Origin of the sequence: Bacillus spongiae, from assembly GCF_037120725.1 — a bacterium.
GTDB classification, from domain to species: Bacteria; Bacillota; Bacilli; order Bacillales; family Bacillaceae_K; genus Bacillus_CI; species Bacillus_CI spongiae.
Genome location: NZ_JBBAXC010000012.1, coordinates 1 through 115343, shown reverse-complemented (window position 1 = coordinate 115343; position 115343 = coordinate 1). Strand labels below are relative to the sequence as shown.

Below are 115343 nucleotides of genomic sequence, written 5' to 3'. Positions count from 1 at the left end.
CAAAGATAAACCAAAGCACGAAGGGGAATTTGTTAAAATCTTAGGGCTTGAGAATAGCCAGCGTAAGTATTATTGGATGAATAAAAAGTATCTGAATGCTCCAAGTAGTTTTGAAGGGTATAAAGTGATTATACCCCAAGCTAATGGAAATGGAACATTCGGTGAAGTGATAAGTTCGCCATTAATTTTAGAACCAAATGTTGGTGCTACAGAAACATTTCTTTCAATTGGTGGATTTTCAACTAAATACGAAGCAGAGTCAGTTTTAAAATATATAAAAAGTAAATTTGCAAGAGCGATGTTAGGTGTTTTAAAAATAACTCAAGCTAATACTCGAGATAAATGGTCGAAAGTACCTCTCCAAGATTTTACTGAAAGGTCAGATATTGAATGGTTAAAATCAATTTCTGAAATTGATAACCAGCTATATAAAAAGTATAATTTGAGCCAGAGTGAAATTCAGTTCATTGAAGATAAAGTGAAACCTATGGAGTAAAAGTAAGTAGAGCATCGATTTATATTTACAACTAACATCATTATTAATAATTTTTCATCTGTTTTATCCAAGTGTATATTCGCAAAACATTGATAAAAATGGTTTTCAATGGATTTAATATACTTGAAATGGATAAGTATATTTATCAAAACGCTAAGACTGTACACTTTTATAATGACAGTCTTGGCGTTTTCTATTGGAAAGATGACTTATAATGAGTTGTAAGAACCATAAAGATAATGAAGGGATTAATTTCAGGAGTTTATTTACAAATAATTAGTAATAATTGTTGGTGATTCTTTTGCTATTCCTATGGAAGTGAAAAGACGGTGAAGAATTTGGTGAACCATCAAAAACTGTATTACCGTCAGAATTATGGAAGATAATGTACAGCCGTTATGATGTTAAATATAGAGTACATTGGAGGAATATAATATGAAAACAAAATTAACAGCCCAAGAGACACCTTTACATAAAGTGTTTTCTGATGATTTTTTGTTCACTGTACCATCTGTTCAACGTCCTTATTCATGGACAACAGATGAGGCTGGGGAACTCCTGGACGATATTTTAGAATTTATTAATCACTATGGTATTAAAGAAAATAATGTCAGCAATGTTGACGAACCTTATTTTTTGGGAAGTATTGTTTTAGTAAAAAAAGACGGCCCAAAATCTGAGGTATTAGATGGCCAGCAGCGATTGACTACACTTACTATTTTATTTTCTGTACTACGCGATATTCTAAGCGATGATTACGCAGATGATATTGGACAAATGGTGGTACAGAAGGGTAGTAAGATATTAGGTACAAAGGATACATATCGACTACATTTACGTAAAAGAGATGATGAGTTCCTAAAAAAGTACATACAAGAAAAAGGAATGACACACAAGGTAGCAAAAGACACTCCTTTCAAGACGGACAGCCAAAAAGCTATTCGAGATAATGCAATGTATTTTATGGAACGCTTAAATGAGTTAGATGAAGACACAATAAAAACACTTCCATTAGTATTAGCAACTTTATGTTTTATTGTTGTAGTTTCTACCCCCAATTTTGATTCGGCTTTTCGCATATTTACTGTTTTAAATGACAGAGGGTTGGATTTACTTCCAAGTGATATTTTTAAAGCACGCGTAATTGGAGCAATCCCTGATGATGAACAGGATTCCTATACAAATAAGTGGGAAGATGTTGAAGTCTCATTGGGACGCGATAGATTCAATAAGTTGTTTGATCATATAAGGATGATAATCCAAAAAAGAAAAGGAAGTGCAAATTATAAAGATGAATACGAGGATATCTTCTCTAAAGTAACTGGAAAAGACTTCATTGATGATATATTAATTCCGTATAGTGAAATTTATCTAAAACTCGTTAATTATCGATCTTTTTACAGTCATCAGCCTAAGATAATAAAAGTATTAAGCTTGCTTAATCGGATTGATAACAATGACTGGATTCCTGTGTCAATGTATTATATTCAAGAATACAACGAAAAACTGGAAGAGTTTTTAAGTTTACTAGAACAGTTTGCGGGTATCAGCATGGTGCTGCGGAAAAACTTCAATTGGCGAATGTCCAAGTACTCACAGATACTAAGGCAAATGGAAAAAGGAGTCGATGTGTTTTCTGAAGAATCTTTATTAAAGGTATCAGATGATGACAAAAGGGCTGTTTTGGAAAAATTAAATGGCGATGTGTATACAGAGTTAAAAGATACTGTAAGGAGATACGTACTGCTACGCCTAGATTCATTACTAACAAACGGACAACCTTTCTATGATCATTCCGTTATTACTGTTGAGCACGTCCTTCCACAAACACCTAAAGAGGGTAGTGATTGGTTGGTGAATTTCTCTGATCCATCTGAGTATGTGCATAAACTGGGTAATTTAGTTCTATTAACTCGATCAAAAAATTCTCAAGCTCGAAACTATGATTTTAATAAAAAGAAAGCATCATATTTCCAACCCAAGAATGGAGTTACGACTTTTGCGTTAACTACTCAAGTAGTTCAAGAAAATGAATGGACGCCTGAGGTTCTCGAAGCAAGACAAAAGAAATTGATTAACTTATTGCGGCAAGCATGGGATCTTTATGTAACAAATAACAGTAGTACACCTAACAATGAGGATAAGAACAATAACTCAAATGAAAGTCATTTATATAAAAAGTACTTTATAAATGCGGTTAGAGGAGCAAATGCAATTGGTACCCCTGTATCTAGTGGTTTCAAGGTATTAAAGGAATCATTATTTGCTGATTCGGTTAGTGATTCTTATCAACAAGGATTTCTAGATTTAAGGAAACACTTAATTGATAAAGGTTTATTAGTAACTAAAGACGATGGCGTATTATATCTTGTGAAAGATTATACTTTTACTAGTGCATCAACTGCGGCAGCTTTAGTTTTGGGGCGAAGTGCTAATGGATTAACGGAATGGAAGACAGCAAGTGGTGAGCTGTTAAGGGATAGTGAGCAGTATGGATAATTTAAAACTTGGCATACTTTAAATATCTATAAGACCAAAAGAAGAACAATGGAGATGAATGTTAATGAATCTTTTTGAAAATGAAGATATTAAAATATTTCAAGAATTTACTGATGAGAGTAAAGAAATAGACCATGATAAGATTAATGAGAAATATCAAAAAGGAGAGGTTCGGATAGTAACAGAACAAGGTCGGTTTCAACTCACAACAGTACCATCGATAGTTGAAAGTGAAGATTACATTTTAGATCCTGAATTTCAAAGACGCCATAGGTGGAGTATTGAGAAGAAGTCTAGGTTAATAGAATCATTTATTATGAATGTACCTATCCCACCAATATTCTTATATGAGATAGATTACTCTGTATACGAAGTTATGGATGGCTTACAAAGATTGACGGCTTTGTATGAGTTTTATAGCAACGGGTTTGCATTAGAAGGGTTAGAAGAGTGGCCAGAATTGAATGGTTTGACATATTTGGAATTGCCTTCACAAGTTAGAAGAGGGATTGATCGTAGGTATTTGTCCTCAATGATATTATTAAAAGAAACAGCACGATCCGAAAAAGAAGAGCAAAGACTAAAGCAACTTGTTTTTGAACGCATAAATAGTGGTGGTGAGCGTTTGGAAGATCAAGAGAAAAGAAATGCCCTGTACAATGGGCCTTTAAATAGACTTTGTGCTGAATTATCTAGAAATGAATACTTCTGTTGGATGTGGGGAATTCCTCAAAGAACTAATGAAGAATTAAAGGGGGTGCTATCTAAAGAACTTACTGAAAACCCTCTTTATAGAAAGATGCAAGATGTAGAATTAGTTTTAAGGTTTTTTGCATTTAGACATATTGCTCAATGGGAAATAGTATCTCTAACGCGTTTTTTAGATTTATTTTTGCAAAAAGGGAATTTATTACCTAATGATGTACTTAAACAATATGAGCAATTGTTTAATGATACATCTAAGTTAGTATATGAACTATTTCAAGAGGATGCTTTTTGCCTCTATCGAAAAAGAAATAATAAGTGGATTATGTACAATAGGCCAACAAAAGTAGTCTACGATCCGATAATGTATGTTTTGAGTAGTTATATTGATAATAAGGATCAGTTAATTAAACAACGGGATAAAATAAAAGAAGATATTTTAGAGTTTTACCAAGAAAATTACGAAACATTTGGTGGAAGAAATACTGGAAAAAATGACGTGCTAACCAGGATACAGTTACTAGATGACTTTTTTGGTAAATATTTAGGGTAAGGTAAGAATAATGATATTAAAATACTCATTAATCGAATTAAATAAAGGCTTGGAAAAGATAATGGTTTATATAGAGGGTATGAAAAATCATAGGGAGTTATTATTGGACATCAGAGAACATAAAAAAGCTTCAGGCATAATTAACGATCCCTTAATAATTAAGACTCAAGAAATACTGATTTCACACCTTCAACCTGATAATAAAATATTCGAATACTCAAGTGTAATAATAAATTTGTATGGTCTATTAGAAAACTATATTGAAAACCTTATTAAGGAGTACCTTGATTACTTATCAGGATGTATTCCCAAGTACAATAACTTACCAGATGCTATAAAAAATAATCATTATGAGTTGTCAGCTGGCTTAATAAATAATTTATCGTTACCAAAATATAAAGATAAAATAACTAAAGAAATAATTATAAATAATTTATATAGTTGTGGGAATTGCAAAGGACTAAAAGAATATAAGATTAATAATGATGCTTTTACTCAGCATACATACAATTTTAAGGAGCAGTCAATCAACGAGTTCTTCAAAAGCGTGGGTTTGGCTAATATTACCTCTTTAATGAAAGGTAATATAGTTTTTAGAGAATATTTAGAATCAGAAGGTATAGAAATAGAAAATGCCTTCCATATATTAAATGATTTAGCAGAAAGGCGAAATAGAATCTCGCATGGTTCTGAAGAGAATGACATTTTAGATTTAGATGAATTATACAGGTATGCAAACTACATCAAGGAGTTTACGAACTCATTAAATACTGTATTAATTGAACAAGCTTTGCCTTTTATTATACGAAATGGGGACAATATTGTTAAGATTGGTAATCCAATTGCTAGAATAACAGATAAGATAATAGGTATAAATATAGATAATGTTAAATTGTCTCAAGGTGATACTATCTTATTTGAAAAACCTGAAGGGAAATTTGGATTTGGCGTTGTTCAATCTTTACAAATTAACAATGAAGAATATGAGGAAGTTGAACCGAATGGTGAAGAATTTCAGGTAGGGGTATGTTTTGATTCTAAGGTAAAAGATACATATACACTATATTCTTTTATTTAATACATACAAAATTTAAATCAATTCTTAAGGGTAGCAGTTAAATCGGATTGCTACCCTTTTCAAGCTTTTCAGCGTTTATCTTTCAAATAAACAATTCGCCAAGCTATTCTTCTAATAATTTGTTTTTTATTTCTAAATAATGTACAGGGTGTAATTCATGATACTTGTATATAGAAGCAATGATTACTTGGTTATCAGAGAATTCCGCCATTATTATATTCATAGTCTCACTGATATTTTCCTGATCTACTTCACGACCACTAGGTGAATCAAGAACTATTGGTAATTTAACACCTAAAATTTTTTGAATCTCTAAAATATACGCCATTTTAAATGAAAAAACTATCTTATGTAATACTGCCCCACTTAATGATTTTAAATCCGATGTAAATATGTAGTCTGTATTAGGGTTTATAACATCGTTAACCCCTAGCTTTTGAGCAAATCTCGTTATTGATTTATGTAAGTTATCAACAATAGTATTATTAACTGTAGTCTTATCAAGAATTGCTTTTTTTAATCTTTTATTATCGTTACTTAATTGGTTTATTATTTTCCTTATTTGATCAGGATTGATTTTTATATGAGCTATTTGGCGATCGAATTTCTCAATTTCAGACTGAACATCTATAAGATTATAGGAGTCTGTAAGTCTCTGTTTTAGCTTAGATAACTCTGTATTTACAGTAGCAAGTCTTATTTTAATCATGTTATAACGTGTATCAATATATCTTTGATTGTCATCAATATGCACAATCGTATTTCTATTAACTGGAATCGTTTTCCCTGTATCTTCGTCCTTCACCATCAGTTTCATCTTTTCGATAAAGTTAGTAAACTGTGTATTTTCTCTTTTAATTTCTTCAATAGATTTTAACTTAGCTTCCAATTCATTTTTATCAAAAGTAAGTAATTGAATTTGATTCTCTAACTCAGATGTATAGTTAGGAAAATCAATATTATTGGCAGATTCCGCAAGGTGTTCTTTATAATCAATGATACTTTGTAGTTGTTGATACTTCTTTAATTCCAATTTTACGGCTTTTTGTTTTTCACGTAACTCTGTTACATCCCTATTTGATAACCCTTGTACTAGTTCTTCGATATTAAAATGAATACCTCCTATTACAGTCCCCCTATTTAATAAAGTCCAACCCTTGTCTTGATCCATATAAATTGCACCTAGGATGTTTTTTAGGATTGCTTCGTTTGTTGTATTCCAAAGGAAACTATGTAATTGTACTTCTTCATTTGGTAATAAAAATGAATAACTGTCTTTGTTATTAATACTTAATGTAATAAAATTATTTAACCTACGTGTCTCCATATTTTCATTTTCGGTATCAAAATTACATATTACAGTACAATTATGAAATTTAATCTTTTTAGTACCAGGTATGTTGTAACCGAGAGCATAAAACAAAAACCTTAATAAAGTAGACTTTCCTACACTATTTTTCTTACTGAATATCAAGTTAAAATTTGAATTGAAATTAAATCTTTTAGTAATTCCTTCATATTCTATGATTAAGTAATTAATCTTCATAATCCAGCCGCCTCTTTTACACTATTTATTGTAAAGCGATTTTTTAAGATTTTAATAATTACTAACTTAGCTACGCCTTCTTTTATTTCTGGTTCAACTAATTCATTAATAATAATAGAATCATAGAATTTCCATTTTAATTCGACAAATTCTTCAAAGGCTTGTTTTCCTTTTAATTTCCGATTTGCATTTCGAAAGTCATTAAAATCATTAATAACTTTTGTAACAAATTCAAATTGCTCAGTTTTTTTGTCTATAAATGTAGAGTACTTTCTATTAATTTCATCAATTTCACCTAAGTCATAGTCATCGAAGAAATCATTATAATATGAATTAGAAGAATCTAAGACTACTATGGGCCATACCAATTCTTCTTTCTTCAACTCTACATGTCTAGTTGCGGCATTTTGAAAGAATATACTTTGCCAATAATTCATAACATCTTGAGCTACTCCGTCTGGTGCGCTTATTTTGGCAGTAACTAAGAATTTCTTTACAGCTTCAAATATTATTCTATATCTTGTCTCATCATCTTGACCAAAAAAAGGGAACACACTAATTTCAAGTTTGTTATAGTCTAAATTGGATATGTTTAATTGGTAATTTTCAACTACACTCTTAATATAGTGATCTATGATTGTCCTTGCTTGATCGTTCAGTTCAGTATAAGAATATATTGTAAAATACTGTCCCCAATAGTAATTTAGATCATTATTTTTTAATGGGTTCATTATATTTGAGATATAAATTATTTTTTCGTAATCACTCTGATTAATAGCATTTATTAGAGTTTTAAGAGCATCTCTTAACTTTGTTAATGTATTTGTACTTGGAGTTGGGTCTTCTTGTGATTTTGCTTGAGCAAAAATCCTCTTGTTATCCTTTAGATATAGCTCAATATCATCAATATTGCCTTCAACTTTTAAGGAATCTAAATTTTTTATATTTTTCAGAGCTAATAAAATAGCTGCATTGCTTTGGAAGTCCCAACCAAATGCGGATGATGTAGCATTGGTATTTATAACTGAAGTAGAATCTGTTGAATTTACCATTTTTAATCACCTAACTATAGTTAATCAGTGCAAAATATATCAAAACAAAGCATTAGTAAAACTTTCTTACTATTATAGAGATGTTGAGAGTGTAAAATATTTTGTGTAAATGAATAAATAGAAAAAGGAAGCCCTTTTCTTGTAGAATTAATTCACCACAACTAACCCAAAGAAAAGAGGTCTTCGGTCTTCCTATGGATCATTTTACTACAGATATCATGCAAGCTCTAGCTAAAAAACAAGATATTACTGAGGTCTTTCGCATGCATTTAGAAAAAGCTGTTAATAAACTGCTGGAAACAGAATTAACTTCTTTTCTAGATTACGAGAAATATGACCGTATTGGTTTTAACTCAGGAAACTCTAGAAACGGCTCATATAGCCGGAAAATTAGTACAGAGTATGGGGACCTCAAGGTGACCATTCCTCGTGATCGTAATGGTGAATTCAAACAACAAACGGTTTCCCCTTATAAACGTTCAAATGACACGCTAGAATCCTTTGTGATTCACCTGTTTCAAAAAGGTATAACGATGTCTGAAATTGCTGATTTAATAGAGAAAATGTATGGACATCACTACTCTCCTCAAACGGTTTCCAACATGACGAAAACCGTGAGTGAACAGGTAGAAGCTTTTCAATCCCGTTCTCTTTCTTCACGTTATGTTTGTGTCTATTTAGACGCCACTTTTATAGCCGTTAAGAGAAAGACTGTTTCAAAAGAGGCTGTCTATATTGCCGTTGGCATCCGAGAGGATGGATCCAAAGAAGTTTTAGCTTATACACTCGCTCCTACGGAGTCTGCTTTTATCTGGAAGGAGCTTTTAGTAGATTTAAAAGAACGTGGTGTTGAAGAAGTACTTCTGTTTATTTCAGATGGATTAAAAGGCATTACCGATAGTATTCACTCCATTTTTCCACATTCGCACTACCAGTCTTGTTGTGTACATATTTCAAGAAATATCGCCCACAAAGTACGCGTATCAGATCGTGCTGAAATATTTGAAGACTTTAAAGCTGTTGATCGAGCAGAAAACTTAGAAACGGCCAAAAAAGCCCTTGAAGATTTTATTGATAAGTGGAAACTCACTTATCCTAAAGTAACAAAATCCTTACAAGGTAATCCTTATATCTTTACATTTTACAACTTCCCTAATTCTATATGGAGAAGCATTTACTCGACCAATTTAATAGAGTCCTTCAACAAGCAAATTAAGAAATACAGTAAGCGTAAAGAACAATTTCCAAACGAAGAATCAATCGATCGTTTCTTAGTATCACAATTCGAAAGTTACAATCAACGTTTCGCCACTAGATGTCATTTAGGCTTTGATAAAGCTCGAGCAGAGCTAGCAGCTATGTTTAAAGAATAAAAATGAGGCTTCTATAAGAAAAGGAAATAGTTATTTACACAAAATTATTGACGCTCCCCAACGCTAATTATTAACTGAAGAGACATATTATTATGTGAATATATACATAATTTTACTTTTCTAGTAAACTTACAAATAAGAATACTTAATATTCTCTTAGTGATAAGGAGTTATGAAATGTCATTTGATACTATTGAAGAATTAATGAGCAAAGCCCAAAAAGCAGAAGGGAGAACTTTCGGAGAAATAGATAATACAGGTAGAATAAAAAATCTACGGTCAAAAGGAACCCTCGGAAACATTATAGAGGAGAGTTTTTTTGGTTACGAGGTCAATTCAGTTTCCAAACCAGACTTTGAAAATTTAGGTGTAGAACTGAAAGTAACTCCCTTTAAAAAAAATAAAAACGGTACATATTCCGCAAAAGAACGTTTAGTTCTGAATATTATTGATTATATGGAAGAATATAAATTAACCTTTGAAACTTCATCCTTTTTGAAAAAATCCATAAAAATGTTAATTATGTTATATCAATATGAGCATGATCTAGCCATAAATGACTTTCGTATAATCAAAACATTTTTGAATGAATTCTCAGAAGAAGACCTAGCAGTAATGCGTAGAGACTGGGAAACTATCGTGACAAAAATTAAAAATGGTGAGGCTCATCTGATTTCAGAAGCAGATACGATGTACCTTTCGGCATGTACTAAGGGAGCAAGTAAAAAAAGCGTCAGACAACAGCCTTTTTCAGATAATATGGCAAAACAACGTGCTTTTTCCCTGAAAGCATCCTACATGACAGGATTGATACGAAAACATCTTACACCTGAACACATAGAGGCTTTTTCAAAGCCAGGAGAATTAAACGATAAGACTCTTGATGAAATTTTAGACGAGAGATTCAAACCATATTACGAAAAAAGAGTAGATGAACTTTGTAATGAAGTTGCTATTAAACATAACCCTAGAAACAAATCCATGATTCCACACCTAATGGCAAAATTACTAGGTGTAAATAAAAATGATATTAATCAAATTGAAGAATTCTCTAAGGCGAATATTAAATTTAAAACCGTTTGTCTCGAACCCGATGGAAAAATTCGTGAGCATATGTCTTTTACACATTTAGACTTTAACACTTTATTAAAAGAAGATTGGGAAGAAAGCGATTTATTTAATATTTTCTCTGAACAAAAATACCTCTTTTTAGTATTTAGATTCACTGAAAAGTATAAAAAAGGTTTAAAGCGCATTCCTTATTTCGAAGGAATTAAGCTTTGGAATATGCCACAAAACAACATTGAAGGAGAATTATATGATTTATGGATTGAAACACGCAAAATCGTAAAAGAAGGAGTTAAGTTAGATCCTAAGAAAAATAAGGTCAATAATAATCTCCCTGGATCGAAATTTAATAACATTTGTCATGTGAGGTCGAAAGCAAGAAACGGAAAGGATAAAGTAATACTGCCTGATGGTCAATCAATTACAAAGCAATGCTACTGGTTGGATAGAGATTATGTACAGAAAATCATAAGCAATAAAGAATAAAATGCATTAAATAAAATATTCTTCCATGCTACTTAAGGAAGGTAACCATGTATTCAGAGGATAAGCATCCGCGATTTCAGCATAATATATTTGATTCCCCAATTATTATGGAGGCGTAGTTAATGGATTTTAATAATTGGTAAGCCCAAACATAAGATTAAATGATAATACTAAGCAAAAAATTAATAGAATTTATATTTCTTTTATTTATGAAAGACTACTTAAAATTAATGAACTCTCCTAAATCCACCTTAGGAGAGTTCATTGCTTATTTTGTATCTGTTTCAAATACCAAATCAAGTTCCACTTGATTTCCATCTATGTTTTCCTTCTCGATTTCCGATATCCGTTTTCCCATACGTTCTATTAAACCGACAACCAATGCATTCCCCATACAGAAGTACCTCATCCGATCGGTCATGCCTTCTGTCCAATTTTCCGGAAATCCGTTTAAAAGTTCACACTCTACTGGTGTAAGGATACGCAATTTTTTGGATTGAGGATCTTCTACTACATGTGAACTTCTATTGATAGTTCCTTCGCTCGTCAACATCGTTCTCCCAGGCTTATTTAATGGTTCAGGAAAAGACATACCTCCTTCAGAGAAGACATATTGATGACCGGTTGCCGAGGTTCTCTCTATCTTCTTAGGCCCTTTCAAGTAGGTAAACTTTTCAATAGCAGCTTCTGACAAATAATATTTGTCATCTACATCTGACTGAAGAATATCACCTAAAGTTTTTGGCGCTTCCTCTTCTGGAATTACTGCTTCCGTATAAACCAAATCATCTCTCATAATGCCAGCATTATAATAATTCATCGAAAATTCATCCGATATTTCTACTATGTCCTTCTTCATAATGAAAGATTGAGGTTTTTTCTTTGTAGAAATTCCTTCTTGCACCGGGAATGCCTTCGCAAAGAAGCCTTCTTCATGAATCATCTGGCTTTCATTGAAATGTCTTCTATTGAAGACATAAGGGGTTTCATTTTTAGTCGCAAATATAAACACCCTTCTTCTTCTCTGAGCTTGTCCATATTCAGCGGCATTGATGACTCTCCACTCCACTGAATAGCCTAAGTCTCTCAGGCTGGCCAACATAATAGAAAAGTCCCTTCCCCTTTGTTTGGAAGGGGACTTCAATAACCGGTCAACATTTTCAAGTAAGACATACTTTGGATTCGTTTCTTTCATCAACCGAATGATTTCCCAAAAAAGAACACCTTTCTTCCCTTGTATCCCTTTTTCTCCATTTAAACTTCTTGCAACAGAATAATCCTGGCAAGGAAATCCACCAACAATCATATCAATAGATTGATTTTGGAAAATCTGTGTATTTACAGAGCTGATATCTTCATTCGAATGTATCCCTTTACCCTCAAAATGACGGGCATAACAGTTGAATGCATGCTGAGCTTTCTGTGAAGGCTCCCATTGATTTCCCCATACCACATCGAAACCACCTGAAGCTTCTAAGCCAATCCGGAATCCACCTACCCCCGCAAACAATTCAATTACATTAATCATGACCGAACATCCTTTCGGTTTTTTGCTTAGCTATATTATATTAAAACTTGTTCAAAAGATCAACTATTTTGATAGTAAATATTAAAATTATTTTTTGGGCTATCTTAATGTTTATAAAAATATATTATAACAGAAAAAAGGTAGGTCTTTATATAGGTATATTTGGAAAGGAAATACTTATAAAATTGCGGAATTGTTTTAAATAATAAAGTAAATAATATTGTTCTTCAAAACTCTTTCCTCTCATGGAAGTCAGAATTAAAGGAGAACTTTGGAGATAAGAAGGAGCTTTGTGTTTTAGGTATTCATGCTGAAGAGGCTACCGAAGTACAGTTACGTCTAAACGGAATTAATAAAACTTAACCCTCATTAATTATGAGCCACTCGGAAAATATGAATCTATATTGTTTTTTTCGATTTCATCATAAAATATTGTGATTTATAGAAAAGAAAGTACTTATGAATTCCTTAAAACAATGTTAGCATCCAACAGAACAGTAGGAGAATTCATAAATACTTTCACTATAACTAGATTTACCAGAATTTAAAGTAATAAAACAAGAGGTATCGCTAAATACCTTTCGTAACGATTTAGGAAAAAGTAATAGAGGAATGTTGTTTTTATTCTTTCATTGTTAAGATTTGAGTCAATATCTTAAAAAAATTAAGTTAACGGTTTATGCAGATTGATGGAACATATCTTCTCGTTCCTAGTTCCTGAGGTGTCTGATAGTCTAATTAAATAAGAATATGACGACGGTTGTACCACCCTTCAATAAATTGAAACAAGGCAATCTTTGCGGATTCATATTTTAATTTAAGTAGTGTGATAAGCTTTTTCTTTTTTCAAAATAACATGAAATGCTTCAATACAGGCATTATCGTATGGACAGCCTTTTCTACTGAAGCATGGGTTGATCCGTATCGTAAGGGTATCAGCTCTAACTCTCCATACGACCTCAAACCAGTCCACTAAAGAGAATAATGTAACAAAAAACCGCACCCCCAACTTTCTCTAACTTTGGGGGTGCAGTTTAATTAGGATTAGTTATGTCTCCATCATTAAAAGTTTATTTCAAATCAAACCGATCTCCATCCATCACCTTTACCCACGCTGCGACAAAGTCGCGTACAAATTTTTCTTGGTTGTCGTCTTGTGCATATACTTCAACGAGAGCACGAAGGACGGAGTTTGACCCAAACACGAGGTCAAAGCGCGAGGCAGTTCGCACGATTTCCCCTGTTTTGCGGTCGTGGCCTTCATATTGATTGAAGCCAGCTGGCTTCCACTCAATGTTCATGTCAAGCAGGTTTACGAAGAAGTCGTTTGTCAGGCTGCCGATACGGTCTGTGAATACGCCGTGGTTTGAGTCGCCGTGATTTGCGCCAAGGACACGCATTCCACCTAGAAGAACGGTCATTTCTGGTGCAGTCAAGTTTAGTAGATGCGCTTTGTCGATTAGCATTTCTTCTGGGCTGGTCGCGTATTCCTTCTTCTGATAATTACGGAATCCGTCCGATACAGGCTCTAATACATCAAAGTTTTCCACATCGGTTTGGTCAGCTGTTGCGTCACCGCGACCTGGGGAAAATGGGACGGTTACCTCGAAGCCGGCTGCTTTTGCCGCTTGTTCGATTCCGACGCTTCCACCTAATACGATTAAGTCAGCAAGACTAATGTTCATGTCAACCTTGCTTTGGATGTCTCCGTAAACACCAAGGACCTTCTCAAGCTGTTCAGGCTCGTTTGCTTCCCAGTCCTTTTGAGGAGCCAGTCGGATGCGTGCGCCGTTCGCACCACCGCGCATATCAGAGCCGCGATATGTGCTGGCGGAAGCCCAGGCTGTTTTCACGAGCTCACTTACTGTTAGTCCAGAATTCAGAATTTTTGCTTTCAGGTCAGCAATCTCACCTTCAGATAGTTCGTAATCAACCGTTGGAACCGGGTCCTGCCAGATTAACTCTTCTTTCGGAACCTCTGGACCCCAGTATCTTTCTTTCGGACCCATGTCGCGGTGAAGTAGTTTGAACCATGCACGGGCGAATACATCAGCAAATTCTTCCGGTTTTTCATAGAAGCGACGGGAAATCTTTTCATAGTCTGGATCCGTGCGCAAGGCCATATCCGCTGTTGTCATCATCGTCTTCACACGAACCGATGAATCTTCAGCATCAGGGGCCATATGCTCTTCTGTCATATGGATCGGTGCCCACTGAGAAGCTCCTGCAGGGCTTTTCGTGAGCTCCCACTCATACCCAAATAATAGCTCGAAGTAGCCATTATCCCATTGAATCGGGTTTGTCGTCCAAGCGCCTTCGATACCACTTGAGATCGTGTCATGCCCTTTTCCACTCTTGTATGTGCTCATCCAGCCCAACCCTTGTGTTTCAAGTGTCGCCGCTTCTGGATCGTCCCCGACATGTGAGGCGTCTCCTGCACCATGTGCCTTACCGAATGTGTGGCCACCAGCGATAAGGGCTACCGTTTCTTCGTCATTCATTCCCATTCGTTTGAATGTATCGCGAATATCATAGGCACTTGCTAGTGGATCTGGCTCACCGTTCGGGCCTTCAGGATTGACATAAATCAGTCCCATCTGTACTGCCGCCAGTGGATTCTCAAGCTCGCGGTCGCCTGAATAGCGGTTGTCCGCTAACCATTCCTTCTCAGCTCCCCAGTACACATCTTCTTCTGGATGCCAAATGTCTTCACGTCCTGCTCCAAAACCGAACGTTTTCAAGCCCATTGATTCGAGTGCCACGTTTCCAGTTAATACAAGTAAGTCCGCCCAGGAAATTTTGTTTCCATACTTTTGTTTAATTGGCCATAATAGACGGCGCGCCTTATCAAGGTTGACATTATCTGGCCAGCTGTTTAGCGGGGCAAAGCGCTGTGATCCACTTGAGCCACCACCGCGTCCGTCTGCCGAGCGATATGTACCTGCTGCATGCCAAGACATTCGGATAAAGAATGGTCCATAGTGACCGTAGTCAGCAGGCCACCAATCCTGGCTGTCTGTCATCAAATGATGCAGATCCTTCTTTAAAGCATCGTAATCCAATTTAGAGAATTCTTCTTTATAATTAAAGTCTTCTCCCATTGGATTGGATTTTTGATCATGCTGGCGGAGGATTCCTAAATTCAACTGATTCGGCCACCAGTCCTTATTCGTCGTCCCTCTAGGGGCGGTCGTCGTCGTGATAGCACTATCCTTGTGATGCGTAACAGGACACTGTCCTGCAGACGTGTGTTCTTTTTGGTCAGGGTTATGGTTGTTTTCCATTCAACATTCTCCTTCCTATTTTTGAACATGAGGTCGAAAATAACAGCACAACATACAACATAAAAAGTTAGATTTTTGAGATAATTCTTACTCTTTATTATAGTGGACAGGGAGTTTGATTCAAAGTGATAAGTGTTATAGATGGAGAATTTTTCATAATCATTGTATAGAGACCAAGTGTCTCCTTGTCCCCTTTCACTATATGCTTTCAAGGAAGAAAAGCCCTCGTCAATAAGTAATGAAACGAAACATGCCTTCTAATAACAATTTTGTTATCAAGAGTATGTCGCAAATGAAATGATGCCTTGTACTTTTTTCAGTGAGTAGATTTTGCCAAATATATACCATCTACTATATATGAAGTGGTAGATGACTTCTTTGTAATCTAGACATTCTCACTATATTGACCTTAAGGCGAGTTATCTTCAGTATATCCTGAGAAAAACGATTTAGTCTGAAAGGCTGTTGTTCTAATGCAGGTGAGCGATAGAAATTTTTGAGGCAGTCATTAAAAGGAGATTTCATAATTCTTAATGTTATATTTTGTTAGATTCATAGCTTACCAATATGCTATAACAATAGAAAAGGGAAATGTGGAGGTGGGCTCAAATGAAAGAAGTTCTTATTCGATATATGAAGCGGTATTCCGATATGAGTGAATCAAAATTAGAGACAATTGTTTCAGATGTGCCGATTGAAAAGTATAAGAAAGGAACCCTCCTATTGGAGCAAGGAGAGGTTCCACAGACATGTTATTTTGTATTAAAAGGGTGTGTACGACAGTTTGCGGTGGATGAAGATGGTAGAGAAACAACATTTAACTTTTTTACTGAAGAACAAGGGGTTACTATCTTCACTCAACATACTCCTGAAAAAGCATCAAAGTATTCGTTAATTTGTGCGGAAGACTGTGTGCTCGTTGTCGGTGACTTATCTACCGAGCAACAGATGTATGACATGCACCCAGAACTGGAGACGATGATGCGCAAGTTATTTGAAGAGAATATGGGTGAAATGCATGATGATCTTGCTACGTTTATTGCTTCTCGGCCAGAAGAGAGGTATAAGGCATTCCTTGAGAAACGGCCTGATTTAATCAATCGTGTCCCACAGTACCAGTTGGCCAGTCTACTAGGTATGACACCTGAGTCACTTAGTCGTATAAAACGGAGATTATAGCCCTCGCATTTGAAAGGGAGGGCTTAATGACGAAAAGGTGTTTTACCGCCTTTTATCAATAACCAAACGCCAAATCCCAGCTCACCAATGGTCATGGGAATACTCAGTATGATTTCTAGTATGGTGATTACATTATCAAACGTTGGGAAAAAAACAATTAATAGTTGAATTAATATATAACTTACACCCCCTGCAATCAAAAGAATGCTGATCACTTTTGGAACTGTTTTCGTATTGATGACCACAATACCTACTATTAATAGATGCATACCAAATACGATTAATCCAAACGCCCAAGTTGATTCAAATGTTCGGATAGACATGAAGACTTGAGAAGCGAGCGTTATTTGAGACTCATTGAACAACTCTCCACGATAACTGACCAATTCAACGACCTGAAGAAGGTTTGATAGGGCAATAGCCAGAATGGCCGTATACATGAGCCGAAGCCAAGCAGCTAGCACGGCAAACCCTTTATGAAGTGGCTTTAAAAAGAGATAAAATGCCCATGAAACGAGAATATCTGTTATGAGAATAACGAACCATCCAAATATTCCGGCCTTAAACAAATGGGCCGATGCTTCAATATTGTTTAAGGTTGCAAGCGGATTGTCAGGATTAATTAATGAACTATGGACATAGCCATAAGAGAAAAATGCAGCGAGTGTCATGATGAGCAATGATACTCCTGCTATGATGGCAGAATGACGAAGGAAATTGGTGTCTTCTTGTAAAAACTTCATAGAATTCACTCCTTAGCTTTTTGATTGTATTGTAGGGAATATTTTGGTTTAGTGCATTGATTTAAGTTAATAAAATAATGAGGGATTGTTGAGAACATTTCCTATATCGGTTATCCGTAGGTATTAATTTATTTAAGAAAAGACACATTCAAGGTGTCTTTTTTTCGTTTCTGTCTAATTAAGGGAAGTGCAGTTGACAAGGTGGCTTTAGATAGCTTTCGAATCGGTTGTACTTTATACAGTTATAATGGAGAGGTTGATTATAAAGTTGGTGTGATTCACTACCTAAGGAGCTCGTTTTATTAGCGGTAAATTGTCGTTTAAACATTACTTCTCTTGAGGAAGTGGAAAGATTTGCTCTAAACCATTAAGGGCTTATATTCGATTTCTGTCAGTAGGTACGGTCAATAGTTTTCTGGAAAATTTTCAATAAAAAAATTAACATAACAAATCATGCCTCTTGTCATCCTTTCACTTCAATCTTCTTATATCTTTTTCAAACAGTATAGCTAAATAACGATTGCCAATTGTTTAAAATGTAATATTTGATACATATTGTAAATCACTAGTTATATATTTGGTTATGAAATTCATTAAATGAAAAAAATGGATAATATTGTAGAAGTATATTTCGACTCCATTCCCTTCAAGTCTATCAATTTAGCTAAACAACTGCCTACTTCTCCCGTTGTAACATTTGAAATACAATGTAAAACAGTAGTAAAATACTCAATTACGTGCTTCGGTAAATGAAAAGTATGCAGAAAATTGTTGAATTATACTTCGACTCATAAATATCATTATGATACTATTACAATGTTACTTTTTGTTTTAGAAGTAAAATAATTTAAAGGAGGAGAATGAGTAATTAAAAGATTAATAGTAGGAAGTTTTTCATTGCTGTTAATCTTCAGTTATGGTCAAAGTATAGAAGCTAGAGAAGCAGCTGTTTATACTGAAAAGACGCCTCAAGTTGAGTATGACTGGGGATTAGGAGGACCTAACGGTTTAAATGATAACTTTGAAGCTCATTTTGATCAGTCACAAGAGCTAGAAAAGGGAGATTACTTCATACAAACAATGGCGGATGATGGGGTAAGAGTAGACGTAAACGGCAATACAGTCATTGATCGTTTATCCTATTCATATTCATCATTAGTTGATAGGGCTGTTTTGAATAATACTCAAAAAGGTCTCTATGATATTCAAACTTCTTATCAAGAAGGTATCAAAGGCTCATTCGTTTATTCTCATGTTGTGCCGTTTAATGATTGGTTAGCCTATTATTATCCAAATACAACAACGAGTGGAACACCTAAAGATGCTGAAATTATTTCAGAGGATGCTTCAGGTGCCTTAGCGGTAGACGTTGGAACATCAAGCCCAGCCCCTAATAAGATACCAGCAGATGGATATTCTGCTAAGTTTGTAACCGCAAAAAAACTTGAAGCTGGAGATTACATTTTACGTGTAGGTGCAGATAATGGCGTTCAAGTTTATGTAGATGGAGAGCTAGTAGTAGACAGATTTGAAGACGATCCAATAAAAGAAGAAGCTGTAAAGGTGAAAATATCCGATCAATCACAAGGTGATCAAACACACTGGATTGAGGTACGTTATAAACACTCATCAGGCTCTTCTAATTTAAATTTTCTTCTACAGCCCTACAATGAAGTAATGGATATTAGCCCAGGCGATGGTTGGGTTGGAGAGGTTTCCTCTGATAGTACTTCCAAGAGCCAATCTATTATTCTAGGAGGAAAACAAGCATTTTCTCCATTAATGGACCTAGATTTGAATTGGGGTTCAGGGTCTCCACACCCAGAAGTTTCAAATGATCATTTTTCTGCAACGTTCAACAGGAAATGGGAAATAGATTCAACCGATTTATATTCCATACAAGTTAGTGCAGATGACAAAGTAAGGGTCTATGTTGATGGCGATTTAATTATAGACTCATGGGAGTATGTGTCGGGCGGATATCGAGAAGCCCAAATTCCCTTAACTAAAGGTATACATGATATTAAAGTAGATTACTATGAAAGTATACTAAACGCCAGAATTAAGTTTGATATTGTTAAAGAATCGATAGATTACAACGAGAATAACCCTAGTATTAAACATAATTGGGGTGCATCAGGACCAATACGTAATCAATATGATTACTTCACTGCAAAATTTGACCAAAGTCAACACTTAGATCAAGGGGATTACTTTGTTCAAACCTATGCAGATGATGGTGTATTTGTGGATGTTGATGGAAAAGAAGTAATTAATCGATGGAAGTACTCTCCGGAATATATTGATCGTAGTGTATTAACAGACGTCTCGGCTGGTAATCATAACATTACGACTTTGTATAATGAAGGAGTAAAAGGAGCAGGGATATTTTCTGATATTGTTCCCTTTGGTAATTGGTTAGCTTATTATTATGAAAATGAAGAGTTTGAAGGTACTCCACTCACTTCAAAGGTGATTGATGGAATTGGGCAATTCAATGACTTAAACGAAACGAATTGGCAAGATAGCCCTGTGCCTGGAGTTGTACCAGAAGATCATTTTTCTGCCTTATATTCAACGGCAATGAAGCTACCTGAAGGGGATTATGTATTAAGAACTGGAGCGGACGATGGACTACAAGTATACATAGACGGTGAACTTGTATTAGATCGTTTCTCACCTGCAGGATATAGAGAAGATGACGTAAAAGTCCATATTGAAAACAATGACACAGCTGCAAACCCAGATGTTCATTGGATTGAAGTGAAATATAAAGAAGGAATCTTGTCCAGTCGACTTAATGTCGGACTGCAGCCCTACAATGAAATTGAGGATCCTTCTGTTGGAGATGGTTGGGTTGGAGAGGTATTTCCTAATATAGACCTTACTGGTACCCCAGTAGTATTAGGTGGTAAGTCAGCCACAACCAAAATTGATGACTTAAATTTCGATTGGGGACTTGATTCACCTAGTCCGTTAATTGAAGAGGACTATTTCTCTACAAGATTTAAGAAGAAAGTCAATATTACAGAACCAGGATATTATGTACTTAATGCTTGGGCGGATGATGGAGTAAAGGTTTATGTAGATGGCCAACGATTAATTAACTCATGGAGTTATCAAAGTAATCATCTACGACAAGCCGGCGTTAACCTAACGAGTGGTGAGCATACCATTGTGGTCGAGCATATGGATAAAACTCTTGGGTCAAGGCTTAAATTTGAACTTGAAAAAGGAAAGGACCATTACTCCGCTACCGAAAAAGCTCTTAGCTATAACTGGGGAGATTTCGGTCCTACTGTAGAGGTTCAGCCTGATAACTTCACTGCTACTTTTGATCAAAGTCAGTACCTTTCCGGAGGAGATTACTTTATTCAAACGATGGCAGATGATGGTGTAAGAGTCGATTTTGATCAAAATAGAGTAATTGATCGATGGAATTATTCGTCGAACTCCATTATTGATCGAGTTCTGCTAACAGGAGTCTCGGCAGGTAATCACACGATTACGACTAATTACCGAGAAGGTATAAAAGAAGCGTTGTTATATTCAAACATTGTTCCATTTGGAGATTGGGTAGCCTATTATTATCCTAATCAAACATTGGATGGTTCACCAATTGGATCAAAGGTTTTAGAAGGAATAGGAACTTACGATGCGTTAAGTGAAAATAATGGATATGATAGTCCTCTTCCAAATCAAGTACCTGTAGACGGTTTTTCTGCCAGTTATGTAACAGCTAAAAGGATTTCTGCTGGTGAGTATGTAGTAAGAACCGGAGCAGACGATGGTATTCAAGTACTAATCGATGGGCAAATGGTTGTTGACCGCTTTACCAATGGTGGATTTAGAGAAGATTCGATTAAAATTAACATAGCTGATCACACAAATGGTTCTGCATCAGAAAAGGATATACACTGGATTGAAGTAAGGTATAAAGAAGCAACGCAAGCTAGCAGAGCTGAATTTGTACTCCAACCATATAATGATGCTAAAAACATTTCAAAGAATGATGGATGGTTTGCAGAATTCTTTAGTAACGAGAATTTAACAGGACCATCAGTCATTATGGGTGGAAAAGACCCGTTAGTAAAGCTAAATGATGTGGATTTTGAGTGGAACCAAGAGGCACCATCACCCCTTCTTCCAGCAGATCATTTTAGTGCGATTCTTAAAAAGAAAATAGAAATTACAGAGCCTGGTAATTATGTATTTACGATACATGCGGATGATGGTATTAGGTTATATGTAGATGGCAACAAAAAAATAGACTCTTGGAAATATGTATCAGGGAATAAACGTCAAATAACGATGGATCTTTCAGCTGGTGTACATGATATTGAGATTCATTATTTTGATGGAATTCTAGGTGCTGAACTTAAATTTGAGTTAGATAAAGTATCAGCAACATCCTTTATTGAAGTTGATTTAAGAAAACCTTCTGATATTACAGCCCAAGATATTGTCGATTTCTTTGATAGAAAAAATCGTTCAGGAAGTTTGTTAAAGCAGTATGCCCAAGACTTTATTAATGTACAAAATAAAACGGGTGTGAACGCGCAATATCTTGTAGCCCATGCTATTTGGGAAACAGGATGGGGCGAATCGACATTGACTGAATATAAGCGAAACTTCTTTGGCTATGGAGCATATGATTCCTGCCCAGTAACATGTGCTTTTTATTTCCCAACGGGAGATGATAGTATCAGTTATGTAGCCTATCAAGTGAAGAAAGACTACTTAACACCAGGCGGAAGATACTATAATGGCCCAGACCTAGTTGGGATGAATGTTAAGTATGCGACAGACCAGAACTGGAAGAATGGAATTGCTGATTTAATGGAACAAATTAAACCATTCGATGCTCAATATTATGATCGTGTGGATGCATCAACGTATCAACCACCAGCACCTCCAACTTATAGTAGAGATATTCCAAATGGCGAACCGTATCCAACTCATATTTACATTGATTTTCCTGCAGGAATTACGGGAGTCGTTAATGATAATGGAGTAAATTATCGAACACTTCCTTACGTAAGTAGTTCAACATTAATTGGACAACTAAATGCAGGTACTAGAGTAGAAGTGACAGGAATTAATACGGATGTCCGTGATGATTGGTATAGAATTAAGGTGAACGGACAGGAAGTTTGGTTCTCAGGTGATTATCTAGATATTGGAAACTTAATCATGGTAACCGATGATGGCTTAAGAATACGAAAAGGTCCATCAACAAATGATGATATTTTGACAACGGTAAACAGTAACACTTATTTAAAGAGAGTGTTAGATAATAATGGTAACCCAGTCGAGAATAATGATTGGTATCAGATTTATTTACCGAATTCTAATAGTACAGGTTGGTTATCAAAAGATTATGTTAAAGTAGTCAAATAAGAAACAGTTACTGAAGGTCTTAAAGCAAACTTTTAGAAAACCATTTTATTTTGGCAATTGGTAAGGACTGAGCTCACTGAGCTCAGTCCTTTTATATTTGTCTATGTAGGTGATTTTCTAACGAAGTACACCTATGGGTCATGTGAGAAAAGTAAGTATAAAAGGAACTTCTGCTTTAATGTAGGAGAGGGTAATTATTTCGTATACAATTTAATGTTAAAATCGTTGTATTTATTATGGAGAGAAAAAAATGCTAGCTTAGCATCTGAATGATTAAGGAATTAAAAAGGACTGCCTACTAGTTGAAAAATCAACTAGTAGGCAGCCCTTTTTCTGAGGAGCATTTTGCAATTAGTATAGAATCTTTATGTTAGGCGCATCACAAGAATATTGCTTCATTGAATAGCTTTTATTTAGTAAATACTGTAGAGACTACACGTTTACTTGAATTTCCTTCTTCTAAATAACAGAATTTAGTATAAAAGTCTTCATATTGAAATGGTTGCTTTTCTAACAGTTTAACTTGCTCTATTACTTCGTTCGTTGTTTTAACAATAGGTCCCGGTGCTGCATTTTCAAAATCATAATAAAACCCTCTTAATTGGTCACGATAGGAGGCAATATCATAGGCAAAGAAAATCATCGGACGTTTTAAGTTCGCAAAGTCAAAAAATACAGAAGAGTAATCTGTAATTAATTGATCGCTAATCAAATAAAGCTCACGAATATCCTCATGATGAGAGAAGTTATAGGCAAATCCTTCAAGGTTACTGATATCTAAATTCTCAGAGATTAAATAATGCATACGAAGAATAATAATATAGTCTTCTCCCAGTTCATTTTGCATTTGCTCTAAATCGAGCTTCAAATTAAACTTGTATCGTCCCTTACTATAAAATTCATTATCTCTCCATGTAGGTGCATATAATAGGATTTTTTTATCTAAAGGGATATTAAGTCTCTTTTTTACCTCTTCAATCGTTTCCTTATTATTACTATTATATAAATAATCATTTCGTGGGTAGCCTGATTCAATCATTTCTTTATTAAACTGAAATGCACGTTTAAAAATCTCTGTTGAGTATTCATTCGGAGAGATAAGATAATCCCAATTCCGAGACTCTTGGTAAAAATTCTTTTTATAATTTTCTGTATTAGTACCAGGCATATGGACTTCATCCATGTCCATCGCTAACTTCTTTAACGGTGTACCATGCCATGTTTGTAGATAAATAGTGTGTGAAGGTTTCTTAATCCATAGCGGAAGCCGGCTGTTTGAAACCCAATACCGAGCTCTTGCCATGGAGAATAACCATTTGATAGAGAACCTTTCGACGTAAGGAATGTTTTTGCGTTTAAAGTCCTCCGCATATCGCTTATCAACACTCCATACCAGTTTAAATTCAGGGTGATTCTCTTCTAAAAATTCATATATTGCTCTTGGATTACAACTGAATTGTTTCCCCAAAAAACTTTCAAACATCACTAATTTTTTATTAGCTGGAAATTTTCCCACAAGGGAGAAAGTCTTTTGGTAAAGCTTTTTAATAAAGCTGCTTCTTTTTAGTTTATTTAACAAACAAAACCTCTCCTTATGAAAACAATCAAATATGTAGCACTGTGTTATCGGTTATAGCCCGCTAATCATTTAGTACAAATTTTCTAAGCACTTTATTTATCAATACTATACAGAAAAAGGATGTTGGTTGAAGAATAACGATTAACCAATCATTTAAGTGTGGGCATATCTAGAATCATGACAAAGGAAACCTTATCAAATAGTGTTAAAAATATATAACATAATGTGACAAGTTCCTAAATTTTCACTCCAAGAATTAAAACTGTTATTGAAAGGAGGAAGACTACTATACAAGCAATTCATCTTCCGGAGTAACAGTATCGATATAATTTTAATTGTTTTCTTATTAGAATACAAGTTGCTGTACAATCTAGGTAAATGCTTAGATTGACGCTTGTCGATTATTACAAAAAATTGTTGAATTATATTATTATTTTCTTTAATATATAAAGGATGAACATAATGGGAATAATAAAAAAAATAAAATAATAACGATGTATTTATGTATTTTATACTAAAGAATTTTGTGAATGAAATTACATAGAACATATCAATGAGGTGTTAATTATGAAGGGAATTATTCTAGCAGGAGGAACAGGGTCAAGACTCTATCCAATCACAAAAGGAATTTCAAAGCAGTTAGTACCTATTTATGGTAAACCAATGGTCTATTATCCATTATCTGTACTTATGTTAGCTGGCATTAGAGATATTCTAATTATATCAACTCCAAATGATATGCCGCAGTATCAGCAACTATTAGGAAGTGGCGAAGAACTTGGGATTTCGATTACTTATCAAGTACAAGAAAAACCTCGTGGATTAGCTGAAGCTTTTATCCTAGGTGAAGAGTTTATTGGGGACGAAAAAGTGGCCCTAGTGTTAGGTGATAATATTTTCTATGGTCAAGGATTTATGGAAGCATTAAATAGAGCGGTTAAACTAGACGAAGGTGCGGTTGTATTCGGTTACTATGTAAGTAATCCAGAAGATTACGGTGTAGTAGAATTCGATAATAATGACAATGTGATTAGTATTGAAGAAAAGCCATCTCAACCAAAATCAAACTATGCCGTTCCGGGACTGTACTTTTATGATAACGATGTAGTTGAGATTGCAAAGAATGTAAAGCCTTCTGCAAGAGGGGAACTTGAAATTACGTCGATAAATGATACCTACCTAAAACGAGGAAACTTAAAGGTGGAAACGTTAGGACGAGGTATGGCTTGGTTAGATACTGGAACTCATAGTAGTCTACTGGAAGCAAGTAACTTTGTAGAAGCTGTTCAGAACAGACAAGGGTTATATATATCCTGTGTTGAGGAAATTGCATTCAGAAAAGGGTTCATCTCTAAAGAACAATTATTAAATCTGGCTGAGCCTCTGTTGAAAACAGATTATGGAAAGTATTTAGTTCGTATAGCAGGGACAAGTCAAGAGAAATAAATTAACGATTAGTAAAGGTTGTGATTCATTTGAAAACGTATTTAGTTACTGGCGGAGCAGGATTTATAGGAGCCAATTTTGTACAGTATATGCTGAACAAATACACAGATATAAAAATTATTAATGTAGATTCCCTAACGTATGCAGGGAATTTAGAAAATTTGATTAGCGTGGAACATAACCAAAATTATGAGTTTATTCAAGCCGATATTCGTGATGAAAAGGCCATTAATCAAATCTTTGAGAAGTATGATGTTGACTATGTAGTCAATTTCGCTGCAGAATCTCACGTAGACCGAAGTATTGAAAATCCATCCATCTTTGTTGAGACAAATGTTAACGGCACGCTTAATTTACTTAACCTTGCGAAAAAACATTGGGAATTAGAAGATGATCAATTTAAACCTGGAAAAAAATACGTTCAAATATCAACGGATGAAGTGTATGGTTCATTAGGAGAAACAGGATACTTCACGGAAACGACTCCGCTTGATCCGCATAGCCCTTATTCATCGAGTAAAGCGTCAGGTGATTTAATGGTTAAAGCATATGCAGATACGTATAAAATGCCTGTGAACATTACAAGATGCTCAAATAACTATGGTCCATATCAATTCCCAGAAAAGTTGATTCCTTTAGTTATTAATAATTGCCTAAAGAAAGAGAACATACCAGTTTATGGTGATGGTATGAATATTAGAGATTGGCTATTTGTAGAGGATCACTGTAAGGCAATTGATATGGTGATTAATGATGGAGTAGTAGGTGAGGTTTACAATATCGGTGGACATAATGAAAAGACGAATATCGATATTATTAAAACGATTATTGCCCACTTAAATAAGAAAGTGGATTCCTCTATTTCAGAAGAGCTCATTACATTTGTAAAAGATCGGAAAGGTCATGATCGCAGGTATGGGATTGATCCGACGAAGATCTCGAAGGAATTAAACTGGTTACCTGATACTCCTTTTGAAGAAGGAATTATTAAGACGATTGACTGGTATCTGGATAATAGAGAATGGACAAATAAGATCGTTTCTGGCGAATACAAAGATTATTATTCGAATATGTACTCTCAGAAATAAAATACAGAGAGGATTTACGTTCGATACCACAACAGAACGTAAATCCTTTATTCCCGTTTTTAAATAAATTAGCAACCTTTCATAATTGCAAGGAGAATCTACAATGAATACAAAAATGAGAAATTTCTTAAAGAAAATTTCATTAAAGCATACATTAAAAAATATTATCATTGATGATGAAAACCATTTATTGAAATTATTTTTTAAAGATCTAAACTTTCTTTTTAAAAAAGAGTTACTAGTGAGAGATCGTTCCTCTGGTAGAAGAATACACATTCCTCTCAAAAACAATACTTGCTTCATACCTCTCCAAGAACTCTCAGAGCTAACAGATGATGGGAATTTAGATTTTTATTTTATAGGTTATATCGCAGGTAGATCGCTTAAGAAAAGAATAGCATTTAATACTAATTTAAAACAGGCTCAATTTATAGACGAATCTACCAAAAGGGAATATAAAATAAGAAAAACAGTAAAAAATAATTTAACCATTCATTCTACAAAAACATCCTTTAAACAAAAAGTACAAGAATTAAAAGTAATAGGAAATAATTTTTATCTTAACGGTTCTATTGAAGATTTGGATAACAAAAAGCCAGAAAGTGCTGAAATCATTTTTAAAAGAAGAGACACTAATAAATTTGTTGGATTTACTTTAGAATTTAACAAGGGAATGGCAAAAGGAAGGTTCAATTACAGCGGAATTGTTTATTTAGATAAGTTTAATAGTGCTCTTGTCGTTAATTCTAGATGGGATGCTTTCTTACAATTGAGGAATATAAAAAACGAAGTGGTTTACCGGAAACCAATCAACCTGCAAAGCTATAGTGATTTTAAAAACGAAGAAGATAGATTTTTATTGAATATTCCAAATACTGATGAATTTTTAACAAGCTTATATGCCACAATGGGTTTAAATAGTCTGGCATTATGGTACACAGACAAAATCCAATTTGACAAAACCTATCAAATTGCTAAAGGGAAAACCGTTTTTAATGAAACGGCTGATAATGAACCATTAGATAATAAAATGGTATTCTTTGAAAGCTTTTTTGGGAAGAATTACTCCGGAAATCCCAAATATGTTTATGAGGAATTAATTGGAAACCCGAACTTTAAAGACTACACTTTTGTTTGGTCATATAGCGGGTTAAACCCCGATGATATACCAGGCTCTCCTGTAATAGTATCAAGGGAATCTGAAGACTACTATCGTTACCTTGCAAAAGCTAAGTATTGGGTTAGTAATATTATCTTTCCTGTAAAGCGTAAAAGAGAAGGTAACGTTTATTTACAAACTTGGCACGGGACCCCGCTTAAGAAATTAGGCTTTGATATTGATATAGAAGGACCGGAAACATTAGCTAGAGAAAATTTTTATATAGAATCAAGAAATTGGGATTATTTAATAGCCGCAAATAAATATTCTTCTGAGATCTTTGAAAGAGCATTTAAATATAATAAAGAAATTTTAGAATACGGGTATCCAGCAAATGATCTCTTTTATCAGGAGAAAAATGAGATTATACAAACAACAGAAGAAATAAAGGCTAAACTAGGAATTCCATCTAACAAAAAAGTCGTTTTATATGCACCGACTTGGAGAGACGATGAAATGGCTGGTTCTTGGGAGCATACATTTGAATTAAAGTTTGATATTGATAACTTTTATAACAAATTAGGCGATGATTATGTATTAGTTCTGAGAATGCACCATTTAGTTGGAGATGCTCTTGTCATTAAAGATGAACATCAATCATTTATTTATGATTGCTCTAAATACGACGATATTCAAGAATTATACCTTATTGCAGATTTATTAATTACAGATTATTCATCTGTTTTCTTTGATTATGTGAATTCCAAAAAGCCTGTTCTCTTTTATGCCTATGACTATGAAAAATATAAGGATAATATTAGAGGGTTTTATTTAGATATGGAAGAAGAGCTTCCAGGTCCAGTCTTGAAGAATGGGCAAGAGCTATTAGATGCTATTCTTAATATAGAAGAAGTTAAGGAAAAGTATCATGAACGTTATCTTACTTTTTATGAAAAATTCTGTAGTATTGAGGATGGAAATGCTAGCAAGAAAGTGATTGAGAAAGTATTTAAGCAGTAAGAAATAATATTTAAAAAGGGTGATCTTGTTTGAATAAGAAAGCATTAGTTTTTCCTTGTGGATCTGAGATAGGGCTTGAGATTCATAATGCACTTAAATATGCAAAAGGTATCCAGTTAATTGGGGGATCTAGTATAGCGGACCACGGAAAGTATGTATATAAACAGTACATTGAAGGAATACCAAATATCGATGATCCAGGCTTTATTGAGGCGATAAATAAAGTGATAGAGGATGAACAGATTGACTTTATTTTCCCTGCACATGATAGCGTCGTACTAAAATTATCTCAACACCAACAAAGTCTTAAGGCAGAAGTATTAACTTCAGAACAATATACTTGTGAAGTGAGCCGTTCTAAGAAGGTAACATATGAACTCTTTAACGGCGAATCGTTTAACCCTCACATGTATAGTCACATTGACGAAGTAGAGTCTTATCCTGTTTTTCTTAAGCCTGATGTTGGACAAGGTTCAAAAGGGGTAGCGTTAGCAAATACGAAAGAAGAAGCAGAGTATAATCTTGAAAAGAATAGCGACCTATTAATTCTTGAATATTTGCCAGGGAAAGAATATACAATTGATTGCTTTACAGACCGTCATGGACAGCTTAGATTTACTGGAATGAGAGAAAGAAAACGTATTAAGAGTGGAATTAGTGTAAATTCTCACACCTTAAAAATAGATGAATCCATAAAAATGATAGCAGATAAAATTAATCAAACCTTAAACTTTAGGGGAATGTGGTTTTTTCAAGTAAAAGAGGATGTAGAAGGGAAATTTAAGCTTCTTGAAATCGCTCCAAGAGTAGCCGGAACGATGAACCTTTACCGTAATAAAGGAGTGAACTTCCCGCTTCTTACGATATATGACAGACTTGGGTTTGATATTGAAATAATTGAAAATGACTACTCTATCGAAGTAGACAGAGCGTTTACAAATCGTTTCAAATTTGATCTGGATTTTGAAAGAGTCTACATTGATTTTGATGATACGGTTACTTTTGGGGATAAGGTAAATCCATATGTTATGATGTTTATTTACCAATGTTTAGCAAAAGACATTGAACTTATCTTAATTACAAAGCATGTACATGACATTAGAGAAACGTTAAATAAGCTAAAAGTAGATGCAGGTATTTTCAATGAAATTATTCATATTACTCATTCAGATTTTAAACATACTTATTTCAAGCACGACAAAAAAGCGATATTTATTGATGATTCCTACAATGAAAGAAAACAAATCCATAAAGAATTTGGCCTTCCTGTATTTGACTTAGATGCGATTGAATCCCTAATTGATTGGAGATATTAGGATGAAAAATGAGCTTGTCTTTGAGAATACAATAATGGTTACTCAACCATCTCTCCCAAATTATGAACGCTATATGGGTTATATTAAAGGTATCTGGGATAGAAAATGGTTAACAAACAATGGTCCCGTCCATGAAGAGTTTAAAAATGAGTTAAAGAACTTTTTACGTACAAAAAATGGGGAATTATTTACAAATGGTCACCTTGCCTTAGAAATGGCACTTAAAGCTTTAGATCTTAAGGGTGAAGTTATTACTACTCCATTTACATTTGCTTCAACCACTCACGCCATTAAGAACTGTAACCTTGAACCGGTTTTTTGTGATATCGATCCAGTGACGTATAATATAGACCCTGCAAAAATAGAGGATTTAATTACGGAAAAAACGTCTGCTATTTTAGCTGTCCACGTTTTTGGCAATCCTTGTGATATACAAGCCATTCAAACGATAGCTGACAAACACAATTTAAAGGTTATTTATGATGCTGCCCATACATTTGGAGTAGAAGTAGATGGAAAAGGCATCGCGAATTTTGGAGACGTGTCGATGTTCAGCTTTCATGCGACTAAAGTGTTCCACTCCATCGAGGGAGGGATGCTATCGTTCTCAGATAATTCACTAGCCCCAACCTTAAATGCGTTGAAAAACTTTGGAATAACGTCTCCTGAAACGGTGGAATATGTAGGCTCGAATGCAAAAATGAATGAGTTTCAAGCAGCAATGGGTCTTTCTAACCTTGAAATTATAAATAACGAAATTGACTCAAGAAAAGAAGTCTATACAAACTATTTACACTATTTAGAAGGACTGGATGATATTCGTTTACTACAGTTTCCGGATTATGTAAAACCGAATTATGCTTATTTTCCTATTTTGCTGAAAGACCATAAACAACGTAATTTACTTTGTGAACAATTAGGTAAATATAATGTCATTACGAGAAAATATTTTTATCCACTTTGCAGTCAGTTTGATTGCTACGACTACGATGTGAAAGAAACGCCTGTTGCGCAAGGTGTAAGTGATCGTATCCTTTGTTTGCCAATGTATGCTAATCTCTCAAAAGAAGAAGTAAAACAAATATGTGAAATTATTCAATATGAATTAGGTGATTTTAAATGAACGATCAAATTAAACTAAGTGTTGTTGTTCTTGTTTATAACACAGAAGAATACTTAAGAGATTGTTTAGATTCATTAGTGAATCAAACGTTAAAAGGTATTGAAATCATCGCAGTAAATGATGAAAGCCCTGATAACAGCCTGTTTATTTTAGAGGAATATTCCAAGAGATATTCAAACTTAACGGTCGTTAATCAAAAAAACAGTGGGGGTGCCGTTGCAGGAAATAACGGCGTTAGAAGAGCAAAAGGAAAATATGTTACCATTGTAGACTCTGATGATATTGTCCCTCTAGATGCTTACGAGAAGATGTATCACAAGGCTGAAGAAACATCTGCTGATATTGTCATTGGAAAAGCAAATGTTTTAATAGACGGACTTCAAAAAGAGATTTTATATAAAAAAGAAAGAGAAGTTTGGAAAGAGAATAAAGACATCACAAATGTTAAAGAGTATTTGGATATTTTCTACGATGCATTTTATTGGAACAAGATATTTAATAGAGAATTTATCCTTAAATACGATTGTTTAATGCCGCCTGGTATGCTTTATGCTGACAGGCCAATGGTCCATAAAGCATTTCTATATGCTAAACAAATCTCCATTATTACTGATTTGGTTTATCTATGGAGAAAACGTGGAGAAGATGCCACTCATAAATCCATTTCTCAAACAAATAGTGACATTAAGAACTTTAAAGATCGAATAGAGTCTTATGAATACCAAATCAATTACTTTAATGCATTTGGCGATAAGTATATAAAGAATGAATTTTTGAAAAGAAATCTAGAGCGATTGTTATTTCCGATATCTGGAATTGTAAATAGTGAAGAATTTAAAAAAGTATACCTTGAAGAAGTAAGATCCATCTTTAGCCAGATTGAAGATATATATGATAATGATCTAGGTATCATTAAGAATATATATATTTATATGATTCTGAATAATTTAAGTGATGAACTAGTTAAATTTATGGTTGAAAAACCAAAAGGCAAAATTATTAAAGATAAAGGTAAATTTTACTGGGCTCTTCAATTATACAAAAATAAGAAGACGCATATTCCAGATGAACTTTTTCAACTTAAAAAGATGCTGCCTCAATTTATCAAAATTAATTCAATAAAATTAAACAATGGCTATGTAGAAATTGGGGGCTTAACTTTCCCTGAAGCATTTGATATTAACACACTTGAATTACAAGCTCGATCTCGCCTCAATATTGAAGATCAAAAGGCATTTGCTTTCACTAAAACTGAGCAAGGCTACTCTGTATCGATCGACTTAAAATATTTTGACAATACGGATGTTTATGATATCTATTTATCTGTAAGTAATAATAACAGTGTAGATTTGTTTAGAATTACATCTGATATGCTGACAGATGCCTCAGTTTTAAAGAAGCCTCAATTAGATGGTCATTTTAAATTATTCTTCACTAAAAAAGGAAATTTATCTTTGTTAGGAAAGAACATAATTGTTGAAGCACTTCAAACGGATACAGATCAAATAAAGCTGCTCGTGGATAAATACCCACGAAATCGTACATTAGAGTTCTTTGTGAAAAATAGAATAACTAAAGAAAAAATTTATTACAAGACAGAAGAGAATGGGTTTTCATTAATGTGGAAACACTTTGTGAATGAAGAAGCAATATATGATCTATATTATGAGATACATGGACATAAGTTTAGATTGTCGTCTTCTCAGATTACCGTCTTAAATCCCGAGCTAATACGATGGCTAAAAACAGATGTAAAGTTATATGTAACAAAAAAAGGAAATGTTTCTGTCAATGTCAAGAGTAAAATGATGATGAATAAAATTATGAGAAAGTTAATTAAATCATAGTTAGTCATAAAAAAGCTCAAGTAGGCACGATATAGAGTAAACTAAATGAGGGCCTTTTCTCGAAATTCAATCGGGAAGAGGCTTTTAAATTTCTTTTGGCAAGGCTCATAACCAGAATTAGTAACTTTCCATCTTTAAACAACCATTACATTAAAGGGAGCTTATCTGTTACGTTATATTTCTATTCCCTCACAATGATTCCTTTTTATGTAAAGTTTATTGTTTTTTGGTTATTCAGCTCCTTAAACGGTAGAAGGATTGGATTTCATTCCTTTTGTTGTTATTCGATTTATTTATTTTTTATTTTTCCCCTTTTTTACCTAGTCAGCTATTTGGTTGTAATGGTTTATTTCACTAGACTATGACCCTCCTCTTATTTTCTCCTTTTAAAAGAAACCAACTATCCCCTTTTAGTCATAGAAAAACCTGATACTAGTAAGATTATTATCGAAAATAGTGAGAAGGTCTCTTTTTATTCTTAAAAAAATTCTTGTTAACCTTTTGACAGCTGATGCGTTTTAAATAGGGAGGTTTGAAATGAATGATTCCATGATGGGGGAAAAGCTAAACGAACAATTAAAATTTGTCTATTCATATTTAATTAAAATGGGCGCTTCAAAGGAAGATGCTGAAGACATTATTCAGGAAACAGCGTACAAGTTTCTACAGTATCTAGATTCCATTAAAACGGGTAATAGTCAAAGTTGGCTATTTAGAGTAGCCATTAATCATTATTACGACATGTCTCGTAAACGCTCGCGAAGAAAGGATATTTTACTAAAATTTAATTATCAAGCATTATTCGATGAATATACTCCTGAAGAAGCGGTCTTACAAGAAGAGTTTGGGAAGGATGTACATAAGCTATTAAATAGACTAAAGCCGAAAAATCGACAACTACTTATCTTGAAGTATAGTACGGGTTTAAAAATTAATGAAATAGCAGCATTATTTAGTATGAAGGAAGGGTCGGTTAAAACGGTTCTCCATAGGGCGAGAAAGCAGTTTATAGAAGAATATAGGAGGTATGAAGGTGAGCAAAGATAATGAATTTATACCGGAAGATTTCGAATTCGAGAACTTAGTGAAAAAAGCAAAGCGGAAATCCACCATTAAAACTGTTCTGATTTCATTGGTCATTAGTCTTTTCGTCATAACGGCTCTCTATGTTGTAGGTGATTGGGTCATGAAGGTAAAAATGTCGAAGGAATTGGAGTATGACACTAATTGGACATCTATTCAAGGGGCAAATATAGAAGAGCAAGGGACATCATACGATTATACCTTTTTCACAGCAAAATCAACTAGAAAAATCGTCAAAAGAGTTGGAAATATTCCGACTCCATGGCAAAATGAAGAGAAAATGTTTACTGTTTTAGGAACGTCTAGGATAGTAAACAATGGTGGTTTCAGCGCTACGGGGAAAATAACGGATAAAAGGATTCCTTTTTATTTCGAAGGCGAAAGAGTGATCGAATTTTACCATCCACAAGGTACGTATAATTATCTCTTTGATGATAGAGAGTTGTTACCGAAAATGGACGATAATACAGTAGCAGAATTGGCCTTTTCCTTTGATAAAGCATATAGCGTCAAAGAGATTGAGAACATCTTTAAAGACCATGCAGCATGGTTTTGGGTAGACACTTATAGTCAGGAGGATATTGAGGAACATAATGAAATTAACCAACTGACGAGAGAACATGGTATTATAGGGGATAGCGCTTTTGGCTTTCCTGTTGATCAAGAGCCGATGAGTTTTATTACCACTCTTGAAAGGCTAAAAGCAGATGGTGGACAGTATGAGGAGTCGGCATCTGAGATCTTTCTAAATATAACGAATGGCAATCAGGAGGAGCTAATACCAGAGAATCTTGATATTATTGGGGTTGTTGTAACGGGGACGCCTAGTGAATTAAAAAAATATCAGGATGTACCGATTATTCGAGGGGCTATATTAGGTGCTACAACAGATAAATATTAAACTGATAGAAAAACGTTGTGGTCATAGAGCCACAACGTTTTTGACTTATTGATCAGTTGAAAGTAACGGGATCATCCGGTAATTTCCCTCAAATAAATGTAGGGAAGGGTATGTAAATTGCAGGTTGTGGAACTTCCATTTTCCCTTTTCTTTGATGGCGGTCGCCTCAAAGCGGAATTCCCATAAAGCCTCTTCACCGAAGGATAATTCTTTTATTGTATGAGCAATCTGCTTTTGTGCTTTAAAAAGCTGTCCCTCTCCTTTACCCTCTTTTTGTAGCGTTTCTTTCATTCCATGTAATTCTTTTTGAAGGAATTCATTAGAAAGAAAAGATTTTCTGAATATCCCGCTTGTTATAATAGAGGCCGTATCACCCTCTGTATGAATAAGTGCTTCTTCTATATTTAGAACGAATTCATCCCACTTTTGTCTTTGAAGAATTAGAATTTTTTCAATATGGTTGTTTCCGATAGCAGCTGGGTTTTCATTTGGATCAACGACATAATTATCGTCATACGATGAAAAGAGTTTTTTAATCAATTGTGTTGGATTCGTTTTGCCTAAATAATGGGCCCGTAAGTTATGGAGAAGCTCCGTAATTTCTTCTCGACATTCATCATCAAATAATTCGTTATAGTGTAGCATTCTCTTCTTTATTTGGTTATAATACTTAAGCGAATCGGGGTTATTTTTATCTATTCTCCACTCGGGGAAGCTTTTCATAGGGACAGAGAAATGTAATCTGTTTATCCGAAAGCTTTGGTCTTGTCGAACCAATCCACCTGATAGTCGAATAGGAAAAGTGAGAGGTTCTTTTTGTTTATGAGCAAATGACTTCATAATAAAGAGTAGCTTTTCGTTTAGCATCGCTACCCTTGCTGCCGGAGAAAAATGGACAAACCGACCGTTTTTCTTGAAGAAATCGTCGACTAAGTCTTGACGCCATTCCTCCGCATCCTCAGTAGTATCCCAGCTAATCGTACTATCAGCTAAAAACCACGCACTATTCCCTTTAGTATTAATCTTGGCGTTCTCAATATTTACGGTAAGATTCCCCCAGTACATCCAATCACTCTTAAGTAATTCTTTTAATTCATTACGTCCGAAACACCATTCACTACGAGAAGTTCCGACCGTAATCATCCGTTCGTTCTGTACAAATACTTCCCCTATGAAGTCATCTAGAACCTCTACATTTCGTTTTGTATAGCCTGCTTGAAACTTTGTTAAAACCTTTTTTATTTTTATTACATCCTCTTGATTTAAAGGCGTTTTCACCATCATATTTTCCATACTCCTTATAGTAGATTGATAATAATGAAGTTTACTAGTAGAAAAAGCAACTATGAATCTTAGTTATAACGTACCGCTTTCGAGGAAGGAGTGATAGGGAAAGGATGGTTATAAATGAAACAATACCTAAGGATAGGAAAAACCCCTACACTTTTAATGAAAGTAGGGGTTTGGTATGGAATGGACTAGAATCTCATTTTTACCATTCTTTCGGTTGATAGTTTAAGTCTTGGAATAATTGTTTCTTTTCTTTCTTTGTTAAGTCACGCCATTGGCCGATAGGAAGATTACCTAAATGAATATTCATAATTCTAACTCGTTGGAGCCGGTATACTTCATAACCTAAAACTTCGCACATTCGACGTATTTGACGGTTTAATCCTTGAGTTAAGATAATTTGAAAATCAAATTTTGATAGCTGAGTCACTTTACATGGTAGTGTTTTTGTTCCTAAGATTTTGACACCTGCTGCCATTTTTTCTAGAAATTCAGGGGTTATTGGCTTGTCTACCGATACGATATATTCTTTTTCATGCTGATTTTCAGCTCGCAATATTTCGTTGACAATATCGCCATCGTTTGTCAGAAGGATTAGTCCCTCTGAATCTTTATCCAGACGACCAATATTAAAAATTCGTAAAGGGTGGTTAACAAGGTCGACAATATTTCCTTTTACCTTCTTTTCCGTTGTGCTCGTAATTCCGACGGGTTTGTTTAAAGCGATATACACATTATTCCGCGCCATTCGAATCGTTTCTCCGCTGACCTTTACTTCATCTCCAGGCTCCACCTGGGTGCCTATTTTCGCGACTTTTCCATTAATGGTGACTCTTCCTTCATTCACTAATTTATCGGCTCCACGCCTAGAGGCTTTTCCAGCTTCACTAATGAATTTATTTATACGCATGTTCACTACATCCTTAATATTTAGAAAGTTATAGCTTTAAGAATACCCAAATATGCCGTTGTTTTCAAGAAGGGTCTATAGTTGATGAACATATTTCAGAAACTTGGCGGTTAGAAGTGAATTCGTTATGATAAGGTTATTGAAATAGATAGGAGTGAATAAAATGGAACAAAAAATAAAAACAATTGGTGATAGATTTTATTATATGACCCCTGTTTCGGAAACGGACCGTCCCATATTAGGCATGGTCGTTGGGGATGAAAAGACATTGATGATTGATGCGGGCAATTCGGAAAATCATGCCCATCTATTCTTAGAAGAGCTTGCTAAACGACAAGTGAAAAGTCCCGATATCGTTGCTTTAACTCATTGGCACTGGGACCATATTTTTGGTCTACCTACTTTAGCCAATTCCATCTCTATTTCATCCATTGAGACAAAAAAGGCGATGGAGGAGCTCATCCCTTTATCTTGGTCAGATGAGGCAATTGATGAAAGAGTTAGACAAGGAACGGAAATAGAATTTTGTGCGAACGCAATTAAGAAAGAGTTCGTCGATCATCGTAACATTACGATTGCCTTACCAACTATCACATTTGAACAGAGATTAGAGATAGACCTTGGTGGTATTACATGTATTTTAGAGAAGGTAGGCGGAGACCATGCCGAGGATTCTGTAATTATCTACATAAAAGAAGAAAAGATCCTATTTTTAGGAGACTGTATTTACCCCGATATCTTTTCGAAGCAAATAAACTATACAATGAAAAGAACGTTGAAACTAATAGAGGATTTAGAGAGCTTTGATGCAGAAACATATATTTATTCCCATGGAAATGCTGTCTCAAAACAAGAATTTAATCAAGAAGTCAACCTTTTAAAAACGATAGCAAAGTATACGGAGCATTACAAAGGTGATCAAGGAAAGATTAAGCAGGCATATGAAAAGCAGGAAAATAGAGAACTTACAGAAGATGAACTTGAGACGATTAGTTTTTTTGTTAATGGATACGAAATGTCGATGTAAAATGTAAGCCAATTTGGTAACGTGAATAGGAACTAAAGGTGAAATAATAGAATAAGTAAAGATAAAAAAGAAAAGGAGGAATGGAATTGATCTCATATGGAGAAGTCATGGCAACACTAGAAGAGCTAGGAAGCGAGCAAACGAAAACCATCTTCAAAAAGCATGGTGCGATGGAGCCTTTATTTGGAGTGAAGGTGGGTGACTTGAAAAAGCATCTACTGAAGAAAGTGAAAAAAAACCAAGACTTAGCGTTGAGGCTTTATGACTCGGGAAATAGTGATGCCATGTATTTAGCCGGTTTAGCTGTAGATCCGAAGCAAATGGCAAAGGATCAGCTTCAGCACTGGGTGAAGCAAGCAAATTGGTATATGTTAAGCGAATATACCGTTGCACAAGTAGCGGCTGAATCGCCGTTTGCTTTAGAGTTAGCAAGAGAATGGATGGCTTCTAAAGAAGAAATGATTGCTACAGCAGGATGGAGTACGTATGCCAATTATTTATCGATCACAGCCAATGATCAAATTCCAGCGGAAGAAGTAAAATGTCTATTAGAAAAAGTGGAACAAACGATTCATGAGGAAAGAAATCGTGTTCGTTATGTCATGAACGGCTTTGTCATTTCTGTGGCAGCCTATTATCCTCCTTTAACAGATAAAGCAAAGCGAGTTGCTGAAATTACTGGGAAAGTAAAGGTAAATATGGGGGATACGGCTTGTAAAGTCCCGCTTGCGACTCAATATATTGAGAAAATAGAAAAGAGACAGGCGATTGGAAAGAAGCGTAAAACGTGTATTTGTTAATATCCTCTTGTTTCGACTACGGTTTAATTTTTAGGAAAAGACATGAAAAGGGGCGTTCCATCAGTCGATTTGTCGACGATGGGACGCCTCTTTTTAAAGACTAATCCTTTTCAAGCAGCTCTTTCTTCTATATCGTCTAGTTTTTAATGCTGCTTTTCAGAAGAAAGCTCAGCTGCAATGGAAATGGTAATACCGACAGTTATGAAGAACCCCATCATCATCAGTGTCATGCGAACGTCTCCTTTCCTCGCTTATTTTTTGGTAAGAGGCGTCGCTTGATGCTTGTTCCCCATTTGGATGTGTATTGTCTACTATATCGATCTAAACCAATTCTCCCTGCACTATAGGCAAATACGAAAAGAGTTAAATGGATGATCAACATTTGTAAATCGAGTCCAGATCCAAAGGTCATCAAAAAGGAGAAGTTCATGATGGCTCCCATTAATGCGGAAAAACGAGTAAATAACCCCAATAAGAGGGCAATCCCAACACTTAATTCTCCTACAGTAACTAAAAGCTCAAAGATCGCCGTATTTGGGAGAACAAATAACTTCATAAAACCTGCCCACCAAGATGGAAGTGTTCCGCTTTGAACTTGCGCTTCTAACATTGGTGTTATATTAAAATCAAAAATCAATTTACTTTCAGCGTTTGAAAGCCATGTATAACTAAGGTAAATTCTTGCGACCAAAAATGCCAAAGCAACGAGTAAACTATTCTTTATGAAATGATTCATATTGACGGTCCTCCATAGAGTAATTGTATTTTGGGGTGTAAATCTCCTATTATTTTGTGAATTTCTTCACATTACTGTGCACACATGTAGTAATTTTCGACGTCCCCAATTGCCCACATCAGAGCAAAACAAACTAAATTGTGAAACAAGTCACATATTTAATGAAAATGAAAAAGCAAATCTTTTCAACTTTGATTATTACTAGGGAAAAGAATTTCCTTTAAAATCATTGTATAAAAAAAGGGTATAAAAGTAAAAAATAATGCCTGAGAGGTCGAGATCGCTCTTTAACCCTTCTAGTAAGTAGTTTAATAGATTGAGAAAGTTATAATAATATCTATCCTTTCCTGTAACGTAACATTAAAATAGATTGGGAACTTTTTTACTAAATAATATAAGTCTTTTTTTAATTTGTTTCGTCTTAATAAGTGAGGTGATGGAAATGCCTGAAGATCAAGAGTTAATCGATGAAATATTAGGTGGTAGTCAAGCTGCAATGGAAGTATTAACGAGAAAATACTATAAACCAATTTATGCTTTTGTTTACCGTAAAGTGGGGAACAAGGAGATGGCCTACGATTTAACACAAGAAATCTTTATAAAGGTCATTCAAAAAATACAAGCTTATTCGAGTAAAGGCACATTTAAAAGTTGGCTTTATTCTATCGCTGTTAATCATTGCAGAGACTATTGGAGAAGTGCGGACTATCGTAATAGTACTCAGCAATCAGAGCTAATTGAAAATATTGAATGTGAACAAAAAAATGTATCCTATATATTCGAAAAAAAGGAAACGCGCAAACAAGTGACAGCTGCCATTAATCTTCTTCCAGATTATCAGCGTGAAGCGCTTATTCTCAAATATTATCACCATATGAAAATAAAAGAGATTGCAGAGGTGACAGAGACGAGTGTGTCAACGGTCAAATCTAGACTAAAACAGGGATTAAACAAACTAGCCAAACAGCTTGAGAGGGGGGAAAACGATGAATCGACGAGAGTACGAAAAAGATGAACAGTTAACGGATATGGTTATGGAGGAGGAATTGGAGGAATGGGCTGAGCTGTTAGATGAATTTGATGTGGAATATCCAGATGAAGCTAAAATGATGCAAACGATTGAAGCGATTCGACCGTTTGTCCCTGTTAAAAAAAGCAAATGGCGTCCTGCCTATGAGAGTGTTTCGGCTCTATTAAGGCAATCTTTACATGAATTGCTGTACATTAGTCCCCTCTTTTGGGGGTTAAATAGCCTATTTATGATAATGGGTTTATTAGCCGTTTTTATTTCCGAGGAAAATCCTTATACGATTTTGATGATCCTTTCACCCATTCCTACTTTAACGGGGTTAGTCGAAATTGTGAAAAGTCGCTATATGGATATGGAAGAGCTGGAAATGTCATTTAAATACAACCTCCAGGAAATCATTTTATCTAAAATGGTTGTCATTGGAGGGTTTAACTTATTCATTAATGTACTTTTAACCGTCATTATCTCTGTTTTTGATCAAGAAATATGGATGTGGAAATTGATTTTATATTGGATCACACCTTTTACTATCATTACAACTATTTCTTTACTTATTGTTTATCGATTTAGACATGTCTATGCCATTACTATGGGACTTTTAATGTGGATTATGTTTGGCGGTTTTATAAGCCAATTTACAGAATACATCGAAAAGATTCCGACAATCGTCTATCTTTTGCTAACACTTATTGCTTCAATTTTGGCCATTTTCCAAGTGACGCAAATTTATAAAAGGGGTATTACTTATGAATATAACCATCACGAATCTTTCTAAAAATTTTGGCGATAAACAAGCTTTAGTTGACCTTAACATTGAGTTTACGACAGGTGTTTACGGTATTCTAGGGGCAAATGGTTCAGGGAAATCGACTTTTATGCGCATTCTAGCGAGTGTTATGAAGCCAAGCACTGGAACAATTTACGTAAACGGTCAGGATATCGTGACTATGGACCAAAACTATCGAGACATGATTGGGTACTTACCTCAATATGTGGGATTGTACAAAAATTTCTCTGCCGAAAAATTTTTAAAGTATATTGCTTCGTTAAAAGGATTGTCAAAAGAGGCGTCTGTAGAGAAGGTGAAGGAAGTCCTTCATTTAGTCGGCTTGTTTGATCACCGTAAGGAGAAAGTTGGGAAATTTTCAGGAGGAATGAAGCGTCGTGTAGGAATTGCTCAAGCCTTATTAAATGACCCTAAAATACTAATTGTGGATGAACCGACAGCAGGTCTGGATCCGAAAGAAAGAATTCGGTTTAGAAACCTGTTATCTAAAATTTCTATGAGTAGAATCGTCCTATTGTCCACCCATATCGTATCAGACATCGAATTTATTGCGAAGGAAGTAATGATATTAAAAGCAGGTCACCTCATAAAAAAAGAGTCACCACAAATGCTGTTAAAAGGAATTGAAGGAAAAGTATGGTCTCTCCTTGTCGATGAACAGGATATTGGTGATTACCAATTAAGGTATAAAGTAGGGAATATTACTCGTCACCACGATCAATTTCAATTACGAGTGTTGAGCGAGGTCGCACCTCATCAAGACGCTCAAAATGAAATGCCGAATTTAGAAGACTTATATTTATATTATTTTGATGAGGAGGCTACCGTCGAGTAATGCAATTATTAAAATACGAATTATATAAAATTTTTAAGCAGAAGATCATTTATATTACCTTTTTCCTTTTATTGATTTTCTCAACAGGCTTTACCCTTGACTACTTTGACCATTAATTTCATCTATTTGTAAAAATGTTCTTATTTCCTTTATTGTGAGCGCTAGTAGTTTTGCAATCCCTTTAATTATGTACGATATGATTCAAGTTAATTGGTTGAGGGATGCCATGACCCTTTCACATAGCAGCATAATGAAAGGGGAATATTTATTTATGTACTTTACAACGATTAATGCATTTGGAGTTCCTATTTTATACCCGATTTTAGCTGTTATTTTGTTACTACTGTCAACGATTCTATTCATTATAAGTCTTTTCCGAGTAATGAAGCATAAAGAAGTGTTGTCATAAATTTTGAATTACAATAAATCCCAAACAGAAGGGCTTCAGTTTATGTTATCTGAGGCTTTTTTATTTTCTATAATGGAATAAATAATAGGTAGGTTTTTAACAGTCGATAGGCTTTCCTTGATCTGATTCTCTTTTTAGCTCAACTACACCAAGGGTGACGTGAAAGCGGCTAGATGGGTTTATTTTTTGGACTAATTGAGAGAAAAAAATTGAAAATGGAATTTTCCATCTAACAAAGCATGAGGGACGAAAAATAGTTAGGTTCACAGTAGAGGAGCATATTCCGTAGAATAATCAACAAAATTTGATAAAACATAGCCTATTAAGCTAGTAATAGTCAAAAGGAGTTATAAAACTTATCTCGTTGTCTACTAACGGGTACTAAACGCGGATTCTTAGCTGTATTTTATAAAATCATAGATTTTCTATTCTTATAGTGGAATATGTCAATTATTAAAAACAGTTTTAGAAGATGCGTGTATTAAATAACAATATTGTTACGTGTACGTTTTTATTTTATTTTATAGGCTATGGTCAACGAAAATTCGAATATATTCAACAAAAACCTACTCATTGAGTAGGTTTCTTTTATTTTTTATTATCGTTAAGGTCGTCAACATAATAATATTCTTCTTCTTCTCTTGTGTTCAAGAGATAATACCCAAATTTAGATAATGAGTACATTAAGAAAAGAATAACTAAAACCCTAGATGAGGGGTACCCATAGTGAAAATACGGATCTATTAAAACATAAATAGGTATTATTATGGAGAGGACAATAAGAAAGTACGCAAAAAAAGTTCTTTTTTCCATATCCAATCCGCCTTATAAATTTTTTAATCAAATAAATAATACCATGCTTTATGGATTAAAAAAACTACTTAAATAGAGGGAGTAAAAATAAAAAGTAAACCATATAAATGAAAGTACACAAAAATGTAAACATGTATACCAAAAACGTACACAAGTGTACAAAAATGTAAACATGTTTACGTGAACCGTACACGAGTATACGAAACCAGTATACATGCCGGTGTTAAGCGTTGTGTACTAGTTTCGTATACAACGATGACAACAAGTATACAAGTGTACAAGCAAAAAATGTAGATTATTTTTTTCTATTAGACAAAATACGTCATTGACCACTACCCTTTGATTCCTGTACGCTTAAATTAAATATACTAAATATTCAATCTTTTATTGAAAGGAATGGTATAGTGGCTCATTCACGAATTGCTGCTGTTGATGTCGGAAATGATTCGCTGAAAGGTATTTTTGGAAAGCTAGATTCGAAGCTTAGTATTCCTAATGTAGTGGCCAGAGACATTGAAGATCGTCCGATAATTGGAATTGAAGAATTAGATGAGCAAGATCCACTTACAGGCATTCATATTCGTGTTCACTCCCCTGCACTAAAAGATAATAATGCGATTTATCGAGTGGGACATTTAGCGGCTAAAAGTAATAATTCAGCTGAGCTTGATCCAGGTAGTAGTAAATCTGAAGAAGATCAGACATTGATTCTATTATTTGCTGCCCTTGCGCTAGATGCTGTGGAAGCGAAGGAGTTTAAAAAGAAAAATAATGTGATTGGAGCCACCTATACGTTAGGAACAGGGTTACCTCTTCGTGAAGTAAAGGAAGGAAAGGACGTTGGGTATCGTTCCAGCCTTCTTGGAGCGGTCCATCAAGTCGAATTCCTTGTTACCCCTAAATATCAAGGTATCAAAGTAAGTATAAAATTGGATGAAGTGAAAGTATATCCCGAAGGGTTTGCTGCGTTTATTAACCTTGTGATGGATGATCAACTGAATATTATTAATCAAGATCTGATTGATAAACGGATGATCATTCAAGATATTGGGGGGTTATCGACAGATATCGCTGTTATTAAAAATCGCAAAGTCGATGATGATAAAGCTCAAGGCTTTAATCTTGGGGTGTCTGAGGCACTTGAGCAAATTCGCGAAGAAATTCGAACCCGTCATGGGGTCGAATTAGACAGTCGTCGCGATGTCGTGGAGATTATTACAAAGAAAAATGATCGCAATCATATAATGGTGAAAGGGAGCCGGACAAGCGTTCATGATATCGTGAATCGAATCTTGCTTGAGCTCGCTAAAAAGCAATATCGTCATCTCCGTAATATTTGGCAAAGAAATTCACAAACGGAAATTTGTTATTTTATTGGTGGAGGCTCCATCGTACTAAAGGAATATATAAAAACACTGAATCATAATTTGGATGGGTATAATATCGATTTTTTTGAAGATGAGCAAGAAAGTATTTGGATGATGGTCAATGCATACTATAAGCTAATTTCTGACTATGTAGGTCGCCAGAAAAAAACAGAAGATAAGCTAGTGAAAACAAAATAAGGTGATACGATGAAGGGGACAGGATTAAGGAGGGGGCAACCGATTACCTTCCGCATACCATCAAATACGCCAGATTATGTATTAAAGTACTTACAGCAGTTAAAGGAAAGAGAGCGTCGAAATTTCTCTAGTGCAATCGCCGAGTATGTCATTAAAGGTGTAGGTCAATCTTATGCTAAGGAAAGAGATACAATAACGATACCCCTTCCAAATAGCTTAAGCAAAGTGGAGAAGGACTGGCTTAAACACGAGCATTCAGAAGCATTACTTGGAAATATCGTTTACCAGTTATTAACGAACCCAGTCAGGTCAACGGCCGTTTTATCGGCATTAATGAGTAACGACCAAGGTTTGGAGGGGGGCCTGCTTCCGAAAGGGGTTAATTCGGAGGAATTTACAGATGAAAAGGAATGGGAGGAGCGAGACCAAGAGATTTCTCTCCAAACGGACGATGATTTAGATAGCTTTGACTGGGAAAAGGCCACTAAACCGGAGGCTAAAGAGGCGAATAAAACGGAAGAGAGTATGGAAAGCTTATTAGGTGATTTTTTAAATCAAATGAATCAATAGTGACGTGAGATAATTGTATTCATAGAAAAATCCTCGGTTCTATGTAGACCGAGGATTTTTTTGTTGCTTCATGTCTTAGCGGTCTTACTTTATAACTAGAAGCAAGATAAAATAGGGTTGACCCTGATGCTATGCCTCTTGTAAGTTGACCGCCTTTTGTTCTTCGTCGCCTTCATCCTGGTTGGATGTGCGAAGCGGAATTTCCTTTAAAAATAACGTCGTAAGTAAGCCTAGCACCACAATGACAGCTCCCCATAAAAAGACACCTGCTAAGGACACGTTGAGTGCCTCTTTTAGAGTGAGAATAAAGGAGTCAAAGCTGCTGGCCATTTCTTGTGGAAAAGATGAACGCATATTTTCCATTTGTTCAGGGCTCATTAATAGCTGAGGATCCTGTAATTGAGTCATATCTACTTCTGCTTCTGAGGAAGACTGCGGTAGTGTTGGCTGTACAGCTTCCATCTCTTTTTCCATAATACTTCCCATAATCGTTCCAAAAATCGCTACTCCAATCGTCCCACCGATTTGTCGAAAGGTTTGCATGGCAGAGGTTGCGACACCAAGGTACTTATGACTTACAGCATTTTGAACAGTAATGTTAAATACAGGCATGTTCAAGCCTAAGCCGATTCCAATAATGACTAGTTGAATAATCAATTGCGTTAAAGACGACCCTATCTCAAGTTTGGAATTTAAAAATAATCCAATTGCCATAATGGCAAAGCCTAGTAGGGAGAAGAATTTATATTTACCCGTCTTCGTAATCAAGTTTCCAACAATAATACTTGCAATAACCATCGAAATCGTCATAATCATTTCGATTAAGCCTGATACTGTCGCGGATTCCCCTTGCACTCCTTGAACATAAAATGGTACATACATAATGGTCCCGAACATCCCCATCCCTAAAAAAAGACCGGCGACAATGGACACAGTAAATACACTATTTTTAAATAGATAAAGCGGCAGTACAGGACTTTTAGCTTTACGTTCAACGATAATGAATAACGCTAGTGAAATGATGGTTAAGGCAAATAAACTGATGATTGGAAGGGAAGACCAATCGTACTTATTTCCACCCCAAGAAAACCCTAATAACAAGGAGATAATCATCATGGTTAATAAAAGCGAACCTAGATAATCAACGGATTCTGATTTTGTACGTTCATGAGCTGGATATAGCTTTAAAATCAGTGCAAAGGCAATAATTCCTAACGGCAAGAATACCCAAAAAACCCAGTGCCAATCGTAGTTATCAACGATATATCCTCCAAGTGTAGGCCCGAATAAGCTTGATAGTCCAAATACTCCACCAAGAAGACCTTGCCAGCGACCTCGCTCTCTTGGGGAAAAAAGATCTCCAACTGTTGTAAATGCTGATGACATAATCATTCCAGCCCCGAACCCTTGAATTCCTCGATAAATGATGAGCTGGGTAATTGTATCAGACGTTCCACTTAAAAAAGCTCCAACAGAAAAGATTCCTATTCCAATAAGAATAAATACCTTTCTTCCATAAATATCAGATAATTTTCCAACGAGCATAGCTGTAATCGTAGATGCTAGCATATAGATGGTAAATACCCAATCGAAATATTGCATTCCCCCAATTTGGGCAATGATTTTAGGTAAAGAAGTTCCGACAATCGTCATATTGACTGCCGCAAAAAACATTGCCGCCATAACCGCAATCATAATCAAGACCTTTTGTCTATTTTCTAAATGTTCCAAGAGTTTTCCTCTCCTTTCTTTTCTTCTAATAACCATTTTGCTTTTTGAACATAGAACGTTAAAGAAGAATCCGAAGATGATTCTTCAATGTATGATAGTAATGCTTCCATCAAAAATTTTCGGGGTTTCGAGTTCTTCCATTCTTCTTCTAACAACAAAACGGAAGAAAGGAACGGATCCTCTACCTTACTCTCGGATATCATGATGCTTTCCTTTATTGACTGGATAAGGGAAGAAATCGTTTCTTCACTTTGCTTTATATCACTGTGATCACCAAAAATAGGAATCAATTCTCTATTAGTGATTAATACTTGATTTGGCCTTGATTTCAAATCTAAGACAAGTGCATCTAACCGTTGAACTAGAAAGGTAGCAATTTCTTCGACAGGTTTCTCCTGTTGAGAAACAGCTAAGAGCATCAAATACTCCTTCATCATTCCTTGAAGCATCACAACAAGGTCCCAAACAAAGGGCTTCACTGCATTCCCGTATGCTTTGAGTAAAATATCTCGTTGCCATTTCATAATTCTCGACTTCATTTGCTGTCTTAAAGAATTTAATTTGTAATTATCTTTAAATGGAATCTCCTTTAACTGGAGAATAAAGAACTCGCGCTTTGCAATAAAATCTTCCATTTGAAGCGTTAACTGTTTTGTGAGCCATTCAGTGCTCGATGAACTATCCTCCATATGCACAAATGTTGCTTTTTCAAAAAGTTCATTTTGAAAAAAGGTGCATACACCAATAAACAAATCTTCTTTAGATGGGAAATATTTATATAGAGAGCCTTTGGATATGTTGCACTCCTCTGCAATTTCCTGAACAGAAGTTGCGTAATACCCTTTTTCCGAAAAAAAGGATAAGGCGGTTTCAATTATTTTTTTTTCTTTAAGGTCCATCACTTATTCTCCTTAAGTAAAACTTTTAAGTCATTTACAGAACTGATTAGTCATTTTATTGTAAGCGAAAGGAAAAAAGAAGTCAATGAAGGAAAATTGGAATAAAGCAGGAGAGTGAATGAACTCTTTTAAAGGGATAGTTCCTTTCGTTTCGGAAAAAATACAAAGAAGAGGAGGTTTTAGGAATAAAAATAAAAAACGATTGAATGATCTGTTCGTCATCCAATCGTTTAGTCACTATTCTCCACCACCACCGCCGGATCCACCACTGTCTCCACCACCAAATCCACCATCAAAGTCACTGCTCTCTCCGTTGTCAAAATGACTGCTATATCCACCTTTTTTTCTCCTCTTTTCTTCATTACTACTTTCACTAACAAAAATCAAAATAAAGAGGATAGGTAAAAAAAGTATTATAAATAATTCAAACATCATCGTATCTCCCTTCAAATCTGATACTATTTCTACGAATTATGTTAGTAAAAAGTTTCATTTTTAAACATATATACTATTAATTCGTTACTGCAATTGTTAATAAAAACAACCTGAAGGGTAAAAGCTTTTTTGAGGAAGAAACTTGTAGAAAGAGTGAGAAAACGTTCAAATTATAAGTAAAGTTAAGTTGTACGGCGTATGTTTTCTATTTCCAAATGCCTCAATATTTTTAAAGGTTACGTGATTCGAATTTCTAACTTTCTAGGACCACTATGGACTTATTTGAGAGAAGATGAGGCCTGCCTGCTTCCGACAGCTTGCCTAAAAAGTGATCGTTTAGTTAACTATGTAGCAGCCTATACCTTCCTATATTCCTTTCCACTAGTGGTTGGCTGATGAAGAACATCAATGTCTCCCATCTTGATCGTCTTAGAGAAAAGTGGGTGTTTACTGACCATTTCCTTAGTTGTTTCTTTTATAGTTGAATCATTATTTTTTGTTTTAGCTTCTACACTACAAGCTGCTATAGCAGCAAAAACGGCTAGCATCAAAAATGCAGTAATTCTTTTCATGATGACGTCCCCCTTTTAATTTACAAAAAAAGTATATCATTATTCCATTAGAAATAATACTAATTTATTCCATATTAAGAATAAATAGTATTTAATTAAATTAAAGGATGTTCATGATAGAGGATTCTTCTGACGATAAGGAGAAAGGAACATGTTTGTAGAATAATAAGAGAAGTTCATAAAAGGGAAAAAAATGAACGGAGTAGAGAGTAGTAGAGGAATTATGAATCACTAGAACAAAGTTTGACAAAGCGTTCTCCCAACAGGAGGACCCTAAAGGGATATTTGTTAAAAGTGCTAGTTTTTTAAAATGAATAATACTTTCAGGAAAAACTAAAAATACTACATACAAATGATCTTTGTAACGCTTTTCGCGTTCCGCTTCCTTAATAAATTTATACCGAGATAATTATACGATTGTCTTAGATGGTGACGAATAGACCAGCTTTCTTAGAAATGCTAATGTAAACAGATGGAAAAAGCACAAAATAGGGAAAAGGATGCTCGAATACGAGCATCCTTTTCAATTAGCAGCATCATTATTTTAACTTAAACGAGCTTTTTAGCGATACAATCCGATTAAAGACAATTCTTTCATCTGTCGTATGCTTTGGATCGACATTAAAGTATCCGTGGCGGAAAAATTGGAATTTGTCTTGAGGTGAAACGTCTTTCATATTTGGTTCGATAAAGCCGTCAAGGACTTGTAATGAGTTTTCATTTACGCGTTCAAGAATGGATTTTTCACTATTCGACTCGTCCTCATCACGAATTAATGGCTCATATAAACGGAATTCAGCTGGGATTGCTTGACTAGCATCGACCCAATGAAGTGTTCCTTTTACTTTTCGACCGGTAAAACCGCTGCCGCTCTTCGTTTCTTGATCGTACGTACAATGAAGCTCAATTACATTACCTTCATCATCTTTAATGACGTCTTCGCACTTAATAAAGTAGGCATGCTTAAGGCGAACTTCGTTTCCTGGGAAAAGTCGAAAGTATTTTTTCGGCGGATTTTCCATAAAGTCTTCTTGCTCGATATAGATTTCACGAGAAAATGGAATTTGTCTTGTCCCCATATCTGGATTCTCTGGGTTAATATCGGCATCCAGCATCTCTACTTGTCCTTCTGGATAGTTTGTAATGACGACCTTTAAAGGACGGAGCACACCCATCGTACGAGGGGCTTTTAATTTTAAGTCTTCACGAACAAAGTGTTCTAACATTTGCTCATCAACGGCACCAGATCCTTTTGAAACACCTGTCGCGTGAACGAATTCACGAATAGCCTCAGGTGTGAAGCCACGACGACGAAAGCCTGAAATGGTTGGTAGACGAGGATCATCCCACCCATCGACTACATTCTCATCTACAAATGGCTTAATCTTTCGTTTACTCATAACAGTATTCGTTACGTTTAAACGTCCGAATTCAATTTGTTGAGGTTGGCTGTTCATTTCACACTCTTTGATGACCCAATTATACAATGGGCGATGATCTTCAAACTCTGTTGTACATAAGGAGTGTGTAACATTTTCAATAGCATCCTCAATAGGGTGAGCAAAATCATACATCGGATAAATACACCATTTATCCCCTGTATTGTGATGAGACGTATGAGAGACACGGTATAAAACAGGGTCACGTAAATTAATATTAGGTGAGCTCATGTCTATCTTTGCACGTAATACTTTGCTTCCATTTTCAAACTCGCCGTTTTTCATTCGTTCAAACAAGTCAAGATTCTCTTCAACAGAACGATTGCGGAAAGGACTTTCCTTTCCTCCTTCCGTTAGTGTACCACGATATTCACGTATTTCTTCTGCTGTTAAGTCATCAACATATGCTTTTTCTTTTTTAATCAATAAAACTGCACGTTCGTACATTTCATCAAAATAATTAGAAGCAAAGAAGAGGTTATCCCATTCATAGCCAAGCCAAGATATGTCTTCTTTCATCGAATCGACATATTCCTGATCTTCTTTTAATGGGTTTGTATCATCAAAGCGTAAATTTGCAGTACCGTTAAATTCTTCTGCTAGTCCAAAATTGATTACAATCGATTTTGCATGACCGATATGAAGGTAACCATTTGGTTCAGGTGGAAAACGAGTAATAATTTCACTGTGCTTTCCTGACTCTAAATCTTCTTTCATAATCGTTTTAATAAAGTTAGAGTTTTCCAACTAAATCAACCTTTCCCTTTTATGTATATGTGTTAAAGAACAAAAGCTACAAAGTATAATGGTCTATTATAGCAAATGTGCGAGCGTATTAAAATGCTCCTTACCTAAAGTTTTTCCAGTTAAGAAGTGATATAAACGACTTTTTGTTTAGACAAAAGTGCAAGACGTCACTCTGCTAGATAATCTATTGTCATAGTAAATAATTAAAAAAGGTGAACGACTATTTGAAGTCTGGACTAAATCCGCAATTACGGGTTTGAAAATAATCTTAAGTATAGAGAAGAATTAGCATTATTAGGAAATCTTTCACCAACTATTAAACGAATGGTTACACAAATATAAAGGCTACTCCTATAATTACACCGGTAACAAATAGATTAATTAAACAAAATCCCATAATATCCTTTGCTTTTAATCCTGCAATCGCTAATGCTGGTAGAGCCCAAAAGGGTTGTATTAAGTTTGTCCAAGCATCTCCCCAAGCTACGGCCATAGCTGTTACGGATGGCTTAATCCCAAGCTCTGCCCCTGCTGGTAACATGATAGGAGCTTGCACGGCCCATTGACCTCCACCTGATGGAACAAAAAAATTAATAATTCCAGCACTAATAAAAGTAAATAATGGAAAAGTGAGCTCAGTTGAAAAGGAAACAAACCAAGAGGACATTTTCTCTGCGAGTCCCGAAGATACCATCATGCCCATAATTCCAGCATAAAAAGGAAATTGAATAATAATTCCACTAGAACCTTTTACGGCATTATTCACGGAGGCTAGGAAGTTTTTTGGACGTCCGTGAAACAAAATACCTAAAAATAAAAAGGCAAAGTTGACAATATTTAAATTTAGTTCAAACCCATTAGCGGAGAAATAAATAACAACAAATAGTAACCCTAGTCCCCCGATTAACATTGATAAAACAAAGCTATTTTCCATTTTGTCAGCAGGTGATGTCGATGAAGTGGCAGCAATGGGGGGAGCTTCGTCTAGCAATGCTGGATCGATTGTAAATGATTGATCTTTGTTATACATTAGGCGATTTACAATGGGGAGTATGATAACAATGGCCAAAATAATGAAGAGGTTAAAGCTCGAGAAGATGGTTTCACTTGTTGGAATAATGCCAATTAAGTCCGTTGAGAAATGCCCCTCTGTTGCAATGGTAAGGGGAATCGAGCCAGCGAGTCCACCGTGCCAAATAATAAATCCAGAATAGGCACTTGCAATTAATAAACGATAATCGACTCCTTTCACTTGGCGGGCAAGTTCTTTTGCAAAAAGTGCCCCAATGACAAGTCCGAAGCCCCAATTAATCCAGCTAGCAAGCAAAGAGATTAGTGTGACTAGTATAATAGCTGAGCCTGGTGATGTGGCGAAGCTTGCGAGAAATGAAAGTGCTTTTTTAAAAAGAGGACTACTAGCAAGAACGTAGCCAGTTAATAAAATTAAGACCATTTGCATTGAAAAGGTTAATAGATTCCAGAAGCTCTCTCCCCAAATCGTTATAAGATCCTTCGGATTAGTAGGGGTGAAAATTAACGCAAAACCAAAAACAACAAAGGTTAACAAAATGACGAATAAAAAAGGGTCTGGTAAGTATCTTTGCATCATTTTGTTTGACCAGGACGTTAATACAGTAAACATCAAATTCCTCCTCTCTTTTCTAAATGCTAACAAATAAATGATAATGACAAAAGACTAAATTTTCAAAAAAATATTGAATGACGACAATAGGGCCTGTAAAAATATAAAAAGCGCTTCATAAAACACTCTAGAGTACTTCGAAAACGGTACATGGTTTGAGTGAATATGCGGGCGCTTTTATGTAAGATTTTCATAATATTGTTTTTTTATTTGCATTCATAGAGCTATATAATAGACTATAAAAATAGACAAAACGTATAAAACAGAAAGGTTCTATTATGAGCAAAGAGGAGTAAGGGAAATGAAACAAGACTATGTAATTCAAGGTGTTCAAATGGATCATCAAACTCGCTGTAAACATTACGCCAAAAATGTAGATATTATCGCTATAAAATTTAAGTGCTGCCAAACCTATTACCCGTGCTATCAGTGCCACCAAGAGCTAACGGATCATTTACCGATCATTTGGTCAAAAGCAGAACAGAACGAAAAAGCGATTCTTTGCGGAAATTGCAAGCAGGAGTTGACCATAGAACAGTATAAGAAGTGTCAGTCCCGTTGCCCGTTATGTTTAGCAAGCTTTAATCCGGGCTGCGAAAACCATTCTCATCTCTATTTTGAATGAAGAGAGTGAGAGCGGCTGCTGCTCTCACTCTCTCATCATAAATGACATATAGGTGATTGTAATTATATTTATAAAAGAGTTGACATCATATAAGAAAATTGGACATATTAAGACTGCTTGAAAATGTTTCATGTCTATTCAATTAAGTAATAGAATAGATAAATAATCATGTTGACCGGTATAAAGGAATGATTCATTCTCCTTATTTAATTCTTCACCATGAATGATAAAGTACAACGATCTTTTCATTTTCGATAGTGATGGAATAACCGATTCCTTCTTCAAGATCTATGGTTACAGGTTCCATTGTTTCAGCCACAATGCTGATGTTATCCATAATTCCTATTAGATCTGTATAGGTACTAAAATAATCTAGTAGAATAGCAGACTGGTTTAATGGAGCAGATGCCGCACCTAAGCTCATTTCAAAAATAGGTTCACCATCTTTCTCAATGAAGAAAAAGTCACTGTTAGTATAGCCGAACAGAGTGGCGTTATGTTTAGTAGCAAGGTTTGCTAAATTAGTGAAATTTTCATGGTTCATGAGATTAACTTTTTCTGGGGCTATGTCGATATCCAGAGAAACATCATTAGACGCTTCGATTGTTTCACTTTGTTCCTCATCTAAAGTACTAGGTGCTTGTTCTTCGAGTACAGTATTTTCAATCGTTTGGCCACTTTCTGTATGTTGCTCTTCCTCGTCTACAAGACTTTCGACATTATTTGAAGAGCTAGGTACTTGTTCTACTGTTTCCGCGTCTTCAATCGTATGACTATTTTCAACATTTTCGACTTGAACGAATGAGTCTACTTCCTCTACGCTAGATTGTTGATCTAGCTCCTGCTCCTCGTTTAATACAGTCTTTGGTACCTCTTCAGGCGCAACAGCACTGGATGAGTCTTGGTAATGAAATAAGGCAGCCGTTAAGAATAAGCTAGTGAATACAATAATTAGTCCAATTTTCTTTTTCATGTTCCCTCTCCTTTAATTTATTGTTACATGTATGTTACAAATATTACTTTTATATATCATTTTTATAACATATATTAATTTAATTGTCAAAATTTTTAAATGAGTGGGGTATTCATAGATTCGTTTACTAGCCGATATACCACACTCTCTTTTAGGCTTTCTATATATTAGACGTTTTAAACCTATAAAAAGTTTCATTTTTTCTGTCAGTTTCTTCTAAATACAATGTAATATTTGAAATAATGAATACTATAAATGTAATAGATATTCTATCTCTTCCAATGTTTTTTCAGAAAGATAGAAAGGAACAGAAAGTAGAAACCAAATTATGACGATTTTTGTAACGGGGCTACTAAGAGGAAAGACTATGTCGTCACAGCCATTTTGAAGCTAATCCTTTGATTGGTTAATAAGTATCAAGGGTCGGTGCCGAATTCTATTTATTATATTGGAACTCAATTACTAGAAGAGCTAGTAGAAAAAACGATCATCAATTTCATATTGATGCAATCTGTCAAAGTGAAAGTGACCTTTGCAGATTAACTATTTCAAAGAAAAATGGATACACTTATCTGACTACATGACGAGATAGACTAGCCTTTTTTTAACGAAGTATTTTGAAAAATATGGATAGTAAAACTTCCACTTACTGTGAACTCTTTTTGCATGTCTAAGTGTATAATTCCCCTTTAATAAATATGTAGCAAACACGATGAAAATACTAACTAGCAAGCAAGAGGTATTCATTAGTGAAATGAATACCTCTTGTCATGCCCTTAATCAGTTAAGGTCACTTACTAGATTATTATTGTCATCTCGTGTTTCTTTTAAAAACTCCATTATGCTCCCATCGCTATCCAGTGGTATAAAATACTCTCGTACGAATAGCTTCCCATTTGTCAGTTCATAGGCAATGAAAATATTTACAAAATCTTGAGCATCGTAACCTACGGTATGTACTGCAAAATCATCAGCATCTTCGGAAATTACGGTATATACTGGATCAGTCGATTTTATATAACGTTCTCCTTCAGATAACGCCATTTCATGCAGGATCAATACGTTATCAATAAAGTCTGCTTGATCAGTAAATATTTCTTGTCCGTTTGCTAACCGGTCTTCCATGTCCATTCGACTATATCCGAGATAGGCACCGTTAATCGAATTTTTTTTCGGTAGTCTATCTTCATAGTCGTTAAGGTAGAGTTGGACAAGGAATAGAATGCTGCTTAAGGCAATAGCATAGCCAAAAAAGCTTTTTAAAGATTGATAACTTATAATCTTCCATGTTTTTTGATAGGCCATTTCAACAATGATATAGCCGCTAATAGCACCAATAAAATAGCCTAAGTACACAGATTGACCTGAATAATACGCTCCAACTAGTAGCATGGAACAAACGGTTACTCCTACTTTTAGAACAGGCTGTAATAAACGGAAGTTTATCACTTGGCTTGTCACCTCAATGGAGCGGATACGGTAAAGGATGAGACCAAGCCAAATGAGTACTAGACAGAGAATGGGATAAATGATCCATATTGTTATAGGAAAACGTCCCATAGGAAAATAGTTATAAATCGTAAAGAGAGGTGACCAAAGCTCCACTCCTAGCGAATTCATGTAGCCTGATGGGAAGCCAAATAAGTGAGTTTCTAATTGATATAGGATTAATTGTATTAACATTGTAGGAAGAACGAGAAAAATATAAGTGAAAATTCCTTGGACAACCCCCAAGCTTGTGATCATTCCCACGACTACCGTAAATAGGAAGAGAAAAATGGTAAAAAAAGAGAATACGGCAGCCCATGTTACGATATTTCCGAAAGAAAAAGAAAAAGTAGCCGTTGGTTGAATAATGGTTATTAGTGCCACAAGTATGGTTGTTAGGCAAATAGGGGCTAATAGTAGAAAGAAGCCACTTATAAGGTGAGTACTATAGAGCGTCTCTCGTCTAATCGGTAAACTATGAATATAGTCAGCTGATTTTTTCTCTTGGAGATAACGGAATAGAAAAATACCAGCTAAGATTGGTACAGTAAAAAGGATAATTAATTGAAAAAAACCTTGAACTATAAACAAGTTATCGTTGATAGTTGTATTGTAGCTTTCAAAACTATTTCGCTGAAGCAATTGGATTGGGATGGCAAAAAAGAGTCCACCAAAGTATAGAAGCGATATCCACCCGTGCTGCTTTAAATCCTGTAAGAATATACCGGTATTAAAGAAGGATGTTTTTAATTTCATAGCCATGATCCCCCAATTCATAAATAAATAATTCCTCTAAAGTGAGTGGTAATAAATCCATGACAAGTGGTTGGAAGGTTGAGAAATTGCTTGCCACATCTTCTTGCTCCCCTCTCACGATAAAAAGAGAAATACTGCCTCGTCGTTCGTGATAAAGGATATTTGCTTTTTGTTGTATTTTTTCTTCGTCTTCCTTGTTTCGGAATGCGACTTGAATTTTGTGAGTAACGGCCTTTAAATCGTCTAGTTCTTTTTCTACAATGAGCTTGCCTTTATGCATAATGCCGACATGGTCACAAAGGTCTTCTATTTCATGCAAATTGTGAGATGAAATAATGATAGTTAATCCTCGGTCGGCCACATCTTGAAACAGTAAATTTTTTATTTCGCGTCTCATGACCGGATCCAGTCCGTCAATCGGTTCATCTAACAGTAATACTAGAGGCATAGATGAGAGAGAGAGCCAAAAAGCAACTTGTCTTTGCATTCCTTTCGAAAGGCTATGAATCTTTTGTTTTCGCTCGATTCCGAAAATTTGTTGGAGATGAAGGTAGCGCTCTTCATTCCAATTAGGATATATTCTTCGGTAGTAGCTTGCCATTTGTTCTACCGACGCATGTGGAAGAAAGTAAAGTGTGTCAGGAATAAAAATGACCTTTTCTTTTAACGTTGTATTTTCATAAATACGTTGTTCTTCAATTATTACTTCCCCTTCATTCGGACGATATATACCAGCCATCATTTTCAATAAAGTCGTTTTGCCAGCTCCATTGGAGCCGAGTAGACCGTAAATCGACCCTTTATTGACAGATAAAGTGATCTTCTTGACAGCCTCTTCATTATTAAAGCTTTTGGATACATGATTTAACTGAATCACTCTTAGTCCCTCCGTTTCATTTCTTGGTTTACTTGGTGATATAACGTCAATACCTCTTCTTCGGTTAAGCCGAGGAAGATCGCTTCGCTTATCTGCTTTCTTATCTCTTCTTTTACCGCTTCCAGTTTTGAACGTTGTAAGGAAGACGGAAGAGGGGCGACGAAACTTCCCTTTCCTGGCTGTGAATAGACATAACCTTCCCGCTCCAATTCTCGATAGGCCTTTTGTATTGTATTTGGGTTAACGGTCAATTCTTTCGATAAACTCCGTACAGACGGTAGCTTTTGATCAGGTAAGAGAACGCCATTTATGACCAAGTCTTTAATGTTGTGGACTAGTTGTTCATAAATGGGGACTCGACTTCGGATGTCTATCTCAAACATGTTCTTCCTCCTTCCGTATATCTTTTAACTGTACTATTTGTATTAATACAGTTAGTATTGTATACAATCATTCTGCAAAAGTAAAGCATGTTTATTTTTTTCTTGAGCAAAGAAATGAATAGTATGGGAGGCTTTCAAAAAGGGAGTAAAGATATACAAACAAACCTGTTTCAATGTTAGAAGCAGGTTCGTTTTTTTAAGAGGGGAATGACATCTCGAATAGAAGGTACGATTAAATCAGCAGCATTTTCTTGCCCGATGTTATGAGGGTCTATGTACATGGTCAAACATCCGAGCTCACCCGCAGGAAGAATATCATTTATCCAATTGTCTCCTATACTAAGGATTTCATTATATTTCACACCAAATATATGCTTGATTGCTGTGAAATGCTTTTTCGTATCAATTGGTTTTTTTGCCAGAAAGGTTGTGCGATGAAACGTATGTTGGAGCCCTAGTTTTTGTAGAATGACCCTGCTATCAGGCTCTGGACTATTGGTGAGCAAAATGAGTTTAGTGTGGTCACGAAGCTCTTGTAAAACTCCTTTAAAGTGTGCAATTTTTTGTAGTTGAAATTCATCCCTCATCATAAACTTTCTCGTTTCTAAAAAAGCCTTTTCTACTTGATTATTTGTAACTCCATAGTGATAAGCAATGGCCGCAGGAATCCACCACAAATCACCAATATTCAGCATGGTGTCAAAGTCTAGTACGATGGGGCTTAAATAATGGTGGGTCACTTTCTCCCTTGGAACCTCTCTCCCATCCCATTCGTAAGCGGCTATTACTTGGCAATGGTGATGAACGAGAATAAGGTCTTCATATATATCATATACTCTCCCAATGCGAAGAGGGTGTTTGCCGTCTTTGGCTTTTTTATAATCAATTCCAAAATGAGCCTTATAGGGGGAATTAACTTTTTCGTTTAGCCTTTTGGCATAATAATCAAAATGGTGAGTATCTTCATAGAGTGTTCCATCAAGGTCAAAGACGATAACTTTTATGTTTTCTATTTCCATTCTTCATAATTCCTTTCAAAAAAAGTAAAAACTTTAAAGGTAATTAGGTGGTAGATGGTGGGATAGTACTATTTAATATTTTGGTTGTCTTCCTAGCAATTATTCCCTTAATAACAGGTTGAATCGTTATCACTGCCATGAAATATGTTCTTTACTGACGCGAGCTATACTAATAGCTAGTTTGTATACAAAAGGGCCATCCTCTTTTGGAACCGAATAAAGGAACAACTGCTAAAAAGTAGGGTTAGAACAAGTTCTATTGTGATGAGGGCAGAAGTAAAGAGAAAAACAATTCTATGTTCACTCTTACGTCCAATGTAAAAAAAGATACTATAGGACGAAATTACTAAGCATTCCCGTGAAAATGATAGAGCTTCTTATAAAACAAAACGAATTAGGAATGTAGGAGTCAGAAAATATTGACATTTATGCTACTGTCCTTTACCTTGAAAAGGAAGAGATTGTAGAGGGAGGCTAATTATGAAAACGCCTATATCGTATGCAGTATCATTAGATGAACAAGACAAGCTGGCATCCTTTCGAAACGAATTTTATCTTCAACCGGATACCATTTATTTAGATGGCAATTCTCTTGGACTTTTATCGAAACGTTCAGAGCAAGCAGTATTAAAGGTGATGGAATCATGGAAAACATTAGGGATTGATGGATGGACGGAAGGCGATTATCCATGGTTTTATTTATCGGAGTTTTTAGGGGAGAAAATGACACCACTTGTTGGGGCAAAAACTACAGAGGTTATTGTAACCGCTTCCACAACAGTGAATCTTCATCAGCTATTGTCTACTTTTTATAAACCCGTTGGAAAAAGGACTAAAATTTTATGCGATGAGCTAAATTTCCCATCGGATATATATGCCATTAAAAGCCAGTTAAAGCAAAAAGGATATGACCCACAAGAACACCTCGTTCAAGTAAAAAGTGAGAACGGTCGATTTTTAAAGGAAGAGGATATTGTTCAGGCAATGACAGATGAGGTTGCTCTTATTATTTTACCAACTGTATTATATCGAAGTGGTCAGCTATTAAATATAGAATACTTAACAAAAGAGGCTCATAAACGTGGTATCCTAATAGGTTTTGATGGCTGTCACTCAATTGGTGCTATCCCACATTATTTTAGTAAGTGGGATGTTGACTTTGCTTATTGGTGCACATATAAATATTTAAATAGCGGACCAGGTGGAGTTGGCGCTTTATATGTGAATGAAAAGCATCATGGAATTGAGCCAGGGTTAGCGGGTTGGTTTGGTTCAAATAAGACGGTTCAGTTTGATATGAAGCATGATTTTATCCCAGCTGAGACAGCGGGCGCTTTTCAAATAGCGACGCCTCATATTTTAAGTGCTGCTCCTTTAATTGGTGCATTGGAGATTATAAATGAAGCAAATATTGTAAAGCTACGAGAGAAGTCATTATCGTTAACCACTTACTTAATGAACCTTGTTAAGGAAGAGTTAGAGGAGTTTTCGTTTACGATTGGAAATCCGACAACCGATCATACTAGAGGGGGGCATATTTCTCTAGAGCATGAAGAAGCAGCAAGAATTTGTAAAGCATTAAAAGCGGAAGGGGTTATTCCAGATTTTCGATCACCAAACGTTATTCGCTTAGCACCTGTACCACTTTATTGCACCTATGAGGATGTGTATGAAACCATTCGATTATTGAAGGACATTATGGTAAACAAAAAATATGAAAGGTACGAAAATAAGAGAAATATTATTGCATAATAGGAGTGTTTAACATGAAATTATATGATATTTCGAGAAAATTACATCAAACAACAGCAGTATGGCCAGGAGATACGCCGTATTCTTTTGACATGGCTTGGACTAAGTTAGAGAGCGGATCCGTCAATGTAGGGAAAGTTGAAATGAGCGTTCATAGTGGTACTCACGTAGATGCTCCTTATCACTTTGATGAAGAAGGTAAGAAAATTGACGAATTAGATTTAACTATCTATTGGGGAACCGCAAAGGTTGTTGATGTATCTGGACAGCCGATGATAACTAAGGAGCTAGTAGATAGCCTGGAACTCGATGGCGTTCAGCGCGTGCTTTTCAAAACAAATAAATGGACGGATACAACGGTTTTTCCTGAAGTGATTCCACCCATTGAAAGCGGAGTAGCCAATTGTTTAGTTAAAAAAGGGGTACTCCTCATTGGAGTGGATGTCCCTTCTGTTGACCCTATTTCAAGCAAAGAGCTAGTGGCTCACCATGAATTGAATCAATGCAAGATTCATATATTAGAAGGAATTGATCTCACAGCAGTACAACCGAGAAATTATGAGCTAGTTGCTATGCCTCTACCTATCGCTGGTGGGGATGGAAGCCCAGTCAGAGCAGTCTTGCGAGAGTTGAAATATGAAGGAGGAAGTGGAAATGAATAAACAACTTACAGATTATGAGAAATATATTAAAACAGAAGAACTGTTAATGTTGCAAAAAACGTCCGATGAACGAAGCTGTGATGATGAGCTAACCTTTCAAATGATTCATCAAATCTCAGAGTTACATTTTAAACTCATTCTTCAAAGTATTCACATGGCCAAAGAACATATGATTAACGAAGAAATCATTGAAGCATCGTCCCAATTAAGAAGAATTCATTTACATTTGAAACATTTACCTCACACGTTTGACATCATCAAAGAGATTTCTCCTAAGAATTATCACAGTATCCGCTTAGCCCTTGGAAAAGGAAGCGGACAAGATTCGCCCGGGTTTAATAAAATCTTAACGTTAGGTCCAACCTTATGGGCACCATTCGAAGATATTTTACAAAAACACACATTAACCGTATTTGATCTACATAAATATCCAGATAAACACTATCCTTTATATGAACTCATGAAAAACCTCCATGAATTTGATGAACGGTTTCAATCGTATCGATATGAGCACATTCAGCTTGTGCGCCGTATGATTGGTCTCCATACGAATAGTTTGAAAGGAGTTCCAGCTCAAGCACTTGAAAGAGGAGCAAAAAAAGAATTTTTTCCAGAACTTTGGAGAGTGATTAGTGAGTTAACGGATTGGACGGGTACGAGCTACAATCCAAAGCCTTTGCCGTAAAGCAATTTAGTAGAATACTATTTTAACTACTACCTCTTTAGTCATTGTTTATACTAAAATAATGTTAAGCATAATTACTGCGATTAATAAGACACACCTCTGGATGGTCATTTAAGGATGACCATATCCAGAGGTGTTTTACAGCTTATGGGGATGTAGATTTTTGAAGTGAATTTATTGGATTTTTGTCAAACAAATGAAAGTATAGCCCTACTATCGCCAGAGTTTAAAGTTAGGCTGTTTTCGTATAAATTGTTGCTTTTTTATTTTATTCCGATTAACATTCCAGCAGTTACTTCCACAGAAATTCCAGCAGACATATATCGATAATACTTCAATTACAATAATTAATAATATAAAGGACAAATGGGAGTGTATTTTATATAACTGTACGAAACATATAAATTCATTTTAATCTGATTAATAAAAACATATCTTTTAAGTTGAGTAGCTTATTATGCTGCTGTCTCCCTTTAGTTAATTAGGCAATATTCTTAAACGAAATGTGGTGAGGGAAATATATTGTAAAAGTGTATTTCATCAAATAGAAGTAGCCGTAAATACAATAATAAAAATATTAAATAATTTAAATGAAGAAGATTTGAAAGAGCGACCTACTCCTGACAAACAATCAATTGGAGAATTATTAGAACATATAGCAGTAATTTTTGAAGCTGATTGGCGTATTTCTAATGAAGCTTCCGAAGAAGAAATGATAAGTTTTTACTCAGGTGTGTCTTATCAGACACTGGATTCGATAACTGAAGGTTTAACTACGAATTTTAGGGCTTTAAAAGAGAAATATTTAAATCTATCAGCTGAAGAACTTATGGAGACAACGACTTCTTATTGGGGTTTGACTTACACTAGATATGAGTGGTTATTAGAGATATTAGCACACGTCTATCATCATAGGGGACAATTACACTCTATGCTTGTTCACTGTTGTGAAAAAGACCCTAAAATCTTAATGTTTGAATAAATCTCCATTTAACAAAACAGGGCTTTAATTGAATCTAATCCTCAGCAATAATATAATTGAAATCGGCATATTCCTAAATCAAACATAGGATACGCCGATTTTCATACTCAATAGCAACAACCTTTTAGAAAGCAGCCTAAAGTAAATATTAATACCTTATTCCCCTAGTTTCTTCAATGGCTGATCGGCAGGTCCTTCTAAGACATCTCCGTTATAAGAGAATCGAGATCCGTGGCAGGGACAATCCCAAGAGCGATCGCCATGATTCCATTCTACTTCACAGCCTAGGTGGGTGCAGGTAGTATCGACAAGGTGAATCTGTCCTTGTTCATCTTTATATGCACCTGCTCGTTTGCCGTTAAACGTAATAACAGCTCCTTCATCAAAGGAAAGTTGATCCAATGGCTTTCGGTCTCCACCGAGCTTTCCTTCAATGAAATGGTACGCAACATTCGTATTTTCCTTCACAAATGTCTTCAAACTTGGATCAATTTTAAAGCGAGAAGGGGTATAAAGATTCTCATAATTATTAGGTTTATTTAAAATCGAATCTGTAATGATCTTTGCAGCGATGGTTCCGTTTGTCATTCCCCATTTTTGAAACCCAGTAGCAATAAAAACTTTTTGCTTGTTTTTGGTGATATGACCGATATAAGGGACTTTATCTAATGTCATTAAGTCTTGCGCAGACCAACGATAGGGAAAATCGACTGGTTCAAATAATTCCTCCCCAAAGCGCTGTAGGGTTTCATAATGTAATAAGGTATCGCCTCCTTGTCCTACTTTATGATTTTCTCCCCCGACTAATAGAAGCTTTTCCCCGTTCGCTTCCGTATATCTTATGGAACGTTTTGGCTCATCAGCGCTTAAATAAATTCCACCTGGATAGTCACTTTGGATTTTTAACGCTACTGAGTAGGAGCGTTCAGCATATAAGCGAGCAAAATAAAATCCATTGCCGTCGTAAAAAGGGAAGTGAGAGCATGCAACGATTTGATCGCATGTTACTTTTGAACCGTTTTTTGTGTGGACAGTTCGTATTCCGTCGTCTGTTATTTCTTCCAAGCAGGTTGTGTTTTCAAATATTTTTCCACCATTCGTAGTGATAAACTGGAGCAAGGGGAGTAAATATTTTACGGGATGAAATTGTGCTTGCTTTTTCATTACGATAGCATTGTGAATGTTTAAGTCTATCGGCAACTCATTAACTAGCTCGCCGTCAATACCAAGCTGTTCATATGCCTTGAATTCTTTTTTTACCTTTTCCTCATATTTATTCGATACGGAATAGACATAAGCATCCTCTTCGGTAAAATCACATTGAATTTGATGTTCTTGAATTCGTTCTTTAATAAATGTTAGTGCTTCTGAATTGGCTTCATAATAGAGCTTTGCTTGTTCTTTGCCGAAATGGTGAATCAATTCATCGTAAATTAGACCATGCTGAGCAGATATTTTGGCTGTAGTATGGCCGGTCGTTCCATTTATGACTTTCCCGGCATCCAGTAAAGCGACTTTCATCCCAGCCTTTGTAAGTAAATATGCTGTTGTAATTCCAGTTATCCCTGCCCCAACAATTGCTACATCGACAATAATATCTTGTTCTAGGGTTGGATAAGTAGGAAGCTTGACGCTTTCTCTCCAATAAGAGAAAGGGTATTTTGGCATAGAATGGTTCATTCGCAAACACTCCTTCATGATCAGGTTTTGGACTTATTATTTCCTCTTTAAGGATGATATATTCCAATAAATAGAACGGATTAACACGAATTATTATAGAAAAATAGCTTTTCAATAAATATTCAATTAAATTAAACGTATGGTTTCGCAAAAAAAATAATCGATATAATGGAAACAGATTGTAAGGAGGGGTGGAAAGAATGAAAACGCCGAAAGCGGTCATTTTTGATTTAGATGGTGTAATCGTTGACACTGTCCATTATTATTATTTATCAACGAAAAAAGTAGCAGATGAAATGGGCGTTCCGTTTACAGAAGTAGACAACCTTCGATATCAAGGAAAATCAAGACGTAGTTTAATGGAAGAGCTTGCCTCTCGTTCCAACCGAAGCTTTACGAATAAGGAAATCGAAGTATTTGGAGAAAAACGCAATGTATATTATCAACAGTATATTAGTGAATTAACGGATGCAGCAATTTTTCCAGGGGTTATTTCATTTATAAAAGATTTAGTAGAAGAAAATATAAAAATAGGTTTAGCCTCATCGTCTTCAAATGCTGAAAGGGTGCTTCGTCAGCTCGACTTAACTCAATACTTTAATGTGATTGTGAACCCAAAAGCGATAAAACAGGCGAAACCAGACCCTGAAATATTTTTAACTGCAGCGAAGAAATTAAACGTAGAACCAGATGAATGTGTGGCAATAGAGGACGGGGAGGCAGGTTTAACAGGAATATTAGCAACCGATATGTTTTCCATAGGAGTTGGTTCCTATCCCTATTTACAACAAGCAGACTGGCATATATACTCTACTAAAGATTTATCATGGAAGGAGTTAACCGAAAGATATCAAACAAAAGAGGATGAATCATAGATTCATCCTCTTTGCTATTTAGGTCTAACATCAATATATTATTGAACAGCAGGATCTTTGACATAATCTATTTCAAACCCTAAGTCCTCAAGCATACGATGATCGTCCGTACTTTCTTGACCAGCTGTTGTTAAATAGTCACCAACAAAAATGGAGTTAGCTGGATATAAACCGAGCGGCTGAAGGCTTCGTAGATTATGCTCTCTTCCCCCAGAAATTCGAATTTCTTTTGTAGGGTTTATAAATCTAAATAAGCAAAGAACTTTTAGGCAGAAACGAGGGTTTAATTCGTCTACACCTTCTAAAGGAGTTCCATCAATGGAATGTAAAAAGTTCACTGGAATGGAGTCAGCATCCATTACCTTTAATGACCGAGCCATTTTGATGATATCCTGATGAGATTCTTTCATACCGACAATGACACCTGAACAAGGAGAAATACCTGTTTCTTTTACAAGTTCGACGGTATCGACTCGATCTTTGAACGTATGTGAAGTGGTGATGGAATCATGATGTTCTTCTGATGTATTAATGTTATGGTTATAACGATCGACACCGGCCTCTTTAAGGCGCTTCGCTTGCTCTTCTTTTAATAATCCGAGGCAGGCACAAACTTTTAGGTTGTAATTGTCTTTAATTTCCTTGACGGCATCAACGACTGTATCGATTTCTTTGTTACTAGGACCTCGCCCACTTGCCACGATGCAATACGTTCCTACATTAAGTGCATCAGCTTGCCCTGCTCCCTTCATAATGGAGTCTTTATCCATCATACGGTATTTCTCAATTGGAGCAGAAGAAATGCTTGATTGGGAACAATAGCCACAATTCTCAGGGCATAAACCTGATTTCGTGTTAATAATCATATTTAATTTTACTTTATTACCATAGTAAAATTTACGAACTTGGTAAGCGGCGTTTAGTAATTCTAAGAGGCTTTCATCTGGAGATTGTAAAATCGCCAATGCTTCATCATCTGATAATTCTTTTCCATTCAAAACGTCTAATGCAAGCTCATTCCAGTTCAACGAGACTCCCCCTTAATTAGGTTGTATGTGTATGGTTGTAATATCGACTTCTTGATAAAAAAGTCGAATGTAAACGAGTGGCAAAAATGCCGGCAAAAATAGCTAAGATTGCATCTTTCGGCATAAATGGAAGCATCACTTTCCATGCCATGCCATACGTAAATCCTCCAGCATCTGCTCCGAATATTGTAAAGAAGTACATCCAAGTAGTACCGAAAACGTAGTTGATGATCGTCCCTACAGCTGCCCCTAAAATAAAGGGTAAAAATCCTTTACGATTTTCTACAATCCATCCGGCCACATAAGCTGCTGGGATAAATGAAAGAATAAAGCCAAATGTAGGTTTCATAATAATACCTAATCCACCCATAGCTCCAGCAAAAACAGGGATTCCTACTAAGCCAACTAACATGTAAACAAGCATAGCGAAGGCACCAAGACGTTTCCCTAAAACTAATCCAGCCATTACAGCGAAAAAGGTTTGGAGTGTAATAGGAATGGTACCGAATGTCATAAATGGTGCAAAGGTTGTAATGTTCGCTCCAATTGCTGTCATGGCAACAAATAGGGATGCAAGTGTTAAATCGATGGGTCTAAAACGGTTTGTAGGTTTCATGTAAACTCTCCTCTAAGTTGTTTCACGCTTCCATGATAAGCATACGAGGGAGGGTTCTATATGTCAACAATAAAAAAGAATAGGTTAACATTTAAGGGGTCCAAAAAATAAGGAATAAACCGAATGCTCCATTGCGAACGATAGTGGTAAGCGGTAAACTACAATTGTATAAAAGTAGGAATTTTCTGTTATTTACTAAGTCTGTTTGTGGAATATGAGCATAGAGGTGTAGCAATGGAAAGAATATGGTGGAAAGAAGCGGTTGCGTATCAAATATATCCACGGAGCTTTCAAGATTCAAATGGAGATGGAATTGGTGATTTAACTGGAATTATTTCACGACTAGGGTATCTGAAAGAGTTGGGAATCGATATTATTTGGCTTTGCCCCATCTATCAATCGCCAAATGATGACAACGGCTACGATATTTCTGATTATAAAGAGATTATGGATGAATTTGGAACAATGAATGACTTCGACGAGTTATTACGGAATATTCATGAGCTAGGAATGAAACTAATCATAGACCTAGTTCCTAATCACACCAGTGATGAACATAAATGGTTTATCGAATCACGCTCGTCCAAAAAAAATTCAAAGCGCGATTGGTACATTTGGCGAGACGGAAAAAAAGGGAAGGAGCCGAATAATTGGGAAAGTATTTTTGGAGGATCTGCTTGGGAGTATGATGAACGAACGGGACAGTATTACCTTCATGTATTTTCAAAAAAACAACCAGATTTAAACTGGGAAAATAAAAATGTTCGTGAGGCCCTTTATGAAACTGTCAACTGGTGGTTAGAAAAAGGAATCGATGGGTTTAGAATTGATGCCATTAGTCATATTAAGAAACGCCCTGGATTTCCTAATATGCCAAACCTAACTGGAGAGAAATATGAGGCTGCCTTTGATATGCATATGAATCAGGAAGGCATTCATCAATTTTTACAAGAATTTAAGGAACGTACGTATGGAAATTATGATGTAATGACCGTTGGAGAAGCCAATGGAGTATCAGCAACAGAAGCTGATCTATGGGTTGATGAAGAAAAAGGGAAGATGGATATGATCTTTCAATTTGAGCATTTAGGTTTATGGGATGCCGAAACCTCTCCGGAAGTAAATATCGTTGAACTAAAAAAAATAATGACTCGATGGCAAAATGGATTAGAGGGCCGAGGCTGGAATGCCTTATTTCTTGAAAATCATGATAAACCTCGTATTGTGTCTACCTGGGGAGATGACAAAGAGTATTGGAGTGAAAGTGCCACTTCTATGGCGACCATGTATTTCTTTATGCAAGGAACCCCTTATATTTATCAAGGGCAAGAGATTGGCATGACAAATGTTCAATTTAAGAGCATTGAAGATTATGATGATGTGGCAGTGAAAAATATGTATCGAATTAAAAGAGAAGAAGGAATACCACATCAAAAGATTATGGATATCATTTGGGCAAGTGCGCGTGATAATAGCCGTACACCAATGCAATGGTCAAAATCCAAAAATGCGGGCTTCAGCTCCGGAGAACCTTGGATGAAAATAAATCCAAATTATAGGACGATTAATGTTGAAGCTCAAGAAAAGAATGAGGAGTCTATTCTAGCCTACTACAAAAAAATGATCTCACTAAAAAAGGAAAATCTGACTTTAAGTTACGGTACTTATGAGCTGTTACTAGCTGAAGACAAACAAGTGTATGCGTACACACGGACGATAGCGAATGAATGCATTATCATCATTACGAATTTATCAAATAAACCAGCGGCCTATAAAGAAGATTCACATATTTTATGTTATGACCAACTCCTTTTGAATAACCAAATAGTAGAAGAGCATGAAGACCAAATAAGTTTTACCCTAAAACCGTACGAAGCAAGAATCTACCAGGTAAAAGAAAAGCGGAAACAACCGAAAAGGGACGAAAGAGCTAGACCCGTCCTGCATGAGATAAAGGAAACACGAGGAGCAAAGCGAGTCGATGTTGACTTATCGTAAGGAAGGAAGGTCAAGCTCCCGAGTCGCTGGTTGTTGGAGCTGGCCAAAGAAAAGCGGAAACAACCGAGAAGGGACGAAAGAGCTAGACGCCTGTTGAATGAGATAAAGGAAACACGAGGGGCGAAGCGAGTCGATGTTGATTTATCGTAAGGAAGAAAGGAGACATTGTCCCAATCGAAAAGCTCCAACAAACTTTAAACAAAAAGAACACTGAGATTAACTTGCAGAACAGAGTCCGTCACACTTACAGCGTGACGGACAATACATAATAAAATATGAAAAACAGCAAGCATTGTCGACAAATGGATCTCAAAAAGTAAATTTAGACCCAAGATCAAGAGTTAGGGTTCTGTAACTAGAGCTCCATGAACTTAAAAAAAGATATCAAGACAAAAACCAGAACATAAACAATTTAAAACGGTCGGTTTCTCCTAAACCCAACTAATCCTTGTGATATGGAATGGGATTAGGGTAATAAAAAATAACGTACTTAGTAATTTTCTGAAAAAAATTAGACTTTTCCTAAATTATAAACGTCTAATAGTCAGCTAATAAAAAGTAGAACATCTACATTAAGGCGTTGTATGAAGATACCTGTCAAGTATCTTAATATATTAAGAGAGGAGTCCGATTAATGAAAAAAATATTGTTAAGTTTGTTAATGATACTACTAATGACTTCCTTAATAGGGTGCAACAAGGAAGAAGAAGGAATCAGCAGAAAAGAGGCTGAAGAAATCGCTACAGAACAATTGGAACAAGATCTTCAAAAGTATAATAAAGAGAAAAATCATAATATAAAGATGAATGACATTGAATTATTACGGGATGAAACTGTATTTGGTAGTAACTATAAGGCGGCCTGGGAAGTTTATTTTAATTACAAAGACTCAACCAATGAGGGAATAGAGAGTTCAGTTGCTCACTATAGTATAGATTTAGAGGGAATTATTACAAGAAAAACAACATCATTTTAAATAAAACACTTGAAACTAGTAGAATGTATACCTTTCCAAGTTTTAATAAATAAGTTGATTTGGACCTATCCGATGATAAAAAGCTAAGCCTAGAACTTCTAAGGGTGTTACTTTAATAAATGGAATTAAAGCTACTTTTGCCAATGGGAGTGATTGTGATTTACTTCATTTTTATGATGAAGCGAGTGATTTAACCGATTTCATTGTAGGAACAAAGAAAAAAAGTGGGAAGTTTAAAGGGAAAAATTTAGTAGATATCGCAAATTCCATTTATAAAGTTTAAAAAGCACCTCGTTAAAAAATGAGGAGGTGTTTTTTAAACTTTTTTCATTATAAAACCGCCTAATAATCAAACGAGATAGGAGCATCAAAATGCCAATTAAAAAGGGTTCGTCACTTAAAGAGATAGAAAAAGACCAAATGTTAGAAGAACTGATGAATAATCTAGGTAACCAAGTACTGTATACTGCTTTTTCTTACGTGAAAGATTATGAAGTGGCAGAAGATATTGCACAAGAGGTATTTGTAAAAGCCTATAAGCAATTGGAACAATTCAGGGGTGATTCTTCCCTTAAGACTTGGATAATCAGGATTACTATTAATCAATCAAAGGACTATCTAAGAAGCTGGTACTACCGGAAAGTATTATTGAGCAATAAAATTAGTTTATTTGTTAAAGGAAAAGAAGAAACTCCTGAATTTGAAGTTCTGTTAAAAGAGGAGTCTGATCAACTTATTAAACATGTACTATCTTTACCTATAAAATTTAGAGAAGTTTTGTTTTTGTATTTTTTTGAAGAACTGACATTAAAATAAATTTCTGAGGTTTTAAGTCAAAATATAAGCACAACTAAATCAAGGTTTTATAAAGCAAAAGGACTATTAAGTGAAGTTTATAGTGAGGAGGAAATTTAGTATGAATCTTGAAAATTTAAAATTATCCATGAAACGCACTGTTTTTAAAAATTTTCACTTCAATGAACAAATGAAAAATGGAGTGAAAGATAAAGTCCGTAGCTCAGAGCCATTCTTAAAAAAGAAACCATTCTTAGGTCCTCTACTCTCGGCAGCTTTTGTTGCTATATTTTTTATTGGAACCACAAATTTTGTTATTTCGAACCTAACTGGATCTAATAATGGGTCACCAACTAATACTGTTCTAGACACCTCTCTACTCAAAATAATAGAGCAAGAGGAACAGTTAACTGGAATGCCTGATGAGTACAACGCGCCATCTGTAGAAATTGCCCTACAGGCGATTCCTTTTAAGGTGAAGCTACCACAGGAACTGCCTTTCGAAAATAACCCGTTTACAGTGGATTACATTCAGGACTTAAACGGCGATGGGGAAGTCATTAAAATAGCATTTCAAGCAACATCTAAAAACCCGAAAGAATTTCAGATACTTTCTCTTCAGGTTACGAACAGGAAATCTGAACTTCATAACGGTGAAGAAATAATAATTAACGATAACATTGCTGGTTCATTTGGCGATAGTCAACTAATCTTTGAACATTCCGGGGTTTACTATTTACTCGATTATATTACTGATAAACCAGTCTCTCCGGAGCAAATGAAAGAAATTTTAATTGAGACAGCAAGACAAATGATATAAATAAAAAAGACACTATTTGAAGTTCTCTGTATCATTTATTAATCATAAAAATTTTACTTATTCAAAAAGTCCTTAGCGGGGCTTTTTTGTGCTGTTTCTTTAGCAACAATCTCAACGTGACCTGAACACTGTTTTTCTTATCTTTCTATGTTCCTTCGTGAACCCTAGTGTTTTCTCTAACTCTTTAGCCTTACTATAGTTGTTAGTAACCTTCTTGCACGTATTTAAAGTCGGTACCCTTTCACTACTCAACTTTTGGAGAGGCCTAAACGAAAAGTGTCGAAAAAGAAAAGCTATATCCTTTCTGAAGGTCTTTTATTATTTTTTTATAAAGAAAAAATAAAAGAATTTAGTATTCTGAAATAGCAGAGTTGCTTCTTTATTTCCGCTTTTTTCATAGTTATCAAGCTGTTTCCCAATTGGAATATTATTTAATTCATTTATTTTCTATTACTATATCATTATTCATCCGGTTGAATAAAAATAAAATTGTTTAATAAAAAGGTAATATTATGTATAATTTTAATAGTCAGAAAAATCAAAATAAGGAGAACTTTATGAATAAACAGTGGATGAAAAGTGTACGTGCTCTTTTAATCATTTCTACATTTGTTTTTTTAGCAGCGTGTGGATCGGATACGACTAGTAGTGGGGATAAAAAGGTACTAAAAGTAGCTACTGATGCGGCATATGCTCCATTTGAATACATGGATAAGGGAGAAATAGTAGGGTTTGACGTTGATATTTTAAAGGCAGTAATGGAAGAAGCCGGGTATGAATATGAGATAGAAAATACTGGCTAGGATCCGTTGCTAGTAGAAGTGCAATCAGGAAAAAAGTATGACTTAGGTATATCGGCTATTACAATTAACGATGAACGGAAGGAGACATATGATTTCTCTAATCCGTATTTTGAATCAACTCATATGATCATGTTTAATGAGGAGATTGATATACAAAGTGCTCAGGACTTAAAAGGGTTAAAAGTAGGTGTTCAAAATGGAACAACTGGACAAGAGGCCGCGGAAAAGATACTAGGGGAAAATAGCTCAGATATCTCTAAATACGAAAATAATGTTTTAGCGATTATGGCTTTGGATCAAGGTGATGTAGATGCAGTTGTAACGGACAATACGGTTGTTAATGAGTATATGAAAAATAATCCAGATAAAAACTTTCTCACATTAGAGGACCCAGAAAACTTTGAATCGGAGTTATATGGCCTGATGTTTCCGAAAGGAAGCGAATATAAAGATGATATCAGTGCAGCAGTAAAAGAGGTCATTGAAAGTGGGAAATACAATGACATATACGAAGAGTGGTTTGGAAAAGAAGCTAACACAGATATATTACTGGAGCATGGAGAATAGTAGGTTGAGCATTGCGTAACGAAATCTCGTTACGCAATTTTTCAAAGTACAATAAATAAACGGAAATGGTGTATAAGTTAATTTAATCCAGTCAATAAGGAGCTTAACTATGTTTAGATGGGATATTGTAGTCGAATACCTTCCATTTTTATTAGAAGGAACGGTCGCAACTATTGGTGTTTCCGTTGGAGGGATCTTGATTGGAACCTTTTTCGGTTTGCTAATGGGCATTGGGAGAATGTCAACGAAACTACTCATTAGACTTCCGTTCATCTGGTATATTAATTTTTTCAGAGGAACGCCACTATTTGTCCAAATATTATTAATTCACTTCGGTGTGATGCCGATGCTTTTATCAGATAGTAGTACGATTATTTCGTTGTTAGTTGCCCTTTCATTAAATGCAGCTGCCTATATAGCTGAAATATTTAGAGCGGGGATTCAATCGATTGATAAGGGACAAATGGAAGCCGCACGGTCACTAGGAATGAACCATTACCAAGCAATGCGACATATCATTTTACCACAAGCATTTAAACGAATGCTGCCTCCTTTAGGAAATGAATTTGTCGTATTGATCAAAGAATCATCGTTGGGAGCTGTTATCGCTGCCCCTGAGCTTATGTATTGGGGAAGAGCAGCAGCAGGACAGTATTACCGTGTGTGGGAGCCTTACTTATCTGTAGCAATCATATACCTTATTCTAACTCTATCATTGACGTACTTATTGAACTATATGGAGAGGAGATTGAATACAGAATGATTAAGGTGAAAAAGCTAAAAAAATCATTTGGGAAACTAGAAGTTTTAAAAGATATTAATGTAGAAATCGAGCCACAAGAGGTTGTTGTTGTAATCGGACCTTCAGGCTCGGGGAAATCTACTTTTTTGCGGTGCCTCAATCTATTAGAAACGATAACAGATGGAAATGTGTATATTAAGGATCAAGATTTAACTGATAAAACAACAGATATTAATCAAATTAGAGCAGAAGTAGGGATGGTTTTTCAGCAATTTAATTTATTTCCCCATAAATCTGTCATTGAAAACATTATGCTATCCCCTGTGAAAGTGCGAGGATTGTCGAAGGAAGAAGCGCGAGAAAAGGGGCTAACTCTTTTGAAAAAAGTAGGGTTAGAGGAGAAGGCGGATGTGTACCCCCAATCATTATCAGGTGGCCAAAAGCAACGTGTGGCTATTGCACGCGCATTAGCGATGGAGCCAGAAATTATGCTTTTTGACGAACCGACGTCTGCACTAGATCCAGAAATGGTAGGAGAAGTGCTAGAGGTAATGAAACAACTAGCGAAGGAAGGAATGACGATGGTCGTTGTTACCCATGAAATGGGATTTGCCCGCGAGGTAGGAGATCGGGTCTTATTTATGGATGGTGGGTATATTGTTGAAGAGAATGTGCCATCTGAATTATTTACAGATCCAAAACATGACCGAACGAAATCTTTTTTAAGTAAGGTCCTATAAAGAATTTGGCGAGTTAATTAAGGAATAGCTATACATAGTTATCTAGCTTTACTGATGAGAAAAAAGAAAACTTTGCAAATACGGAATAGTGAGCCGGTTTATCATTTTAGTTATTACAAGAATAGTATTGAATACGCTGAATATAGATTGTCATGATTTTCTTCTAAATCATAATCGCCAATTAAGGATCAAAGGTCCTTTATTTTGGATATATGCAGAAATAAGGCTGTATATCCTAAATAAAGGATTTTTTTATGTCAAAACAGCTAGCAATTTCCCTTTATTTGGTGAATTTTAGCGTTTATTTCTATAAAAAGGAAGACATCAAATGACAAAATTTTTAAAAAATATCTTGACTATTAAACGAAATTTTCAGATAATGTAATACAAATAGTTCAGCAGGGGGTACTTATGGATTTTAAGGAAGTAACAGATTTTATTAACAGCATGATTGGGGAAGCTAATGGGATACTTTGGGGTTATATACTAATTGCCTTATTGCTAGGTTTAGGATTATACTTCACAATTGGCTCAAAATTTGTACAAATTCGTCATATTGGCGAAATGTTTCGCCTATTAGGTGATAAAAATGTTCAGTCAACAGATAAAAAAGACCAAATTTCGTCGTTACAAGCATTCTTTATAGGAGCAGGTACACGTATCGGAACAGGAAACTTAGCTGGAGTTTCGATCGCCATTGCTTTAGGTGGTCCAGATGCTATTTTTTGGATGTGGGTCGTGGCCATTTTAGGGGGAGCAAGTGCTTTTGTTGAAAGTACATTAGCTCAGATTTATAAGGTAAAAGATAAAGTAGGCTTTAAAGGTGGACCTGGCTATTATATGGAGAAGCAGCTAGGAAAACGTTGGATGAGTGCTATTTTCGCCGTTACCGTTATTTTATCATTCGGTTTAACGTTTAATGCGGTGCAAAGTAATACAATTGCATCAGCCTTTAATAATTCTTTTGATTTAAATGTGTGGGTCGTAGGAGGAGTGATTACGGTTTTAACAGCCATCGTTATCTTTGGTGGCGTAAAGCGTATTGCAACATTCTCTTCTATAATTGTTCCATTTATGGCATTGTTCTATATTATTTTAGCTTTATATGTTATGTTAACAAACCTATCATTAATTCCAGACGTATTTGCTTTAATCGTGAAGAGTGCGTTTGGTGTTGAACAAGTTGTTGGTGGGGGAATTGGTGCAGCTATTATGAACGGAGTAAAGCGTGGTTTATTCTCCAATGAAGCTGGTATGGGTAGTGCGCCAAACGCGGCTGCAACTGCGACGGTTTCTCACCCAGTTAAGCAAGGATTTATTCAAGCTTTAGGTGTATTTTTTGATACATTACTTGTATGTTCTGCAACGGCATTTATTATTTTAATGTCAAGTACTTATAGTGCGGGGCTTTCAGGTGATATGGCAGGAATTGAAATTGCACAAGCGGCAATGAGTGATCATTTTAGTTCTTGGGCAGGTATGTTCTTGGCCGTAGCTATCTTCACATTTGCATTTAGTTCTATTATTGGAAGCTATTATTATGGTGAAGCGAATCTACCATTTATTAGTGAAAGTAAAGGTGCACTTTTTGTATATCGTGTACTAGCTCTTGGAATGATTGTATTTGGAGCAGTAATGCAACTAGATATCGTTTGGGGACTAGCGGATCTAGCAATGGCATTGATGGCATTAACCAACTTAATTGCAATCGGGATTTTAGCCCCAATTGCCTTTAAAGCATTGGATAATTATATGCAGCAAAGAAAAGCAGGACTAGACCCTGTCTTCTATGCGGATGATATTGAAGGATTAAAAGGGGTAGAGAGCTGGCCGGTAAGAGGTCAAGCGAAAAAAGTAGATCATCGTTAAGAGTTTGTTGTAAGTGAGAAGGGCTCCTGTAGGGGCTCTTTTTCTATCTATCATTAATAGGGATTTTGAAAATAAAAGTTACATATTTTTGATAAAATTCAATAATTAACTAGATTTATTCAGTGAATTTTAGTATAGTATTTTATGAGAAAGTCGGATCAAATGGTTTAATACATGGATTCCGTTAACTTTTTTATAATAAGGAGGAATAAAATTGAAGAAAATAGTAGCACTTTTTACTCTGTTACTGTTAACACTGGGAATTAGTTCAATGACGTTCGCAGAAACCTCCAACGAAGATCAAGCACAAGCATTGAAAGAAATTTTTGAGACAAACAAGGATATTCAAGACATTATTAATGCAGCAGTAGAAGAAGGCGACAAGCTTTATAAAGAATACGTAGATAATCTTGCCTTAGCGAACGATGAGGAGTCAGAACGATTAACGGCTACATACAACGCAGAATTAGAAACCTTAATTACTACACTACAGCAAGTTGCCGAAGAAATGACATTAGCTGAAATTGCAGAGGCTTCAAAAGATGGAATCGAAGCGGAATGTGAATACATTTTAGTAAAAATAGGTGACAGGGAAGTTTTAGTGGATCCAATTAAGATTATTGACATTGCTTAATATACTTTAAAAGTGTCTGAAATAAGGCACTTTTTTTATATTTAACAATAGTATATAATTAGGTTAAAAGGCACTAAACCTCTGAAGAAAAGGGGGGATCATTAAATGAAGGGGTTACAAATTAATAAAAAAACGTATCCATTAGAAAAATTGCTTCAGGAAACTGGAAATTTGGCATTGCTTGCTCGCCAAGATCATTTAGAAATCATGCTTCAAGAAATTGATGAAGGCATGGGATTTTATTTGTATCCTGCCGAAGATAATACAACAATGGAATTCTTTTATATCATCGATGGTGAAATTGAATATGATCTAAATGGAGACAAGCAAATTCTTGGAAGAAATGATTACTTCACTGCTCGAGGATTAGAGGACTCTTTTATTTTTAAAGTGAAGAAAACCCTTACATTACTTTGGATCACTAATGAACCCCTATTTCACCAAATTAGTAAAGAAATTCAACAATTAATAGATATTTGTGCAAGAGTAGAGAAAAAAGATCGATATACTTGGAACCACAGTAGAAGGGTACAAAATCTGAGTATGAAAATCGGGCGGAAGATTGGAATGAATAAAAGTAAATTACATAATTTATTCCTAGCAGCTGGTCTTCACGATATTGGTAAAATAAATATTCCAGAAGAAATTCTCAATAAACCAAGTAAACTAACAGATGAAGAGTTTGACATCATCAAAAAGCATACCATTGATGGTGCTGAAATGGTGCGAGCAACTTATTATGAAGATATTAGTTCAATTATTGAACAACATCATGAACGAGTGAATGGCAGTGGATATCCCTTCGGTTTAAAAGGGGATCAAACTAAAATTGAGGCAAAAATCATAGCGGTGGCAGATTCTTTTGATGCAATGACAGATGACCGTGCATATCGGACTGCGTTTTCCAAAGAGTACGCAATAAATGAGATTAAAGAAATGGCTGGTCAGCTTTATGACCCTGATGTCGTCAAAGCTTTTGAGCAAGTGATGATGGAAGAGAATATGCTAGACAATGAAGTGATAGAGTGACAATCACTTCTTTTTTATACGCAATTAAAGGACGCAATAATACAAAGGATTGGTGAAACATTCCAATCTTTTTTTTGTTGAATATCTTGTATATACAAGATATAATGTGAGTGTAAACTAATCTTGTATATACAAGATGAAACTGTACTAATATTTTTATTGAAGGATATGTAATCGTAAACATTTTGTATAAATGTAAGCGATTACGTAAAGGGATAAAATAATTATTAGAGGAGGAAAAAAATGAGTCAATATTCGAAGCAAGTTCAAGACATTGTCTCAGCAATAGGTGGAAGAGAAAATATTGTGGCTGCTACCCATTGTGTAACACGGTTGAGATTTGCATTAAAGGATGAGAATGAGGTAAATAAAGAGGTTCTCGAAAGCATTGACCTTGTGAAGGGGTCCTTTTCAACAAATGGTCAGTTTCAAGTAGTGGTTGGACAGGGAACGGTAGACAAAGTCTATAATGAGCTAGTTGAACAAACCGGAATAGGGCGATCATCTAAACAAGATGTAAAAAATGAAACGGAAAAGAATTTAAATCCATTACAACGAGCAGTAAAAGCCTTGGCGGACATCTTTATTCCGATTTTACCTGCGATTGTAACGGCGGGACTATTAATGGGAATTAACAATATTTTAACAGGTCCTGGTATTTTCTTTGATAATCAATCACTCGTAGAAGTATACCCACAGTGGAAAGACTTCGCGGGAATAATTAATCTTATAGCCAACACTGCTTTTGTCTTCTTACCAGGTTTAATAGGTTGGTCTGCAGCGAAGAAGTTTGGTGGCAGTGAACTTTTAGGTATGGTTCTTGGTCTAATGCTTGTTCATCCTGATTTATTAAATGCGTGGGCCTATTCATCTGCTGTACAAGATAATGGGGTTCCAATATGGAATATCTTTGGATTAGAAATACAGAAAATAGGGTATCAAGGTCAAGTTCTCCCAATCCTTATTGCATCCTGGGTTCTGGTGAAAATTGAATTGTTCTTGAGAAAGCGAATTCCTGATTCCCTTCAATTACTTTTAGTCGCACCACTTGCATTGCTGATTACTGGTTTTATTTCCTTTTTAGCTATAGGGCCAATTACGTTTGTAATTGCAAACGCCTTAACAGACGGATTAGTTGCTATTTTTGATGTTGTTCCTGCGATTGGTGGATTAGTTTACGGTGGTTTATATGGTGTTTTAGTTATTACAGGGATGCATCATACTTTCTTGGCTGTTGATATTCAGTTAATTGGTAGTACTGGAGGTACCTTCTTATGGCCAATGCTAGCACTATCTAACATAGCTCAAGGGTCTGCTGCTCTTGCCATGATGTTTGCGACGAGAGATGAAAAATTAAAGGGCTTGTCCTTTACATCATCAGTATCAGCCTTTTTAGGGATAACAGAACCAGCTATGTTTGGAGTGAATTTGCGATATAAATATCCTTTTATTGCTGCTATCGTAGGATCTGCGATAGCAGGCCTATTCATTACAATTAATCAAGTGCAGGCTTTCTCAATTGGTGTAGGAGGGTTACCGGGATTCCTCTCTATTTTCAATGAGAAGTGGGGAGTATTCTTTATCGGAATGGCTATCGTGCTGATTGTCCCGTTTGTCGTAACGTTATTAATTGCAAAAACAAAGAAAAACAAGAATAAGTAAAATTGAACAGTTTACATGGTGGTGAAAGTATGGAACAGCCTTGGTGGAAAAAGTCGGTCGTTTACCAAATATATCCTAAGAGCTTCTATGATACGTCTGGGAATGGTGTAGGTGATTTAAAGGGGATTGTAGAGAAACTTAGTTATTTACAAAAGCTAGGTGTGGAGGTTATTTGGTTGACGCCAATTTATCAGTCTCCTCAACGAGATAACGGATATGACATTAGTGATTACTATGCAATCCATGAAGAGTTTGGTTCAATGGAAGACTTTGAATATTTAGTACAAGAAGCGCATAAAGTGCAAATAAGAATCATCATGGATATCGTTGTGAACCATACGTCAACTGAGCATGAGTGGTTTAAGAAATCTCGCCTATCAATAGATCATCCTTATCGTGATTTTTATATATGGAAAGATCCTGTAGAAGGTCGTAATCCGTCTAACTGGAAATCAAAATTTGGTGGAAGTGCGTGGGAGTACGATGATGAAACCGAGCAATTTTACCTTCACCTTTTCGACAAAACACAGGCGGATTTAAATTGGGAAAATGAAAGAGTAAGAAAAAAGCTATACGAAATGATGACCTATTGGTTTGAAAAAGGCGTAGATGGTTTTCGATTAGATGTGATTAATCTAATATCCAAACATCAAGAATTTCCAGATGATGATGGATTTGCTCCACCTGGTGATGGCCGGAGATTTTATACAGACGGTCCAAGGGTCCATGAATTTATGCATGAAATGAACAAGAATGTTTTTTCAAAGTATAATGCTATGACGGTTGGGGAAATGTCGTCAACAACGATTGAGCATTGCATTGAGTACACAAAACCTGAAAATGAAGAGTTGAGCATGACATTTAATTTTCACCATTTAAAAGTAGATTACCCTAATGGTGAAAAGTGGGCAGTAGCAGACTTTGATTTTTTACGTTTGAAAAATATTTTGTCTACATGGCAAGTAGAAATGAATAGGGGTGGGGGTTGGAATGCCCTATTCTGGTGTAATCATGACCAGCCACGTATTGTTTCACGGTTTGGAAATGATGGGGTGTATCGTAAAGAGTCCGCAAAAATGTTAGCGACTACGATTCATATGATGCAAGGGACACCTTATATTTATCAAGGTGAAGAAATTGGAATGGCCAACCCTAAATTCTCTTATATTGAAGAGTACCGAGATGTTGAATCTCTTAATATGTACGAACATTTTAAAGGAAAAGGAATGCCAGATGAAAAAATCATAAGTATTTTAAAAGAGAAATCACGAGATAATTCTCGTACTCCAGTTCAATGGAATAGTACAAGGAATGCAGGATTTACACAAGGGGAACCTTGGATTGGCGTTGGGGAAGATTATGAGAAAGTGAATGTTGAGAACGCACTAGAGGATCCAGATTCTATTTTTTATCATTATCAAGCATTAATTGCTCTTCGAAAAAAATATGAGATTATTACAACGGGTTCTTTCAAACAGTTAGCCGCCAATCACTCAGAAGTATTTTCTTATATAAGAGAAGAAAAAGAGGAAATGCTTTTAGTTGTAAATAATTTTTATGGAAAAGAGACATTGTTCAAGCTACCAAGAGAGGTAAACATAGAAGGGTATAAGAAAGAAATAGTGCTATCAAATTATCAAGATTCACAAGCAGATCCTTATGAAATAAATTTACGTCCGTATGAATCAATCGTCTATTATTTGAAAAAGTAATACTGGCTTTATAATGAAAGTGAAAACCACTTCCTTATTGGAGGTGGTTTTTTTGCGTTCGAAAAAACGTACGTATGACCATAGCAGCCGAAAGCTTATAACAGATGTTATAAGATGTTATAATAAAAAAAGGTGATACGTATGAAACAAAATAAATATAAACTAATTTATGAAGAGATTGTTGAAAAAATAAAAACAGGTATTTATCTACCCAAAACAAAACTGCCTTCAGAACACGAGCTTGTTGCTCACTATGAAACGTCAAGGGAAACTGTCAGAAAAGCTTTGAACCTTCTCTCGCAGCACGGATATATTCAAAAAATTCATCGTAAAGGTTCCATTGTGCTGGACATTCAGAAGTTTGATTTTCCCATTTCCGGCTTAGTGAGCTTTAAGGAGATTGCCAGTAAAATGAATAAGGACACCGATACAGTTGTCCATGAGCTCTCCTTAATTAAACCTGATGAATTTCTTCAAGGACAATTAAGTGTTGGAAAAGATGAGAAGGTTTGGAAAGTAGTACGATCTAGAAAAATTGAAAATGAAGCGATCATTTTAGATATTGATTATTTTTTAAAGCGGTATGTTCCTTTGCTCACGAAAGAGATTTGTCAAGGGTCGATATACGAGTACCTTGAAGGAGAGCTTGGTTTAGACATAAGCTTTGCGAAAAAGGAAATTGTAGTGGAAAAATGTAACCAGTTTGATAAGGAATTTCTAGATATTGATGGATACGATCATGTGGTTGTTGTAAAAAATAATGTATATCTTGATCATGCCAATATATTTCAATATACAGAATCAAGGCATCGTATGGATAAGTTTCGTTTTGTTGATTTTGCTAGAAGATAATACAAATGTAAGCATCCCGCGTCCGAAAGGCGTGGGATGCTTACATAGAAATGGTTGTATGCGTGGAATAATTGTAAGTTTATAAGAGAGGAAGTCAAAATCATTATGCCTAAAACAGTTGTATTAGCAGAAAAGCCTTCAGTCGGGAGAGATATTGCAAGAGTACTTGGATGTAAGCAAGGGGGAAATGGCTTTCTTGAAGGTCCCAATTACATCGTTACATGGGCATTAGGTCATCTTGTGACATTAGCAGACCCTGAAAGCTATGATGATAAATATAAAACGTGGAGAATAGAGGACTTACCAATGCTCCCGCGAACGCTGAAGCATGTTGTTATAAAAAAAACAGGAAAGCAGTTCCAAACTGTAAAGTCACAATTAAACCGTAAGGATGTTCAAGATATTGTGATTGCGACGGATGCTGGAAGGGAAGGAGAACTTGTAGCACGTTGGATCATTGAAAAGGCGAGAGTGAACAAACCCATTAAACGACTTTGGATTTCCTCTGTAACCGATCAGGCGATTAAACAAGGCTTCAATAATTTAAAACCAGGTAGAGCCTATGAGAACTTATATCATTCTGCGGTGGCAAGGTCAGAAGCCGATTGGTTTGTAGGTATGAACGCAACAAGAGCCTTAACAGTCAAGCATAATGCGCAGCTATCTTGTGGAAGAGTTCAAACTCCGACCCTTGCCATGATTGCAGCACGAGAAGAAGAAATCAAAACCTTCAAACCGAAAACCTTTTTCGGTATACAACTGAAATCAGCTGATTTCACGTATCAATGGGAAGATAAGAAGTCTGGGAAATCACGTTTATTTGAAAAAGAGGATTCAAATAATTTAGTGGAAAAAGTGAAAAATAAACAGTTGAAAATTGAAAATATAACGAAGCAAGTAAAGAAGAAGGGTGCTCCTAGTTTGTATGATTTAACAGAACTACAACGTGATGGATACAAACTATTTGGTTACTCAGCGAAAGAAACCTTATCAATATTGCAACGATTATATGAACAACATAAGCTAGTCACATACCCACGTACCGATTCTAAATATTTATCTTCAGATCTCGTAGCGACCTTAAAGGATCGAATTAAAGCATGCTCCATTAAAGAATATCGTCCGATTACTAGTAGAATAAATGCAGATGTTAAGCTAGGAAAATCGTTTGTGAATAATGAAAAGGTCACGGATCATCATGCTATTATTCCAACCGAACAAACTGCTTTTTTGCCAAAGCTAACAGATAAAGAAAGAAAAATTTATGATTTAATTGTGAAGCGATTCTTAGCCATTTTTCTACCCCCGTATCAATATGAACGTTTAAGGGTCGAAGCGAATGTTGGGAATGAACGGTTTGTATCAACGGAAGATCGAGTAATGAACATGGGATGGAAAATGATCTACGGAGAAGAATTGGACAATAATAAAATGTCCAAGGAAGCGGGACTTCAGAAGGGAGCACTTCTCCCAGTCACTTCTGTGAACGTTACAGAAGGTCAAACTCAACCTCCGGAGCCGTTTAACGAAGGAACCATTTTAACTGCGATGGAAAATCCAGTGAAATTTATGGCGAATGAAAAGAAATCTTTAAAGGACACACTTGGCAAAACAGGTGGATTAGGAACGGTTGCGACTCGTGCAGATATCATTGAAAAACTATTTAAATCCTTTTTGATTGAAAAGAATGGAAAAGCGCTAAATGTGACTAAAAAAGGTAAGCAGCTACTGGAATTAGCTCCATCTGACCTTACTTCACCAACGTTAACGGCAGAATGGGAACAAAAGCTTGAGGCCATTTCACAAGGAAAGCTAAGTAAACATGCCTTTTTAGCTGAAATTAAGGAGTATACGAAACAATCCGTTGCAGAAATTAAGAATAGTAATAAAAAATTTAAACATGATAATATTTCTGGGACAAAATGTCCTGATTGTGGCAAATTTTTATTAGAAGTGAAAGGGAAAACGAGCAAAATGCTCGTTTGTCAAGATCGTGATTGTGGACATCGTAAAACCGTATCGAGGTCGACAAATGCTCGCTGTCCTAATTGTCGTAAAAAACTTGAGCTTAAAGGGGAAGGTCAAGGTCAGATTTTTGTTTGTTCTTGTGGTCATCGAGAGAAATTGTCTACATTTCAAGAGCGAAAGAATAATGGAAAGAACACGAAGGCGACAAAACGTGACGTGAATAAATATATGAAGAATCAGCAAAAGAGCGAACCGGTGAATTCTGCCTTAGCTGACGCACTGGCAAATTTTAAGTTAAAGTAAAGGTTATTAGCGGACTCACCTATATAATCATTTCAACACTAAACGAGTGTTATGAAAAATAACCGTTCCATTAAAATGGAGCGGTTATATTTTTGAATAGCGTCCTTAAATCCTACAAAATCAATCTGGATAGTGAAATTTTTTCTTTTAGGAACGTGTGATACAGTGAGGAGGTTATGATTGATTACGGGAGTAGGAAGTGAGTATATGAGCAAGGAGCAGCTAGTACGTTGGTTGTTTTTTATCGGTGGGTTACTAGTATTAGCATTGGGAATCTCGTTAACTATTAAAGGGAAAATGTTCGGAATTGGTCCTTGGGACGTCCTTCATTATGGATTATATTTGCAAATGGGCCTAACGGTAGGTACTTGGTCTATTATTGTAGGGTTGTTAATATTAATGATGACCGCTTTGATTACGAAAGAGCTGCCAAAAACGGGAGCTTGGTTGAACATGCTTTTAATTGGGGTCTTTATTGATTTATTTTTGTATCTACTACCAGATGTCAATACGATGCTTGGACAAATGGCGATTTATGTTATGGGTGTCGTGATTTTAGGATATGGAATTGGTTTATATGTTTCAGCTGATTTTGGTGCAGGCCCTAGAGATAGCTTAATGCTTCTGCTTGTAGAAAAAACGGGCTGGAGTGTCAAATGGGTTCGAAACGGAATGGAAATCATGGTCTTTTTACTTGGTTGGTTACTTGGAGGTCCAATTGGGATTGGGACCTTATTTATTGCTTTATGCTTAGGAGCAGTCGTGGACGTATCATTACCTCAATGCAAAAAAATGTTATACCTATGCTTAGCGAAAATGAATGCAAAATCTCTTTCCCACTCATAATGGGAAAGAGATTTTTTTAGCAGAAAGAAGGACTTGATTTATGCCTAAGGTATATTTTTTTTGCTGTAACAACAAAAATGGTTAAGAAAGAAAGGCTAATCTTTTATTAGAAGGTTGGTATTTTACTATACTTTAAATTTGTAACAATAAAAAGAATACATACAAATTATGAGATTGCTATGAATGTAGTGAATAGGAGGTTTAAAGAATGGACGTTCGAACATATTATAAAAACGCTGCTCGAATTAGTTTTATAGTAGGGATTGTGTTGATGGGAATTGTAGGTGTGTATGCTGTTTCTTCTATATGGTTTGGATTAGACTGGCTTCTACTGATTGAAATGGGAAGCGTAAGCTTGGTCCTAATAGCGATTTCATTTATTCAAAGGAACCGATATAATAACGTAACGGTGGAGAATCAAGCCCCTAATTTAGAGGATGAACTCCTCCTTACACGAGACCATTTTATTTGTAAATACCTTCCTTCACCAAACATGAAAATTAGCCTTTTTCAATCTGACGGTCATGCGATTGGAGAAATTCGTGATGCCAAAAAGCAGTGGTGGAAATGGATGATTCCAGGGAGCTTCTTCGCCTTTCTGCCAATTAAGTATGAGTTGGTTGACCAAAAACAAAATGTGGTAGGAAAGTATGTAAAAAAAGCGGGTCTTAAAGCAAAAGTTGATATTCTAAACAAAAGTGGCGAGAAAATAGGGATGTATGAAGAACCTTTAGTTCAGACAATGAAGCAAAAAAAGGGACGAATTATTGATCAAAATGGTGTGGAAATATTGTGGGTAGAGCAAATGGGAATGGTGCAGGGTGCAAGAATAAAGAATGAAGGTGGCGCTGAACAGGCCAGAATACAATGTGGTTGGATGCCAAGGGACTATTCGAACAAATTCAAAGAGCTGAATCTTCCAATCGTGACAATTTCAGACGAAATGAGCAATGAAGAAAGAATAATGGCATTTGCAATATTTTTGACGTTGCTATCTTATTGGAGAAATTAAGAGACTCTACACTGTTCATGAACGGTGAAAGGATGTCGTGGTTAGGAAAATAGTTTTCCACAAGGGGTAATAAAGTTAATTGATTCTCTCCATCGTTATTGGGGATTTGTGTATAAAGTATGGGGATAAGTTTCTATTTGTGGACTATTGATCGATGTAGCTCGGTATAATGAGGTTATCCACAAAGAAGGAGGACGCGATGATGAGTTATACTGAAGCATTAATTGGTTTCTTTCGTCAACATCGTCAAGTAGAACAGGCTAAGATGATGGAACGATACATGAGAAACCAATTTCCCTTTCTTGGCATTAAAACACCTGAAAGAACTCTTTTGCTTCGTCGTTTTTTTCAGGAACATGGAAAGCCGACGTTTCATCAACTAAATTCGATTATAGAAGTGCTATGGAATGAACCAGAGAGAGAATTTCAGTATGTAGGGCTTTCCTTGTTAGAAAAGAATAAAAAGAAATTAACAGTAAAACAATTACCGTGGATAGAGACCTTAGTAACGACAAAGTCCTGGTGGGATACTGTTGACCATTTGGCTAGTTCAATAACTGGAGAGATTGGAAAAAGAGATATGGAAGGAAGTCAGAAGATTTTAGAGGAATGGGTGACAAGCGATAATATGTGGTTAAATCGTACAGCCATTCTTTTTCAGTTGAAATTTAAAGAAAGCACAGATGCAGAAATTTTATTTAAGTTTATCCGTCTCCATAAAGAATCGAATGAGTTTTTTCTTCAAAAAGCGATTGGTTGGGCACTAAGGGAGTATTCTAAAACAAATCCGGACCTTGTCATAAACTTTATCGAAGCAGAGCCGCTTGCGTCATTAAGTAAACGAGAGGGCTTAAAGTATATTAAAGCCAAACGAAATGCTTAAACTAGAACAGATATACTCTAATAACAAATGAAACACATTAGAATTCGTAAATGAATTCTAATGTGTTTTTAACTTTGCCCCTAATTATTTATCGAAGGCACTTGATAACCAAGTCCTTCCTAATGGCATTTATAATATTTTCGGTTTATTGAGTGACGACGAATTGTAGTCATTGTGAAAATTCGCTGAAAGCGTTAAAAGACAAAGAGAATTAACGAACCTATAATACCAGAAAGAGCCACATAATAGAGCATAGGTCCGAGAGTCATTCGAATAATTGTCCCTTCTTTTCCTACCATGCCAACGACAGAAGCAGCTGCTACAACATTTAAGACACATACCATATTTCCGGCATTCGCTCCAAGTACTTGTAAGGAAAGCACGATTTGTTGATCGACAGCAATTTGGTCAGCCACACTAAATTGGAATAAAGAAAACATCATATTACTAAAGGTCGCACTTCCCGAAATAAATGATCCTAGCGAACCGATAAGAGGAGCCACAAATGGCCAGCCATTCCCGACTAGTCCAGCAACAAGGGAAGCAAGTTCCATTGGCATACTCATTAAGTCAGCCCCATTAATGCTTGAGTTAATAAAAATACGTACCATTGGAACAGCGGTACCAAGAGCGATTGCGCTTCCCACCATCGTCTTTACAGATGTAGAAAAGGTTTCTTTTACACGTGCTCCATTCATTTTATGGAGGAAGATAGTAATCAAGACGACGACTAAAAAGATCGTGCCTGGTAAATAAAAAGGCTCAAAGGATGTACTAATATTCGTTCCTAAAATATTACTCCAACCTACTTTAACAGAACGGAGCCAGTCTTTTAATGGCAATATTTCTAATCGAGTAAGTACAAGGAATAAGGCTACCAGTAAATAAGGAGCCCATGCCAGTAGCAATGGCATATTTTTCGATTGGGAAGATGCCGCTTCGTTTTTCTTCATTGATGATTCTGGGAAGTCCCACGTTTCTGCTGGTAATAGGAAGCCTTTTTTTGCAGCAGGAACAACGATGGCTAATCCAACCAGTCCACCAATAATTGAAGGAAATTCTGGCCCTAGCAAGGTAGCAACTAAAAACGCAGGTAAGGTAAAGCTCAGCCCAGCAAAAATGGCAAATTTCCAGAGAGAAAAACCTTCTTTCCATGAGCGGTTATCACCAAAAAAACGAGTAAGCATTCCAACCAAAATAAGTGGAATAAAAGTACCAATAAAGATATCCATTAAGACGGCAGTACTTGCCACACCTTGTAAATACTCTCCTAGTGTCCCATCACCAAGGACGTTTTGAACACCTTGTGCAACTGATGCCCCTTCTCTCAGACCTTGATCTACTCCAACAATGACTGGAGTCCCGACTGCCCCGAACGAAACAGATGAGCTATCGGCAATTAATGCAAGGGAGACGGCAGCTAATGGTGGAAAGCCTAACGCTACTAAAAGTGGGGCCCCAATGGCTGCTGGTGTTCCAAAACCCGCAGCTCCTTCAATAAAGGAGCCAAACAACCATGCAATAATGATTACTTGAACACGTCGATCAGTTGAAATGGTCGAAAACCCATTACGAATGGAATCGAGTGCACCGCTATTTGTTAATGTGTTTAGAAGAAGAATCGCTCCGAATACAATCCATAAAATTGAAATGGCAATCAAAAGACCCTCAAATGTCGCAGCAGTAATTTGAATGAATGGAACTTTCCAAACAAAAAAGGCTAATAGCGCAGTCATGAGTAAGCTAATTGGCATGGCTTTTGTCGCCGGTAATTTTAAAATTACTAAAAAGATAAAGACAGCTAAAATGGGAGTAGAAGCTGTTAGTATTTGTAATAAAGACATATAATCACCTTTTTCCTTTTGTCATGATATGTATATTATAAATTAAAATGCTCATTTTTTCACAAACTTTTTATGACAGGTTTATTACAATCGTATTTCAGAATAAGAATCGTTAAAGAAAAGATAATAAGGATATTAATAGGATTTCTTTTGTTCGCCATATATAAACATGGTAAAATAATCATATATGTAATACCATTAAAATTAAGGTGTGAAGGTAATATACTGTTCTTTCAGTGTGGACAGTTGTGTTTAATAGGACAATGAATTTTTAAAAAATGGAGGAGATGGAACGGTGAGTAAAGCGCTTACAAGTTTTTTAGGAGAAAATCTTGCAGATTTAAAGGATAAAGGATTATACAACATCATTGACCCGGTTGAAGGACCAAATGGCCCGATAATTAAAATTGGTGGTCGAGAACTCATTAACCTTTCTTCTAACAACTACCTTGGTCTTGCGACAGATTCGCGTTTAAAAGAAGTGGGGAAACAAGCGATCGATCAATATGGCGTAGGTGCTGGTGCGGTTCGAACGATTAATGGCACAATGGACGTTCACTTAAAGTTAGAAGAAACGATTGCTACATTTAAAGGGACAGAAGCGGCAATTGCGTACCAGTCAGGGTTTAATTGTAATATGGCAGCCATTTCTGCTGTAATGGATAAGCATGACGCCATTCTTTCAGATGAACTAAATCATGCATCGATTATCGATGGATGCCGTCTTTCAAAAGCAAAAATCATTCGTTTTAATCACTCTGACATGGAAGATCTTCGTAAAAAGGCGAAGGAGGCAAAAGAGTCTGGTTTATATAATAAATTAATGGTCATCACGGATGGTGTATTCTCGATGGATGGGGATATTGCAAAGCTTCCAGAAATTGTAGAAATTGCAGAAGAATTTGATTTAATTACATATGTTGATGACGCACATGGCTCAGGTGTATTAGGGAAAGGTGCAGGAACTGTTAAACATTTTGGATTATCAGATAAAGTCGATTTCCAAATAGGTACTCTATCTAAAGCAATCGGTGTTGTCGGTGGATACGTAGCAGGTAAAAGCGACTTAATTGATTGGTTAAAGGTACGTTCCCGCCCGTTCCTATTCTCAACGGCCTTAACGCCTGCGGATGTTGTGGCATGTACACGAGCAATTGAACTACTAATGGAATCTACCGAACTTCATGATAGGCTGTGGGAAAATGGAAATTACTTAAAAGCGGGTTTAAAAGCGTTAGGGTTTGATATTGGTGTTAGTGAAACGCCGATTACTCCTTGTATCATTGGTGATGAGAAGTTAACGCAAACATTTAGCCAACGGTTAAATGAAGAAGGAGTATATGCGAAATCAATTGTCTTCCCAACCGTACCGAAGGGAACAGGACGTGTTCGAAACATGCCAACAGCTGCTCATACGAAGGACATGCTTGATCAGGCAATCTCTATTTATGAAAAGGTCGGAAAAGAACTAGGCATTCTTGCATAACAACAGGGATAACAGGAGGAGAAAACGTGAAGAAGATACTTGTAACCGGCGCGCTTGGACAAATAGGAACAGAGCTTGTCGCAAAACTTCGGCAAGGATATGGGGTGGATAACGTCATTGCGACAGATATTCGAGAAATTGACCATGATGTTGTAAAAGGCGGTCCGTTTGAGCTTTTAGACGTAACAGACGGGGCGAATATGCACGAACTTGCTAGCAAGTATGAGGTAGACACAATCATCCACTTAGCAGCACTGTTATCGGCAACAGCTGAAGAAAAGCCGTTATTAGCCTGGAATTTAAACATGGGTGGATTAGTTAATGCATTAGAAGTAGCTCGTGAATTAAACTGTCAATTTTTTACCCCTAGCTCTATCGGGGCATTTGGACCAAGCACACCAAAAAACGCTACACCGCAAGACACGATTCAACGACCAACGACTATGTATGGAGTCAATAAAGTTTCAGGCGAATTGCTCTGCGATTATTATTACCAAAAGTTCGGCGTAGAGACTCGCGGTTTACGCTTCCCAGGACTCATCTCGTACGAAGCACCACCTGGTGGTGGAACAACCGATTATGCTGTTGAGATCTATTACGAAGCGCTTAAAAAGGGGACGTATGAATCATTTATTGCTGAAGGAACCTACATGGATATGATGTATATGCCTGATGCCCTTAATGCGATTGTTCAATTATTGGAAGCCGATGCTTCAACGTTAATTCATCGCAATTGCTTTAACGTGACGGCAATGAGCGTTGCTCCAGAGGATGTCGGAGCAGAGATTAAAAAGCATATTCCTCAGTTTGACTTACGCTACAAGGTTGACCCTGCTCGTCAAGCGATTGCTGAAAGCTGGCCGGATTCAATTGATGCTAGCTGTGCTACAGCGGAATGGGGATTCAAAGCACAATTTGACCTACAAAGTATGACGACCGATATGCTAGAAAAGCTAAAGGAAAAAGGCTACTAAAAAAGCGTGAGAACCTTAACTGGCTCTGTTTTCGCGTACAAAAATTCAATATATACTCCAAAATATCGTAGTAATTGGAACTACTTTAACAACCATTTACACAATTAGATGAACAGACGAAGCTCGGATGACAAAAAGTCTCCGGGCTTTTATTTATGGAGTGGAAGAATCTCTTCGACAATTACTTGTAGTGTTGACAGGAGAAGTGCAAATTGCTCTCTATTCTAGTTACTATTTATGTTAAATTTTCTTTGGTGATGTAATGACCATAACATTATTGATTTTATGTCATGTCACTTTTTCATTCTCTAATAAGATTTTCAGAATTGAAAATGCACACGGAATGAAATTTTACTTTATCACCTAATAATTTTATTGATTTTGTTATCTTGCTATTACATTCTAAACATCTTAATTTTTTCTATTTATGAGGTTATAGTGTTAGTTATCAAGAATGATAAGGAGGAGTGGGAAAATGATCCAAGATATAAAAGCACGTGTCGAAAGATTAAATTGGAATTCAATTCAGAATGAATTAGATAAGCAAGGGTTTGCAAAGCTGCCAGCCATGTTAACAAAAGAGGAATGTGAATTTTTCATAGAATTGTATTGTGAGGAAGAGTCATACAGAACAACAATCAATATGACGAGGTATCGCTTTGGGAATGGGGAGTACAAATATTTTTCTTATCCATTACCTGAAATCATCCAAAGTTTAAGAGAGTCCTTTTATTTAGAATTGGCCAAAACAGCCAATCGATGGTTGGGTTATTTAAAGAAAACGGAACAGTATCCAGATCATCTTCAAGATTTTTTGAACACCTGTGAAGAATATGAACAAACGAGACCGACACCTTTAATATTAAAGTATGAAACCGGCGGGTTTAATTGTTTGCATCAAGATTTATATGGCGACATTTTTTTCCCGTTTCAAGTAGTATTTGTCTTAAATCAGCGAGATAAAGACTATTGCGGTGGAGAATCTCTATTAGTGGAACAAATTCCTCGTGCTCAGAGCAGGGGACATGTCATTACGTTAGACCAAGGCAGTGCGCTGATTTTTCCTACTAACCATAGACCTGTTTTAGGTAAAAAAGGATATTACAAAACTACCATTCGCCACGGAGTAAGCACGGTTACTACTGGAGAACGATACGGTCTTGGAATCATTTTTCATGATTCTAAATAATAATTGAACTTCACTATCTTGCTATTCCATACCAAAAATTGTACATTTGGAATTTAAAGGGAGTATAGTGTAAGGTAACAGATGAAAAATGGCAAGCCATTATAAATAATGATGAAGCGTAAAATAATCAAATTTTCTAGGCTGTAAAGTCGACAGGGCTTTGCTGTAAGAATCTAGCGTTTCGTTCCAAAAAGTATGCATTTTTCCAACCCAAGAACAAACTCTCTGCCTATGCACTGGAAATGTTGCAAGCCTACTAATACAAATCATCCTGAATTGCGAGTGGGATAAGTAAATTATTTAATACAGTAACGCTAGAATCGATTGAAGATATCGCTATATGTATAGGTATGGATAAAACCCCTTATTTTATTGCTTTATCTAATAAGAAAATGGAGGAAAAGTACAATGGAAATAAAGAGTAAACCAACCCTTTATTGGTCCTTACTAAAGTGTAAGGATTGGAATTTTTATATTGCTTCAACTTCAAAGGGGCTTGTGTTTGTAGGTTCACAGAACAACCCATTTGAGGAATTGTTCGAATGGGCTAACAATCGCTTTCCAGGAAGCCCTCTTGTTGAAGATGATGAAAAGCTTGAACCTTATGTCGAAGAAATTACTCAGTATTTAGAAGGGAAGCGGAAAACCTTTACTGTTCCATTTGAGTACGTAGGGACTCAATTTCAGCTAGCAGTCTGGAATGCACTTTGCGAAATTCCTTATGGACAGACGAAAACCTATTCTGACATTGCAAATGATATCAATAATCCAGCAGCTGTTCGTGCTGTAGGTGCTGCTATAGGGGCTAATCCGGCATTAATTGCTGTACCGTGCCATCGTGTAATAGGAAAGAATGGATCATTAACGGGATATAGGGGCGGATTAATAATGAAGACACTGCTCCTGGATCTGGAAAAACGATCTTCACCTAACAATGAGTAATGATTCCTGTACAATGAATGGAGGTTCGATCATGAAAAGTGAGTTATTTTATAAAAGTCCGAAAACCATCCTGAATAAAGGGACGGGCTTTCTTGCTGGATATACTCATTCACTAAATCCTTATACAGGCTGTTCATTTGGGTGTTCCTATTGTTATGTACGAGAAATGCCTGTATCTCTTTTTCGAGAAAGGGAATGGGGAAATTGGGTCGATGTAAAAAACGGAGCAGCGAATTTATTAAAAAAGGAGCTTCGTCGTGCCAAAGAAAAAGGGAAAGTAACCATTTTTATGTCATCAAGCACAGATCCGTATCAACCAATAGAGCATAAGGAAAAAGTGACGCGCTCTTTACTAGAAGTTATGGTAGAAGATCCCCCTGACTTTCTTTTAGTACAGACCAGAAGCCCGCTTGTAAGTCGAGATATTGATTTGCTGAAGCAATTAAAAGATAAAGTTCGAGTAAGTATGACCATTGAGACAGACTCGGAAATGATAAGAAAACATTTTACTCCAAAGGCCCCCCCAATCCAGGCGCGCTTTAAGACATTGGAAAAATTAGCAGCTACGGGAATACCGACTCAAGTTGCAATAGCCCCTCTCTTACCGTGTGGGGAATATTTTCCTGTGAAATTGAAACCATTCGTCGACCGGGTATGTATAGATGATTACTTCATGGGCGATGGCAGAGGTGGAAAACGCACAAAAAAGCTTGGTATTGAGAAGAAATATGACCAACTTGGTTTAGAAGAATGGTATGGATCACACGTAATTAAAAAAGTGTATAACCGATTTATTGAAATTTTTCCGGAGAATCATGTTTATGTGAGCCAGGCTGGATTTGAGCCCTAAAAAAGAAAAGTGCTGAAAATAGAAAAGAGACATGCAGATATGCATTCATTTCACAGTGAGGCATCGGGTATTTTGTTTGGTATTGACCAAGTTTATTATCTGAAAATTCTAAATGTAAATAAGGTTTATTATCTTGTTCGTTAAATATACCCTATTATGTATAAATGGATGTAATAGGTGTGTTCTATCACTTTACAATTGGAGGATAATAAGTTGAACAGAGTTGTGACAAAGCTTTTTGAGTACGGGCAAACCGAAATCGAATACCTAAAGAAACAGGACGAAAATTTGGGAAGAGCCATAGACAGATTAGGGAAAGTCGAACGTGAAATCATTCCTGACCTATTTTCTGCGCTAGTATACGCTATTGTGGGACAATTGGTGTCCGTTAAAGTCGCTCACACTGTTTGGGATCGAATGCAGGTGAGATTGGGTGACATCACCCCTAAAAATATATCCAGCCACAGTGTGAATGATATTCAGAATTGTGGGATGACAATGAAAAAAGCGGCCTGTATCCATTCCATTGCTCACGCCATTAAGGCTGGTGAATGGGATATTGAAGCGCTTCGCGATCTGCCTGATGACGAGGTGATTCGTCTGCTAACAATGCTAAATGGGATTGGGCGGTGGACCGCAGAGATGCTGCTTATCAATTCCATGGAACGCCAGGATGTTGTCAGCTGGGGAGATATGGCGATTCGAAGAGGGATGATGAAACTGTACAACCTTTCTGATTTGTCCAAAGCAGAATTTGAGCAGTATAGGCAGACATACTCGCCATTCGGTTCAGTGGCTTCTATCTATTTGTGGGCAATTTCGTTTGATTAAAGAAGGAGTATTCATATGGAAAAGACGTTGAAAGAACAGCTAATTGAGCTTGTAGATCCAGAATATCAAGCATTTTCCGCTGCCTTAATCCCCAATATAAATAATTTACTGGGTGTACGATTGCCTGAACTTCGTAAAATAGCAAAAAAGATGGTTAAGAATAATTGGGTAGACTATTTTGCTCAATCACAAACGGATTGGTTTGAGGAAGTTATGGTGCATGGAATGATAATCGGCTATTTAAAGGCGGATATTAATGAAGTTTTGCATCATGTCTCCGCATTTGTACCAAGCATCGACAATTGGTCGGTATGCGATAGTTTCTGTTCTGGACTCAAGATCACCTTGAATCATAAAGAGCGTGTATGGGAGTTTCTTCAACCTTATTTTGAATCTGAAAATGAATACGATCTTCGTTTCGCCGTCGTGATGCTTCTTAATTATTATGTGGAAGATAACTATCTGGATGCAGTTTTAGAGAAATTGGATAGTATTAAGCATCAAGGATACTATGTAAAAATGGCTGTCGCTTGGGCCATATCAATTTGTTTTATCAAAATGCCAGTACGGACGATGACCTATTTAGAATCGAATACTCTAGATAAAGAAACTTATAACAAAGCCTTGCAGAAAATTATCGAATCTTATCGGGTAGATAAGGAAACCAAGTGTATCATTCGAAGCATGAAACGCAAATAAAGTAAGTTGTAACAAATGGTGGGTTTGGGTGAATTCTTCGCATCTGTCTTTGAGCTAAAATTTTCAGTTTATCGTCTTATATCTCATTACATTTATAAATTAGAGAGGATGAAAATCCTGTGAAACCAAGGAACCGTTCGAATTCAACTCGTTCCAAATATACACTTGTGGGGTCAGACCTTAGCTATTATAGCAGTGATGTGCCAGGGCTTTTAGGAGGGTATAAGCGAGGAAAAATTTATGGGCGGCTTGATTGCCCTTCAGCGCTAAGAGCTATTGCAAGAGGGGGGTATGTCAATCACCGTGTCTTTTTTGCGAACGAGGAAACGGCGCTTGCAGCGGGATATCGTCCCTGTGCAGTATGTATGCCAAGTAAGTATAAAGAATGGAAAAGATGTACACGCAAGTGTGAATATACTTGATATTCCATTCAGATGTGTTTAATAAATTGATATGTTTTACAATCATTCTAACTGAGCACTTAATGGAATTCCTTTTTAAGCACGGTTTACAAGTTTACAATGCCAAAGAAAGTCCAGACCATTTAAACTGGTTACACACTGTTCTAACAAAAGCAATGCGTATGATAACGTAACAACTTGTCTTTTAAATTTCGTTATCTTGCTATTACATTCTAAAATGCATACACAAGCTTGTTTGCAGGTTTATACTAAAGTTAGAGGTGATTCAAATTGACAGATGATTGGAAGATGAATCCATATCGGACTATTCAAAAGTCAGACGCTGACAAGCCAATTCTATCCGAACCTGTTTCTGATGAACAATGGCAGGCCATTTCTAATGATGATGCTTCTTATGATGGACAATTTTTTTATGCAGTAAAAACAACAGGTATCTTTTGTCGCCCTTCTTGCAAATCAAGATTACCGAAGAGAGACAATATTGGCTTTTTTGAAAATGCTGATCAAGCATTAGCCGCACATTTTCGTCCCTGCAAACGGTGCAAGCCAACCGGGCAAAGGCTGCCCGACGAGGAGTGGATTGCTTTTATAACCGAATATGTGGATAGCCACTACAATGAAACGTTGACGCTTGAAGCACTGGCGCTTCTAAGCCATGGAACTCCTTATCACTTGCATCGAACGTTTAAAAAAATTAAAGGTATGACCCCAGTGAATTACATCCAGAATATCCGAATGGAAAAGGCGAAAATGTTATTAACTACTGTAGATGACCCTGTTTCTGAAATCGGTAAATCTGTCGGGCTTTCCAATACGCCTTATTTTATTACGCTGTTTAAGAAGAAAATCGGACTGACACCAGAAGCCTATCGTCGACAGCAAAAACAACTCAAGGGTTTCAAATCCTAGCGCAATAATAATCATCATCATGTTTTCATTTTGGAACTAAAGGAATATGGCAAATGAAGAGTCTTATTCCCAAGAAAAAGTACAAGTTAAACAATGAATGTTGGTTAACTAAGAAATCCTAGGTATGCCCTAACCTTGGAGAGGAGGAATGAACGAGTGTGTGACCTACGCAATCTCTTTCCTTCCTTTTCCTTACCCCTTTAAAGGGAAAATGCTCTATATTCGATTTAATGCTGTAATGTTTAAACTATTGCCCTCTCGCTCTATTATCTTGTTTATCAAACATGCTCATAAATATATTATTCTCTGCTATTTTTCATTTCCCTTGAACCGTTCACTGCTGTGAGTAGTCACAAGTTAGTTACTTCCCAATTTTAAAAAACGTAACCAAAACATGGACCATAGAAAGAAAATAGCCCTTTTAATGAAGATAGACTGATATACCCCGCTAGGATTCATTAGAAGCACAAATTTTCTATTAATGTAGAAATCAAAGAAGCAAAAGCTGGTGACTAACGATTTGTGTTCACAGTTTTTGTTGTACCAGTAGAGTCTGAAATGATTAAAGATTCATTATTAATCCATCAAATAAATCATCCCCCCAAACAAAGAGATTGTTTGGGGGGATGATTCTGCTAACAGATAATTTTTAAAAGATAAGATGAGCGATCGCAACAATGATCGGTAAGGTAATGAGAGTACGTAATAGGAAAATTACGAATAAATTAAACAATGATAAAGGGAGCTTGGATCCTAAAATTAATCCCCCTACCTCTGATAAATAAATAAGCTGAGAGACAGATAAACAAGCAATCACAAAACGAGTTAATTCACTTTCAATTCCACTTCCGATTATAGCAGGTAAAAACATGTCAGCAAAGCCAACGACAATTGTTTCAGAAGCTGCTTGTGCTTCAGGGATTTGCAAAAGCTCAAGTAACGGTATAAATGGATAACCAAGGTAGCTGAATATTGGTGTATGTTCTGCTATAACTAACGCAATCGTCCCGATTGCCATAACGACGGGTGCAACGCCAAGCCACATATCCAATACGTTTTTCATGCCATCTTTAAAGAAAATACCAACGCTCGAATTCTTTCTTCCTTGTTCAACAGCTTTAGAAAATCCGAAGCTTAATGGTGACTGTCCGGTAGGAATTGCTTCATCATTTTTTTCTCGAACTTGGCCATTTATGAAAGTGTCTGGTTTACGAGACAATGGTGGGATTCTAGGTAAAATGATAGCCGCAGCAATTCCTGATAAGGCTACTGTCCCATAAAACGGAAGGAAATAGGACTCTAGTCCGATTTCTGTAATAACCACTAAACTAAAAGTAATAGAAACAACTGAAAAGGTCGTTCCGATAATGGCAGCTTCTTTCTTTGTATAATAGCCATCTTCATATTGTTTATTTGTTAACAGTACCCCAATGGTTCCGTCTCCTAACCACGAAGCTAAAGCATCGATAGAAGATCGTCCTGGAAGTTTAAATAGAGGTCTCATCAATTTAGTTAATAAGGCAGAGAAAAGTTCTAGTAATCCAAAGTTTAGTAATAGGGGCAAAAATAGCCCAGCGAATAAAAATACAGAGAAAAGAATCGATAGTAATCCGCCATCTGCTAATAGTAACCCACCTGTATTTGGTTCCCAAATCAATTCAGGACCAATTTGATATAGTGTCATAACGGCAAAAATGGCACCAAATAGACGAATAAAAACCCAGGTGATTGAGACATTGAATAAATTATTCAAAAAGGGTTGTTGAATAATAAAAGTCGGTTTAAATAGCTTTGCTACAAGGGTTGCTGTAGCAGTTACGATAATTAAGATAGTCATAATGGCCGGGATAAGGGACCCTATATTATCTTGAAGAAACGTCGAAAGAATGGCAATTGGAATAGAAACACCATCTCCAAGCGGATTAGGAATAGGAATCATAAATAAGAAAATACCAAGAAGCGAAGGTAGTAAAAATTTCATAACATGAGTAAGCTTAAACTTTGTTGTCATAGCACACCTCGTATAATTTATTGATTTTTTTGTATAAAAATTCAACTATAGTCATTATAGTTTATATTTATACATTAATCTAGTTTTTTATTAACTTTTGCAAGAAAGTCTTACTATTCTATTTTATTCTAAATATAGTGCAAATTGCAAAAACTTTTTTCTGTAATAATCAATGATAAAACAGATAGAGTAGGAATATCCCCCTTTATACCTATTTAAAATGTTTACAAAATTCTCAAATATGTTAATATTGCATTAAATTGGAAGGGGTGGGGTGTAATAATTTGAGTAGATTACTAAAGAAAATAGTCGATAAAAGTTTTCAGCTATTGTTCGCTTGTGTAGGAATCATATTAGTGGGAGCTCTCCCTAATTTACTAAGCGGGCTTAGCTCATGGCAATTAAATTGGTCCATGTATTTTGAATCAGTTTTAGAAATAACTTCAGCTTTATTTCATTTGGACGAGATTACCTATCATGGTAGAGATCCGTCTGCAGTTCGACCTTTATTCCCCCTAATAATAGAGCCACTCTCTTATTCTCTTACTTTATTGCTAGGCGCATTTTTAGTAGCTGTTATAGTTTCCTTACTTCTTACATACATTACAATGCTTTTCACGGAAAGAAATAGAAGGAAAATAAAGATGATTTTCTTTTTATTTGAATCGCTACCCGATATATTTATTATTCTCATGTGCCAGATGTTTGTGGTTTTCTTTTATAAAAAAACACAAATATTATTAGTAGAGTTTGCTGCGGTCGGCCCTACAAAGGCGTATTTACTACCAATTCTCTGTTTATCCATTTTGCCAATGATACATCTTTTTCGTTTAAGCATGCTCACCTTTGAAAATGAAGAAAGGCAGAATTATGTCGAGTTGGCAAAATCAATTGGGAATGGAAAAACGATTATTTTCACAAAACATATGTTTCGTAATGCCATCATCTCAGTGTTTTTTCAATCGAAGAAAATCATCTGGTTTATGTTGTCTAATTTATTTGTGTTAGAGATCTTATTTAATGTACCGGGTATTACATGGTTCCTATTTCAAAATATGCAACCAAAAGTGACCACTGTTACGTTAATAGCGATCTTTATTCCAGTATTTATTTTTTATACGATTGGAGAGTGGCTGATTGAAAGAAAAGCAGGAAAAGGAGAGGTGCTCACATGAGGAAAGCAATAAAGCAACCGTTATTTTTAATTGGCTTTAGCATTCTATTTCTATTTCTCGTGAGTAGTTTCACCTATTCTTTTATATGGGATGACGAGATACGCCAAGAGTTTTTTGTACGTTCAGCTGAGGGCAAAATTATAGATGATGCTCCTTATGGCCCTACCGGCAGCTTTCTATTAGGGACAGACAATGAAGGGTTTGATTTACTAGGAAAAATCATTGTTGGAGCAAAATACACTATTTTAGGGGCGTTTGCGGTAGCCTTTCTCAGAATGATTATTTCCATTCCAATTGGTCTTTTACTAGGAACGGTATTTAGAAAGCAGAAGCGGTTTGTAAATGGCTTTGCTGATTCATTCCATTTTGTTCCCTTAAGTATTATTGCCTACTATATTTTATCCCCTATTCTAAATATGACCCCAGATGGGTTTGAAAATACACTTTTTGAGAGAATAGGGATTGAGATTGTTATATTAGCTTTACTAACAGTTCCCATTATTTCAACTTTGATTGGGAACGAAACAATGCTCATTTATCAAAAAGAATATGTTCAATGCGCAAAGACGGTGGGAGCAAGTAAAGTAAGAATTGTACGGAAGCATATTTATCCAGCTCTTCGAGAAAAGCTGTTTGTCTTATTTGGACAGCAAATAATGCAGGCTTTCATTATTTTCTCTCATCTTGGTGTCGTAAATTTATTTCTAGGTGGGACAATTCTAACTTTTGGTTTTGGTCCGCAGGACCCACCACTTAGTGTCACAAATGAATGGTCAGGTTTAATAGGTAGTTCATTTCGGTGGATGGAAACAGCTCCATGGATTCCGTTGGCACCTATTATTTGTTTTGGCTTAGCGATCTTGGCAGTCGCATTAATGATTGAAGGGTATGTGATTGCTACTTCTGGAAGGTCGCATTATTTTGCAAAAATAAAGAAAGTAACAAATATAGATTCTTCAAAAGTAGACTCAAACGTGAACGCAACGGAATTAGAACGATTAAAGAAAACGAGTTAACAAAACGAGTACACTCAGGATGCATCCGAATGGATGGTTATGGAAGTCTATTTTCTTATTAATTGAATATGACCGTCCTTTTCCTTAGAATAGAAGAAACTAATTAAATAAAGAGGTGCCAAAAAATGATTCGTTGTATAGCATCCGATATGGATGGCACATTGTTGAACCATGAATTAAAAGTGACGGAAGAAAATAAAATTGCAATCGAAAAAGCAAAATCACAAGGGGTAGAAGTAATTATTGCGACAGGAAGGTCGTATGCTGAAGCAAGATATGCCCTACAGGAAGCAGATTTACATCTACCTATTATCTGTTCAAATGGGGCAGAAATTCGTGATGAACAGGGTGAATTAATCTATCATGCGAGTATGAGTCGAGAAAAAGCTAAAAAAATAGCTCTTACCTTAAGTGAGTTAGGCATTTACTATGAACTTTATACGAATAAAGGTACTTATACAGAAAGTCGTGAATTGGGTATTCAAATTCTCGTCGATATTTATCAGTCAGCAAACCCTGAGGTGCCTGAAGTTCTTGTTCGTCAAGCAGTAGAAGAGAGATTTTCAAATAATGGATTAATTAAAGTAACCGATAATTATGAGCAGCTATTTCAGGACGAAACGTTGTTCATTAATAAATTCCTTGCTTATTCAATGGATAATAAAAAGCTTAAACAAGCAAGTGAAACGTTGGCTAATATTACTGAAATTGCGATTACGTCATCAGGGAAAGAAAATATTGAAATCACAGCAGAGCATGCCCAAAAAGGGATTGCATTAGAGCAGTATATAAATGAAAAAGGAATAACGCTTAAAGAGTGTATGGCAATAGGTGATAATTTCAATGATGTGTCTATGCTAGAACGAGTCGGATATCCCGTTGTCATGGCAAATTCAGACGAAAAAGTAAAGGCACTTTATTCACGACAAACCGCTTCCAATCGAGAAAGTGGAGTAGGAAAAGCCATTGAAGCTGTCTTATCAGAAAGCATAAAGTAGCGGTTGCTTCGTTATCCTAATGTTAAAGGTCTGTATCGTAGATTCAAGAAACTATGATACAGACCTTTTTATGTTTAATGTTCTTTCGGATGAAGGCCGTGCATTATGAGCTGGATGGTTTGCTCAATTTCTTCTTCATGATTCCCATCTTTTTCAGAGAAAATGACGTGCTGAGAGATGATATAACCTATGATGACAGTCATTGTGAAACGAATTACAGCTTTTGGGGGGAGGTTAATGATTTGCCCTCGCTCTTGATAGTGTTGTACTACTAGAGCAAACTTCTCTGATACCTTCTTTACGACATGTTCAATAAAGGGCTCTTTGAGCTCTGGATGAAAAGGGATTTCTTGTATAAAAATTTTAAAGACATTAATATTCGTTTTGAAAAACTCTTGACGGTTAAGAATGATGGCACGAAGAAAATCTTCGTATCTTTCATAAGGTGTATCCATAATCTTGTGCACGTCTTTTATCACAAAAGGGGCAATGATTTTAGCCATCATTGGAGAGACTATGTTAAGCAATAAGTCTTTTTTTGTTTGATAATGTCGGAAGATCGTCCCTTCGGCTACCCCTGCTCTTTTAGCTATTTGATTCGTCGAGGTGGCAGCATATCCATTTTCAGCAAACATTTCGACTGCAGCCTCAATAATTCTTCGTTGTTTTTCTGTAACCTTTTCATTTTCATTCAATAGATAATCAAATATATTATTTTCTTCTGACATGAAATGTCTCCTTTTGAGAGTGGTACCTATATTTTACGATAATTCTTTAGGGTAATAATATTCAGAGTAATAAACGTAAGTGAGAAGAGCAATAAAAATAATAAAGAAGGAAGCAAATCAGAAATACCTGCTCCTCTAAACATGACATCTTTTAGAGCACTTCCTGCATAATACAAAGGTGTCATGGGTCCAATCCAATTTAACCATTCAGAAATTGACTCCAAATTAAACAGTCCCGAAAAGAAGACTTGTGGAACGACGACGATTGGGATAAATTGCATCATTTGCAGCTCATTTTTTGCAAATGCTGATAATAATATTCCCAGTGTTAATGCTGAAAAAGACAATAGGACGATGATGAAGAGGACGGTGAAAAAGCTTCCTATCATTAACATGTCTAAAATGTAAATACTGTACCATGTAATAATGGAGGCTTGAACGAAAGTGAAAATGCCAAAACCAGCAATATAGCCAAACACCATTTCCCATATTTTCAACGGACTTGCAAGTAAGCGCTCTAATGTTCCACTTGTACGTTCTCTCAAGAAGGAAACGCCACTCACTAAAAAGACAAAAAAGAACACAAAAAAGCCAAGTAAAATAGGTCCAAATGAATCAAACATGCCCATATCTTCATCCCCGTATACATACTGGATGTTAAGTGAGGATTCACCATTTGATAGCCACTCTTGAACTTCTTTCATGGTGACCTTAGTCTTGGAAGGGTCACTGCCTTCTACAACGATTGTAGGTGTGTCTAGCATGTCAACATAACCATCAAGTTCCCCATCGATAAGTTTTTCCATTGCTTCTTCCTCTGACACGACGATGGCTCCCTGTTCCTCCAATCGTTCTTCGACGATAGCATTTGCTACTACACCAATTTTTGGCGTGTACGGGTCGGCGTCGAAGACTAACCATAACAACGATAAAATAAAGAGAGGCGCTAAAAACATTAAAGCTAACGTTCGTTTATCTCGAAGGAGCTGAAGGATTATCCGTTTGGCAAACCCTAATACTCTCATTTAGTTTCCCTCCATCTTTAAAAAGACATCTTCCATGGTTGTGACATGAAAGGTTTCTTTAATTTGGTTTGGTGTATCATTCGCAATTAAATGACCATCACGAATAAGTCCTAATACATCACATTTTTCAGCCTCATCCATAACGTGAGTAGTTATAAATAAAGATACTCCGTCGCTCTTCAGTTCTTGAAATTTAGCCCAAATTTTTTGACGAAGAACAGGGTCAATACCCACTGTAGGTTCATCTAAAATTAGTATTTTGGGCTGATGGAGCATGGCTGTTATGAGTGACAGCCTCCGTCTCATTCCGCCTGAATATAAGGAAACAGGTTTATGGAGGGCCGACGATAATTCCACCATTTCCATTAGTTCTAAAATACGCATTTTCCGCTCGCTTTTTTTCATCCCATACATGGAGGCAAAAAAATCAAGGTTTTCATAAGCACTTAATTCATTGTAAAGTGCATCGCCTTGGGCCATATAGCCGATATTATAAAATAAATCTTTTGAGGAAAGTGGCTTTTGGTTAAAGGTGATGGTTCCAACAGAAGGCTTTTCTAATCCAATCATCATTTTAATAAGTGTCGTCTTACCTGATCCGGATGGACCGAGTAGTCCATAGATCTCCCCCCTACGCAGCTGTAAGGTTACTTCCCTAAGGACTTCAAGGTCCCCAAAGGATTTTGAGAGAGATTGAATTTCCATTATAGAGTGCGGCATATTAAAAACTCCCTTCGTATTAAAAAGTGAGTAATCACTCATTATAATAATAATTTATTGGTGTAACAATCGCAATGAAAAAATGAGGAATGGCTAATAATTATCATTTGTCATCAAGTACTAAAAATCGCTAAAATAATGATAAACGATTGTAAGGGAGCTGATGGAAGTGAAAGCTATGATTCAAATTGATTATACGTGGGATTTTGTCGCAGATAACGGCGCCCTTTCTTGCCAAGAACCTGCACAAAAAATAGAAAGTACTATCTATTCGTTAACGAAGGAATTTATTGAGAATGGAGATTATGTCGTTTTAGCGGTAGATGTTCATGAAGAGGGGGATACATGTCACCCTGAAACAGAACTATTTCCTCCTCATAATCTTCGTGGTACGAAAGGTCGAGATCTATACGGAAGCGTAAAAGAATTAGTAAATGAAAATAAGAATCATCCAAATGTATATTTTATGGATAAAACTCGTTATTCTGCATTTGCAGGGACTGATCTTGAAATGAAGCTAAGGGAAAGAGGAATTACTGAGCTTCATCTTGTAGGGGTATGTACGGATATTTGTGTCCTTCATACGGCTATCGATGCATACAATAAAGGTTTTTCCATTGTTGTTCATCAAAACGCGGTTGCTTCTTTTAATGAAAAAGGTCATGAATGGTCACTGGATCATTTTCGAACAGTTTTAGGAGCACGGGTAATATAAAGTTGTCAGTAACTAGGGTAGTGGTTGGGTGTCGGGTTAAGTTTAATGGCTCCAATCGAAAAATATCGCCACGAATTGAATTACTTTCGTGGCGATATTATTTATGAAGAGGTGAACAACGATTATCGAAATATAAGCTGACAAAAGCTCTTCAGTGATTTTTTGTTTATTCAATCTCCATATGACTAGTTTGTCAATTTATTGTACGGTGTCTTTATCCCATTGGTAGCTCCAAAAACGTTCCTTTGTTACCCAAGCAACAGCTTCTGGATCATTATTTTTTAGTTTTTCTTCCATTTCCACTAACATCCAAGCCGTTTGAGATATATGTGCTTTCATAGCAGCTATTTTAATATCTTTTACAGGAGTAATGTCATGAACAATATCCGGTTTCCCAAGGTTTTCTTCAGTGTTTTTGGCAAATGCTACACAATGCAGTTTTGGACGTTGATGTTCAGGTATTTGTCTGACAGCACGAACAACCGCACGTGCAGTAGCCTCATGGTCGGGGTGCACAGAGTAGTCTGGATAGAATGTAATGATTAATGAAGGATTGATTTCCTTAATTAAAGAAAATACCATATTTTTCATTTTTGTGTCATCTTCAAACTCAATAGTTTTGTCTCGCAGCCCCATCATCCGTAAATCTTGGATGCCCATTACATTTGCAGCAGCCTGCAATTCCTTCTTTCGAATCAAGGGAAGAGATTCTCGCGTTGCAAATGGAGGGTTTCCTAAGTTACGCCCCATTTCTCCAAGAGTTAAGCAAGCATACGTAACGGGCGTTCCGTTTTTTATATGAGTAGCAATTGTCCCTGACACGCCGAAAGCTTCATCATCTGGGTGTGGGAAAATAACGAGGACACTTTTTTCGATTTCCATTCTCTTTCCTCCTAAATCAGTTCATAATCCGTTTTTATGAAAATTATTCAAATGGGGTTGAGCTAATTTGCAAAGCAACGGCAAGCTTACCTTCGTGGTCATGTCCAGCCATCAACAGGCGGCCATCTTGATCAATTTCAAAGTGGGTTAGACCCTCTGCATAAATCCAACCGATGGAAAGTTTTAATCCAACTCGAAACGGACCATTTCCGGCAATTTTTCCATGCTCATACTGGACTTTTGCATTTCGAATATACGCTCCAGCTGAAAAGAAGCTTTCATTAAAATGACTGGCGTAAGCTCCATTTGTGGTTTCCATATGAATATATACATCTTGACGAGAAAATGTATTAATTGCATGTTGTACCTTAGAAGCGATGATTGGTTCCATCTTCTTTCCTCCTTAACCTTTATTACCTTTAGCTATATATCATCTTACTAGAATTGAGAGTTAAATGCGAAAAGAAGGTTTTAATGAAAAAAGTTGTAGAAGAGAGAAAGGGATGAAGTCTTTGTTGGGAGCTCATTTCCGTATGTAGATTATAGGAGGTTGTCATTAAGTCAATATAAAGAATAATCATGATTAATTTAATATATGAGATGTAGGATGTATATAATCTCTGGTTCACATTGTTTTCATTCTGTAAGAATTGTTTGTGCATAGCTGTTTAATAGCAGGTACTGTCTTTTCTGAGGTTAGGAGATCGTTACGTTGCTAGTTCCTTTTTCTATCTACTTTATTAATATAGCCATTAGGTAGTGAAAATGTGAAAGAGAGTTCAGACATTCATCAACACAAGTTTATTCCATCTTTCGACAGAATTCCTTATAATGTAATCATGAAATAGATAGTTAGGGAGAGATGGATGAGCGTTCAGCAATGGTTTTCAGGAAGTGAAGTAGGCTCAGAAACAGGACGTTTTATAGAGGAAATACAAGAGTTACATTCACTTGCTACCGCCTAAGCATTTGTGAAGGTAGTGGTTGAGGAAGAAGAGAACGCATTGTTCGGCAAAGAAATAAAGACAAACCTGCACGGTAAAAACGAAAGGTATTACTAGTAGTACCAGGCACAGTAGTAGCTGGGGTAGATTTATTAAAAGTAGGTCAAAGAGATGTTAAGATTAAAGAAAAAACGAAGGAAATCAATCTTAATCTTACCAAAAGCACAGCAGGTGTTAGTCTCGATGTGGACAATATTCAAACATTCTCAGTTGAAGGACATTTTTCGAAATGAAGTATGTTGGGAAGAAGGGTTTACCCTTGCTTCCAAGGCGAAGGGAATTGTAGAGGAAAAGACAATTGCTCAAGGGCTAATAAAGAAGGCGGAAGAACACCCTGAAAAATCTTTAACTAATTTATTAAAACAGCTTGGTTATTCTGTAACCGTCAGTTTTAAGGAGGTTGCCATATGAACATTCATAACGATTGGGGCCCATTGCTCCAAGCAGAATTTAATGAGGAGTATTATCAGGAACTACAACATTTCCTGTCAGAAGAGTTTCGATATCAGACCGTTTATCCAAATAAACAGGATATTTATAATGCCCTCCGCTATACCCCTTACGGAGATGTTCAGGTCGTAATTCTTGGACAGGATCCTTATCATGGCCTCAACCAGGCACATGGACTTAGTTTTTCTGTTAAACCTAATGTCCCTCACCCCCCATCATTAAAAAATATTTTTAAAGAATTACAGGATGATTTAGGAGTCCCTATACCAAAAGGTGGTAGCTTAATTCCGTGGGCGAAGCAAGGTGTTTTGTTGTTAAACACCGTCCTAACAGTCAGAGAAGGAAAAGCTCATTCTCATAAAAATAAGGGGTGGGAACGTTTAACAGATAAAATTATCTCTCTTTTAAATGATCGAGAAGATCCAATTATTTTTATTTTATGGGGAAAACATGCTCAAGAAAAGAAACGACAAATTAATCAAAATCGACATTTTCTTCTTGAGGCACCTCACCCAAGTCCTTTATCTGCTTATCGGGGCTTTTTTGGTAGCCGGCCTTTTTCAAAAGCAAATAAGCTATTATATAGACAGGGAAAATCCGAAATTCTGTGGAATTTATGAGTAGGAGAAAGAGATGAAACAAGTAGAGCGTATTAATTGTTTTCAATGTCAGTTTTTTTATATTACGTGGAACCCTCAGCACCCAAGGGGTTGCAAGGCGTATGGATTTAAAACGAATATGCTTCCCTCAAGGTATGTTTTAAAGGCATCTGGTCAACCTTGCCTACAGTTTTCACAAAAATAAGGAATAATTGAGAGGGCGGTCTGATGCTTAAGAACCAATCGTTACCAGAAAGAAAAGTGAAAAGACAACACCAGCGGTTTCGTCATTTAGCAAATAGCTTTTTTGCGATGAATATAATTATTTTTATTGGTACAGTGGGGTTTATGCTGTTAGAAAATCTGTCCCTATTTGATTCACTTTGGCTGACAATGGTAACCGTTTTGACTGTTGGGTATGGTGACCAAATTCCAATAACCACTGAAGGAAAAGTTTTTGCTATGGCATTGATTCCTGTTGCGATCGGTATCGTAACCTATGCGATGGGTTCTGTCGCAACCATTTTATTAGAGGGAGAATTTTCTCAAACGGTGAGGTTAAATCGTATGAAAATAAAAATTAAGCAGTTAGAAGGTCATTTTATTGTTTGTGGCGTAGGGAGAGTGGGGGAGCAAGTTTTAGAACATTTAAGAAATAAAGGAATTAAAGCGGTATTTATCGATCAAGATGGAGAGCGATTAGAAAGTATTATGACTTCAAGTGATAAATACCTCATTGGTGATGCGACAGAAGATCAATGCTTGATTCATGCTGGAATTGATAAAGCAGCTGGGATTATTGCCACTCTTCCAAGCGATGCTGACAATGTATTCATAACGTTAACAGCAAAAGGCTTGAATCCTGACATTCATGTTGTTGCAAGAGCAGAAAGAAGTTCTTCTATCGATAAATTGACCCGTGCGGGGGCAAATAAGGTCATTAACCCTTCTTCTTTAGGGGGGAATCAAATGGTTATGTCTATGCTCAAGCCGTTAAGTGTACAATATGTAGAGATGATGCTACATTCAAATAAGCAGAACTATGGCATTGAAGAATTACGAATAGGAGAAGGATGTGCACTGATAGATAAAACCATAGCGGATGCAGAGATAAGAAAAAAATATGGAGTTATGATTGTTGCCATCATGCGTGGTGATGAGATCATTCCGAATCCTAATTCACATGAAATGTTGAAGCAAAACGATAAAGTGGTTGTCTTTGGCGGTGACAAAGAATTGAGCCAATTTGAACGAGTTGTCATTCCATTATAAAGGAGGTTTTACTTTGAATATTAGCTATCATTCCATTCTTTCAAAAATGGAAAAAGAGTTGCAACAAGCGAAAAGTGGGGGTGAAATACGAGACCACTTACACATTATAAAGGCATTATGTGAAGTGATTTTAGACGATACGCCTGCTTCGACAACAAATGTGTCTGTTGTCGAACCGATAGCACCCCAAAAAACGACTTCTGTTACGTTACCTGAACAACGTGCGTTGAAAACGGATGATGGTGCGAATGGAGACTCTATTTTCGATTTTTAAATTATTTAATGAGGTGAAACATTGTGAAATTATTTATTATTATTGGGGCACTTAATGCCTTTTTATCCGTAGCTTTTGGTGCGTTTGGTGCACATGCACTTGAAGGAAAACTTGAACAAAAATATATTGAAACTTGGCAGACGGCCGTACAGTATCAAATGTTCCACAGTATAGGAATTCTTGTCATCGCTGTGTTCTTAGGGCAATATCCAGCAAGTGCCTTATTGTCTTGGTCGAGTTGGTTAATGCTTATAGGAATTATTTTATTTTCAGGAAGCTTATATATATTAAGTGTAACGAAAATTAGCATCCTAGGTGCCATCACTCCACTTGGAGGGATATCCTTTTTAGTAGCATGGGTTCTATTAATAATCGCATCAGTGAAATTAATGTAGTAAGTATGTAAGTTTGTTATACCTGCAGGTGAAAGTTGTCTCATTTTGTATAGTAGGAGAGAATTTAATAGGAAGATAGAAAATTTATTAACGATACTTTGAGTATGTAAGAGGGTGATAGGTCGATTTTTTCGCTTTTCCATTCTCTCGTTATAGATCTTTCTTATCTTCCTAAACTTAGTATAATGAAAAAAAACCGACTAAATAGTCGGATAACTCATTTATCGTGGTGAATAGGCTACTGTACCTCCATTGAAGTATTCAATTTCTTCATCAAATGTAATGTAATCTAAATAGATTACTGGTAATAAATATCGCTTACCAGTTTGAGGGTCACTAATGATGATATGATCACGCCCCGCTGTTTCAATAATTCCTTTAAATACTTTCGCGTTCCATTGATTATTATTTTCAAATGTCATATAGATTGTGGCGATTTTCCCTTTATTTAAGCGTAGGATATTTTCGATATACGATTCTTCTACAGGAAGTTGACCAGGAATATTTTGTGAAGGAGAAGGGGCGCTTGTTGGCGCTGGAACTTGTAGCCCTCCTTGTGCCGCCCCGTATGGCTGCTGACCATACCCTTGATTATATCTTTGTGGATAGCCATAATATTGTCCTTGATTCAAACTGTATTCCCCCTTTACTTTTAATAAACTGTTTTACAGTCCGATTGTGTCGGTTTAAAGAAACAGTGAGACTTGTAACGACCGGAATTCCATTGGTTAAACCATTGTGCTGGACAAGCTCCCTCAGGTCTGAAAAACCATAATGCATTGCTCGCTGGATGATAACGCCCACCCTTAATGGCTTTCCGGGCCAAGTCGATGTCTTTTTGTCTGGCAGCCTGATAGAAATATCCCTTTTGAGTAGCTTCAAATCCGCCAGGACTTTGAAATACCATACTCCGAATATTTCGAATATCTTTAAAATCTAAACAATCTGCAAGAACACGATTAACTCCTACATTTCCTACCATTGACATACCAAGCTGACCATCCCCTTCTGCTTCAGCGCGCATTAAGCGAGCAAGTAACTTTACATCAGCTTCGTTATAAGCAATAACGCCCATACTTTCACCTCACTTACAAGCAGATTCAAGTGAAATAGGATTTAAGGGTTCTTCAACAAAATTAAGATAAACCCAATAAAGCTGTAAGCATCCACCATAGGGGGAGGCTAACGGGGGTGAAATATTTATTTTAGTAGCCTTGCATCACTATTTCATACATATGATGTCAGAGAACTAAATATGAAAAGAAATAAAAAAAGCCTCCCGCAAAGAGGAAGCTTTTTTGAAAGGTAAAATATAGTATAGGTGAGGGTTAAGAGAAATGATGTCGCAATTCAAGCCTATTCACCTTTTTCTCGTCAATAAGCACCTATATTATGGGTCTTTTATTGATTCACGTGGAGGAATGAGTATAGGCGATGTTCTTCTAGTAGATTTCCTACGAAGAATGAACCGAACTCCCCGTATCGAGCACTTACTTCATCAAATCGCATTTCATATACGAGCTTTTTAAATTGAAGTACGTCATCAGCAAAAAGTGTTACGCCCCATTCATAATCATCAAAACCAACGGAGCCTGTAATGACTTGTTTTACTTTTCCGGCATATTGACGTCCAATCATACCATGACTACGCATTAGGCTACGGCGCTCCTCCATCGGTAGCATATACCAGTTATCTTGACCTTGGCGTCGTTTATCCATTGGGTAGAAGCAAACATGCTTTGCTTTTGGTAATTCTGGGTATAAACGAGAACGTACATGCGGATTTTCATATGGATCTTCATCTTGTGGTAGATAGTTACTTAATTCTACAACAGATACATAAGAAAATGCAGGAATTGTAAATTCAGCAATCTTCAATTTATTAAATTCTGTTTCTAGTTCATTTAGCTCTTCTATTGTTGGACGAAGAATCATTAGCATAAAATCGGCTTTTTGCCCAACGATCGAATAGAAAGCATGGCTACCTTCATTAGTATCGTTGAGTTTTGACAAAAATTGTTGAAATTCATAGATAGCTGATTGACGCTCATCACTTGAAAGAATCTTCCAAGTTGTCCAATCTATTGAGCGGAAATCATGCAGAGAATACCAACCATCTAGTGTTTGTGCTGGTTCGCTCATTCTTAATCACTCCTATTCAAATTCTTCACCCTTACTATATCATAGTTTGTCCGAATTGGATGGTTGCAAACACTTTTCTAACGGAAAATGAAGTTGAATAGAGTAATGTGGCAAGGAAAAGACTAGATAAGTGATTGTCGTTCATGGTGTAAAAATCAGAAAACAAAGACTTTTAAGTGAAAGCGTTAACAAACTTTGAAAAGAACCATTAGAGGAGTATTCTAATGGTAAAGAATAATAAGGAGGACGTTTAAGGTGAGTGATTTATTTAGGTCATTAAAAGAGAATATTGTAGGGAAAAATCTAAAAATCGTTTTTCCAGAGGGACTAGATGAGCGAATTTTAGCAGCAGCAGGGCGTCTAGCAGCTGATTCTTTAGTCACACCTATTTTAGTAGGGAATAAGCAAGAAGTTGAGGCAAAAGCGGCTGAGTTAAGTGTGAAGCTTGAAGGGTGTGAAGTTTATGACCCAGCGGATTATGATAAAGTAGACGAGCTTGTAGCAGCCTTTGTAGAGCGAAGAAAAGGGAAAGTATCGGAAGAAGATGCACGAAAAATATTATTAGATGAAAATTATTTTGGAACAATGCTTGTGTACACAAAATTAGCACATGGATTAGTAAGTGGAGCAGCACACTCTACAGCGGATACAGTTCGCCCTGCGCTACAAATTATTAAGACAAAAGAAGGTGTTCGAAAGACATCTGGGGTTTTTATAATGGTCCGTGATGAAGAGAAATACGTATTTGCTGATTGTGCCATTAATATTTCACCAGATTCCCAAGATTTAGCTGAAATCGCGATTGAAAGTGCGAGAACTGCCAAAATGTTCACGATTGATCCACGTGTAGCAATGCTAAGCTTTTCAACAAAAGGCTCTGCTAAATCTCCAGAAACGGACAAAGTAATTGAAGCTGTTCATATAGCAAAAGAACGTGAACCTGAGCTTGCCCTTGATGGGGAATTTCAATTTGATGCTGCGTTTGTTCCATCTGTAGCGAAGAAAAAAGCCCCGAACTCACCGTTACAAGGAGATGCGAATGTATTTGTATTTCCAAGTTTAGAAGCAGGAAATATAGGCTACAAAATTGCACAACGTTTAGGTAATTTTGAAGCTGTAGGGCCTATTCTTCAAGGGTTAAACGCTCCTGTTAATGATTTATCTCGAGGGTGTAATGAGGAAGATGTTTATAAACTAGCTCTTATTACAGCAGCCCAAGCATTATCATAAAAACAATATAATAATGCGATGAAAGAGGCTGGGACATAACTAGCTTCAAAAAGTGAGAAAGGTGAATTTGAGAGTTCTCAAATTCACCTTTCTTTTATTTTGGGTTTGTATACTTGTATAACCTTAGTTAATGGCAGTGAATTTTCTTAAATTCACTGCCATTAACGCGAGACCCATTTCGTTTTCTACCTTTGATTTTCCACGTACAGAAAATCGGGAG

Annotated in this window: 96 protein-coding genes and 5 pseudogenes (1 of these 101 running past the window's edge); 67 read left to right on the top strand and 34 right to left on the bottom strand. The window is 36.0% G+C overall.

Annotated elements, in window-relative coordinates; genetic code table 11:
* The 4 genes from WAK64_RS14980 to WAK64_RS14965 all read left to right on the top strand — a co-directional run.
* Positions 1–496, top strand: the 3' portion of a protein-coding gene (locus WAK64_RS14980; protein ID WP_336587801.1) for an Eco57I restriction-modification methylase domain-containing protein. Its footprint begins 3851 nt before the window's first position; 496 of the gene's 4347 nt are visible here — the last part of the coding sequence; the start codon falls outside the window, past its left edge; the stop codon is at positions 494–496.
* Between the two features lie 435 nt (positions 497–931).
* Positions 932–2995 carry a DUF4357 domain-containing protein gene (locus WAK64_RS14975; RefSeq protein WP_336587800.1) on the top strand — a complete coding sequence of 688 codons (2064 nt, stop codon included), beginning with the start codon at positions 932–934 and terminating at the stop codon, positions 2993–2995.
* Between the two features lie 64 nt (positions 2996–3059).
* Positions 3060–4253, top strand: coding sequence for a DUF262 domain-containing protein (locus tag WAK64_RS14970; protein WP_336587799.1), 1194 nt, complete (start codon positions 3060–3062; stop codon positions 4251–4253).
* A 10-nt stretch (positions 4254–4263) separates the two neighbouring features.
* The gene (locus tag WAK64_RS14965; RefSeq protein ID WP_336587798.1) at positions 4264–5331 is read left to right on the top strand and encodes an MAE_28990/MAE_18760 family HEPN-like nuclease; all 1068 of its coding nucleotides are present in this window, start codon (positions 4264–4266) and stop codon (positions 5329–5331) included.
* A gap of 103 nt (positions 5332–5434) precedes the next feature.
* On the opposite strand, the gene WAK64_RS14960 is transcribed toward WAK64_RS14965, so the two are convergent.
* Together WAK64_RS14960 and WAK64_RS14955 are read right to left on the bottom strand one after the other, a co-directional pair.
* A complete protein-coding gene (locus WAK64_RS14960) occupies positions 5435–6877 on the bottom strand; it encodes a hypothetical protein (RefSeq protein ID WP_336587797.1) in 1443 nt (480 codons plus the stop codon).
* Positions 6874–7929 carry a hypothetical protein gene (locus tag WAK64_RS14955; protein WP_336587796.1) on the bottom strand — a complete coding sequence of 352 codons (1056 nt, stop codon included), beginning with the start codon at positions 7927–7929 and terminating at the stop codon, positions 6874–6876. The genes WAK64_RS14960 and WAK64_RS14955 overlap by 4 nt, the downstream gene beginning before the upstream one ends.
* 194 nt (positions 7930–8123) lie before the next feature.
* Here WAK64_RS14955 and WAK64_RS14950 point away from each other — a divergent pair, with 194 nt between their 5' ends.
* Both WAK64_RS14950 and WAK64_RS14945 read left to right on the top strand, forming a co-directional pair.
* Positions 8124–9302, top strand: coding sequence for an IS256 family transposase (locus WAK64_RS14950; RefSeq protein WP_336587795.1), 1179 nt, complete (start codon positions 8124–8126; stop codon positions 9300–9302).
* Between the two features lie 177 nt (positions 9303–9479).
* Positions 9480–10856, top strand: a complete 1377-nt coding sequence (locus WAK64_RS14945; RefSeq protein WP_336587794.1) for a Sau3AI family type II restriction endonuclease — start codon at positions 9480–9482, stop codon at positions 10854–10856.
* 268 nt (positions 10857–11124) lie between these two features.
* Here WAK64_RS14945 and dcm read toward each other — a convergent pair whose 3' ends face one another.
* From dcm to katG, 3 genes and pseudogenes are all read right to left on the bottom strand, one after another.
* Positions 11125–12384, bottom strand: a complete 1260-nt coding sequence (gene dcm / locus WAK64_RS14940) for a DNA (cytosine-5-)-methyltransferase (protein WP_336587793.1) — start codon at positions 12382–12384, stop codon at positions 11125–11127.
* A gap of 738 nt (positions 12385–13122) precedes the next feature.
* Positions 13123–13288 (bottom strand): annotated as a pseudogene (locus WAK64_RS14935) (IS3-like element ISBce13 family transposase); the annotation flags it as partial.
* 166 nt (positions 13289–13454) lie between these two features.
* Entirely contained in the window at positions 13455–15668 is a 2214-nt protein-coding gene (gene katG / locus WAK64_RS14930; RefSeq protein ID WP_336587792.1) for a catalase/peroxidase HPI, read from the bottom strand.
* A 609-nt stretch (positions 15669–16277) separates the two neighbouring features.
* On the opposite strand from katG, the gene WAK64_RS14925 reads away from it, so the two are divergent.
* Positions 16278–16847 carry a Crp/Fnr family transcriptional regulator gene (locus WAK64_RS14925; RefSeq protein ID WP_336587791.1) on the top strand — a complete coding sequence of 190 codons (570 nt, stop codon included), beginning with the start codon at positions 16278–16280 and terminating at the stop codon, positions 16845–16847.
* Positions 16848–16870: 23 nt separating this feature from the next.
* On the opposite strand, the gene WAK64_RS14920 is transcribed toward WAK64_RS14925, so the two are convergent.
* Complete coding sequence (locus WAK64_RS14920) at positions 16871–17590, bottom strand: DUF4386 domain-containing protein (protein ID WP_336587790.1); 720 nt, start codon at positions 17588–17590, stop codon at positions 16871–16873.
* A gap of 897 nt (positions 17591–18487) precedes the next feature.
* Between WAK64_RS14920 and WAK64_RS14915 the strand changes: the two genes are divergently transcribed.
* Positions 18488–22990 carry a PA14 domain-containing protein gene (locus WAK64_RS14915; RefSeq protein WP_336587789.1) on the top strand — a complete coding sequence of 1501 codons (4503 nt, stop codon included), beginning with the start codon at positions 18488–18490 and terminating at the stop codon, positions 22988–22990.
* Positions 22991–23399: 409 nt separating this feature from the next.
* Here the strand turns inward: WAK64_RS14915 and WAK64_RS14910 are convergent.
* A pseudogene (locus tag WAK64_RS14910) lies at positions 23400–24569 on the bottom strand (CDP-glycerol glycerophosphotransferase family protein); the annotation flags it as partial.
* Positions 24570–25136: 567 nt separating this feature from the next.
* Here WAK64_RS14910 and rfbA point away from each other — a divergent pair.
* The 8 genes from rfbA (at position 25137) to WAK64_RS14870 (ending at position 35492) form a co-directional block, all read left to right on the top strand.
* Complete coding sequence (gene rfbA, locus WAK64_RS14905) at positions 25137–26015, top strand: glucose-1-phosphate thymidylyltransferase RfbA (protein ID WP_336587788.1); 879 nt, start codon at positions 25137–25139, stop codon at positions 26013–26015.
* A 29-nt stretch (positions 26016–26044) separates the two neighbouring features.
* Positions 26045–27103, top strand: coding sequence for a dTDP-glucose 4,6-dehydratase (gene rfbB / locus WAK64_RS14900; RefSeq protein WP_336587787.1), 1059 nt, complete (start codon positions 26045–26047; stop codon positions 27101–27103).
* 103 nt (positions 27104–27206) lie between these two features.
* Positions 27207–29222, top strand: coding sequence for a CDP-glycerol glycerophosphotransferase family protein (locus tag WAK64_RS14895; RefSeq protein WP_336587786.1), 2016 nt, complete (start codon positions 27207–27209; stop codon positions 29220–29222).
* A 29-nt stretch (positions 29223–29251) separates the two neighbouring features.
* Positions 29252–30538 carry an ATP-grasp domain-containing protein gene (locus WAK64_RS14890; RefSeq protein ID WP_336587785.1) on the top strand — a complete coding sequence of 429 codons (1287 nt, stop codon included), beginning with the start codon at positions 29252–29254 and terminating at the stop codon, positions 30536–30538.
* Position 30539: 1 nt separating this feature from the next.
* The gene (locus WAK64_RS14885) at positions 30540–31661 is read left to right on the top strand and encodes a DegT/DnrJ/EryC1/StrS family aminotransferase (protein ID WP_336587784.1); all 1122 of its coding nucleotides are present in this window, start codon (positions 30540–30542) and stop codon (positions 31659–31661) included.
* Positions 31658–33508, top strand: coding sequence for a glycosyltransferase family 2 protein (locus WAK64_RS14880; protein WP_336587783.1), 1851 nt, complete (start codon positions 31658–31660; stop codon positions 33506–33508). The genes WAK64_RS14885 and WAK64_RS14880 overlap by 4 nt, the downstream gene beginning before the upstream one ends.
* 537 nt (positions 33509–34045) lie before the next feature.
* Positions 34046–34555, top strand: coding sequence for an RNA polymerase sigma factor (locus tag WAK64_RS14875; protein ID WP_336587782.1), 510 nt, complete (start codon positions 34046–34048; stop codon positions 34553–34555).
* Positions 34542–35492 carry an anti sigma factor C-terminal domain-containing protein gene (locus tag WAK64_RS14870; RefSeq protein WP_336587781.1) on the top strand — a complete coding sequence of 317 codons (951 nt, stop codon included), beginning with the start codon at positions 34542–34544 and terminating at the stop codon, positions 35490–35492. The genes WAK64_RS14875 and WAK64_RS14870 overlap by 14 nt, the downstream gene beginning before the upstream one ends.
* 45 nt (positions 35493–35537) lie before the next feature.
* Here WAK64_RS14870 and WAK64_RS14865 read toward each other — a convergent pair whose 3' ends face one another.
* Together WAK64_RS14865 and rluF are read right to left on the bottom strand one after the other, a co-directional pair.
* Complete coding sequence (locus tag WAK64_RS14865) at positions 35538–36776, bottom strand: hypothetical protein (RefSeq protein ID WP_336587780.1); 1239 nt, start codon at positions 36774–36776, stop codon at positions 35538–35540.
* 208 nt (positions 36777–36984) lie between these two features.
* Positions 36985–37692 carry a 23S rRNA pseudouridine(2604) synthase RluF gene (gene rluF / locus WAK64_RS14860; protein WP_336587779.1) on the bottom strand — a complete coding sequence of 236 codons (708 nt, stop codon included), beginning with the start codon at positions 37690–37692 and terminating at the stop codon, positions 36985–36987.
* Between the two features lie 163 nt (positions 37693–37855).
* Here rluF and WAK64_RS14855 point away from each other — a divergent pair, with 163 nt between their 5' ends.
* Positions 37856–38719 (top strand): MBL fold metallo-hydrolase, encoded by an 864-nt coding sequence (locus WAK64_RS14855; RefSeq protein ID WP_336587778.1) that lies wholly within the window; start codon positions 37856–37858, stop codon positions 38717–38719.
* An 89-nt stretch (positions 38720–38808) separates the two neighbouring features.
* Positions 38809–39519 carry a DNA alkylation repair protein gene (locus tag WAK64_RS14850; RefSeq protein ID WP_336587854.1) on the top strand — a complete coding sequence of 237 codons (711 nt, stop codon included), beginning with the start codon at positions 38809–38811 and terminating at the stop codon, positions 39517–39519.
* Between the two features lie 226 nt (positions 39520–39745).
* Here the strand turns inward: WAK64_RS14850 and WAK64_RS14845 are convergent, their stop codons facing one another.
* Complete coding sequence (locus WAK64_RS14845) at positions 39746–40255, bottom strand: DoxX family protein (RefSeq protein ID WP_336587777.1); 510 nt, start codon at positions 40253–40255, stop codon at positions 39746–39748.
* Positions 40256–40697: 442 nt separating this feature from the next.
* On the opposite strand from WAK64_RS14845, the gene WAK64_RS14840 reads away from it, so the two are divergent.
* From WAK64_RS14840 to WAK64_RS14815, 6 genes are all read left to right on the top strand, one after another.
* Entirely contained in the window at positions 40698–41270 is a 573-nt protein-coding gene (locus WAK64_RS14840; RefSeq protein WP_336587776.1) for an RNA polymerase sigma factor, read from the top strand.
* Positions 41242–42060 (top strand): hypothetical protein, encoded by an 819-nt coding sequence (locus tag WAK64_RS14835; RefSeq protein WP_336587775.1) that lies wholly within the window; start codon positions 41242–41244, stop codon positions 42058–42060. The genes WAK64_RS14840 and WAK64_RS14835 overlap by 29 nt, the downstream gene beginning before the upstream one ends.
* The gene (locus WAK64_RS14830; protein WP_336587774.1) at positions 42032–42907 is read left to right on the top strand and encodes an ABC transporter ATP-binding protein; all 876 of its coding nucleotides are present in this window, start codon (positions 42032–42034) and stop codon (positions 42905–42907) included. The genes WAK64_RS14835 and WAK64_RS14830 overlap by 29 nt, the downstream gene beginning before the upstream one ends.
* A gap of 271 nt (positions 42908–43178) precedes the next feature.
* Positions 43179–43316, top strand: a complete 138-nt coding sequence (locus tag WAK64_RS14825) for a hypothetical protein (RefSeq protein ID WP_336587773.1) — start codon at positions 43179–43181, stop codon at positions 43314–43316.
* 1217 nt (positions 43317–44533) lie between these two features.
* Positions 44534–45694: a ParM/StbA family protein gene (locus WAK64_RS14820; protein WP_336587772.1), complete on the top strand. Its 1161-nt coding sequence runs from the start codon at positions 44534–44536 to the stop codon at positions 45692–45694.
* A gap of 9 nt (positions 45695–45703) precedes the next feature.
* Positions 45704–46264 (top strand): hypothetical protein, encoded by a 561-nt coding sequence (locus tag WAK64_RS14815; protein WP_336587771.1) that lies wholly within the window; start codon positions 45704–45706, stop codon positions 46262–46264.
* Positions 46265–46393: 129 nt separating this feature from the next.
* On the opposite strand, the gene WAK64_RS14810 is transcribed toward WAK64_RS14815, so the two are convergent.
* From WAK64_RS14810 to WAK64_RS14785, 6 genes are all read right to left on the bottom strand, one after another.
* A complete protein-coding gene (locus tag WAK64_RS14810; RefSeq protein ID WP_336587770.1) occupies positions 46394–47995 on the bottom strand; it encodes an MDR family MFS transporter in 1602 nt (533 codons plus the stop codon).
* Positions 47983–48894 (bottom strand): TetR/AcrR family transcriptional regulator, encoded by a 912-nt coding sequence (locus WAK64_RS14805; protein WP_336587769.1) that lies wholly within the window; start codon positions 48892–48894, stop codon positions 47983–47985. Before WAK64_RS14805 ends, WAK64_RS14810 begins: the two co-directional genes overlap by 13 nt.
* 237 nt (positions 48895–49131) lie before the next feature.
* On the bottom strand, positions 49132–49329 hold the full coding sequence (locus WAK64_RS14800; protein ID WP_336587768.1) for a hypothetical protein: 198 nt from the start codon (positions 49327–49329) through the stop codon (positions 49132–49134).
* 356 nt (positions 49330–49685) lie between these two features.
* On the bottom strand, positions 49686–49901 hold the full coding sequence (locus tag WAK64_RS14795) for a hypothetical protein (RefSeq protein WP_336587767.1): 216 nt from the start codon (positions 49899–49901) through the stop codon (positions 49686–49688).
* Between the two features lie 539 nt (positions 49902–50440).
* Positions 50441–52087 (bottom strand): glutamine--tRNA ligase/YqeY domain fusion protein, encoded by a 1647-nt coding sequence (locus tag WAK64_RS14790; protein WP_336587766.1) that lies wholly within the window; start codon positions 52085–52087, stop codon positions 50441–50443.
* A 328-nt stretch (positions 52088–52415) separates the two neighbouring features.
* The gene (locus tag WAK64_RS14785; protein WP_336587765.1) at positions 52416–53729 is read right to left on the bottom strand and encodes a short-chain fatty acid transporter; all 1314 of its coding nucleotides are present in this window, start codon (positions 53727–53729) and stop codon (positions 52416–52418) included.
* 301 nt (positions 53730–54030) lie between these two features.
* On the opposite strand from WAK64_RS14785, the gene WAK64_RS14780 reads away from it, so the two are divergent.
* The gene (locus WAK64_RS14780; RefSeq protein WP_336587764.1) at positions 54031–54354 is read left to right on the top strand and encodes a CHY zinc finger protein; all 324 of its coding nucleotides are present in this window, start codon (positions 54031–54033) and stop codon (positions 54352–54354) included.
* A 214-nt stretch (positions 54355–54568) separates the two neighbouring features.
* Here the strand turns inward: WAK64_RS14780 and WAK64_RS14775 are convergent, their stop codons facing one another.
* From WAK64_RS14775 to WAK64_RS14755, 5 genes are all read right to left on the bottom strand, one after another.
* Positions 54569–55327, bottom strand: a complete 759-nt coding sequence (locus WAK64_RS14775) for a hypothetical protein (protein ID WP_336587763.1) — start codon at positions 55325–55327, stop codon at positions 54569–54571.
* A gap of 780 nt (positions 55328–56107) precedes the next feature.
* Entirely contained in the window at positions 56108–57571 is a 1464-nt protein-coding gene (locus tag WAK64_RS14770; RefSeq protein ID WP_336587762.1) for a hypothetical protein, read from the bottom strand.
* On the bottom strand, positions 57546–58448 hold the full coding sequence (locus WAK64_RS14765) for an ABC transporter ATP-binding protein (protein ID WP_336587761.1): 903 nt from the start codon (positions 58446–58448) through the stop codon (positions 57546–57548). The genes WAK64_RS14770 and WAK64_RS14765 overlap by 26 nt, the downstream gene beginning before the upstream one ends.
* A gap of 2 nt (positions 58449–58450) precedes the next feature.
* Complete coding sequence (locus WAK64_RS14760) at positions 58451–58831, bottom strand: GntR family transcriptional regulator (RefSeq protein ID WP_336587760.1); 381 nt, start codon at positions 58829–58831, stop codon at positions 58451–58453.
* A gap of 176 nt (positions 58832–59007) precedes the next feature.
* Complete coding sequence (locus tag WAK64_RS14755) at positions 59008–59850, bottom strand: HAD family hydrolase (RefSeq protein ID WP_336587759.1); 843 nt, start codon at positions 59848–59850, stop codon at positions 59008–59010.
* 480 nt (positions 59851–60330) lie between these two features.
* On the opposite strand from WAK64_RS14755, the gene kynU reads away from it, so the two are divergent.
* The 4 genes from kynU (at position 60331) to WAK64_RS14735 (ending at position 63931) form a co-directional block, all read left to right on the top strand.
* Complete coding sequence (gene kynU / locus WAK64_RS14750) at positions 60331–61602, top strand: kynureninase (RefSeq protein WP_336587758.1); 1272 nt, start codon at positions 60331–60333, stop codon at positions 61600–61602.
* 14 nt (positions 61603–61616) lie between these two features.
* Positions 61617–62264, top strand: a complete 648-nt coding sequence (kynB, locus tag WAK64_RS14745; RefSeq protein ID WP_336587757.1) for an arylformamidase — start codon at positions 61617–61619, stop codon at positions 62262–62264.
* Positions 62257–62949 (top strand): tryptophan 2,3-dioxygenase family protein, encoded by a 693-nt coding sequence (locus WAK64_RS14740; protein WP_336587756.1) that lies wholly within the window; start codon positions 62257–62259, stop codon positions 62947–62949. The genes kynB and WAK64_RS14740 overlap by 8 nt, the downstream gene beginning before the upstream one ends.
* A gap of 517 nt (positions 62950–63466) precedes the next feature.
* On the top strand, positions 63467–63931 hold the full coding sequence (locus WAK64_RS14735; RefSeq protein ID WP_336587853.1) for a DinB family protein: 465 nt from the start codon (positions 63467–63469) through the stop codon (positions 63929–63931).
* A gap of 156 nt (positions 63932–64087) precedes the next feature.
* Here the strand turns inward: WAK64_RS14735 and WAK64_RS14730 are convergent, their stop codons facing one another.
* On the bottom strand, positions 64088–65611 hold the full coding sequence (locus tag WAK64_RS14730; RefSeq protein WP_336587755.1) for an FAD-dependent oxidoreductase: 1524 nt from the start codon (positions 65609–65611) through the stop codon (positions 64088–64090).
* Between the two features lie 200 nt (positions 65612–65811).
* Here WAK64_RS14730 and pgmB point away from each other — a divergent pair, with 200 nt between their 5' ends.
* On the top strand, positions 65812–66486 hold the full coding sequence (gene pgmB / locus WAK64_RS14725; protein ID WP_336587754.1) for a beta-phosphoglucomutase: 675 nt from the start codon (positions 65812–65814) through the stop codon (positions 66484–66486).
* 38 nt (positions 66487–66524) lie between these two features.
* On the opposite strand, the gene bioB is transcribed toward pgmB, so the two are convergent.
* Both bioB and WAK64_RS14715 read right to left on the bottom strand, forming a co-directional pair.
* Complete coding sequence (gene bioB, locus WAK64_RS14720; RefSeq protein WP_336587753.1) at positions 66525–67514, bottom strand: biotin synthase BioB; 990 nt, start codon at positions 67512–67514, stop codon at positions 66525–66527.
* A gap of 16 nt (positions 67515–67530) precedes the next feature.
* Positions 67531–68130, bottom strand: a complete 600-nt coding sequence (locus WAK64_RS14715) for a biotin transporter BioY (protein ID WP_336587752.1) — start codon at positions 68128–68130, stop codon at positions 67531–67533.
* Between the two features lie 234 nt (positions 68131–68364).
* Between WAK64_RS14715 and WAK64_RS14710 the strand changes: the two genes are divergently transcribed.
* From WAK64_RS14710 to WAK64_RS14630, 17 genes and pseudogenes are all read left to right on the top strand, one after another.
* The gene (locus WAK64_RS14710) at positions 68365–70128 is read left to right on the top strand and encodes a glycoside hydrolase family 13 protein (protein WP_336587751.1); all 1764 of its coding nucleotides are present in this window, start codon (positions 68365–68367) and stop codon (positions 70126–70128) included.
* A gap of 634 nt (positions 70129–70762) precedes the next feature.
* Complete coding sequence (locus WAK64_RS14705; RefSeq protein ID WP_336587750.1) at positions 70763–71104, top strand: hypothetical protein; 342 nt, start codon at positions 70763–70765, stop codon at positions 71102–71104.
* A 372-nt stretch (positions 71105–71476) separates the two neighbouring features.
* Positions 71477–71920: a sigma-70 family RNA polymerase sigma factor gene (locus WAK64_RS14700; protein WP_336587749.1), complete on the top strand. Its 444-nt coding sequence runs from the start codon at positions 71477–71479 to the stop codon at positions 71918–71920.
* A 100-nt stretch (positions 71921–72020) separates the two neighbouring features.
* Complete coding sequence (locus WAK64_RS14695) at positions 72021–72719, top strand: hypothetical protein (RefSeq protein WP_336587748.1); 699 nt, start codon at positions 72021–72023, stop codon at positions 72717–72719.
* A 572-nt stretch (positions 72720–73291) separates the two neighbouring features.
* Positions 73292–74089 (top strand): annotated as a pseudogene (locus tag WAK64_RS14690) (basic amino acid ABC transporter substrate-binding protein).
* A 109-nt stretch (positions 74090–74198) separates the two neighbouring features.
* Positions 74199–74852 carry an amino acid ABC transporter permease gene (locus WAK64_RS14685; protein WP_336587747.1) on the top strand — a complete coding sequence of 218 codons (654 nt, stop codon included), beginning with the start codon at positions 74199–74201 and terminating at the stop codon, positions 74850–74852.
* Positions 74849–75571 carry an amino acid ABC transporter ATP-binding protein gene (locus WAK64_RS14680; RefSeq protein ID WP_336587746.1) on the top strand — a complete coding sequence of 241 codons (723 nt, stop codon included), beginning with the start codon at positions 74849–74851 and terminating at the stop codon, positions 75569–75571. The genes WAK64_RS14685 and WAK64_RS14680 overlap by 4 nt, the downstream gene beginning before the upstream one ends.
* Positions 75572–75982: 411 nt before the next feature.
* Entirely contained in the window at positions 75983–77440 is a 1458-nt protein-coding gene (locus WAK64_RS14675; RefSeq protein WP_336587745.1) for an alanine/glycine:cation symporter family protein, read from the top strand.
* A gap of 214 nt (positions 77441–77654) precedes the next feature.
* Positions 77655–78074: a hypothetical protein gene (locus WAK64_RS14670; protein WP_336587744.1), complete on the top strand. Its 420-nt coding sequence runs from the start codon at positions 77655–77657 to the stop codon at positions 78072–78074.
* A gap of 105 nt (positions 78075–78179) precedes the next feature.
* Positions 78180–79103, top strand: coding sequence for an HD domain-containing phosphohydrolase (locus tag WAK64_RS14665; RefSeq protein ID WP_336587743.1), 924 nt, complete (start codon positions 78180–78182; stop codon positions 79101–79103).
* Positions 79104–79346: 243 nt separating this feature from the next.
* Positions 79347–80765: a PTS system trehalose-specific EIIBC component gene (treP, locus tag WAK64_RS14660; RefSeq protein ID WP_336587742.1), complete on the top strand. Its 1419-nt coding sequence runs from the start codon at positions 79347–79349 to the stop codon at positions 80763–80765.
* Positions 80766–80794: 29 nt separating this feature from the next.
* Complete coding sequence (gene treC, locus WAK64_RS14655) at positions 80795–82477, top strand: alpha,alpha-phosphotrehalase (RefSeq protein WP_336587741.1); 1683 nt, start codon at positions 80795–80797, stop codon at positions 82475–82477.
* Between the two features lie 141 nt (positions 82478–82618).
* Positions 82619–83329, top strand: a complete 711-nt coding sequence (gene treR, locus WAK64_RS14650; RefSeq protein WP_336587740.1) for a trehalose operon repressor — start codon at positions 82619–82621, stop codon at positions 83327–83329.
* Between the two features lie 105 nt (positions 83330–83434).
* The gene (locus WAK64_RS14645) at positions 83435–85600 is read left to right on the top strand and encodes a DNA topoisomerase III (RefSeq protein ID WP_336587739.1); all 2166 of its coding nucleotides are present in this window, start codon (positions 83435–83437) and stop codon (positions 85598–85600) included.
* A gap of 207 nt (positions 85601–85807) precedes the next feature.
* Positions 85808–86446 (top strand): YczE/YyaS/YitT family protein, encoded by a 639-nt coding sequence (locus WAK64_RS14640; protein ID WP_336587852.1) that lies wholly within the window; start codon positions 85808–85810, stop codon positions 86444–86446.
* A 208-nt stretch (positions 86447–86654) separates the two neighbouring features.
* Complete coding sequence (locus WAK64_RS14635) at positions 86655–87458, top strand: hypothetical protein (RefSeq protein WP_336587738.1); 804 nt, start codon at positions 86655–86657, stop codon at positions 87456–87458.
* A 199-nt stretch (positions 87459–87657) separates the two neighbouring features.
* Complete coding sequence (locus WAK64_RS14630; RefSeq protein ID WP_336587737.1) at positions 87658–88341, top strand: DNA alkylation repair protein; 684 nt, start codon at positions 87658–87660, stop codon at positions 88339–88341.
* A gap of 194 nt (positions 88342–88535) precedes the next feature.
* Here WAK64_RS14630 and WAK64_RS14625 read toward each other — a convergent pair whose 3' ends face one another.
* Positions 88536–90185 (bottom strand): L-lactate permease, encoded by a 1650-nt coding sequence (locus WAK64_RS14625; protein WP_336587736.1) that lies wholly within the window; start codon positions 90183–90185, stop codon positions 88536–88538.
* A gap of 295 nt (positions 90186–90480) precedes the next feature.
* Between WAK64_RS14625 and WAK64_RS14620 the strand changes: the two genes are divergently transcribed.
* The 10 genes and pseudogenes from WAK64_RS14620 to WAK64_RS14575 all read left to right on the top strand — a co-directional run bounded on the left by WAK64_RS14620 (position 90481) and on the right by WAK64_RS14575 (position 98487).
* Complete coding sequence (locus WAK64_RS14620) at positions 90481–91671, top strand: glycine C-acetyltransferase (RefSeq protein ID WP_336587735.1); 1191 nt, start codon at positions 90481–90483, stop codon at positions 91669–91671.
* Between the two features lie 26 nt (positions 91672–91697).
* Positions 91698–92645 carry an L-threonine 3-dehydrogenase gene (locus WAK64_RS14615; RefSeq protein WP_336587734.1) on the top strand — a complete coding sequence of 316 codons (948 nt, stop codon included), beginning with the start codon at positions 91698–91700 and terminating at the stop codon, positions 92643–92645.
* 475 nt (positions 92646–93120) lie between these two features.
* Positions 93121–93834 (top strand): 2OG-Fe(II) oxygenase, encoded by a 714-nt coding sequence (locus WAK64_RS14610; protein WP_336587733.1) that lies wholly within the window; start codon positions 93121–93123, stop codon positions 93832–93834.
* Positions 93835–93908: 74 nt separating this feature from the next.
* Positions 93909–94060 (top strand): annotated as a pseudogene (locus WAK64_RS22565) (Ada metal-binding domain-containing protein); the annotation flags it as partial.
* Between the two features lie 182 nt (positions 94061–94242).
* A complete protein-coding gene (gene adaB, locus WAK64_RS14600; protein ID WP_336587732.1) occupies positions 94243–94776 on the top strand; it encodes a methylated-DNA--[protein]-cysteine S-methyltransferase in 534 nt (177 codons plus the stop codon).
* A gap of 31 nt (positions 94777–94807) precedes the next feature.
* Entirely contained in the window at positions 94808–95626 is an 819-nt protein-coding gene (locus WAK64_RS14595) for an SPL family radical SAM protein (protein WP_336587731.1), read from the top strand.
* 213 nt (positions 95627–95839) lie between these two features.
* Positions 95840–96457 (top strand): DNA-3-methyladenine glycosylase family protein, encoded by a 618-nt coding sequence (locus WAK64_RS14590; RefSeq protein WP_336587730.1) that lies wholly within the window; start codon positions 95840–95842, stop codon positions 96455–96457.
* Positions 96458–96472: 15 nt separating this feature from the next.
* Positions 96473–97156 (top strand): DNA alkylation repair protein, encoded by a 684-nt coding sequence (locus WAK64_RS14585; protein ID WP_336587729.1) that lies wholly within the window; start codon positions 96473–96475, stop codon positions 97154–97156.
* Between the two features lie 119 nt (positions 97157–97275).
* A complete protein-coding gene (locus tag WAK64_RS14580; RefSeq protein ID WP_336587728.1) occupies positions 97276–97578 on the top strand; it encodes an Ada metal-binding domain-containing protein in 303 nt (100 codons plus the stop codon).
* A 270-nt stretch (positions 97579–97848) separates the two neighbouring features.
* The gene (locus WAK64_RS14575; protein ID WP_336587727.1) at positions 97849–98487 is read left to right on the top strand and encodes a bifunctional transcriptional activator/DNA repair enzyme AdaA; all 639 of its coding nucleotides are present in this window, start codon (positions 97849–97851) and stop codon (positions 98485–98487) included.
* A 649-nt stretch (positions 98488–99136) separates the two neighbouring features.
* On the opposite strand, the gene WAK64_RS14570 is transcribed toward WAK64_RS14575, so the two are convergent.
* Positions 99137–100498 carry a YjiH family protein gene (locus WAK64_RS14570; protein ID WP_336587726.1) on the bottom strand — a complete coding sequence of 454 codons (1362 nt, stop codon included), beginning with the start codon at positions 100496–100498 and terminating at the stop codon, positions 99137–99139.
* A 284-nt stretch (positions 100499–100782) separates the two neighbouring features.
* Between WAK64_RS14570 and WAK64_RS14565 the strand changes: the two genes are divergently transcribed.
* From WAK64_RS14565 to WAK64_RS14555, 3 genes are all read left to right on the top strand, one after another.
* Entirely contained in the window at positions 100783–101673 is an 891-nt protein-coding gene (locus WAK64_RS14565; protein WP_336587725.1) for an ABC transporter permease subunit, read from the top strand.
* The gene (locus tag WAK64_RS14560) at positions 101670–102689 is read left to right on the top strand and encodes an ABC transporter permease (RefSeq protein ID WP_336587724.1); all 1020 of its coding nucleotides are present in this window, start codon (positions 101670–101672) and stop codon (positions 102687–102689) included. Before WAK64_RS14565 ends, WAK64_RS14560 begins: the two co-directional genes overlap by 4 nt.
* 125 nt (positions 102690–102814) lie before the next feature.
* Entirely contained in the window at positions 102815–103687 is an 873-nt protein-coding gene (locus tag WAK64_RS14555; RefSeq protein WP_336587723.1) for a Cof-type HAD-IIB family hydrolase, read from the top strand.
* A 74-nt stretch (positions 103688–103761) separates the two neighbouring features.
* On the opposite strand, the gene WAK64_RS14550 is transcribed toward WAK64_RS14555, so the two are convergent.
* From WAK64_RS14550 to WAK64_RS14540, 3 genes are read right to left on the bottom strand one after another with little or no spacing between them, the layout of a single operon-like run.
* Complete coding sequence (locus WAK64_RS14550) at positions 103762–104415, bottom strand: TetR/AcrR family transcriptional regulator (protein ID WP_336587722.1); 654 nt, start codon at positions 104413–104415, stop codon at positions 103762–103764.
* A gap of 26 nt (positions 104416–104441) precedes the next feature.
* The gene (locus WAK64_RS14545; protein ID WP_336587721.1) at positions 104442–105440 is read right to left on the bottom strand and encodes an ABC transporter permease; all 999 of its coding nucleotides are present in this window, start codon (positions 105438–105440) and stop codon (positions 104442–104444) included.
* The gene (locus tag WAK64_RS14540; protein ID WP_336587720.1) at positions 105441–106160 is read right to left on the bottom strand and encodes an ABC transporter ATP-binding protein; all 720 of its coding nucleotides are present in this window, start codon (positions 106158–106160) and stop codon (positions 105441–105443) included. It abuts the gene before it with no gap.
* Positions 106161–106323: 163 nt separating this feature from the next.
* Here WAK64_RS14540 and WAK64_RS14535 point away from each other — a divergent pair, with 163 nt between their 5' ends.
* Entirely contained in the window at positions 106324–106875 is a 552-nt protein-coding gene (locus tag WAK64_RS14535; RefSeq protein ID WP_336587719.1) for a cysteine hydrolase family protein, read from the top strand.
* A 198-nt stretch (positions 106876–107073) separates the two neighbouring features.
* Here WAK64_RS14535 and bshB2 read toward each other — a convergent pair whose 3' ends face one another.
* Both bshB2 and WAK64_RS14525 read right to left on the bottom strand, forming a co-directional pair.
* Complete coding sequence (gene bshB2 / locus WAK64_RS14530; RefSeq protein WP_336587718.1) at positions 107074–107757, bottom strand: bacillithiol biosynthesis deacetylase BshB2; 684 nt, start codon at positions 107755–107757, stop codon at positions 107074–107076.
* Between the two features lie 43 nt (positions 107758–107800).
* On the bottom strand, positions 107801–108148 hold the full coding sequence (locus WAK64_RS14525; protein WP_336587717.1) for a YojF family protein: 348 nt from the start codon (positions 108146–108148) through the stop codon (positions 107801–107803).
* Between the two features lie 711 nt (positions 108149–108859).
* Here WAK64_RS14525 and WAK64_RS22450 point away from each other — a divergent pair.
* The 5 genes and pseudogenes from WAK64_RS22450 to WAK64_RS14500 all read left to right on the top strand — a co-directional run.
* Positions 108860–108994, top strand: a pseudogene (locus tag WAK64_RS22450) (hypothetical protein); the annotation flags it as partial.
* 174 nt (positions 108995–109168) lie between these two features.
* Positions 109169–109831: a uracil-DNA glycosylase gene (locus WAK64_RS14515; RefSeq protein WP_336587715.1), complete on the top strand. Its 663-nt coding sequence runs from the start codon at positions 109169–109171 to the stop codon at positions 109829–109831.
* 207 nt (positions 109832–110038) lie between these two features.
* Positions 110039–111082, top strand: coding sequence for a potassium channel family protein (locus WAK64_RS14510; protein ID WP_336587714.1), 1044 nt, complete (start codon positions 110039–110041; stop codon positions 111080–111082).
* 13 nt (positions 111083–111095) lie between these two features.
* Positions 111096–111356 (top strand): YwdI family protein, encoded by a 261-nt coding sequence (locus WAK64_RS14505; RefSeq protein WP_336587713.1) that lies wholly within the window; start codon positions 111096–111098, stop codon positions 111354–111356.
* Positions 111357–111379: 23 nt separating this feature from the next.
* Complete coding sequence (locus tag WAK64_RS14500) at positions 111380–111751, top strand: DUF423 domain-containing protein (RefSeq protein ID WP_336587712.1); 372 nt, start codon at positions 111380–111382, stop codon at positions 111749–111751.
* 221 nt (positions 111752–111972) lie between these two features.
* On the opposite strand, the gene gerQ is transcribed toward WAK64_RS14500, so the two are convergent.
* From gerQ to hemQ, 3 genes are all read right to left on the bottom strand, one after another.
* Positions 111973–112383: a spore coat protein GerQ gene (gene gerQ, locus WAK64_RS14495; RefSeq protein ID WP_336587711.1), complete on the bottom strand. Its 411-nt coding sequence runs from the start codon at positions 112381–112383 to the stop codon at positions 111973–111975.
* 20 nt (positions 112384–112403) lie between these two features.
* The gene (locus WAK64_RS14490) at positions 112404–112826 is read right to left on the bottom strand and encodes a cell wall hydrolase (protein ID WP_336587710.1); all 423 of its coding nucleotides are present in this window, start codon (positions 112824–112826) and stop codon (positions 112404–112406) included.
* 326 nt (positions 112827–113152) lie between these two features.
* Positions 113153–113893 carry a hydrogen peroxide-dependent heme synthase gene (gene hemQ, locus WAK64_RS14485; RefSeq protein ID WP_336587709.1) on the bottom strand — a complete coding sequence of 247 codons (741 nt, stop codon included), beginning with the start codon at positions 113891–113893 and terminating at the stop codon, positions 113153–113155.
* A gap of 255 nt (positions 113894–114148) precedes the next feature.
* On the opposite strand from hemQ, the gene pta reads away from it, so the two are divergent.
* Positions 114149–115123, top strand: a complete 975-nt coding sequence (gene pta, locus WAK64_RS14480; RefSeq protein ID WP_336587708.1) for a phosphate acetyltransferase — start codon at positions 114149–114151, stop codon at positions 115121–115123.
* Positions 115124–115343 lie beyond the last annotated feature (220 nt).

What these genes read in the sequence shown, in the direction of transcription:
- WAK64_RS14665 (WP_336587743.1), top strand. Translation starts at nt 78,180, where the DNA reads ATGAAGGGGTTACAAATTAATAAAAAAACGTATCCATTAGAAAAATTG.
- WAK64_RS14960 (WP_336587797.1), bottom strand. Translation starts at nt 6,877, where the DNA reads ATGAAGATTAATTACTTAATCATAGAATATGAAGGAATTACTAAAAGA.
- WAK64_RS14835 (WP_336587775.1), top strand. Translation starts at nt 41,242, where the DNA reads ATGAATCGACGAGAGTACGAAAAAGATGAACAGTTAACGGATATGGTT.
- WAK64_RS14875 (WP_336587782.1), top strand. Translation starts at nt 34,046, where the DNA reads ATGAATGATTCCATGATGGGGGAAAAGCTAAACGAACAATTAAAATTT.
- WAK64_RS14945 (WP_336587794.1), top strand. Translation starts at nt 9,480, where the DNA reads ATGTCATTTGATACTATTGAAGAATTAATGAGCAAAGCCCAAAAAGCA.
- pgmB (WP_336587754.1), top strand. Translation starts at nt 65,812, where the DNA reads ATGAAAACGCCGAAAGCGGTCATTTTTGATTTAGATGGTGTAATCGTT.
- rluF (WP_336587779.1), bottom strand. Translation starts at nt 37,692, where the DNA reads ATGCGTATAAATAAATTCATTAGTGAAGCTGGAAAAGCCTCTAGGCGT.
- WAK64_RS14595 (WP_336587731.1), top strand. Translation starts at nt 94,808, where the DNA reads ATGAAAAGTGAGTTATTTTATAAAAGTCCGAAAACCATCCTGAATAAA.
- WAK64_RS14645 (WP_336587739.1), top strand. Translation starts at nt 83,435, where the DNA reads ATGCCTAAAACAGTTGTATTAGCAGAAAAGCCTTCAGTCGGGAGAGAT.
- WAK64_RS14780 (WP_336587764.1), top strand. Translation starts at nt 54,031, where the DNA reads ATGAAACAAGACTATGTAATTCAAGGTGTTCAAATGGATCATCAAACT.
- WAK64_RS14740 (WP_336587756.1), top strand. Translation starts at nt 62,257, where the DNA reads ATGAATAAACAACTTACAGATTATGAGAAATATATTAAAACAGAAGAA.
- WAK64_RS14730 (WP_336587755.1), bottom strand. Translation starts at nt 65,611, where the DNA reads ATGAACCATTCTATGCCAAAATACCCTTTCTCTTATTGGAGAGAAAGC.
- WAK64_RS14550 (WP_336587722.1), bottom strand. Translation starts at nt 104,415, where the DNA reads ATGTCAGAAGAAAATAATATATTTGATTATCTATTGAATGAAAATGAA.
- WAK64_RS14855 (WP_336587778.1), top strand. Translation starts at nt 37,856, where the DNA reads ATGGAACAAAAAATAAAAACAATTGGTGATAGATTTTATTATATGACC.
- WAK64_RS14880 (WP_336587783.1), top strand. Translation starts at nt 31,658, where the DNA reads ATGAACGATCAAATTAAACTAAGTGTTGTTGTTCTTGTTTATAACACA.
- WAK64_RS14610 (WP_336587733.1), top strand. Translation starts at nt 93,121, where the DNA reads ATGATCCAAGATATAAAAGCACGTGTCGAAAGATTAAATTGGAATTCA.
- WAK64_RS14545 (WP_336587721.1), bottom strand. Translation starts at nt 105,440, where the DNA reads ATGAGAGTATTAGGGTTTGCCAAACGGATAATCCTTCAGCTCCTTCGA.
- WAK64_RS14715 (WP_336587752.1), bottom strand. Translation starts at nt 68,130, where the DNA reads ATGAAACCTACAAACCGTTTTAGACCCATCGATTTAACACTTGCATCC.
- kynU (WP_336587758.1), top strand. Translation starts at nt 60,331, where the DNA reads ATGAAAACGCCTATATCGTATGCAGTATCATTAGATGAACAAGACAAG.
- WAK64_RS14805 (WP_336587769.1), bottom strand. Translation starts at nt 48,894, where the DNA reads ATGGACCTTAAAGAAAAAAAAATAATTGAAACCGCCTTATCCTTTTTT.
- kynB (WP_336587757.1), top strand. Translation starts at nt 61,617, where the DNA reads ATGAAATTATATGATATTTCGAGAAAATTACATCAAACAACAGCAGTA.
- WAK64_RS14685 (WP_336587747.1), top strand. Translation starts at nt 74,199, where the DNA reads ATGTTTAGATGGGATATTGTAGTCGAATACCTTCCATTTTTATTAGAA.
- hemQ (WP_336587709.1), bottom strand. Translation starts at nt 113,893, where the DNA reads ATGAGCGAACCAGCACAAACACTAGATGGTTGGTATTCTCTGCATGAT.
- treP (WP_336587742.1), top strand. Translation starts at nt 79,347, where the DNA reads ATGAGTCAATATTCGAAGCAAGTTCAAGACATTGTCTCAGCAATAGGT.
- WAK64_RS14675 (WP_336587745.1), top strand. Translation starts at nt 75,983, where the DNA reads ATGGATTTTAAGGAAGTAACAGATTTTATTAACAGCATGATTGGGGAA.
- WAK64_RS14625 (WP_336587736.1), bottom strand. Translation starts at nt 90,185, where the DNA reads ATGTCTTTATTACAAATACTAACAGCTTCTACTCCCATTTTAGCTGTC.
- WAK64_RS14635 (WP_336587738.1), top strand. Translation starts at nt 86,655, where the DNA reads ATGGACGTTCGAACATATTATAAAAACGCTGCTCGAATTAGTTTTATA.
- treR (WP_336587740.1), top strand. Translation starts at nt 82,619, where the DNA reads ATGAAACAAAATAAATATAAACTAATTTATGAAGAGATTGTTGAAAAA.
- WAK64_RS14560 (WP_336587724.1), top strand. Translation starts at nt 101,670, where the DNA reads ATGAGGAAAGCAATAAAGCAACCGTTATTTTTAATTGGCTTTAGCATT.
- rfbA (WP_336587788.1), top strand. Translation starts at nt 25,137, where the DNA reads ATGAAGGGAATTATTCTAGCAGGAGGAACAGGGTCAAGACTCTATCCA.
- WAK64_RS14925 (WP_336587791.1), top strand. Translation starts at nt 16,278, where the DNA reads ATGAAAGAAGTTCTTATTCGATATATGAAGCGGTATTCCGATATGAGT.
- WAK64_RS14570 (WP_336587726.1), bottom strand. Translation starts at nt 100,498, where the DNA reads ATGACAACAAAGTTTAAGCTTACTCATGTTATGAAATTTTTACTACCT.
- WAK64_RS14640 (WP_336587852.1), top strand. Translation starts at nt 85,808, where the DNA reads ATGAGCAAGGAGCAGCTAGTACGTTGGTTGTTTTTTATCGGTGGGTTA.
- WAK64_RS14585 (WP_336587729.1), top strand. Translation starts at nt 96,473, where the DNA reads ATGGAAAAGACGTTGAAAGAACAGCTAATTGAGCTTGTAGATCCAGAA.
- WAK64_RS14950 (WP_336587795.1), top strand. Translation starts at nt 8,124, where the DNA reads ATGGATCATTTTACTACAGATATCATGCAAGCTCTAGCTAAAAAACAA.
- WAK64_RS14555 (WP_336587723.1), top strand. Translation starts at nt 102,815, where the DNA reads ATGATTCGTTGTATAGCATCCGATATGGATGGCACATTGTTGAACCAT.
- WAK64_RS14965 (WP_336587798.1), top strand. Translation starts at nt 4,264, where the DNA reads ATGATATTAAAATACTCATTAATCGAATTAAATAAAGGCTTGGAAAAG.
- WAK64_RS14755 (WP_336587759.1), bottom strand. Translation starts at nt 59,850, where the DNA reads ATGGAAATAGAAAACATAAAAGTTATCGTCTTTGACCTTGATGGAACA.
- WAK64_RS14535 (WP_336587719.1), top strand. Translation starts at nt 106,324, where the DNA reads ATGGAAGTGAAAGCTATGATTCAAATTGATTATACGTGGGATTTTGTC.
- bshB2 (WP_336587718.1), bottom strand. Translation starts at nt 107,757, where the DNA reads ATGGAAATCGAAAAAAGTGTCCTCGTTATTTTCCCACACCCAGATGAT.
- WAK64_RS14885 (WP_336587784.1), top strand. Translation starts at nt 30,540, where the DNA reads ATGAAAAATGAGCTTGTCTTTGAGAATACAATAATGGTTACTCAACCA.
- WAK64_RS14970 (WP_336587799.1), top strand. Translation starts at nt 3,060, where the DNA reads ATGAATCTTTTTGAAAATGAAGATATTAAAATATTTCAAGAATTTACT.
- WAK64_RS14770 (WP_336587762.1), bottom strand. Translation starts at nt 57,571, where the DNA reads ATGAAATTAAAAACATCCTTCTTTAATACCGGTATATTCTTACAGGAT.
- WAK64_RS14920 (WP_336587790.1), bottom strand. Translation starts at nt 17,590, where the DNA reads ATGAAGTTTTTACAAGAAGACACCAATTTCCTTCGTCATTCTGCCATC.
- WAK64_RS14895 (WP_336587786.1), top strand. Translation starts at nt 27,207, where the DNA reads ATGAATACAAAAATGAGAAATTTCTTAAAGAAAATTTCATTAAAGCAT.
- adaB (WP_336587732.1), top strand. Translation starts at nt 94,243, where the DNA reads ATGGAAATAAAGAGTAAACCAACCCTTTATTGGTCCTTACTAAAGTGT.
- WAK64_RS14700 (WP_336587749.1), top strand. Translation starts at nt 71,477, where the DNA reads ATGCCAATTAAAAAGGGTTCGTCACTTAAAGAGATAGAAAAAGACCAA.
- WAK64_RS14710 (WP_336587751.1), top strand. Translation starts at nt 68,365, where the DNA reads ATGGAAAGAATATGGTGGAAAGAAGCGGTTGCGTATCAAATATATCCA.
- WAK64_RS14975 (WP_336587800.1), top strand. Translation starts at nt 932, where the DNA reads ATGAAAACAAAATTAACAGCCCAAGAGACACCTTTACATAAAGTGTTT.
- katG (WP_336587792.1), bottom strand. Translation starts at nt 15,668, where the DNA reads ATGGAAAACAACCATAACCCTGACCAAAAAGAACACACGTCTGCAGGA.
- dcm (WP_336587793.1), bottom strand. Translation starts at nt 12,384, where the DNA reads ATGATTAATGTAATTGAATTGTTTGCGGGGGTAGGTGGATTCCGGATT.
- WAK64_RS14540 (WP_336587720.1), bottom strand. Translation starts at nt 106,160, where the DNA reads ATGCCGCACTCTATAATGGAAATTCAATCTCTCTCAAAATCCTTTGGG.
- WAK64_RS14490 (WP_336587710.1), bottom strand. Translation starts at nt 112,826, where the DNA reads ATGGGCGTTATTGCTTATAACGAAGCTGATGTAAAGTTACTTGCTCGC.
- WAK64_RS14775 (WP_336587763.1), bottom strand. Translation starts at nt 55,327, where the DNA reads ATGAAAAAGAAAATTGGACTAATTATTGTATTCACTAGCTTATTCTTA.
- WAK64_RS14840 (WP_336587776.1), top strand. Translation starts at nt 40,698, where the DNA reads ATGCCTGAAGATCAAGAGTTAATCGATGAAATATTAGGTGGTAGTCAA.
- WAK64_RS14955 (WP_336587796.1), bottom strand. Translation starts at nt 7,929, where the DNA reads ATGGTAAATTCAACAGATTCTACTTCAGTTATAAATACCAATGCTACA.
- WAK64_RS14795 (WP_336587767.1), bottom strand. Translation starts at nt 49,901, where the DNA reads ATGAAAAGAATTACTGCATTTTTGATGCTAGCCGTTTTTGCTGCTATA.
- WAK64_RS14760 (WP_336587760.1), bottom strand. Translation starts at nt 58,831, where the DNA reads ATGTTTGAGATAGACATCCGAAGTCGAGTCCCCATTTATGAACAACTA.
- WAK64_RS14785 (WP_336587765.1), bottom strand. Translation starts at nt 53,729, where the DNA reads ATGTTTACTGTATTAACGTCCTGGTCAAACAAAATGATGCAAAGATAC.
- WAK64_RS14680 (WP_336587746.1), top strand. Translation starts at nt 74,849, where the DNA reads ATGATTAAGGTGAAAAAGCTAAAAAAATCATTTGGGAAACTAGAAGTT.
- WAK64_RS14515 (WP_336587715.1), top strand. Translation starts at nt 109,169, where the DNA reads ATGAACATTCATAACGATTGGGGCCCATTGCTCCAAGCAGAATTTAAT.
- WAK64_RS14630 (WP_336587737.1), top strand. Translation starts at nt 87,658, where the DNA reads ATGATGAGTTATACTGAAGCATTAATTGGTTTCTTTCGTCAACATCGT.
- WAK64_RS14800 (WP_336587768.1), bottom strand. Translation starts at nt 49,329, where the DNA reads ATGATGTTTGAATTATTTATAATACTTTTTTTACCTATCCTCTTTATT.
- WAK64_RS14845 (WP_336587777.1), bottom strand. Translation starts at nt 40,255, where the DNA reads ATGAATCATTTCATAAAGAATAGTTTACTCGTTGCTTTGGCATTTTTG.
- treC (WP_336587741.1), top strand. Translation starts at nt 80,795, where the DNA reads ATGGAACAGCCTTGGTGGAAAAAGTCGGTCGTTTACCAAATATATCCT.
- WAK64_RS14865 (WP_336587780.1), bottom strand. Translation starts at nt 36,776, where the DNA reads ATGATGGTGAAAACGCCTTTAAATCAAGAGGATGTAATAAAAATAAAA.
- WAK64_RS14830 (WP_336587774.1), top strand. Translation starts at nt 42,032, where the DNA reads ATGAATATAACCATCACGAATCTTTCTAAAAATTTTGGCGATAAACAA.
- WAK64_RS14695 (WP_336587748.1), top strand. Translation starts at nt 72,021, where the DNA reads ATGAATCTTGAAAATTTAAAATTATCCATGAAACGCACTGTTTTTAAA.
- WAK64_RS14525 (WP_336587717.1), bottom strand. Translation starts at nt 108,148, where the DNA reads ATGGAACCAATCATCGCTTCTAAGGTACAACATGCAATTAATACATTT.
- WAK64_RS14815 (WP_336587771.1), top strand. Translation starts at nt 45,704, where the DNA reads ATGAAGGGGACAGGATTAAGGAGGGGGCAACCGATTACCTTCCGCATA.
- WAK64_RS14825 (WP_336587773.1), top strand. Translation starts at nt 43,179, where the DNA reads ATGTACTTTACAACGATTAATGCATTTGGAGTTCCTATTTTATACCCG.
- WAK64_RS14510 (WP_336587714.1), top strand. Translation starts at nt 110,039, where the DNA reads ATGCTTAAGAACCAATCGTTACCAGAAAGAAAAGTGAAAAGACAACAC.
- WAK64_RS14705 (WP_336587750.1), top strand. Translation starts at nt 70,763, where the DNA reads ATGAAAAAAATATTGTTAAGTTTGTTAATGATACTACTAATGACTTCC.